Origin of the sequence: Serinibacter arcticus, from assembly GCF_004786095.1 — a bacterium.
Taxonomy (GTDB): domain Bacteria; phylum Actinomycetota; class Actinomycetes; order Actinomycetales; family Beutenbergiaceae; genus Litorihabitans; species Litorihabitans arcticus.
Map to the genome: position 1 here is coordinate 572003 of NZ_RHPJ01000003.1, position 115343 is coordinate 687345.

99 protein-coding genes and 4 tRNA genes (2 of these 103 running past the window's edge) are annotated in these 115343 nt (G+C 73.6%); 36 read left to right on the plus strand and 67 right to left on the minus strand.

The genetic code is table 11. The annotated features are described in order from the left end of the window. On the plus strand, positions 1–275 hold the end of the coding sequence (locus SERN_RS11675) for an FAD-dependent oxidoreductase (protein ID WP_135850275.1). It extends 934 nt beyond the left edge of the window; the window shows 275 of its 1209 coding nt (coding positions 935–1209); its start codon lies off the left edge, out of view; the stop codon is at positions 273–275. A gap of 27 nt (positions 276–302) precedes the next feature. On the opposite strand, the gene SERN_RS11680 is transcribed toward SERN_RS11675, so the two are convergent. Further along, positions 303–1151 (minus strand): UbiA family prenyltransferase, encoded by an 849-nt coding sequence (locus tag SERN_RS11680; RefSeq protein ID WP_135850276.1) that lies wholly within the window; start codon positions 1149–1151, stop codon positions 303–305. A gap of 172 nt (positions 1152–1323) precedes the next feature. Beyond that, positions 1324–2031 carry an EcsC family protein gene (locus SERN_RS11685; RefSeq protein ID WP_233251645.1) on the minus strand — a complete coding sequence of 236 codons (708 nt, stop codon included), beginning with the start codon at positions 2029–2031 and terminating at the stop codon, positions 1324–1326. Positions 2032–2207: 176 nt separating this feature from the next. On the opposite strand from SERN_RS11685, the gene SERN_RS11690 reads away from it, so the two are divergent. After that, positions 2208–3197, plus strand: coding sequence for an epimerase (locus SERN_RS11690; RefSeq protein WP_135850277.1), 990 nt, complete (start codon positions 2208–2210; stop codon positions 3195–3197). Between the two features lie 18 nt (positions 3198–3215). Here SERN_RS11690 and SERN_RS11695 read toward each other — a convergent pair whose 3' ends face one another. Then, positions 3216–3644, minus strand: a complete 429-nt coding sequence (locus SERN_RS11695) for a hypothetical protein (RefSeq protein WP_135850278.1) — start codon at positions 3642–3644, stop codon at positions 3216–3218. Further along, on the minus strand, positions 3641–4276 hold the full coding sequence (locus SERN_RS11700) for a MarR family transcriptional regulator (RefSeq protein ID WP_135850279.1): 636 nt from the start codon (positions 4274–4276) through the stop codon (positions 3641–3643). Before SERN_RS11700 ends, SERN_RS11695 begins: the two co-directional genes overlap by 4 nt. Before the next feature lie 118 nt (positions 4277–4394). On the opposite strand from SERN_RS11700, the gene SERN_RS11705 reads away from it, so the two are divergent. Beyond that, positions 4395–5969, plus strand: coding sequence for an ATP-dependent DNA ligase (locus tag SERN_RS11705; protein WP_135850280.1), 1575 nt, complete (start codon positions 4395–4397; stop codon positions 5967–5969). Between the two features lie 308 nt (positions 5970–6277). Here the strand turns inward: SERN_RS11705 and aroB are convergent, their stop codons facing one another. From aroB to SERN_RS11765, 12 genes are all read right to left on the minus strand, one after another. Then, positions 6278–7378, minus strand: a complete 1101-nt coding sequence (gene aroB / locus SERN_RS11710) for a 3-dehydroquinate synthase (protein WP_135850281.1) — start codon at positions 7376–7378, stop codon at positions 6278–6280. Then, entirely contained in the window at positions 7375–7893 is a 519-nt protein-coding gene (locus SERN_RS11715; protein ID WP_158292645.1) for a shikimate kinase, read from the minus strand. Before SERN_RS11715 ends, aroB begins: the two co-directional genes overlap by 4 nt. A gap of 7 nt (positions 7894–7900) precedes the next feature. Next, positions 7901–9109 carry a chorismate synthase gene (aroC, locus tag SERN_RS11720; RefSeq protein ID WP_135850283.1) on the minus strand — a complete coding sequence of 403 codons (1209 nt, stop codon included), beginning with the start codon at positions 9107–9109 and terminating at the stop codon, positions 7901–7903. Between the two features lie 78 nt (positions 9110–9187). After that, positions 9188–9847, minus strand: coding sequence for a prepilin peptidase (locus tag SERN_RS11725; protein WP_158292646.1), 660 nt, complete (start codon positions 9845–9847; stop codon positions 9188–9190). Positions 9848–9887: 40 nt separating this feature from the next. Further along, positions 9888–10763, minus strand: coding sequence for a shikimate dehydrogenase (locus tag SERN_RS11730; protein ID WP_332888468.1), 876 nt, complete (start codon positions 10761–10763; stop codon positions 9888–9890). Beyond that, the gene (locus SERN_RS11735; protein WP_135850285.1) at positions 10757–11953 is read right to left on the minus strand and encodes an endolytic transglycosylase MltG; all 1197 of its coding nucleotides are present in this window, start codon (positions 11951–11953) and stop codon (positions 10757–10759) included. Before SERN_RS11735 ends, SERN_RS11730 begins: the two co-directional genes overlap by 7 nt. After that, on the minus strand, positions 11946–12419 hold the full coding sequence (gene ruvX / locus SERN_RS11740) for a Holliday junction resolvase RuvX (RefSeq protein WP_233251646.1): 474 nt from the start codon (positions 12417–12419) through the stop codon (positions 11946–11948). The genes SERN_RS11735 and ruvX overlap by 8 nt, the downstream gene beginning before the upstream one ends. 20 nt (positions 12420–12439) lie before the next feature. Continuing rightward, entirely contained in the window at positions 12440–15124 is a 2685-nt protein-coding gene (alaS, locus tag SERN_RS11745) for an alanine--tRNA ligase (protein WP_135850287.1), read from the minus strand. Positions 15125–15230: 106 nt separating this feature from the next. Beyond that, entirely contained in the window at positions 15231–15554 is a 324-nt protein-coding gene (locus tag SERN_RS11750; protein WP_135850288.1) for a hypothetical protein, read from the minus strand. After that, entirely contained in the window at positions 15551–15916 is a 366-nt protein-coding gene (locus SERN_RS11755) for a DUF948 domain-containing protein (RefSeq protein WP_135850289.1), read from the minus strand. The genes SERN_RS11750 and SERN_RS11755 overlap by 4 nt, the downstream gene beginning before the upstream one ends. Before the next feature lie 177 nt (positions 15917–16093). Further along, entirely contained in the window at positions 16094–16717 is a 624-nt protein-coding gene (gene rpsD / locus SERN_RS11760; RefSeq protein ID WP_135850290.1) for a 30S ribosomal protein S4, read from the minus strand. Positions 16718–16915: 198 nt separating this feature from the next. After that, on the minus strand, positions 16916–18259 hold the full coding sequence (locus tag SERN_RS11765) for a replication-associated recombination protein A (protein ID WP_135850291.1): 1344 nt from the start codon (positions 18257–18259) through the stop codon (positions 16916–16918). 30 nt (positions 18260–18289) lie between these two features. Here SERN_RS11765 and SERN_RS11770 point away from each other — a divergent pair, with 30 nt between their 5' ends. Then, entirely contained in the window at positions 18290–20575 is a 2286-nt protein-coding gene (locus tag SERN_RS11770; RefSeq protein WP_135850292.1) for an MMPL family transporter, read from the plus strand. Positions 20576–20598: 23 nt separating this feature from the next. Here the strand turns inward: SERN_RS11770 and SERN_RS11775 are convergent, their stop codons facing one another. The 3 genes from SERN_RS11775 to SERN_RS11785 all read right to left on the minus strand — a co-directional run bounded on the left by SERN_RS11775 (position 20599) and on the right by SERN_RS11785 (position 24521). Then, positions 20599–21402 (minus strand): GNAT family N-acetyltransferase, encoded by an 804-nt coding sequence (locus SERN_RS11775; protein ID WP_135850293.1) that lies wholly within the window; start codon positions 21400–21402, stop codon positions 20599–20601. Further along, a complete protein-coding gene (gene aspS / locus SERN_RS11780) occupies positions 21399–23225 on the minus strand; it encodes an aspartate--tRNA ligase (protein WP_135850294.1) in 1827 nt (608 codons plus the stop codon). Before aspS ends, SERN_RS11775 begins: the two co-directional genes overlap by 4 nt. Positions 23226–23357: 132 nt before the next feature. Further along, a complete protein-coding gene (locus tag SERN_RS11785) occupies positions 23358–24521 on the minus strand; it encodes a pyridoxal phosphate-dependent aminotransferase (RefSeq protein ID WP_135850295.1) in 1164 nt (387 codons plus the stop codon). A 303-nt stretch (positions 24522–24824) separates the two neighbouring features. Between SERN_RS11785 and SERN_RS11790 the strand changes: the two genes are divergently transcribed. Beyond that, entirely contained in the window at positions 24825–26573 is a 1749-nt protein-coding gene (locus tag SERN_RS11790; RefSeq protein WP_233251647.1) for a DEAD/DEAH box helicase, read from the plus strand. Between the two features lie 148 nt (positions 26574–26721). On the opposite strand, the gene hisS is transcribed toward SERN_RS11790, so the two are convergent. Further along, positions 26722–28110 (minus strand): histidine--tRNA ligase, encoded by a 1389-nt coding sequence (gene hisS / locus SERN_RS11795; RefSeq protein ID WP_135850297.1) that lies wholly within the window; start codon positions 28108–28110, stop codon positions 26722–26724. Between the two features lie 112 nt (positions 28111–28222). On the opposite strand from hisS, the gene SERN_RS15850 reads away from it, so the two are divergent. The 3 genes from SERN_RS15850 to SERN_RS11805 all read left to right on the plus strand — a co-directional run bounded on the left by SERN_RS15850 (position 28223) and on the right by SERN_RS11805 (position 31390). Beyond that, on the plus strand, positions 28223–28570 hold the full coding sequence (locus SERN_RS15850; RefSeq protein WP_233251648.1) for a peptidylprolyl isomerase: 348 nt from the start codon (positions 28223–28225) through the stop codon (positions 28568–28570). After that, on the plus strand, positions 28567–30537 hold the full coding sequence (locus tag SERN_RS11800) for a DUF349 domain-containing protein (RefSeq protein WP_233251649.1): 1971 nt from the start codon (positions 28567–28569) through the stop codon (positions 30535–30537). The genes SERN_RS15850 and SERN_RS11800 overlap by 4 nt, the downstream gene beginning before the upstream one ends. 130 nt (positions 30538–30667) lie before the next feature. Then, on the plus strand, positions 30668–31390 hold the full coding sequence (locus tag SERN_RS11805) for a hypothetical protein (protein WP_135850299.1): 723 nt from the start codon (positions 30668–30670) through the stop codon (positions 31388–31390). On the opposite strand, the gene SERN_RS11810 is transcribed toward SERN_RS11805, so the two are convergent. From SERN_RS11810 to SERN_RS11895, 18 genes are all read right to left on the minus strand, one after another. Next, positions 31315–33669 (minus strand): RelA/SpoT family protein, encoded by a 2355-nt coding sequence (locus tag SERN_RS11810; protein ID WP_135850300.1) that lies wholly within the window; start codon positions 33667–33669, stop codon positions 31315–31317. The two genes, SERN_RS11805 and SERN_RS11810, sit on opposite strands and share 76 nt — an antisense overlap. Before the next feature lie 115 nt (positions 33670–33784). Further along, on the minus strand, positions 33785–34876 hold the full coding sequence (gene secF, locus SERN_RS11815; RefSeq protein ID WP_135850301.1) for a protein translocase subunit SecF: 1092 nt from the start codon (positions 34874–34876) through the stop codon (positions 33785–33787). Next, on the minus strand, positions 34876–37020 hold the full coding sequence (secD, locus tag SERN_RS11820) for a protein translocase subunit SecD (RefSeq protein WP_233251650.1): 2145 nt from the start codon (positions 37018–37020) through the stop codon (positions 34876–34878). The genes secF and secD overlap by 1 nt, the downstream gene beginning before the upstream one ends. Positions 37021–37085: 65 nt before the next feature. Next, on the minus strand, positions 37086–37565 hold the full coding sequence (locus SERN_RS11825; protein ID WP_135850302.1) for a preprotein translocase subunit YajC: 480 nt from the start codon (positions 37563–37565) through the stop codon (positions 37086–37088). A 112-nt stretch (positions 37566–37677) separates the two neighbouring features. Further along, entirely contained in the window at positions 37678–38697 is a 1020-nt protein-coding gene (gene ruvB, locus SERN_RS11830) for a Holliday junction branch migration DNA helicase RuvB (RefSeq protein ID WP_135850551.1), read from the minus strand. 7 nt (positions 38698–38704) lie between these two features. After that, positions 38705–39313 carry a Holliday junction branch migration protein RuvA gene (gene ruvA, locus SERN_RS11835; protein WP_135850303.1) on the minus strand — a complete coding sequence of 203 codons (609 nt, stop codon included), beginning with the start codon at positions 39311–39313 and terminating at the stop codon, positions 38705–38707. A gap of 88 nt (positions 39314–39401) precedes the next feature. Beyond that, positions 39402–40058, minus strand: a complete 657-nt coding sequence (gene ruvC, locus SERN_RS11840; RefSeq protein WP_135850552.1) for a crossover junction endodeoxyribonuclease RuvC — start codon at positions 40056–40058, stop codon at positions 39402–39404. Between the two features lie 127 nt (positions 40059–40185). After that, positions 40186–40950 (minus strand): YebC/PmpR family DNA-binding transcriptional regulator, encoded by a 765-nt coding sequence (locus SERN_RS11845; protein WP_135850304.1) that lies wholly within the window; start codon positions 40948–40950, stop codon positions 40186–40188. 73 nt (positions 40951–41023) lie between these two features. After that, a complete protein-coding gene (locus tag SERN_RS11850; protein ID WP_135850305.1) occupies positions 41024–41656 on the minus strand; it encodes an NUDIX hydrolase in 633 nt (210 codons plus the stop codon). Between the two features lie 2 nt (positions 41657–41658). After that, complete coding sequence (locus tag SERN_RS11855; protein WP_135850306.1) at positions 41659–43002, minus strand: PrsW family intramembrane metalloprotease; 1344 nt, start codon at positions 43000–43002, stop codon at positions 41659–41661. Between the two features lie 53 nt (positions 43003–43055). Beyond that, positions 43056–43628 (minus strand): hypothetical protein, encoded by a 573-nt coding sequence (locus tag SERN_RS11860; protein WP_135850307.1) that lies wholly within the window; start codon positions 43626–43628, stop codon positions 43056–43058. Beyond that, positions 43625–44752, minus strand: coding sequence for a glycosyltransferase family 4 protein (locus tag SERN_RS11865; RefSeq protein ID WP_135850308.1), 1128 nt, complete (start codon positions 44750–44752; stop codon positions 43625–43627). The genes SERN_RS11860 and SERN_RS11865 overlap by 4 nt, the downstream gene beginning before the upstream one ends. A 4-nt stretch (positions 44753–44756) precedes the next feature. Further along, positions 44757–45710, minus strand: coding sequence for a phosphatidylinositol mannoside acyltransferase (locus SERN_RS11870; RefSeq protein ID WP_135850309.1), 954 nt, complete (start codon positions 45708–45710; stop codon positions 44757–44759). Then, complete coding sequence (gene pgsA, locus SERN_RS11875) at positions 45707–46333, minus strand: phosphatidylinositol phosphate synthase (RefSeq protein WP_135850310.1); 627 nt, start codon at positions 46331–46333, stop codon at positions 45707–45709. Before pgsA ends, SERN_RS11870 begins: the two co-directional genes overlap by 4 nt. Further along, on the minus strand, positions 46333–46983 hold the full coding sequence (locus SERN_RS11880; protein ID WP_408640869.1) for an HIT family protein: 651 nt from the start codon (positions 46981–46983) through the stop codon (positions 46333–46335). Before SERN_RS11880 ends, pgsA begins: the two co-directional genes overlap by 1 nt. Before the next feature lie 2 nt (positions 46984–46985). Next, entirely contained in the window at positions 46986–49010 is a 2025-nt protein-coding gene (thrS, locus tag SERN_RS11885; protein ID WP_135850311.1) for a threonine--tRNA ligase, read from the minus strand. Positions 49011–49117: 107 nt separating this feature from the next. Further along, positions 49118–49192: transfer RNA gene (locus SERN_RS11890), tRNA-Val, on the minus strand. Between the two features lie 86 nt (positions 49193–49278). Beyond that, a complete protein-coding gene (locus SERN_RS11895; protein ID WP_135850312.1) occupies positions 49279–50124 on the minus strand; it encodes an aminotransferase class IV in 846 nt (281 codons plus the stop codon). A 155-nt stretch (positions 50125–50279) separates the two neighbouring features. Here SERN_RS11895 and SERN_RS11900 point away from each other — a divergent pair. The 3 genes from SERN_RS11900 (at position 50280) to SERN_RS11910 (ending at position 50550) form a co-directional block, all read left to right on the plus strand. Next, a tRNA-Gly gene (locus tag SERN_RS11900) sits at positions 50280–50351 on the plus strand. A gap of 44 nt (positions 50352–50395) precedes the next feature. Beyond that, positions 50396–50466 (plus strand) — tRNA-Cys (locus SERN_RS11905). 9 nt (positions 50467–50475) lie between these two features. Next, positions 50476–50550, plus strand: a tRNA-Val gene (locus tag SERN_RS11910). 166 nt (positions 50551–50716) lie between these two features. Here the strand turns inward: SERN_RS11910 and hrpB are convergent. Next, positions 50717–53218 (minus strand): ATP-dependent helicase HrpB, encoded by a 2502-nt coding sequence (gene hrpB / locus SERN_RS11915; RefSeq protein WP_135850313.1) that lies wholly within the window; start codon positions 53216–53218, stop codon positions 50717–50719. A gap of 93 nt (positions 53219–53311) precedes the next feature. On the opposite strand from hrpB, the gene SERN_RS11920 reads away from it, so the two are divergent. The 5 genes from SERN_RS11920 to treZ all read left to right on the plus strand — a co-directional run bounded on the left by SERN_RS11920 (position 53312) and on the right by treZ (position 62059). Then, positions 53312–54805 carry an SDR family oxidoreductase gene (locus tag SERN_RS11920; protein WP_135850314.1) on the plus strand — a complete coding sequence of 498 codons (1494 nt, stop codon included), beginning with the start codon at positions 53312–53314 and terminating at the stop codon, positions 54803–54805. A gap of 72 nt (positions 54806–54877) precedes the next feature. Beyond that, a complete protein-coding gene (locus tag SERN_RS16000) occupies positions 54878–55408 on the plus strand; it encodes a DUF3253 domain-containing protein (RefSeq protein ID WP_135850315.1) in 531 nt (176 codons plus the stop codon). 62 nt (positions 55409–55470) lie between these two features. Further along, positions 55471–57750, plus strand: coding sequence for a glycogen debranching protein GlgX (gene glgX / locus SERN_RS11930; protein WP_135850316.1), 2280 nt, complete (start codon positions 55471–55473; stop codon positions 57748–57750). Beyond that, positions 57747–60212 carry a malto-oligosyltrehalose synthase gene (gene treY / locus SERN_RS11935; protein ID WP_135850317.1) on the plus strand — a complete coding sequence of 822 codons (2466 nt, stop codon included), beginning with the start codon at positions 57747–57749 and terminating at the stop codon, positions 60210–60212. The genes glgX and treY overlap by 4 nt, the downstream gene beginning before the upstream one ends. Next, positions 60209–62059, plus strand: a complete 1851-nt coding sequence (gene treZ, locus SERN_RS11940; protein WP_135850318.1) for a malto-oligosyltrehalose trehalohydrolase — start codon at positions 60209–60211, stop codon at positions 62057–62059. Before treY ends, treZ begins: the two co-directional genes overlap by 4 nt. A gap of 46 nt (positions 62060–62105) precedes the next feature. Here treZ and SERN_RS11945 read toward each other — a convergent pair whose 3' ends face one another. The 5 genes from SERN_RS11945 to SERN_RS11965 all read right to left on the minus strand — a co-directional run bounded on the left by SERN_RS11945 (position 62106) and on the right by SERN_RS11965 (position 67301). Next, positions 62106–62864: an iron ABC transporter ATP-binding protein gene (locus SERN_RS11945; protein WP_135850319.1), complete on the minus strand. Its 759-nt coding sequence runs from the start codon at positions 62862–62864 to the stop codon at positions 62106–62108. Continuing rightward, complete coding sequence (locus SERN_RS11950) at positions 62861–63901, minus strand: iron chelate uptake ABC transporter family permease subunit (protein ID WP_135850320.1); 1041 nt, start codon at positions 63899–63901, stop codon at positions 62861–62863. The genes SERN_RS11945 and SERN_RS11950 overlap by 4 nt, the downstream gene beginning before the upstream one ends. Next, positions 63894–64877 carry an ABC transporter permease gene (locus tag SERN_RS11955; RefSeq protein WP_135850321.1) on the minus strand — a complete coding sequence of 328 codons (984 nt, stop codon included), beginning with the start codon at positions 64875–64877 and terminating at the stop codon, positions 63894–63896. The genes SERN_RS11950 and SERN_RS11955 overlap by 8 nt, the downstream gene beginning before the upstream one ends. Positions 64878–64908: 31 nt before the next feature. Further along, on the minus strand, positions 64909–65955 hold the full coding sequence (locus SERN_RS11960) for a siderophore ABC transporter substrate-binding protein (protein ID WP_135850322.1): 1047 nt from the start codon (positions 65953–65955) through the stop codon (positions 64909–64911). Between the two features lie 179 nt (positions 65956–66134). Then, positions 66135–67301, minus strand: coding sequence for a M23 family metallopeptidase (locus SERN_RS11965; protein WP_158292647.1), 1167 nt, complete (start codon positions 67299–67301; stop codon positions 66135–66137). 135 nt (positions 67302–67436) lie between these two features. Here SERN_RS11965 and SERN_RS11970 point away from each other — a divergent pair, with 135 nt between their 5' ends. After that, positions 67437–67856 (plus strand): HIT family protein, encoded by a 420-nt coding sequence (locus tag SERN_RS11970; protein ID WP_135850324.1) that lies wholly within the window; start codon positions 67437–67439, stop codon positions 67854–67856. 40 nt (positions 67857–67896) lie between these two features. Here the strand turns inward: SERN_RS11970 and zapE are convergent, their stop codons facing one another. Next, the gene (zapE, locus tag SERN_RS11975; RefSeq protein WP_233251651.1) at positions 67897–68931 is read right to left on the minus strand and encodes a cell division protein ZapE; all 1035 of its coding nucleotides are present in this window, start codon (positions 68929–68931) and stop codon (positions 67897–67899) included. Positions 68932–69064: 133 nt separating this feature from the next. Here zapE and SERN_RS11980 point away from each other — a divergent pair, with 133 nt between their 5' ends. Next, positions 69065–69559, plus strand: a complete 495-nt coding sequence (locus SERN_RS11980) for a hypothetical protein (protein WP_135850326.1) — start codon at positions 69065–69067, stop codon at positions 69557–69559. Positions 69560–69580: 21 nt separating this feature from the next. Here the strand turns inward: SERN_RS11980 and SERN_RS11985 are convergent, their stop codons facing one another. Then, entirely contained in the window at positions 69581–70843 is a 1263-nt protein-coding gene (locus tag SERN_RS11985) for a carboxylate--amine ligase (protein ID WP_135850327.1), read from the minus strand. Positions 70844–70940: 97 nt separating this feature from the next. Here SERN_RS11985 and SERN_RS11990 point away from each other — a divergent pair, with 97 nt between their 5' ends. The 5 genes from SERN_RS11990 to SERN_RS12010 all read left to right on the plus strand — a co-directional run bounded on the left by SERN_RS11990 (position 70941) and on the right by SERN_RS12010 (position 76917). Then, a complete protein-coding gene (locus SERN_RS11990) occupies positions 70941–71519 on the plus strand; it encodes a DUF3000 domain-containing protein (RefSeq protein ID WP_135850554.1) in 579 nt (192 codons plus the stop codon). A 3-nt stretch (positions 71520–71522) separates the two neighbouring features. Next, the gene (locus tag SERN_RS11995) at positions 71523–72809 is read left to right on the plus strand and encodes an HRDC domain-containing protein (RefSeq protein WP_135850328.1); all 1287 of its coding nucleotides are present in this window, start codon (positions 71523–71525) and stop codon (positions 72807–72809) included. A 125-nt stretch (positions 72810–72934) separates the two neighbouring features. Next, complete coding sequence (locus SERN_RS12000; RefSeq protein ID WP_135850555.1) at positions 72935–74170, plus strand: thiolase family protein; 1236 nt, start codon at positions 72935–72937, stop codon at positions 74168–74170. Further along, on the plus strand, positions 74167–76305 hold the full coding sequence (locus tag SERN_RS12005; RefSeq protein ID WP_135850329.1) for a 3-hydroxyacyl-CoA dehydrogenase NAD-binding domain-containing protein: 2139 nt from the start codon (positions 74167–74169) through the stop codon (positions 76303–76305). Before SERN_RS12000 ends, SERN_RS12005 begins: the two co-directional genes overlap by 4 nt. A gap of 171 nt (positions 76306–76476) precedes the next feature. Further along, the gene (locus SERN_RS12010) at positions 76477–76917 is read left to right on the plus strand and encodes a hypothetical protein (protein WP_135850330.1); all 441 of its coding nucleotides are present in this window, start codon (positions 76477–76479) and stop codon (positions 76915–76917) included. A 2-nt stretch (positions 76918–76919) separates the two neighbouring features. Here the strand turns inward: SERN_RS12010 and SERN_RS12015 are convergent, their stop codons facing one another. The 4 genes from SERN_RS12015 to SERN_RS12030 are packed head-to-tail and all read right to left on the minus strand — an operon-like array spanning position 76920 to position 80942. Continuing rightward, a complete protein-coding gene (locus tag SERN_RS12015; RefSeq protein ID WP_135850331.1) occupies positions 76920–77738 on the minus strand; it encodes an ABC transporter ATP-binding protein in 819 nt (272 codons plus the stop codon). After that, positions 77735–78823: a FecCD family ABC transporter permease gene (locus SERN_RS12020; RefSeq protein WP_135850332.1), complete on the minus strand. Its 1089-nt coding sequence runs from the start codon at positions 78821–78823 to the stop codon at positions 77735–77737. The genes SERN_RS12015 and SERN_RS12020 overlap by 4 nt, the downstream gene beginning before the upstream one ends. Next, a complete protein-coding gene (locus SERN_RS12025) occupies positions 78820–79875 on the minus strand; it encodes a FecCD family ABC transporter permease (RefSeq protein ID WP_233251652.1) in 1056 nt (351 codons plus the stop codon). The genes SERN_RS12020 and SERN_RS12025 overlap by 4 nt, the downstream gene beginning before the upstream one ends. Then, entirely contained in the window at positions 79872–80942 is a 1071-nt protein-coding gene (locus tag SERN_RS12030; protein ID WP_135850333.1) for an iron-siderophore ABC transporter substrate-binding protein, read from the minus strand. Before SERN_RS12030 ends, SERN_RS12025 begins: the two co-directional genes overlap by 4 nt. 114 nt (positions 80943–81056) lie before the next feature. Between SERN_RS12030 and SERN_RS12035 the strand changes: the two genes are divergently transcribed. The 8 genes from SERN_RS12035 to SERN_RS12070 are packed head-to-tail and all read left to right on the plus strand — an operon-like array spanning position 81057 to position 88861. Then, entirely contained in the window at positions 81057–82508 is a 1452-nt protein-coding gene (locus tag SERN_RS12035; RefSeq protein WP_135850334.1) for a GuaB1 family IMP dehydrogenase-related protein, read from the plus strand. After that, positions 82502–83215 (plus strand): trimeric intracellular cation channel family protein, encoded by a 714-nt coding sequence (locus SERN_RS12040; RefSeq protein WP_233251653.1) that lies wholly within the window; start codon positions 82502–82504, stop codon positions 83213–83215. Before SERN_RS12035 ends, SERN_RS12040 begins: the two co-directional genes overlap by 7 nt. Further along, entirely contained in the window at positions 83212–83919 is a 708-nt protein-coding gene (locus SERN_RS16005; RefSeq protein WP_269846146.1) for an NUDIX hydrolase, read from the plus strand. The genes SERN_RS12040 and SERN_RS16005 overlap by 4 nt, the downstream gene beginning before the upstream one ends. Continuing rightward, positions 83916–84821 (plus strand): aminoglycoside phosphotransferase family protein, encoded by a 906-nt coding sequence (locus SERN_RS12050; RefSeq protein ID WP_135850335.1) that lies wholly within the window; start codon positions 83916–83918, stop codon positions 84819–84821. Before SERN_RS16005 ends, SERN_RS12050 begins: the two co-directional genes overlap by 4 nt. 18 nt (positions 84822–84839) lie before the next feature. After that, positions 84840–85826, plus strand: coding sequence for an NAD-dependent epimerase/dehydratase family protein (locus SERN_RS12055; protein WP_135850336.1), 987 nt, complete (start codon positions 84840–84842; stop codon positions 85824–85826). After that, a complete protein-coding gene (locus SERN_RS12060) occupies positions 85819–86976 on the plus strand; it encodes a glycosyltransferase (protein WP_135850337.1) in 1158 nt (385 codons plus the stop codon). The genes SERN_RS12055 and SERN_RS12060 overlap by 8 nt, the downstream gene beginning before the upstream one ends. After that, the gene (locus tag SERN_RS12065; protein ID WP_135850338.1) at positions 86973–87596 is read left to right on the plus strand and encodes a hypothetical protein; all 624 of its coding nucleotides are present in this window, start codon (positions 86973–86975) and stop codon (positions 87594–87596) included. The genes SERN_RS12060 and SERN_RS12065 overlap by 4 nt, the downstream gene beginning before the upstream one ends. After that, positions 87593–88861, plus strand: a complete 1269-nt coding sequence (locus SERN_RS12070; RefSeq protein ID WP_135850339.1) for a glycosyltransferase — start codon at positions 87593–87595, stop codon at positions 88859–88861. Before SERN_RS12065 ends, SERN_RS12070 begins: the two co-directional genes overlap by 4 nt. A gap of 22 nt (positions 88862–88883) precedes the next feature. Here SERN_RS12070 and SERN_RS12075 read toward each other — a convergent pair whose 3' ends face one another. The 8 genes from SERN_RS12075 to SERN_RS12110 all read right to left on the minus strand — a co-directional run bounded on the left by SERN_RS12075 (position 88884) and on the right by SERN_RS12110 (position 102530). Then, entirely contained in the window at positions 88884–89750 is an 867-nt protein-coding gene (locus SERN_RS12075; RefSeq protein WP_135850340.1) for an MBL fold metallo-hydrolase, read from the minus strand. Further along, positions 89750–90745, minus strand: coding sequence for a 3-oxoacyl-ACP synthase III family protein (locus tag SERN_RS12080; RefSeq protein ID WP_158292648.1), 996 nt, complete (start codon positions 90743–90745; stop codon positions 89750–89752). The genes SERN_RS12075 and SERN_RS12080 overlap by 1 nt, the downstream gene beginning before the upstream one ends. 48 nt (positions 90746–90793) lie before the next feature. Next, on the minus strand, positions 90794–92011 hold the full coding sequence (locus SERN_RS12085; RefSeq protein WP_135850342.1) for a saccharopine dehydrogenase family protein: 1218 nt from the start codon (positions 92009–92011) through the stop codon (positions 90794–90796). Between the two features lie 23 nt (positions 92012–92034). Then, complete coding sequence (locus SERN_RS12090; RefSeq protein ID WP_135850343.1) at positions 92035–93570, minus strand: APC family permease; 1536 nt, start codon at positions 93568–93570, stop codon at positions 92035–92037. Between the two features lie 340 nt (positions 93571–93910). After that, a complete protein-coding gene (acnA, locus tag SERN_RS12095) occupies positions 93911–96697 on the minus strand; it encodes an aconitate hydratase AcnA (RefSeq protein ID WP_135850344.1) in 2787 nt (928 codons plus the stop codon). Positions 96698–96748: 51 nt separating this feature from the next. Next, positions 96749–99223 (minus strand): HAD-IC family P-type ATPase, encoded by a 2475-nt coding sequence (locus SERN_RS12100; protein WP_135850345.1) that lies wholly within the window; start codon positions 99221–99223, stop codon positions 96749–96751. Then, complete coding sequence (locus SERN_RS12105; RefSeq protein ID WP_135850346.1) at positions 99220–100515, minus strand: class I SAM-dependent RNA methyltransferase; 1296 nt, start codon at positions 100513–100515, stop codon at positions 99220–99222. The genes SERN_RS12100 and SERN_RS12105 overlap by 4 nt, the downstream gene beginning before the upstream one ends. Then, on the minus strand, positions 100512–102530 hold the full coding sequence (locus SERN_RS12110; protein WP_233251654.1) for an APC family permease: 2019 nt from the start codon (positions 102528–102530) through the stop codon (positions 100512–100514). Before SERN_RS12110 ends, SERN_RS12105 begins: the two co-directional genes overlap by 4 nt. A gap of 49 nt (positions 102531–102579) precedes the next feature. Between SERN_RS12110 and SERN_RS12115 the strand changes: the two genes are divergently transcribed. Further along, positions 102580–103236, plus strand: a complete 657-nt coding sequence (locus tag SERN_RS12115) for a potassium channel family protein (protein ID WP_135850559.1) — start codon at positions 102580–102582, stop codon at positions 103234–103236. Continuing rightward, a complete protein-coding gene (locus SERN_RS12120) occupies positions 103233–103934 on the plus strand; it encodes a potassium channel family protein (protein WP_135850348.1) in 702 nt (233 codons plus the stop codon). The genes SERN_RS12115 and SERN_RS12120 overlap by 4 nt, the downstream gene beginning before the upstream one ends. Here the strand turns inward: SERN_RS12120 and SERN_RS12125 are convergent. The 4 genes from SERN_RS12125 to dut are packed head-to-tail and all read right to left on the minus strand — an operon-like array spanning position 103867 to position 106221. Next, positions 103867–104616: a DUF3159 domain-containing protein gene (locus SERN_RS12125; protein WP_135850349.1), complete on the minus strand. Its 750-nt coding sequence runs from the start codon at positions 104614–104616 to the stop codon at positions 103867–103869. The genes SERN_RS12120 and SERN_RS12125 overlap by 68 nt on opposite strands. Then, on the minus strand, positions 104613–104978 hold the full coding sequence (locus tag SERN_RS12130) for an OB-fold nucleic acid binding domain-containing protein (protein ID WP_233251655.1): 366 nt from the start codon (positions 104976–104978) through the stop codon (positions 104613–104615). Before SERN_RS12130 ends, SERN_RS12125 begins: the two co-directional genes overlap by 4 nt. Before the next feature lie 5 nt (positions 104979–104983). Then, positions 104984–105754: a DUF3710 domain-containing protein gene (locus tag SERN_RS12135; protein ID WP_135850351.1), complete on the minus strand. Its 771-nt coding sequence runs from the start codon at positions 105752–105754 to the stop codon at positions 104984–104986. Continuing rightward, a complete protein-coding gene (dut, locus tag SERN_RS12140; protein WP_135850352.1) occupies positions 105754–106221 on the minus strand; it encodes a dUTP diphosphatase in 468 nt (155 codons plus the stop codon). Before dut ends, SERN_RS12135 begins: the two co-directional genes overlap by 1 nt. Positions 106222–106277: 56 nt before the next feature. Between dut and SERN_RS12145 the strand changes: the two genes are divergently transcribed. Next, positions 106278–106757, plus strand: a complete 480-nt coding sequence (locus SERN_RS12145) for a DUF3093 domain-containing protein (protein WP_135850353.1) — start codon at positions 106278–106280, stop codon at positions 106755–106757. Between the two features lie 100 nt (positions 106758–106857). Here the strand turns inward: SERN_RS12145 and SERN_RS12150 are convergent, their stop codons facing one another. Next, on the minus strand, positions 106858–107157 hold the full coding sequence (locus SERN_RS12150; RefSeq protein ID WP_109230702.1) for a DUF4193 domain-containing protein: 300 nt from the start codon (positions 107155–107157) through the stop codon (positions 106858–106860). Positions 107158–107444: 287 nt separating this feature from the next. After that, positions 107445–108326 (minus strand): inositol monophosphatase family protein, encoded by an 882-nt coding sequence (locus SERN_RS12155; protein ID WP_233251656.1) that lies wholly within the window; start codon positions 108324–108326, stop codon positions 107445–107447. A gap of 87 nt (positions 108327–108413) precedes the next feature. On the opposite strand from SERN_RS12155, the gene sepH reads away from it, so the two are divergent. Further along, on the plus strand, positions 108414–109688 hold the full coding sequence (gene sepH, locus SERN_RS12160) for a septation protein SepH (RefSeq protein WP_135850354.1): 1275 nt from the start codon (positions 108414–108416) through the stop codon (positions 109686–109688). Between the two features lie 43 nt (positions 109689–109731). Here the strand turns inward: sepH and SERN_RS12165 are convergent, their stop codons facing one another. Genes SERN_RS12165 through SERN_RS12175 form a run of 3 tightly spaced genes read right to left on the minus strand, consistent with a single transcriptional unit; the run spans position 109732 to position 114164 of the window. Beyond that, positions 109732–110919 (minus strand): alkaline phosphatase family protein, encoded by a 1188-nt coding sequence (locus SERN_RS12165; protein ID WP_135850355.1) that lies wholly within the window; start codon positions 110917–110919, stop codon positions 109732–109734. Then, positions 110916–111482 (minus strand): DUF5998 family protein, encoded by a 567-nt coding sequence (locus tag SERN_RS12170; protein ID WP_135850356.1) that lies wholly within the window; start codon positions 111480–111482, stop codon positions 110916–110918. The genes SERN_RS12165 and SERN_RS12170 overlap by 4 nt, the downstream gene beginning before the upstream one ends. 48 nt (positions 111483–111530) lie before the next feature. Then, positions 111531–114164 carry a GNAT family N-acetyltransferase gene (locus SERN_RS12175; RefSeq protein ID WP_158292649.1) on the minus strand — a complete coding sequence of 878 codons (2634 nt, stop codon included), beginning with the start codon at positions 114162–114164 and terminating at the stop codon, positions 111531–111533. Between the two features lie 70 nt (positions 114165–114234). On the opposite strand from SERN_RS12175, the gene SERN_RS12180 reads away from it, so the two are divergent. Next, a protein-coding gene (locus tag SERN_RS12180) for a DNA gyrase/topoisomerase IV subunit A (protein WP_135850358.1) crosses the window boundary here: on the plus strand, positions 114235–115343 show its 5' portion. 1366 nt of this gene lie beyond the right edge of the window; only the first 1109 of its 2475 coding nucleotides appear in the window; its start codon is at positions 114235–114237; the stop codon falls past the right edge of the window.

The window sequence follows — 115343 nt, forward strand, 5'->3', positions numbered from 1 at the left end:
GTTGGCTCGACGGCGCCCGGCTCGCCCCGGTGCTCCTCGCGTCCGTGCGCGGCACGGCCGACGACGCGGCCACGCGGGTCGCGCTGCGCCGCTACGACGACGCGCGCCGCCGTCGGGCCAGGTGGGCGGCGCGCCAGGCCGAGCTCAACATGGGGCTGGGCCGACCGGTGGCGGGAACGGCGGCGACGGTGCGCGACGGCGTGCTGCGGGCGCTGCTGGGCAGTCCCGCGCGTCGTGGGCTCGCGTCGGTGTACGCGATGCGTCACCTGCGCTGACGGCCCCGGCCCCTCGGGCCGGACCTCTCAGACCGACAGCGCCGTCCCCGACAGCGCGAGCTGGGCCACGACGACGAGCGCGGCCACGATGATGAGCTGGAACAGCAGGCGGCCCGGCGGACGGGTGGCCACCAGGACGATCCCGAGCGTCGCGATCGCCAGGCACACGACGAGGGCGACGACGCCGAGCACGCTCGGACCGGCCGCGGCGCCGATCAGCACGGGACCGAACGTGACCAGGGCCGCGGCGAGAGCCAGCGACAGGAACGCCACGACGCCGGAGACGACCCTGCCCAGGCGGTGCGGCAGCCCGTCGATGCCGGTCGTGGCGTCGTCGTCGAGATCGGGCAGGACGTTGGTGAAGTGTATGGCGACGCCGAAGACGCCCCCGACCGCCAGCGCCCACCAGGCCGTGGTGGCCGGAGGCTGGGCCGCGAGCGTGACGACGGCGGGCAGCAGCCCGAAGCTGAGCACGAACGGCAGCACCGAGGCCGCCGTGCGCTTGAAGACCGCGTTGTAGGCCCAGCCCGACGCCACCAGGACGAGGTGCGCCAGCGCCGAGCGCCAGCCCAGCACCAACGACAGCGGGACCGTCGCGGCGGCCGTGACCCAGGCGGCCGTGCGCACCGTGGCCACCGAGACGTCGCCCCGGGCGACCGGTTTGTCGGTCCGGTGGACCGCGCGGTCGCGACCGGCGTCGATCCAGTCGTTGGAGAAGCCGATCGAGAGCTGACCGACCAGGACCGCGAGCCCGAGCACGACCACGCGCCACGCCGGCAGCCCCGTGCCGATGCCGAGCACGACCGCCAGCGTCGTGACCGTGGCGGTCGGTCCGGGGTGGCTGGAGAGCAGGAGCGAGCGGGTGCGGGCGAGCATCCGACCACAGTAGGGGCGAGGGGCGCCGGCGGGCCGGTCGGCGGCCACCCGTTCGCGACCGGTGGGTGCGCGCAGGTGGTCGCTTCCGGCGACGCGAGGCGACCTCAGGCGCGCACGACCGGATCCGTGCCGGGTCCCGTTCGGAGGTACGGGCGCCCGACCGGGCGGACCGTCAGGCGCCGACGGGGAACTGCTTGCGCGCGTTCGCGGCGATCTTGCGCATCATGAAGCCGTCGAGGCCGCCACCGACGAGACCACCGACGATCGGGACACCGCGACCCAGGCGGGTGAGTAACTTCTCGCCGACGCCGCGCAGCAGACGGAAACCGATCGCCTTGTTCACGATCATCATCGAGGACGCCGGCAGACGCTTGAGGGCGAACGCGGCCACGCGGCCGGTCCCGGTGCTCATGCCGGCCTTCTTCAGGACCTCGTCGGCGTCGGAGCCCACCAGGGTGAGCATGACGGCCGTACGGATGTGCGGTTCGGTGACGTCGTAGCCCCGGAGCGTCGCGATCGAGGCCACCATGCGGGTGGCCTGGACGTAGAACTCCACGAGGTTCGCGGGCAGCGCGACGACCATCGTGGTGAAGCCACCGATGCCGGTGACGACACCGCCGACGGCGCCCCAGCGCGTCGCTGAGGAGATGACGTCCTTGACGGCGCGCTCGATGTCGCCGTCCTCCTCCTTCAGCGCCCGGGCGGCGATGTCGGGCGCCGAGCGGATGGGACCGACGCCGTCGATGCCGACCGACATGATCGTGCGGATGAGGCGGTCGATCGCGCCGCCGTCCTCCTTGCCCTCGCGGGCCTCCTCCAGCGCGGTGCGCGCCTCGTCGACGTCCTTGCGGCTCGGTCGGAACTTCTCGAACAGTCCCACGGGGGCTCCTCTCGTCGGTCGGGCTGCGCGTCCTCCGCCGTTGCGGTACGCGCAGCCTCGGAAACGAGGCTAACCACGATGGTGTCGAGAGTGTCGAAACGGTCTCGTGCGGCGTACCCGTGACGGCGGGACCTTCGTCCCGCCGCCGCTCTCGCCGGCGCACCTAGGGTGAGGCGGTGACCACCGAACGCACCCCGTCAGCCGCCCGCCCCCGCGCCGTCGTCGCCGGGGCGTCGGGCTTCATCGGCGTCGCCCTCGTGGCGGCGCTGCGCGAGGACGGCTACGACGTCGTCACGATCGGGCGCGGGTCCTCGGCGTCGGCCTCGTGGGACGACAACGCCGCGGTGACCGAGCTCGTCGACGGCGCCGAGCTGCTCGTCAACCTCGCCGGGCGCTCGGTGGGGTGCCGCTACCACGACGCGAACCGCGAGGAGATCTGGTCGTCCCGGATCGACACGACGGAGCTGCTGAACCGCGCGGTCGCGGCCGCCGTCGCTCCACCTGCCCTGTGGCTGAACGCCAGCACGGGGACGATCTACCGCTACGCGCTCGACCGGCCGCAGTCCGAGGCGGACGGCGAGCTGGGCACCGGGTTCTCGGTCGACGTGGCGCGCGGCTGGGAGGCGGCGTTCGACTCCGGGGACCTCCCGGGGACCCGACGGGTCGCGCTGCGCATGGCGATCGTGCTGGGCGACGGCGGAGCGGCCCGGCTGCTCAAGCGCGCGGCACGGTTCGGCCTCGGCGGGCCGCAGCTCGACGGGCGCTGGTTCCCGCACCGGCGCTACCGCGGCATCGGTCCGCACGCGACCCCGTCCAGCACGGCCGTGCACCGGTCGCGCGGCCACCAGAGGTTCAGCTGGATCCACCTCGACGACGTCGTCGGCGCGGTCCGCCACATCCGGGACACCCCGAGCATCGCCGGACCTGTCAACCTCGCCGCTCCGACGGCCGCCACCAGCCGGACCGTGATGGCGGCGCTGCGCAGGCGGGTCGGGGTGCCGTTCGGACTCACCGCACCGCGATGGCTGCTCGAGATCGGGATGCTCGTGCTGCGGCAGGAGTCCGAGCTCGTGCTCAAGAGCCGCTGGGTCGAGCCGCGCGTGCTCGTCGACACGGGCTACACGTTCGTGCGCCCCGACCTGGACGACGCGCTCGCGGCGTCGTGACGCTCGGCCCGAGGGTGGTCAGACGCCGGTGAGCAGCAGCCAACGACCGAGCGCCCCGACGGCCACCGCCCAGATCAGCGATGTCAGGGTCCCGATGATGAAGCGCTCGGACACGGCCGCGCCGAGCGCGGCGACGGACGGCTCTCCGCTCGCGGACGGGGCGTTCGCGGCGCCGGACGTGCTCGCGGAGCCGCGCAGCTCGGGGTAGCGGCCCAGCCCCTTGACCGCGACGACGACGGCGATGCCCTCCGGCTGCCCCAGCAGCACGCACCCGGCCGTGGCGAGTCGTTCGAGGAGACCGATGACGAGCCCTCCTCGCAGCACCGCCTGCACGCGGGTGGCCGAGACGGCGCCCGTGCCCTGGGCGGCGCGAAGCACGATCGGGACGAGCAGCACCCCGCCGCCCGCCGCGAGAGCGAGGGTGAGGACGACGACGAGGAGGCTCATGCCTCGATCCTGCCAGCCGGGTCCGACACCGCGGTGGAGGTGGACTCCGCCAGCGCCAGGAGCCGGGCGGCGGCCGCGCGCGCGTCCCGCTCCTCCTGCCACAGCGCGTCCCGCCGGAGCTTGCTCACGTTCTGCGGGCTGACGCCGAGGTCGCGAGCCACCTGCACCCCCGTGGCCCCCGGCCGCGCCAGCTGGTCGATCGCGCGCCACTGCGTCGCGGTCCGTCCGGCCACGACCGAGGCGAGCAGCTGCAGCACGCCCTCCGCGAGCGCGGCGTCCGGCGAGTCGCTCGCGACCGCGAGCGAGTTCGCCACCGTGCGCCCCTTGGCGCGCTCGACCGCCTCGCGGGCGTGCACGAAGGCCGCCCCGGTGCTGGCCGGGGCGCTCTCGGCGAGGGCCCCCTCCCCCGCACCGACACCGATGCTCCAGCCGCCGCGGCGGACGAGGTGCAGCACGAGGTCGACCACGACGTCCGGATCCGTCAGCACGCCCTGGACCTCGTCCCCCACCGTCCGCACGAACGGGAGCACCGGCGGACCCGGGGCAAGCAGATCCTCGAGGTCGTCCAGGAGTGCGGGAACGAGGTCGCTCCCCCGGCGGCTGCCGCGCTGGTCGATCGTGATGACGAACATGCATCAACCCTAGCGAGTTGATGCATGCAGAACAACCCTGGAGGGTTGATCGATACTCCGGCGCGTTCAGCCGAACCGGAACGGGTCGATGTCCCAGGTCGACGGCAGGATGGCAGGCATGCTCCTCGACACCCTGGTCCGGGCCTCCGCCGACGTCGCCGCCACGCGATCACGGTTGACGAAGCGAGCACTCCTCGCGGAGGTCCTGCGCGCCGCGACGGCGGAGGAGATCGCCCTGGTCGCGACCTACCTCTCCGGTTCGCTGCGCCAGCGGCGCACCGGCGTCGGCGCGGCCGGCCTCCAGCACACGCCCCCGCCCGCCGAGCGCGCCACCCTCGAGATCGTCGACGTCGATGCTCGGTTCGAGCGCCTGAGCGCCGAGCTGGGCGAGGGATCCGCGGCGCGGCGCACCACCGAGGTCGGGGCGCTGTTCGCTGCGGCGACCGCGCAGGAGCAGGCGTTCCTGCGTGCGCTGATCTTCGGCGAGCTGCGCCAGGGCGCGTCGGCGTCCCTGGTCCAGGACGCCCTCGCGACCGCCTACGACGTGCCGCTCGCCTCGGTCCAGCGCGCCGCGATGCTGCTCGGGTCGACGGCGACGGCTGCCGCGCTGACCGCTGCCGGCGGGCTCGAGGCGCTCGACGCCGTCGCGCTGCGCCTCGGTGTCCCCGTGCAGCCCATGCTCGCGGCCTCGGCGCCCGACCCGGCGACCGCCGCTGCCAAGGCGGGCCTCCCCGCCGTCGTCGACGTGAAGATCGACGGCATCCGCGTGCAGATCCACCGGTGGACCGACGAGTCGGGGAGCGACGTCGTCCGGCTGTGGACGCGGAGTCTGGACGACATCACCGACCGGTTGCCGGAGATCGTCGAACAGGTGCGTTCCCTGCCGGCGACCGCGTTCGTGCTCGACGGCGAGGTCGTCGGGCTGCGACCCGACGGGACCCCGCTGCCGTTCCAGGTCATCGCCTCCCGCACCGCGAGCAGCACGGACCCGGTCACCGCGCGGGAGCGGACGCCGCTCACGCTCGTGGCCTTCGACGTGCTCCACCTGGCGGGGCGCGACCTGCTCGACGAGCCGTTCGAGGTGAGGGCGCAGGCGCTGGCGGACCTGGTACCCCCCGAGCTCGCGGTCGCGCGGCACCGGGTCGAAACGGATCAGGAGGCGACGGCGGTGTTCACCGACGCCGTCGCGGCCGGCTGGGAGGGCGTCGTCGTGAAGAAGCCGTCGGCGCCGTACGCGGCGGGTCGGCGCGACTCGGGCTGGATCAAGGTCAAGCCGCGGCACACGTTCGACCTGGCCGTGATCGGTGCGGAGTGGGGCTACGGACGCCGGCAGGGCTGGCTCTCCAACCTCCATCTCGCCGCGCGCGATCCCGCCACGGGCGGGCTGGTCATGCTCGGCAAGACGTTCAAGGGGCTCACCGACGCCGTCCTGACCTGGCAGACGGCCGCGCTGCAGGAGCGCGAGGTGCGCCGCACGCGGACCACCGTCTTCGTCGATCCGCCCCTCGTCGCGGAGATCGCTTTCGACGGCGTCCAGATCTCCACGCGCTACCCGGGTGGCATCGCGCTGCGGTTCGCCCGCGTGCTGCGCTACCGCGACGACAAGACCCCGGAGGAGGTCGACTCGCTGGCCGACATCCTTGCCCTCTCCCCCGTCATCGACGACGCAGCCGACCCAACCACCGACGCCTGACCCCTCGTTCGCGAGGCCCTTGAAGGCGTTCGCGAGGCACTTGGGGGCGCCCGCGAGGCTTTTTCGGGCGTTCGCGAGGCACTTTCGGACATTCGCGAGGCACTTTCCGGTGAGCACCGCTCTCGGGCGCCCCGGCCGAGCGCCGATCCGACGCCGCGCCGTCTCACCGTGCAGGAGTGGTCGCCAAGCCCGCTCGCTGTGCACCGGTAGCCGCTGAGCGTCCCCGACAACGGCCACGACCGCACACCGAGCCAGGGGGGCGGACCCCGCACGCCACCGGCGGCGCAAGCGGACCGATGGTCCGGTGCTCAGCCCAGCGAGATGGCGCTCCCCCGGCGCTTCTCGCCGATCTCGGCGTACGCCGCGAGCAGCAGCGACGGATCGGGGCCCTCGAGCCGGACCGGGCGGCCGACGTCCTCGAGCACCACGAAGCGCAGCAGGTCGCCACGGGTCTTCTTGTCGCGCCGCATGGCGTCGAGCAGACCGGGCCAGACGTCGTCGCGGTAGGTGGTCGGCAGCCCGAGCAGCGTCAGGATGCTGCGGTGACGCTCGACCACCTCGTCCGAGAGCCGTCCCGCGAGCCGCGCGAGCTCGGCGGCGTACATCATGCCGACCGAGACGGCCGCGCCGTGCCGCCACGAGTAGCGCTCGACGTGCTCGATCGCGTGCCCCAGCGTGTGCCCGTAGTTGAGGATCTCGCGAAGGTCCGCCTCGCGCAGGTCGACCGAGACGACCTCGGCCTTGACCCGCACGGCACGTTCGACCAGCTCGCGCAGGACCGGCGAGGTGGGGTCCGACGCCGCCTCCGGGTTCCCCTCGATCAGGTCGAGGATCGCGGGGTCGGCGATGAAACCGCACTTCACGACCTCGGCGAGCCCGGCCACCAGGTCGTGCCGCGGCAGCGTCTCGAGCGTGGCGAGGTCGGCGAGCACGCCCACCGGGGAGTGGAACGCGCCGACGAGGTTCTTGCCCTCGGCCGTGTTGATGCCGGTCTTGCCGCCGACGGCAGCGTCCACCATCGCGAGCAGCGTCGTGGGCACCTGGACGACCTTGACACCGCGCAGCCAGGTCGCGGCGACGAAGCCGGCCAGGTCGGTGGTCGCGCCACCGCCGAGCCCGACGATCGCGTCGGTCCGCGTGAAGCCCGCCTGCCCGAGGATGCCCCAGCAGAACGCGGCCACCTGACCGGTCTTGGCCTCCTCGGCGTCCGGCACCTCGCCCACGAACGCCTCGTACCCCGAAGCCAGCAGGTCCTCGCGCACGGCGTCCGCCGTCGCGGCCAAGGCACGGGGCGCGAGCACCAGCACGCGCTGCACGTCCTTGCCCAGCAGCGGGGCGAGCTCGCCCAGCAGGCCGCTCCCGACGACGACGTCGTAGGTGCGCTCGGCGGTCACGGTGATGCGGGTCATGCGGACTCCTCCAGCAGGGCGTCGACGGCGTCGGCCACCTCGGCGATCGTGCGGTCGTCGGTGTCGACGCTCCAGCGGCTGACCGCGTCGTAGTGCGGGCGGCGTCCCTCGACCAGGCGGCTCCAGAGCGCGCGCGGATTGCCGAGGAACACGGGTCGGGCGGTCGCGAACCCGAGGCGGGGTGCGGCGTGCGCGAGCGTCACGGTGAGCTGCACGACCGGGCCCCCGGAGAGCAGGTCTCGGACGCCGGGGTCGGTCACGCTCGCGCCGATCACGATCACGTCGGCGCCGTCGGCCGCCTCGAGGGCCGCGACGGCGCACCCCCGCTCGCGCTCGGCGAACGCGGCCTCGCCGACGCCCACGAAGGCGGCAGCGACGTCGTCGTAACCGAGCTCGCGCGCCGCGCGACGCTCGGTGTCGATCGCGAGCGATCCGCGGCGCGCCGCGACCTCGGCCGCGACGCCCGAGGTCCCCGATCCGGGCGGACCGACGACGACCAGCGCGGGCCGGCTCACGACCGGGTCACCGCTGGGTGGCGGGGACGGCGTCGAGGTAGGCCGCCAGGTTGCGGGCAGACTCACCCACGCTGTCGCCGCCGACCTTCTCCAGGAGCGCCTGCGCGAGGACCAGCGCGACCATCGCCTCGGCGACGACGGCGGCCGGCGGGACAGCGCACACGTCGCTGCGCTGGTGGATGGCCTTGGCGGCCTCGCCGGTCGTGGTGTCGACCGTGTCGAGCGCGCGCGGGACGGTCGAGATCGGCTTCATCGCGGCGCGGACGCGCAGCACCTCGCCGTTCGTCATGCCACCCTCGACCCCGCCGGCACGATTCGTCCGGCGGTGGAGGCGGCCGGATCCGACGTCGGCGCCGTCCTGCGAGGTGCGCTCGATCTCGTCGTGCGCCTGCGAGCCGCGGCGGCGGGCGGTGCGGAAGCCGTCGCCGACCTCGACGCCCTTCATCGCCTGGATGCCCATGAGGACGCCGGCGAGCCGCGCGTCGAGCCGTCGGTCGGACTGGACGTAGGAGCCGAGGCCGGCCGGGAGCCCGTAGGCGAGCACCTCGACGACGCCGCCCAGCGTGTCGCCGTCCTTGTGGCACTGGTCGATCTCGGCGACCATCGCGGCCGAGCTGGCGGCGTCCCAGCAGCGCACGGGATCGGCGTCCAGGTGCGCGACGTCGTCGGGACCCGGCAGCTCGGTGCCCTCGGGCACCTCGGCCTCGCCGATCGCGACGACGTGCGACACCAGGCGCACGCCGGCGGCCTGCTCGAGGAAGCTCGCCGCGACGACACCGAGCGCGACGCGCGCCGCGGTCTCGCGGGCGCTGGCGCGCTCCAGGACGGGGCGCGCCTCGTCGAACGCGTACTTGGTCATGCCGACGAGGTCGGCGTGACCGGGGCGGGGTCGCGTGAGCGCGGCACCCCTGGCCCCGCTGAGCACAGACGGGTCGACGGGATCGGCCGACATCACCTGCTCCCACTTGGGCCACTCGGTGTTGCCGATCTCGACGGCGATCGGGCCGCCCTGGGTCAGGCCGTGCCGCACCCCGCCGAGGATGCTGACCTCGTCCTGCTCGAACTTCATCCGGGCGCCGCGGCCGTAGCCGAGCCGACGGCGGGCCAGGGCGCCGGCGATGTCGTCGGTCGTGACCTGCACGCCGGCCGGCATCCCCTCGAGCATCGCCACGAGTGCGGGGCCGTGGGACTCCCCGGCCGTCAACCATCTGAGCATGGTTCCCATCCTTTCACGCCGCGGCCGGGACCCCGGCGCGCGCTCACGGGCTGGGAAGCGTCGGCGCCGCCGCTCGCCTCAGGCGGTGAGGATCGCGACGGCGGCCCCCGCCAGGAGCCACGGCCCGAACGCCAGGTGGGTGCCGGCCGCGGCGCGTCGGGTCACGAGCAGCAGGAGCGCGGCGACTCCCCCGAGGACGACGGCGGCGACCACCGCCGTCACCACCGCCCCCGGCCGGAGCAGCGCGACGGCGAGCGCGAGCAGCCCCAGCAGCTTGACGTCGCCGTAGCCCAGCGCGCGTGGCGCGGCGAGCGTAACGGCGGTGAGCACGGCCCAGCAGAGCGCCGAGACGGCGACGCCGAGGAGGACGCGCGCCGCGCCGACCCACGGCAGGACGGCGCACGCCAGCACGGCGCCGACGGCCCAGCCCCGCAGCACCAGGACGTCGGGCAGGCGGTGCCCCGCGGCGTCGACGAGGCCGGCGCCTGCGGCCGCGGCGAGCAGCACCAGCGCGCTCGGCCACAGCAGGGGTTCGATGCTCGCCCGCACGTGCGCGCCCGCGAGCAGCCCGACCACCGCACCGACGACGACGACCGCCGGTCGGGTGAGGAACCAGCGCCGCCCGGACGCGGCACCCTCGGGCACCAACGAGATCAGCCACGGCGCGACGGCGGCCCCGACGACGGCGCCGAGCAGCGCGCCGGTCGCGGCGAGCACCTGCCAGATCGCGACGTCCATGGTGCCGACCATGATGGCGTACCGGCCCCGACGGGGGCGGTCAGCCCGCGAGGGCCCCGACGAGGGCGTCGCGCATGGCCTCGACCGGCGCCGGGCGACCGGTCATGAGGCGGACCTGCTCCGCCGCCTGGTGCAGGAGCATCAGCCAGCCGGGTGCGACGGCACCCCCGGCGGCGGACCACGCGGCCGCGAGGTCGGTCGGCCACGGGTCGTAGATCACGTCGAGCAGCGTCTGCTCGGGGCGGAGTCGTCGGCCGTCGAGCAGCGCGGCGAGGTCGGCGGCGACGGGGTCGGCGGCACCGGCGACGGCCGTCTGGACGACGAGGTCGGCGTCGACGATCAGCGACGCCGCAGCGTCGAACCGGCGCAGCGTGACGTCGACCCCCATCCGGTGGGCGGCCTGCAGCAGCCCGGCGGCGCGCGCCTGCGACCGTACGCACACGATCGGGGCGGTGACGCCGAGCTCCGCGAGCGCGGCGAGCACGGCCGCGGCGGTCCCGCCCGCACCGAGCACGACGGCGGTGCGCGGCACGGGTACCGAGCCCGGAGCGGCCGCGGCGCGCGTCTCGCGCAGCGCCTGGGCGGCGCCGTGCACGTCGGTGTTCGCCGCCACCAGGACGCGGCTCGATCCGGAACCGGTGACGAGCACCGTGTTCGCCGCTCCGACGACCGTGGCGAGCGGGTCCGCCGTGTCGGCCGCCGCGAGCACGGCGTGCTTGTGCGGCATCGTGACCGAGAGCCCGAGCCAGTCCGCGTCGAGCGACGCCAGGAGGCCGGGCGCGCCGCCGTCGGGCACGTCGATCGCGTCGTAGGTGTGCGGCAGCCCGAGCTCGCGGTAGGCGGCACGGTGCAGGACCGGCGACAGGCTGTGACCGACCGGGTGACCGATCACGGCGGCGCGTCGTGAGGTCAGCACTGGCTCCCGCCGTCGACGTACGGGCCGTACCACGCCCGGAACTCGTCGCGTATGACGGTGAACTCCGCCGGGCTGTCCGTGAACTTGGTTTCCCCGGTGCAGAGGTTGACCGTCACGAAGTAGAGCCACGGACCCTCGGTGGGCTCGACCGCGGCCTGCATCGCGATCGCGTCGACCGCGCCGATCGGGGACGGCGGCAGCCCGGGGTGGAATCGGGTGTTGTAGGGATCGGTGCTCGTGTTGTGCTCGTTGTCGGGAAGCGGCACACCCGGGTTCTGACGGTCCCACGCGTAGCGCAGCGTGGAGTCCATCCCCAGCGTCGGGAAGCTGCTGAGGTTCTCGGGAAGCAGCCGGTTGTCGATGACCCGGACCACCTGGCCGTACGTCTCGGCGCGAGACTCCCGCATCGCGATGGAGGCCTCGGTCAGGACCCGGACCCTGTCCTCCGGCGCCACCCCGAAGCTGTCGAGCTCGGCGATGGAGCGGTCGTAGGCCTGCTTGAGAACGTCGGTGGGTCCACCGTCCGGCGGGACCACGTAGGTGCCGGGGTAGAAGAACCCCTCCATGGGATCGAGCGCCTCGGGGTTCGTGTTGGGAGGTCCCTCGATCCCCAGGGCGGCGTAGTCGTGGGCGGCGGCGTCGACCTCCTCGACCGAGACGCCCAGCGCATCGGCGATCCGCTGGTAGAGCTCGTCACTGCGTCGGCCCTCGGGAAGGGTCACCCGTGTGTCGGCCCGGCGGTTGGGGTCGAGCAGCGCGGTCACGGCGTCGGACGCCCGCATGCCCTGCGGCAGGTCGTAGGCGCCCGGTTGGATCGCCGTCGCGTTGACGTTGGCGGTGTGGGCGGACGTGAAGGCGTCCACGGTCGCCACGACACCCGCCTGCTGGAGGATCTGACCGATCTGCGTTCCCGAGGAGCCCGCGGGGATCTCCACGACGACCGAACCCTGACCGGGGCCCGGGTAGTCGGTGACGGCCGATACCGTCGGGGATCCGTCGTCGAACAGCGGCGGGATCACGCGGACGGCGAGCACCGCGAGCCCTCCCAGGATCACCACCATCACGAGGAAGCTCGCCAGGGAGCGACGGCGGCGCTTGGCCCCGGTCGCCGGCGCCGGCCCGCGACGGGGCCGCCGGCCGTCGGGCTCGACGGTCCGGGTGTCGCTGTCGTCTCCGAAAAGATCAGTCACGTGTCGTGTCCTCCACGGCTTGGCCCCCCGCGTGTACGAGCTGGCCCGGTTCGCGGCCAGTACTGCGTTCGATGTCGAGCGCGTGCTGCAGCACGATCACTGCAGCCACCTGGTCTACCACGGCACGCTGTGAGCGGCCTGGAAGTCCCGACGCGGTCATGGCCTGGTGGGCCGTGGCCGAGGTGAAGCGTTCGTCGACCATGCGGACGGGCACCGGCGCGACGAGACGGGCGAGACGACCAGCATAGGTGCGGGCGAGCGAGGACGCCTTGCGGTTGCGGCCGTCGAGCGAGCGCGGCAGCCCGACGACGACCTCGACCGCCTCGTGCTCGGCCACCAGGGCGCTGATGCGCGCGGTCCCGTCGTCGGCCGGCGTCCGGCGGACGGTCTCGACAGGGGTGGCCAGGATGCCGTCGGGATCGCTGCGTGCGACCCCGACGCGGACACTGCCGACGTCGACCGCCACGCGTACCCCGCGCCGCACCGTCAGGCCCGCCCCACGATCTCGCGCACCGCCGGCTCGACACCCGCCAGGGCCGTGGGCAGGGACGCGGCGTCCGTGCCACCACCCTGGGCGACGTCGTCGCGCCCGCCACCCTTGCCACCGAGCGCCGCGGCGAGCCCGCGGACGAGCTCACCCGCCCGCACCCCGCGGTCGCGGGCGTCGGGGGCCGTGGCCACCACGACGGCGGCGCGGCCCTTCGTGACCCCACCGACCACGACGACGGCGGACGAGCCCAGCCGGTCGCGCAGGTCCAGCGCGAGGGTGCGCACGTCGTCGGCCGAGGAGACCTCGCCGAGCTCGTGGGTCAGCACGCGCACGCCGTCGACGTCCTGCGCCCCCGCGAGCAGCGCGGCGGAGCCGGCGAGCAGCTGCGCCTGGCGCAGCGTGGCGACCTCGCGCTCGGCCTCCTTGAGGCGCGCGAGCAGCCCGGAGATGCGCTCGGGCAGCTCCTCGCTCCGCGCGCCCACCATGGTGGACAGCTGCGAGACCAGCACCTGCTCCTTGGCGTGGAAACGGGTCGCGGCGTCGCCGACGAGCGCGTCGACGCGGCGCACACCGGAACCGATCGAGGCCTCCCCGAGCAGCGTGATCGGGCCGAGGTGGCCGGTGGAGAGCACGTGCGTCCCGGCGCACAGCTCGCGCGACCAGTCCCCGCCGATCGAGACGACGCGGACCTTGTCGCCGTACTTCTCGCCGAACAGGGCCATCGCGCCGAGGGCACGCGCGTCGTCGATGCCCATCGTGCGGTCGGTGACGTCGAGGTCCTCGGCCGCCCGCGTGTTGACGCGCTCCGAGATCTCCGCGAGCGAGCCCGCCGGCGGCTGACCGCCCGAGCGGAAGTCGAAGCGGAGGCGGTGCGGCGCGTTCTCGCTGCCGGCCTGGGTGGCGTTCTCCCCGAGCGTCTCGCGCAGCGCCTTGTGGACCAGGTGGGTGGCGGTGTGGGCGCGCGCGATGGCGCGCCGACGCTGCGTGTCGATCGTGGCGACGCCACCGGCGTCGAGCGTGATCTCGCCCTCCACCAGGCGGCCGCGGTGGACGCTGAGACCCTTGATGGGCGCCTGGACGTCGTCGACCTCGACGACGCCGCCACCGTCGAGCACGATCTGGCCCTGGTCGGCGAGCTGGCCGCCGGCCTCGGCGTAGAACGGGGTGCGGTCGAGGATGACCTCGACGTCGGCGGGCGCGACGGCGTGGGGCACGCTCGCGCCGTCGGCCAGCAGGCCGACCACCCGCACCTGCGCGGTGGCGTCGGTGTAGCCGAGGAACTGCACGGGCTGCGCGAGGTCGCTCGCGAGCGCGGTGTAGACCGAGGTGTCGACGTGGCCGGTCTTCTTCGTCAGGGCGTCGGCGCGGGCACGCTGCCGCTGCTCCTGCATGAGGCTCGTGAACGCCTCGGTGTCGATGCTGACGCCCTGCTCCGCCGCCATCTCGACCGTGAGGTCGATCGGGAAGCCGTAGGTGTCGTGCAGCTTGAACGCGTCCTCTCCGCCGAGCACGGTGCCGCCGCCGTCGCGCACGCGGCGCACGGCGGAGTCCAGGATCGTGGTGCCGGACTCGAGGGTGCGGCGGAACGCGTCCTCCTCGCCGTAGACGATGCCGGCGATCCGCTGGAAGTCCGCCTCGAGCTCGGGGTAGGACTCCTTCATCACGGCCACCGAGACGGGCAGGAGCTCCGGGAGCGACGGCGTCGTGACGCCGAGCAGGCGCATCGCGCGCACGGCACGACGCACCAGGCGGCGCAGCACGTAGCCGCGGCCCTCGTTGCCGGGCCGCACGCCGTCGGCCACGAGCATGAGTGCCGAGCGGACGTGGTCGGCCACGACGCGCATGCGGACGTCGTTCTCGACGTCACCGGACCCGTAGGCCTTGCCCGACAGCTCCTCGGCCCTGGTGATGACGGGGCGGACCTCGTCGATCTCGTACATGTTCGCGACGCCCTGCTTGAGGAAGGCGATGCGCTCGAGGCCGGCGCCGGTGTCGATCGCCTTGGCGTCGAGCTCCTTGATCAGCGGGTAGCTCTTGCCGGTGCCCTCACCGCGCAGGAACTGGTCGAAGACGAGGTTCCAGATCTCGAGGTAGCGGTCGCCACCCGGGTCGACGTCACCACCGACGGCGTCCGGTCCGAACTCGGGGCCGCGGTCGTAGTGGAACTCGGCGCACGGGCCGGCGGGGCCGGGCTGGCCGGTGTCCCAGAAGTTCTCCTCGCGCGGGAGGCGCACGATCTGGTCGGGGTCGACGCCGACGCGCACGAGAGCGGCGGCCGCGACCTCGTCCTCCTCCCAGATGGTGACCCACATGCGGGAGCCGTCGAACGCGAGCTTGCCCTCGTCCTCCGGTCCCGTGAGGAACTCCCAGGCGAGGTCGACGGCGCCGTCCTTGAAGTAGTCGCCGAAGGAGAAGTTGCCCATCATCTGGAAGAACGTGCCGTGACGCGTGGTCCGGCCGACGTTCTCGATGTCGTTGGTCCTGATGCACTTCTGCACGCTCGCGGCCCGCGGGTAGGGCGCGGGCTCCGTCCCGATGATGTAGGGGATGAACGGCACCATGCCGGCGATCGTGAAGAGGATCGACGGGTCGGGTGAGATCAGCGAGGCGCTCGGCACGATCGTGTGGTCGTGGGCCTCGAAGTAGTCGAGATAGCGGCGACGGATGTCGGCGGTGCGCATCGGGATCCTCGTGTCGAACACCTCGGGCCGCGATGGGCCGGGTGCAGCGGGTCTGGGTGGTGCGGCGGGTCTGATCAGCCGAGCGGGGGGAGGTCGGAGCGGAGGCTCAGAACTCGTCGTCGACGTCCCACGGGTCGGTGTCGGCCGCGGCGCGGCGCGAGCGGCGACCGGCGCGCAGGGTGCGGGCGTCGGCGACGTCGTCGGGCGCGGCGAGCAGATCGGCCGAGAGGCGCTCCTCCTGCTCGCGCATCGCGGCGGCGACCTCGGTGCCCATGGCGCGCAGCTCGTCGACGCCGCGGTTCAGCGCCTCGACGAGGCCGGCGGGGGTCGCGACGGCGGCGACGGACTCGGCGGTCGAGCGGGCCCGGCCGAGGACGACGAGCGCGGCGACGGCGGCAGCGGCCCCGCCGACGGCCCAGACGACCTTCACGAGCGCTTCCCGCGACGGCGGGCGACGACGGCGCGCACCGCGTAGCTGAACGACGCGGCCTTGATCAGGGGGCGGGCGACGGTCGCGGAGACGAGCGTGGTCAGGGCGGAGACGTTGGTGCCGATCTCGGCGGCGGACGTCGTGACGGTGTCGACCTTCGCGAGCTGGGCGTTGGCGCCGCGCACGGTCTCGGCGGCCTCGTCGATCACGGGCAGCGTGGCCTGCGTGAAGCGGGAGACCGACGTGCGGGTCTCCTCGAGCACCGAGCCGAGCTTGAGGAGCGGGACGGCGATCGCGACCACGAGCGCGACGAACGCGACGGCGGCCACGAGGCCAGCGATGTCTCCGAGGGATACCGACACGTTCCACCTCTGGGGATCGGGGATCGGCCAGCCGGTGCTGGCCGGGGCGGGGGGACGCAGGGACGAGCCGTGCGCACCACCCCGGTGAGACTACCCGGTGCAGACACGTGTGCCCCGGTTCTCACCGGGGCACACGTGACGCTGCGGGTCGGCCGGAGGCCGTGGTTCAGGCGGTGATCAGCGGGCGTAGAGCTCGACGATCAGCTGCACGTCGGCGGTCACGGGGACCTCGGCGCGCTTGGGGACGCGCACCAGCGTGGCGCGCAGCTTCTCGAGGGCGACCTCGAGGTAGCCCGGGACCTGGGGCAGCACGTCGCGGTGCGCACCGGCGGCGGCGACCTGGAACGGCGTGGTCGTCTGCGACTTCGGCTTGACCTGGATGGTCTGGCCCGGCTTCACGCGGAAGGACGGACGGTCCACCAGCTTGCCGTCGACGAGGATGTGACGGTGCACGACGGCCTGACGGGCCTGGGCGATGGTGCGGGCGAAGCCCGAACGCAGCACGAGGGCGTCGAGACGCATCTCGAGCAGCTCCACGAACGTGTCACCGGTCAGACCGGGGTGCTTGCGCGCCTCGTCGAAGGTGTTGCGGAACTGCGCCTCGCGGATGCCGTACTGGGCACGCAGACGCTGCTTCTCCTTCAGGCGGACGGCGTAGTCGCTCTCCTGGCGCTTGCGAGCACGGCCGTGCTCGCCGGGCGGGTACGGACGCTTCTCGAAGGCGCGGGCGGCCTTCGGGGTCAGCGGGATGCCGAGTGCGCGCGAGAGGCGCACCTGGTTGCGGGCGCGGTTCGAAGCCACGTGATCTACTTCCTGTTCGTTGTCACACCGCCCGGCACGTGCGCCGCGGCGGAGTGGGACCGACCGGTACCGCAGACCGGATCACTCCGGTGCGGCGAGGTGGCTAGGGCCCCAGGGAGCCGACCCTCACGGGTCAGGCAACCGCACCATCCTAGCGGACGCGCGGCCCGGCCCCACCCACGCCGGCCGGGGACGGCGCTACTCGCCGAGGATCTGGCGGATGCGCTCCAGCCGCGTGGCGACCTGGGCCTCGAAGCCCCGGCCCGTCGGCTCGTAGTAGCGCGCGTCCTCGAGCCCCTCGGGGGCGTAGGTCTGTGCCGCGACGCCGTGCGGGGCGTCGTGCGCGTAGACGTAGTCCTGCCCGTGGCCGAGCTTCTTCGCGCCGGAGTAGTGCGCGTCGCGCAGGTGGAACGGGACCGCGCCACCCCTGCCGGCGGCGACGTCGGCCATCGCCGCGTTGATCGCGGCGTACGAGGCGTTGGACTTGGGCGCCGTCGCGACGTGCACGACCGCCTGGGCGAGCACGATGCGCGCCTCGGGCATGCCGATGAAGCTGACGGCCTGGAACGCCGAGACCGCTGTCGCCAGCGCGCTCGGGTCGGCCATGCCGACCTCCTCGCTCGCCGCGATGACGATGCGCCGCGCCACGAACCGCGGGTCCTCCCCCGCCGTCAGCATGCGCGCGAGGTAGTGCAGCGCGGCGTCGACGTCGCTCCCGCGCATCGACTTGATGAACGCGCTGGCGACGTCGTAGTGCTGGTCGCCGTCGCGGTCGTAGCGCACGGCGGCGATGTCGACGGCGCGTTCCACCGAGGTCAGCGAGATCTCGCTCTCCCCCACCTCGTGCGCCGTCCCGGCCGCCGCCTCCAGCACCGTCAGCGCCTTGCGCGCATCCGGTCCGACCAGCCGGAGCAGGTGCGCGGCGGCGTCGTCGGCCAGGGTGAACCGACCGCCGAGTCCGCGCTCGTCGACGAGCGCGCGCTGCACGAGGGCGGCGACGTCGTCGGGCTCGAGCGGCCGCAGCGTGAGCAGCAGCGAGCGCGACAGCAGCGGGGAGATGACCGAGAACGAGGGGTTCTCGGTCGTCGCGGCGACGAGCGTGACGAGCCGGTTCTCCACGCTCGGGAGCAGCGCGTCCTGCTGGGTCTTGGAGAAGCGGTGCACCTCGTCGACGAACAGCACCGTCTCCTGGCCGCCGCCGGAGAGGCGACGTCGCGCGTCCTCGATCACGGCGCGCACGTCCTTGACACCGGCGGTGACGGCGGAGAGCTCGACGAACCGGCGGTTGGCCGCGGCAGCCATGAGGTAGGCGAGCGTGGTCTTGCCTGTGCCCGGTGGGCCCCAGAGAACCACCGAGGTGGGCGGGACGGCACCCGGCACGCCCTCGACGAGCCGCCGCAGCGGGGAGCCGGGCTTCAGCAGGTGCCCCTGACCGAGGACCTCGTCGACGGAGGCGGGCCGCATCCGCACCGCGAGCGGCGCGTCGGCCCGCACCGCGGGGGTGCCGGCGTCGTCGCGTCCGGCGGCCTCGAACAGATCCACCGCCCGAGCCTACGTGGGAGACTCGGGCACGTGTTCGCACGTCTCGGTCACCTCGTGACCCACCGGCCCCGTCTCCTCGTGATCGTCTGGATCCTGCTGGCCCTCGGCGCCGGTGGTGCGGCCATGACACCGGTGCTCGGCGAGCCGCTGTTCGCGAAGCTCGAGACCGGCGACCCCGGCGTCCCGGGCAGCCAGTCGATGCGCGTGCAGGAGATCCTGAGCGACGCCGGCTCCGGCGCCACGACCACGCTGCTGGTGGACGACGTCGACCTGGCCGACACCGACGCGCGCGCGGCCCTCGACGCCCTGCTGGTCCCCGCCCGCGAGGACCTGGCCGCGATCGACGGGGTCGACGCCGTCGTCGACCCGCTGCTGGTCCCCGACCCGAGCGTCGATCCGGGGCTGGCCTCCCTCGTGAGCACCGACGGCGACGCGTTCGTCGTGCGGGTGACGCTCGGTGCTGACGAGGGAGACTTGCCCGACGACGATCTCGCCGCCGCCGAGGGTGCCGTCGAGGACCGGCTCGGCACCCTGGCCGACGACCTCGTCACCGACGACCTGGCCGCCGTCGCCACGGTCTCCAACACCTCGATCATCGTTCGCGCCGTCAACCACCAGATGGAGCAGGACCTCATCCGGGGCGAGCTCGTCGCGCTGCCCATCTCGCTGCTGGTGATGGTCGTGGTGTTCGGCGGGGCGCTGGCGGCCGGCATGCCGATCGTGGGCGCCGTCGCCTCGATCCTCGCGGGCCTCGGCGCCATCCTCGGGCTCAGCTTCGTGATGGAGCTCGACTCCGTCGTCATCAACGTCGTCACCGTCCTCGGTCTGGGGCTGTCGATCGACTACGGGCTGCTGATGGTGTCGCGGTTCCGGGAGGAGCTGACACGGCTCGTCGAGGTCGCCGACCGGCTCGAGACGGCCGGCATCCCGGTGGGTCGCCGGCGGCGGGGCGGGCGCCGTCGCGACCCCCTCGTGCTCGAGGCGGTGCACACCACGGTGACCACCGCCGGCCGCACCGTCTTCTTCTCCGCGCTGACGATCGCGATCTCCGTGCTCGGACTCGCGGCCTTCCCCGCCGACCTGCTCAAGGGTCTCGGCGTGGGTGGCGCGCTCATCGTCGTGCTCGCGCTCGCGACCGCCCTGACCCTCGTGCCGGCCCTGCTCGTGCTGAGCGGACGGCGCTTCATGCGCCCCTCGGTGCTGAGCCGCGTGCCGGTCCTGCGCTCCGTCGTCGGGAAGCTGGGCGACGTGGCCCCCGACGAGGGCGTGTTCTCGCGCCTGACCGGCGCGGTCCAGAAGCGTCCCGTGCTCGTGATGGTCGGGGCGTTCGCCGCGCTGCTCGTGATGGCCTCGCCGCTGCTCGGGCTGCAGCTGCGCAACTCCGGCATCGACATGCTGCCGCGCGGGTCGCAGCAGCACACCTACCTCGAGACCGTCGGCGAGCAGTTCCCCGCGCTCGGCGGCAGCGACGTGTGGGTCGTGGCGACCGGCGACCCCGACGACGCCGCCCTGGCGGCGACGTCGGCCGACCTGGCGGCGGTCGACGGCGTCGCGTCGGTCGATCCGGCCGCCGCCCTCGGCGGTGGTGACGTGCTGCTGGGGCTGCGGCTCGACGTCGACGACGCGGGCGGCGCCGAGGCCGTCGCCGTCGTGCACGACGTGCGGGCGCTCGACCCCTCGCTCCTGGTCGGCGGGCAGGCGGCCGGCCAGATCGACTTCGGCCGGTCGCTGATCGACGGCCTGCCGCTCGCGGCCGGTCTCGTCGTGCTCGCGACGTTCGTGCTGCTCTTCCTCATGACGGGGTCCGTGCTCGTGCCGCTGAAGGCGCTCGTGACCAACGTGCTGTCGATCGCGGCGTCGCTCGGGATCACCACGTGGGTGTTCCAGGAGGGCCACCTGAGCGGGCTGCTGCGGTTCGAGTCCGTGGGCGGCGTGGAGAGCTACATCGTGGCGGTGGTCGTCGCGTTCGGGTTCGGGCTGGCGATGGACTACGAGGTGTTCCTGCTCTCGCGCGTCAAGGAGCTCTACGACGGCGGCGCCTCCAACGACGACGCCGTCCGGCTCGGGCTGCAGCGCTCCGGCCGGATCATCACGTCGGCCGCGCTGGTGATCATCGTCGTGTTCGCGGGTTTCGCGACCTCGAGCCTGCTGCCCATCAAGCAGGCGGGGTTCGCGCTCGCGCTCGCCGTCGCCCTGGACGCGACCCTCGTGCGCATGCTGCTCGTGCCCGCCACGATGACGGTGCTCGGCGACGCGAACTGGTGGGCGCCGCGCTGGCTGCGGCCGCTCGCGCGACGGCTCTCGCTGCAGCACTGACGGTCGCCCCCTCGCGGGAGGGTTCAGCGCAGGGGACGCGTCGCGCTCGCCGGACCGTAGGAGCTCATGGCCGCGTGCAGCTCGAAGCCCGCGCGCCGGTAGAGCCGGCGCGCACCGTCGTTCTCCGCGTACAGGCCGAGCGAGACCCAGTCCGCACCGGCGGCGAACCCGGCGAGCGTGAGGTGGTCGGTCAGCGCACCGCCCAGACCGGCGCCGCGGCGCGTCTCGAGCACGCCGAGCCCGTGCAGGTGCCAGGAGAAGCCGTGCTCACCCCGACCCTGCTCGCGTCGCGCACCGAACACGCCGACGAGCTCGTCGCCGTCGTAGGCCCCCGACCAGGCGTCCTCGCGGTCCGCGAGCGGATCGGCGGTGGAGCGCGGGTTGGTGCGGCGCAGCACGTCACGCACCGCGTCCGCCTCGGCGGCGGTGTCGATCGCGCGGACGACGTGGCCGTCGGGCAGCGTCCGGCCCACCGCCGGCCGAGAGGCGGCGGGATCGACCCGCTCGCGGGCCATCCAGTCCCACTGCGAGAACGGGACCAGCCCGAGCGTGTCCAGCACCCACGAGGGCACGGTCACGTCGCGCGGAGCGCTCAGCCACAGCGCGCGCTCGGCACCGGTACGACGGCGCAGCCGCCCCTCGGCGTCGAGCAGGTCCAGGACCTCGCCCGGCTCGCCGCGCGACATCAGGACGTCGCCCTGCGGCGACGAGCGCACGAGCAGCGCGGCGCCCGCGGAGGCGACGGTCCGGGCGTCGGCCCAGTCGTCGCGCTCCGCGAGCAGCAGCAGGTCGGAGCGGTACGGGGCCGGGAGCGACCCCTCGGTCACGGGCCCGCCGGGGCTTCCGGCGCGTCGGCCGCGGGCGCGTCGGCGACCGCGGCGGGCTCCGGGACGTGGTCCACGCCGGCCTCCTTGCGCTGCGCCGCGGTGATCGGCGCGGGCGCACCGGTCAGCGGGTCGAACCCGCCGCCCGACTTCGGGAACGCGATGACCTCGCGGATGGAGGCCGACCGCGTCATCAGCGCCACGATGCGGTCCCAGCCGAACGCGATGCCGCCGTGCGGGGGCGTGCCGTAGCCGAACGCGTCGAGGAAGAAGCCGAACTGCTCCTGCGCCTGGGCCTCGTCGATGCCCATCACCTTGAAGACGCGCTCCTGCACGTCGCGGCGGTGGATACGGATCGAGCCGCCGCCGATCTCGTTGCCGTTGCAGACGATGTCGTAGGCGTAGGCCAGAGCCTCACCGGGGCTGTCCTCGAAGCGGTCGATCCAGTCGGGGTTGGGCGAGGTGAAGGCGTGGTGGACGGCGGTCCATGCACCCTCGCCGACGGCGACGTCGTCGTCCTCGCCCGTGGGCTTGAACAGGGGCGCGTCGACGACCCAGACGAAGGACCAGGCCGACTCGTCGATCTGACCCGTCCGCTTCGCGATCTCCAGGCGCGCGGCGCCCAGCAGCGTCTGCGACGCGGTCACGCCGCCGGCTGCGAAGAAGATCGCGTCACCCGGCTGCGCGCCCGTGGCGGCGGCGAGGCCGTCGCGCTCGGCGTCGGTGAGGTTCTTGGCGACCGGCCCGCCGAGCGTGCCGTCCTCGGCCAGCGTGACGTAGGCGAGGCCCTTGGCGCCGCGCTGCTTGGCCCACTCCTGCCACGCGTCGAACTGGCGACGCGGCTGCGAGGCCCCGCCCGCCATCACGACGGCGCCGACGTAGGGCGCCTGGAACACGCGGAACGTGGTGTCGGCGAAGTACTCGGTCAGCTCGACGATCGGGTTGTCGAAGCGCAGGTCGGGCTTGTCCGAGCCGTACAGGCGCATGGCGTCCGCGAACGTGATCCGCTCGATCGGCGTCGGGATCTGCACCCCGATGAGGTCCCACAGCTCGACGAGGATGTTCTCGCCGAGCGCGATGACGTCCTCCTGGTCCACGAACGAGGCCTCGACGTCGAGCTGCGTGAACTCGGGCTGGCGGTCCGCGCGGAAGTCCTCGTCCCGGTAGCAGCGGGCGATCTGGTAGTACTTCTCCATCCCGGCGACCATGAGCAGCTGCTTGAACAGCTGCGGGCTCTGCGGGAGGGCGTACCAGGAGCCGGGCGACAGGCGCGCGGGCACGACGAAGTCGCGGGCACCCTCGGGGGTGGAGTGCGTCAGGGTCGGCGTCTCGATCTCGACGAAGCCCTCGCCGTCGAGCACGCGGCGCGCGGCGGAGTTGACCTTCGCGCGCAGCCGGAGCGCCTGCGACGGCGCGGGCCGGCGCAGGTCGAGGTAGCGGTACTTCAGCCGCGCCTCCTCGCCGATCACGGAGTCGCCGTCGTTGCCGCTGAGCGCGGTGGAGACCTGGAACGGCAGGGCCGAGGCGGAGTTGAGCACCACGACCTCGGACGCGACGATCTCGATCTCGCCCGTGGCGAGGTTGTCGTTGGCGTTGCCCTCGGGGCGGCGCGAGACCTCGCCCGTGACCTGCAGCACCCACTCCGCGCGCAGCGGGTGGGCCACCTCCTCGTCGCGCACGACGACCTGGGCGATGCCCGAGGCGTCCCGCAGGTCCAGGAACGCCACACCGCCGTGATCGCGACGGCGATCCACCCACCCGGTCAGGGTGACGGTGGTGCCGATGTCGGAGGCGCGCAGGTCGCCGGCGTGGTGGGTGCGGAGCACGGGGAGGTTCCTTCCGAGGGGCTGTGTCGAGCGGACCCTGCCGGCTGCGCGAGCGCGGACGTCGCGATCACGCGGGGCGGCGGGTCACCGTCGATGGTAGTGCCAGCGCCCCGGGGCGCCACGCGCCCGAGGTCACCGCCGCCCGGGCAGCGCCTGCGTCCACGCGGCGATCCGCTCGCACGCCTGCTCGAGGACGTCCCTCCCGGGCGAGAACGACAGCCGCACCCAGTCGCCGCCGTCCCGCACGTCGAAGTCCGTCCCCGGCGCCAGGGCCACGCCGGTCTCGGCGAGCAGGCGGGCGCAGTAGTCGGGCGAGTCGAGGCCGGAGCCGGAGATCTCCGCCCAGAGGTAGAAGGCGCCGTCGACCGGGGCGATGCGCGAGAAGCCGAGCGACGGCGCCGCGCCCAGCAGGGTCTCGCGGGTGTCGGCGAGGGCGGCCACCCGCGCGTCGCACTCCTCGTAGGACTCGGGCTCGAACGCCGCCAGCGCCGCGTGCTGCGCGAGGGTCGGCGCGCACAGCGCCATGTTGCCGGCGATGTCGAGGGCGGGGCCCGCCAGGTCCTGCGGCATCACGAGCCAGCCGAGCCGCCACCCCGTCATGCCCCAGTACTTGCTGAACGACCCGATGGTCAGGGCGTGCGGGTCGGCCGCGGCGGTCGTCACTCCCCCGCCGTCGAACGTGATGCCGTGGTAGATCTCGTCGCTGAGGCAGCGCACGCCCTCCTCGCGGCACCACGCGAGGATCTGCCGCAGGTCCGAGGTCAGCGTGCCTGTCGGGTTGGACGGGCTGGCGATGACGACGCCGTCGAGCCGCCGCTCGGCGTGCGCGGACCGCAGGCTCGGCAGCGTCAGCCCGAACCGCTCCCACGGCCCGGCCTCGACGTCGACGACCTCGCACCCCAGCGCTCGCAGGACGTTGCGGTAGGCGGGGTAGCCCGGGTTGGCGAGCGCGACGCGCGCCCCGGGGTCGAACGCGGCGACGACGGCGGCCAGCACGGCGCCGGACGCGCCCGTGGTCATGAGGATGCGGTCGGGGTCGATGCTCGCTCCGTACCAGCGCGCGTAGTGACCGGCGATCGCCTCGCGCAGCGCGGGCAGCCCGAGCGGCTGCGTGTAGCCGAGGTCGCCGGTCAGGGCGCGGGTCGCGGCCCGCCGCACCGGCGCCGGGGCGCCACCACCCGGCTCGCCCACGCACAGCGTCAGGACGGAGCGACCCTGTGCCCGGAGCGCGTCGGCGCGCGCCAGGACGTCCATCACGGAGAAGGCGGGGACGGCGCTGCGTCGGGAGGGGCCCATCTCCCCATCGTGCCCCGAGCCGGCCCGCGACGTCGGCGGCCGGCGACGGATCGGCGCAGCGGCGTGATCGACCTCACGTGCCGCTTCCCGGGCGCCGCGACCCGTGGCGCGGTAGTGTTGTCGAGTCCTTGGAGTGCAGTCCCGCCACAGGGCCCCAGAGAAGATCACCAGGCACGTGAACGAGCCGCAGGTGACCACGCAAGCCGCAGAGTGCGGCGGCGAGACGACGGGCGCAGACGCGGGTGGATCGGTGGACACCGGTCGGATCTCCGCATCGCCCCATCGTGAATGGTGTCTTCTCCTATGTCTGAACTCTCCTTCGCCGACCTCGGCATGCCCCACGATCTCCTCGAGGTCACGCAGAAGCTCGGCTTCACCACCCCCACCGCCATCCAGCAGCGCGCCATCCCGGTCCTGCTCGGCGGCAGCGACATCGTCGGTGTCGCGCAGACCGGTACCGGTAAGACGGCCGCGTTCGGCCTCCCGCTGCTGGCCGCGATCGACCCCGAGCTGCGCACCGTGCAGGCCGTCGTCCTGACGCCGACGCGCGAGCTCGCCATCCAGGTGAGCGACGCGATCGCGTCGTTCGTGCCCGGCAACAGCCGCGTGACCGTTCTCCCGATCTACGGCGGCGCGTCGTTCGTCCCGCAGCTGCGCGGCCTCGAGCGTGGCGCGCAGGTCGTCGTCGGCACGCCCGGCCGCGTCATCGACATGATCGAGCGCAAGGCGCTGAAGATGGGCGAGCTGCGGTTCGTCGTCCTGGACGAGGCCGACGAGATGCTCCGCATGGGCTTCGCCGAGGACGTCGAGACGATCCTCTCGAGCACGCCCCCCACCAAGCAGGTCGCGCTCTTCTCCGCCACCATGCCGCCCGCGATCCGCCGCGTCGCCGAGACCCACCTGACCAACCCGGTCGAGATCACGGTCACGCGCCAGTCCTCCCCGATCGCCTCGGTCGAGCAGACCTACGCGATCGTTCCCTACCGCAACAAGGCCGAGGCGCTCGCCCGCATCATCGCGACGAGCGACGTCGACGCCGCCATCGTGTTCGTCCGCACCCGCGAGACGGCCGAGGAGGTCGGCGCCGCGCTGGCCGCGACCGGCGTCAGCGCCGCCTCGATCAGCGGTGACGTCGCCCAGCGCGACCGCGAGAAGATCATCGATCGCCTCCGCGGCGGTCAGGTCGACGTCCTCGTCGCGACGGACGTGGCCGCTCGGGGTCTGGACGTCGACCGCATCGGTCTCGTCGTGAACTTCGACGTGCCGCGCGAGGTCGAGACCTACGTGCACCGCATCGGCCGTACCGGCCGCGCCGGCCGCACCGGCAAGGCGCTGACCTTCCTCACGCCGAAGGAGAAGCCGCGCCTGCGCACGATCGAGCGCGTCACGGGCTCCCGCATCACCGAGGCCGTCCTCCCGACGCGTCTCGACGTCGTCGCGCACCGTCTCGGCTCCGCCCTGGCGAACGCCGAGCAGCGCATGTCGATCGGCATGCTCTCGGTGCACCGCGACCGTCTCGCCGAGCACGCCGCCGCGACCGGCACCGACGTCCTTGACCTGGCCGCCGCGCTGCTCGCGCTGTCGGTCGGCGACACCGGCGCCCCCGCCAACGACGAGCTCTCGCTCCCCGACCACTCGGGCCGCGAGCCCCGCTTCGAGCGCGACGGCGACCGCGGCGGCCGTGACCGCGGCGGCGACCGTGGTGGCCGTGAGCGTGGCGGCCGTCCCGGCGGCAGCGCCGACGGCAACCGCTACCGCATCGCCGTCGGCCACCGCGACGGCGTGACCCCCCAGGGCATCGTCGGCGCCATCACCGGCGAGGGCGGCCTGCGGGGCGCCGAGATCGGCAAGATCGACATCTTCCCGTCGTTCTCGATCGTCGAGATCCCCCTCGGCCTCGACTCCGACAGCGAGCGCAAGATCGGTGCGGCGAAGATCGCCGGCCGCGCGCTGCGCATCAAGGCCGACTCCGGCCCGCCCGCCCGCGGTCCCCGTGACCGCAACGACGGCGAGCGTCCCACGGCGCGTCGCCCGCGCAGCTACTCGCACTGACGAACGAAGGCCAGCGGCCGCCGTCCCCTCGGGGACGGCGGCCGCTGCCGCATCAGGGAACATCCGCCCCCGCCGAACAAGCCTCAGGGGTCGTTGTCAGCGCGACAACGACCCCTCAGGCTTGCTCGGCGGGTGAGAGGGAGACGAACTAGCTCTCGGACGTGGGGACGGCTCGCGGCCAGAGGTCCTCCGACGGCGGGGTCCACGTGGCCGCGTCGGCCTCGACCTGGTCGCCCGTGCGGATGTCCTTGACCGTGTCCGCCGTGCTCTCGGCGCCGTCGGCACCGTCGGTGCCCGGGAACCACACGAACGGGATGCCGCGGCGGTCCGCGTAGCGGATCTGCTTGCCGAACTTCGCCGCGGCGGGAGCCACGTCGCACGGGATGCCCCGGGCTCGCAGCCGGGTCGCGACGGCGTCGGACCGGCCGCGCGAGTCCTCCTGCGCGACGGCGATCAGCACCGCCGTCGGGACGCTGCGGGTCGCGGTGGCCAGGCCGGCGGAGAACAGGCGCGACAGCACCCGCGAGAGACCGATCGAGATGCCGACGCCCGGGAACGTGCGGGAGCCGTCCGTCGCGAGCGAGTCGTAGCGACCGCCCGAGCAGATCGACCCGAGCTTCTCGTGACCCACCAGCACCGTCTCGTACACGGCGCCGGTGTAGTAGTCGAGACCCCGCGCGATCGAGAGGTCGGCGACCACGACGCCGGGAGCGCGCGTCTCGGCCCGCACCAGCAGGTTCTGCAGCTGGGTCAGGCCGGCCTCGAGGTCGACCGCCTCGGCGCCGGTGACGCCGGAGGACGCCGCCAGCTCGCGCACCTGCTCCACGACCTCCGAACCGCCGGACAGCCCGGCCAGCGCGAGCGTCGCGGCGACCTGGTCCTCGCTCGCACCGAGCTCGGAGCGCAGCAGCGCCGCGACGCCGTCGGCCCCGATCTTGGCCAGCTTGTCGACCGCCTGGAGCACCGCGTCGACGTCGGTCAGCCCGATGCCGCGGTAGAACGCGTCGGCCACGCGCCGGTTGTTCACCATCACCCGCACGGGCGGCAGCCCGATCTCCCGCAGCGCTGTCAGCGCCTCGGCCGCCACGAGCGGAACGTCCACCTCGAAGTGGTCCGCGAGCTCGCCGTCGCCCACGACGTCGATGTCGGCCTGCCAGAACTCGCGGAAGCGGCCGTCCTGGGGGCGCTCACCGCGCCACACGGGCTGCACCTGGTAGCGCTTGAAGGGGAACGTCAGGTGGCCGGCGTGCTCGAGCACGTACCGTGCGAACGGCACCGTGAGGTCGAAGTGGAGTCCGAGGTCGTCGTCGCTCGCACTCGCACCGGGCTCGGCGTGCAGCCGCCGAAGCACGTAGACCTCCTTGGAGGTCTCGCCCTTGCGGAGCAGCTCGCGCAGCGGTTCGACGGCCCGCGTGTTCACCGAGGCGTAGCCGTGCAGCTCGAAGGTTCGCGTGATGATCTCGACGGCTCGCTGCTCGATGATGCGCTGCGCGGGCAGCCACTCCGGGAAGCCGGACAGGGGGGTCGGTCGGGGCATGCGTCGATCTTCCCAGACACCGGGCTGACGACGGGCAACGCCCCGATCCTCCCCGGGCGGCGTCACCCGCGGCGTCCTATGCTGGGCGCCGCGGACGAGCAGCGGAGGACCGATGACCGGCAGGCAGGCACGCGAGGCGGAGCGGCGCCGCGCCGCGAGGTCGAGGGCGCGCCACGACCGCGCCGAGAAGGTCAGGCGGGAGCGGCGCATCGTCGCGATCGTCCTGGTGATCGGGCTCGTGCTGGCGCTGGCGGCGACCGGACTCGTCCTGACGAACCAGTCCGCGGCCGACGGCGCCGTCCCACCCGCCGATGCCGCGGCCTGGAACCACGGGGTGTTCGGTACGGTAGTCCAGGGACTGGAGACACTTCGGTCCGTCGGTGCCGTGGGCATCGACACAGGCGCCACGGACGGACGGCCGGCGACGGACGTCATCATCGAGAAAGCGGTCATCTCGTGACTAGCACACCCGAACCCACCAGCGACGAGCAGTCGACCCCCGCGAGCGAGGAGGTCGCGCAGGCGACCCTTAGCGACGTCGACACGACGGACGCCGCGACGGACGAGCAGACGCCCGAGCTGCAGCCCGAGCCCTCGGAGGACGGGCCGCAGGAGGTGACGGAGGCGGAGGAGATCCCGCCGGCACCCGAGCTCGACCTCACGCTGGAGGAGACGCTCGCCGAGGGGATCGACGACGTCGACCTCTCGGCCGAGGAGCTGACGGCCGACGAGGTCCCGGCGTCCGAGGAGTCCACGGTGGCGGTCGCCGAGGCGAGCGACGAGCCGCCGACGGTCGAGGAGACCCTGACGGCCGATCAGACGCCGGCGCCCGACGAGGTCGTCGCGGACGACGTCGCCGCGCAGGACCCGCCCGTCGAGGGTGAGATCGTCGTGGACGTCGTCGAGGCGCACGCCGCACCCGAGCCCGAGGACGAGGCCCCGGCCGCCGAGGAGGCACCGGTCGTCGCCGAGGAGGCACCGGTCGTCGCCGAGGAGGTGCCCGCCGAGGATTCACCGGCCGCTGACGAGGCGCCCTCCCCCGCGGCAGCAGCCCCCGCAGCCCGCCCGACGCCGCGCCCCGTGCCGCGCCCGGTCCCCCGTCCGGTGGCCCGCCCGGCCGCCGCCGAGGCGTCCGACGCCGCGCCCGCACCCGTCGTCGCGCCCACCCCGGCCGCCGAGAAGGCGGAGATCGAGGCGGCGTCCGCGTTCGGCAGCGTCGCGGAGGACGGCACGGTCACGGTCCGCGACGGTGACCACGAGCGCGTGGTCGGCCAGTTCGCCGGTGGCGACACCGACGAGGCCCTCGGTCTGTACGTGCGCCGCTACCTCGACCTCAAGGCCCAGGTCGCCCTGCTCGAGACCCGCCTGCCGACGATCGCCGTGAAGGAGGCCACGAGCACGCTGGCCACGCTCACGGAGCAGCTCGTCGAGCCGGCCGCCGTCGGCGACCTCCCCGCGCTCCGGGTGCGCCTGGCCGTCCTCGGCTCGCAGGCGGACGCACTGCAGGCCGAGGCCCGCAAGGCCAAGGAGGCCGCACGCGCCCAGGCGATCGTCGAGCGCACCGCGATCGTGGAGCAGGTCGAGGCCATCGCCGCGACCGACGCCGCGCGCATCCAGTGGCGCGACGCGACCGCCAAGGTCACCGCCCTCCTGGACGAGTGGAAGGAGGCGCAGCGCACGGGTGTCCGCATCGACCGCCCGACCGAGGACGCGCTGTGGAAGCGGTTCTCGCACGCGCGCACCAGCTTCGACAAGGCCCGCCGCGCCCACTTCTCCGACCTCGACCGCCGCAACAGCGACGCCAAGGGCGTCAAGGAGCAGCTCGTCGTGCAGGCCGAGGCTCTCGCCGGCTCGACCGACTGGGGACCTACCGGCTCGCGGTTCCGGGCGCTGATGGACGAGTGGCGCGTCGCCCCCCGCGGCCGCCGCAAGGACGACGACGCGCTGTGGGCCCGCTTCAAGGGTGCCCAGGACACGTTCTTCGGGGCCCGCGCCCAGGTCAACGCCGAGATCGACACCGAGTACGAGGCCAACCTCGCGGTCAAGCTCGAGCTCCTGGAGAAGGCGGAGGCGCTCCTGCCGATCACCGACCTCGCGGCCGCACGCAAGAACGTGCGCGTGATCCAGGACGCGTGGGACGAGGCCGGCAAGGTGCCCCGTGCCGAGATGCAGCGCACCGAGGCTCGGCTGCGGGCGGTCGAGCAGGCCATCCGCGACGCCGAGCAGGCCGAGATGCGTCGCACCGACCCCGAGATGAAGGCGCGGGTGGACGGCGCGACCGCGCAGCTGCTCGACTCCATCACCGCGCTCGAGGCCGACCTCGCCGCCGCGCAGGCCGCCGGGAACGCCCGCAAGGTCAAGGACGCCGAGAGCGCGCTCGCGACGCGTCGCCAGTGGCTCGAGGCCGTGCAGAGCTCGGGCGCCTGACGGATCGCACCAGCACCACCCGCGCCGCAGCACCACCCGCACCACCCCGGACGGCCGGTCGCCACGCGACCGGCCGTTCGGCCGTCCACAGGCGCCTCGCACCCGTGCCGGCCCCGGGCATGATCGGGCGATGACGACGTCCTGGCTGCCCCGCCCCACGGGTCTGGTCCGCGTGCCGCACGAGCGCCCCGGCACGCGTCTCGGCCCGGACGACGCCGACCTGCTCGGCGACCACCTGTGGTCCGGGCGCGTCGCGGCCGACGTCGTGCTCACCCCGGCCGACCGGGCGCGCGACGCGGTCGTCGCCTGTGGCGTCGCGACGCTGCTGGACCGCTCCCGCGCCGACGGTGACCTTCCTCGTCGCCCGTCGCCCGCCGACGGCGGCACCGTCTGCCTGCTGGCCGCCGCCTGGATCTGCACCGGCGGGCCACCACCGGCGCGCCTGGACGTCACGGTCCCCCGTCCCGTGCGCGCACGTTTCGGACCCGTGCGCTACCGCACCGTCGTCCTGCGCGACCGCGACGTCGTCGTCGTGGGAGGCGTGCGTGTGACGTCGCCGCTGACGACCGCGTGCGACCTGGCGCGGGACGCCGTCGAGCAGAAGGACAGCGCGTCCGGCCTCGATCCGGTCGACCACGCCGAGGCGGTCGGGAGGCTCGTCGCCGCCGGTGTCGAGCTCGATGCCGTCCGGGCCCGCCTGATGACGGCGAACCGATCACGCGCCCGCCAGGCGCGCGCGTGGCTCGACACCCTCCACCCGAGGGCGGAGCGGTCGGGTCAGCCCTTGGCGTTCAGCTCGGCGCGTCCCGAGGGCACGGGCGCCGCATCGGGCCGGACGCCGGTGACGCGGTAGACGTCGTAGACCCCGTCGATCTCCCGGACCGCACGCAGCACGTGGCCCAGGTGGGCGGTGTCCCCCATCTCGAACACGAACTTGCTGACCGCGAGCCGGTCGCGGGAGGTGGAGACGCTGGCGGACAGGATGTTGACGTGGTTGTCGGACAGCACGCGCGTGACGTCGGACAGCAGTCGCGCGCGGTCGAGCGCCTCGACCTGGATCTGGACGAGGAAGACGCTCTGGGCGTCCGGCGACCACGACACGTCCACGAACCGCTCGGACTCGCCCTGCAGCGCCTCGAGGTTGGGGCAGTCGGCGCGGTGCACCGAGACGCCCTGGCCCCGCGTGACGAACCCGACCACGGGGTCTCCGGGGACCGGCGTGCAGCACTTGGCGAGCTTGGTCCACACGTCGTCCATGCCCGCGACGATGACGCCGCCGCTCGTGCTGCGCGGCCGGGCGACACCGGTGGACCCGGGGTGCGTGACCTCGGCGAGGTCCTCGGTCGTGCCCTCCTCGCCGCCCAGGCCCGCGACGAGACGCGAGACGACGTTGGCGGCCGAGACGTGGTGCTCACCCACCGCGGCGTACAGCGCGGTGACGTCGGGATAGCGCATGTCGGACGCGAGCGCGGTCAGCGAGTCGTGCGTCAGGAGCCGCTGCATGGGCAGGTTCTGCTTGCGCATGACCTTGGCGATCGCGGTCTTGCCCTCCTCGATCGCCTCGTCCCGACGCTCGCGCGTGAACCACGCCTTGATCTTGTTCCGCGCGCGCGGCGAGGTGACGAAGGTGAGCCAGTCGCGGCTCGGACCGGCGTTCTCGGCCTTGGAGGTGAAGACCTCGACCGTGTCGCCGTTGTCCAGGACCGACTCGAGCGGAACCAGACGACCGTTCACCTTGGCCCCCACCGTCCGGTGACCGACCTCGGTGTGGACCGCGTAGGCGAAGTCGACCGACGTCGAACCGCCGGGCAGCGACATCACGTCACCCTTGGGGGTGAAGACGTAGACCTCGTTGCCCGACATCTCGTAGCGCAGCGAGTCGAGGAACTCCCCGGGGTCGGAGGTCTCGCGCTGCCAGTCGACGAGCTGGCGCAGCCACGGCATCTCGCCGCCGCCCGCGGCCGTGCCGCCGGCGGCACCCGGCTGCTCCTTGTACTTCCAGTGCGCCGCGACGCCGTACTCCGCGCGCCGGTGCATGTCGTGGCTGCGGATCTGGATCTCGACGGGCTTGCCGCTCGGACCGATCACCGTGGTGTGCAGGGACTGGTACATGTTGAACTTCGGCATCGCGATGTAGTCCTTGAACCGGCCGGGCACCGGGTTCCACCGCGCGTGCAGCGCACCGAGCGCCGCGTAGCAGTCACGCACCGAGTCGACCAGGACGCGCACGCCCACGAGGTCGTAGATGTCCGCGAAGTCTCGGCCGCGCACGATCATCTTCTGGTAGATCGAGTAGTAGTGCTTCGGGCGCCCGGTCACGGTCGAGCGGATCCGAGCGACCTTGAGGTCCTCGACCACGCTGTCGCGCACGATGCCGAGATACTCCTCGCGCGCCGGAGCCCGCTCCGAGACCAGCCGCACGATCTCGTCGTACACCTTGGGGTAGAGGGTCGCGAAGGACAGGTCCTCGAGCTCCCACTTGATGGTGTTCATGCCGAGCCGGTGCGCGAGCGGCGCGTAGATCTCGAGCGTCTCGCGGGCCTTCTTCTCGGCGGAGCCCGAGGAGACGAACTTCCACGTGCGGGCGTTGTGCAGGCGGTCGGCCAGCTTGATCACGAGCACCCGGATGTCGCGCGCCATCGCCACGACCATCTTGCGGACCGTCTCGGCCTGCGCGGCCTCGCCGAACGTCACCTTGTCGAGCTTCGTGACGCCGTCGACCATCCCGGCGATCTCGTCGCCGAACTCCTTGCGGAGCGTGGCCAGGGAGTAGTCGGTGTCCTCGACCGTGTCGTGCAGGAGCGCCGCCGCCAGCGTCGTCGGGGTCAGCCCGAGCTCGGCGAGGATCGTCGCGACGGCGACCGGGTGCGTGATGTAGGGGTCACCGCTCTTGCGGAGCTGTCCCTCGTGCGCGCGCTCGGCCACGAGGTAGGCGCGCTCGATGAGCGAGACGTCGACGCGCGGGTGGTTCGCACGGACCACGCGCAGCAGCGGTTCGATCGCCGGCGGCGTCTGGTGGCCGCGCGACCCGAACCTGACCAGCGTGCTGCGCATGCGTGAACGGGGCACCACGGGCGCGACGGCGTCGGCCGCGCCCCGGTTCCGGATCTCCTGCCGCGTCTCGTCCGCCATCACACCATCCTAGGTGGGCGCACGACGACGCCCGCACCGGCCAGTGCCGGTGCGGGCGTCGTCGTGCCGGGTGCCGTCCGGTGCGGACGGCGGGTGGTCGGGCGAGCGCGAGCGCTCAGCGCTTGCGGCGCGGCTGCGATGTCGTGCCGAGGTGGATGCCGGGGATCGTGGCCACGACGCGCTCGGACTCGGGGCGGACGTCCGAGCTCGACACGACGGCGGCCTCGCCCGACTCGGCACGCAGCTCCAGCACGCGCGCGGTGTGCTCGCGGTAGGCGGGGCGACGCATCCGCAGCGCCGCCTCGAGCGGCGTCGCGAGGAAGATGGACGACGCGGTCGAGACGATCATGCCGATGAACAGCGAGAGCGCGATGTCCCGCAGCGTGCCGGCCCCCAGCAGGAACGCGCCGACGAACAGGATCGACGCGACCGGCAGGATGCCGACCACCGAGGTGTTGATCGAGCGGACGATCGTCTGGTTGACGGCGAGGTTGGAGGCCTCCTCGTAGGTGACGCGCGTCTGCTCGAGCACGTTCGCGGTGTTCTCGCGGACCTTGTCGAACACGACGACCGTGTCGTAGAGCGAGTAGCCGAGGATCGTCAGCAGCCCGATGACGCTCGCGGGCGTCACCTCGAACCCGATGCCGGCGTAGAGACCGACGGTCACGACGAGGTCGTGCAGCAGCGCGATGAGGGCCGCGACGGCCATGCTCCACGTGCGGAAGTAGAGCGCCATCACGATGGCGACCAGCACGAGGAAGATCACCAGGCCCTGGACCGCCTTGGCCGTGATGTCGGCACCCCAGGACGGGCCGATGAAGGACGACGTCACGGCCGTGCGATCGACCTCGTACGCCTCGGCGAGAGATCCGGCGACCTGCTCGGTCTGCTCCTGCGAGAGCTGGTCGGTCTGGATGCGGACCGAGTCCCCGCCGACGACGGAGACACGAGCCACCTGGTCGGTGGCGATCCCCTGGAGGACCTCCTCGGCGGGGCCGGACGACGTCGTGGCCGCGCCGGAGACCGTGAACTCGGAGCCGCCGCGGAACTCGATGCCCACGTTGAGGCCGCGAGCCAGCAGCAGGACGCCGGACAGCGCCACGAGCAGCACGGCGGCGATGAACCAGACCCTGCGCTTCCCGACGATGTCGTAGCTGCGCTTGCCCGTGTAGAGGTCGTTGCCCAGGCGGGCGAACTGGCCGGCCATCAGCGGTTCTCCTCGGTCGTGTCGGACGTGCGGGTGGTGCCGGTGGCGGTGTCGCGGTCGCCGTCGGCGACGCGATCGGTCGCACCGACGGGGGCGGCCACGACGACGTCGGAGTCCACCCCGCTCTCGGCGTGGGCCTGCGCCTGGGCGGCCTCGGCCTCGGCGCGGGCCTCGTCGGCCTTGCGCTGCGCGATGGTGCGGGTGTCGGCGTTCGCGACGATGGCGGCACGCTCGGCGACCGTGCGGGCACGGCCGCGGCCGGCGTAGGCCGCCACGGATGCCCCGAGGTGGACCGGGTCGAGACCGGAGAACCGGTGGCCCTGACCGAAGAACTTCGTCCGGACGAGCAGCTTCATCAGCGGGTGCGTGAACAGGATCACGACGACGAGGTCGATCACGGTGGTCAGACCGAGCGTGAACGCGAAGCCGCGCACGCCGCCGACGGCGATGAAGTAGAGGATCACGGCCGCGAGGACGTTGACGGCGTCGGAGGCGAGGATCGTGCGCCGGGCGCGGATCCAGCCGTGGTCGACGGCGGCCTGCAGCGTCCGGCCCTCACGCACCTCGTCGCGGATGCGCTCGAAGTAGACGATGAAGGAGTCGGCGGTGACGCCGATCGCGATGATCAGACCCGTCACACCCGGCAGCGAGAGCCGGTAGCCCTGCCACCACGAGAGCAGCAGGATCAGGCCGTAGGTGAGGGCACCGGCGACCACGAGGCTCGCCACCGTGACGATGCCGAGGCCGCGGTACTGCAGGAACGAGTAGCCGAGGACCAGGACGAGCCCGATGGCGCCGGCGAGCATGCCGCGCTCGAGCTGCTCGGTGCCGAGCGTGGCGCTGATCTGCTCCTGCGACTGCACCTCGAACGTGAGCGGCAGCGAACCGAAGTTGAGCTGGTTGGCCAGCGTCGTCGCGGCGGCCCGCGTGAAGGGGTCCGTCGGCGGGCCGCTGATCTGGGCCTCGCCGTTCGGGATGGGCTGGTTGACGCTCGGGGCGGAGATGACGAGCCCGTCGAGCACGATCGCGAACTGGTTCAGCGGTGCCTGGCTGGTCGACAGGCGGGTGGTGACGTCGGCGAACTTCTGGCCACCCTCGTTCGTGAAGTTCATCTGCACGATCGGGATGTTCGTCGAGGCGCCCGTGGAGGAGGCCTGGTAGGCCATCTGCGCGCTCGTCAGATCGGAGCCGGTGAGCTCGACCGGGCCGAGGGCGTACTTCGCGGTGCCGTCGGGCGAGCACGCCACGAGGGGCGCCGCGAGGTCGTCGTCACTGCCGCCCGCACGGTTCTCGGGGAGCGTGCAGTCGAGCGTGTAGAGGTCGTAGTAGACCTGCTCGGTCAGCCACGCCTGGTCGCTCGGGTTCGTCGGCTCGGTGAGCGGCTCGGACGAGATGGTGCCGTCGCCGTCGAGGTCGGCCGCCGACGTGGCGGCGGCGTCGATCTCCTCGGCGGTGGGCGGCGTCGCGGCCTCGGTGGGCTCCGGCGTCGCGGTCTCGGTCGCCGGGTCCGACGGGGCGTCGGTGGCGGCGGCGGCCTCGGCGGGCATGGCGCCGTCGGCACCGGTGTCCGGCGCCGGGGTCTCCGTGGCGCCGTCGGCCGGCGCGCTCGGGTCGACCGTGGCGTTCGGGTCGATGACCGCGTTCGGGTCGACCGCGTTCGGGTCGACGGCGGTGGGGTCGGTCGCGGCCGACTCGGCGGCGGCCTGCGCCGCGGCGACGGCGGCGGGGTCGATCGTGCCGGGGTTGGCGACCTGGAGCACGGGACGCATCCGCATCTGCGCCGAGGCGGTGATCAGGGCGACGGTCTCCTCGTCGACCTCACCGGGGATCGCGACGACGATGTTGCTGCCGCCCTGGCTCGTGATCTCGGCCTCGGCGACACCCGAGCCGTCGACGCGCTGGCGGATGATCGCGATGGCCTGGTCGATGTCCTCTGAGGTGATCTCCTGCCCGTCGTCCGCGCGCGGCGTCAGGATGAGCTGCGTCCCGCCCTCGAGGTCGAGCGCGAGGTTCGGGGCGAACGACGCGCCGCCCTCGTCCTCCGGATCCGCGGTCGCGCTGCCGATGCCCACGGTCCCGTAGATCGCCACGAGGAGCAGGAGCAGGAAGTACAACGGACGTGCTATCGAGCTGCGTCGAGCCACCGAGATCTTCTTTCAGTCAAGCGCGGGCCGGCGCACCACGGCGCACCGGCGAGTGGAAGGGTGCGTCAGCGCCGCACGTCGGGGGTCGTCGGACCGCCGTCGATGTCGGGTCCGGCGGTGCCGTCGGTGCGGGGGTTCTCGACGCCGTCGACGTCGACCCCCGGGCTCACGGGCTCGGCGTCGAGCTCCGCGTCTCCCGCGAGCAGCTGCTGCTCGTCGTCCACGGGGTCGACGGCCGGCGCACGGCCGAACGCGGCGTCCGCGGCGGCGGTGAACTGCGGCGGCACCTGCTGGATCGCCGCGACCACCCAGGTGGACAGGGTGCCGGCCGAGGAGATGGTGACCGCGTCGCCGTCCTTGGCGACCACCACGCCGAGCTGGCCCGAGGCGGTCATGACCTCGTCACCAGCCGCCAGCCTGGTCCGGAAGTCCGACACGGACCCCTGGGCCTTCTTGTTGCGCCGGCTGATGAAGAACATCCCCACGACGGCCAGGATCAGGAGACCGATGAGCAGCACGTTGGAGCCGCCACCTTCAGCAAACATGAGGAGAGGAGTCTTTCGTCGGGGGAAGGGCCGCGCACGAGTCTAGGTGACGCAACCCACAGGTGCGTGCGGGCCCTCCGGGACCGCGTCCCGGGTGCTCGAACGGCCGTCGTCAGTCGAACAGCCGCGACGGACCGCCGTCGGGGACGGGGAGCCCGAGGTGGCGCCACGCGGCCGGCGTCGCCACCCGGCCGCGAGGCGTGCGGGAGAGGAAGCCCTCGCGCAGCAGGAACGGTTCGGCCACGGTCTCGACCGTCTCCGGCTCCTCGCCGATCGCCATGGCGATCGAGGTCAGCCCGACCGGTCCCCCGGAGAACCGCTCGCACAGGCTCCGCAGCACGGCGCGGTCGAGTCGATCGAGACCGCGCGGGTCGACCTCGAACACGTCCAGCGCGGCGTGCGCCGCGGCGACGTCGGCCACCCCGGTGCCGCGCACCTGCGCCCAGTCCTGGACGCGGCGCAGGAGGCGGTTGGCGATGCGGGGCGTCCCGCGCGAACGGCTGGCGATCTCGTGAGCCGCCTCGTCGTCGAGCTCGATCGCGAGCAGGCGCGCCGAGCGGTGCAGCACGCGCTCGAGGTCGGCGACCTCGTAGAAGTCCATGTGCCCGGTGAAGCCGAACCGGTCGCGCAGCGGCGCCGGCAGCAACCCGGCCCTCGTGGTCGCGCCGACGAGCGTGAAGGGCGGCAGCGACAGCGGGATCGCCGTCGCCCCCGCACCCTTGCCCACCACGACGTCGACCCGGAAGTCCTCCATCGCGAGGTAGAGCATCTCCTCGGCGGGACGCGCCAGACGGTGGATCTCGTCGATGAACAGGACGTCGTTCTCCTGCAGCGCCGACAGGATCGCCGCCATGTCACCCGCGTGCGTGATCGCCGGACCGGACGTCAGGCGCAGCGCGGCGCCGACCTCGCCGGCGATGATCATCGCCAGCGTGGTCTTGCCGAGTCCCGGCGGTCCGGCGAGCAGCACGTGGTCGGGCTGGCGGTGGCGGGCGACGGCGGCGTCGAGCACGAGCGAGAGCTGGTCGCGCACCACGCGCTGACCGACGAAGTCCGCCAGCCGTCGCGGGCGCAGGGCCGCCTCGGCCGCGCGCTCGATCTCGTCGGCCTCGGCCGCCATCACGGCGTCCATCCCGCCGTCAGCCACGCGGCACCCCGGCGAGCTCGCGCAGCGCCGCCCGCAGGATCCCGGCGGCGTCGTCGGCCGAGGCCTCGCCGCGCTCCGTCACGGCGGTCACGGCCGCCTCCGCGGCGCGCGCGTTCCACCCGAGCCCGACAAGGGCCTCGACGACGTCCGGGGCGATCCCGGCCGGCGCTGCGGTGGCCGGCGCCTCGAGCGCCCCGGTGGCCGCGCCCAGCTTGCCCGCGAGCTCGAGCACCATGCGCTGCGCACCCTTGCGGCCGATGCCGGGCACGCGCTGGAGGGCGTTCAGGTCGTCGCCCGCGACGGCCCGGCGCAGCGCGTCGGGCGTGTGGACGGCCAGGGTGGCGAGCGCGAGCCGGGGTCCGACGCCGCTCACCGTCATGAGCGTGTCGAAGACGTCGCGCTCGTCGGCCTCGTCGAAGCCGAACAACGTCTGGGAGTCCTCGCGCACCACGAACGCCGTGTGCAGCGTGGCCTCGACGCCGACGCGCAGACCGGCGAGTGCGGCCGGCGTCGCCAGGACCTTCAGCCCGAGCCCCGAGGCGAGGACGACGGCGTGGTCCAACCCGATCGAGACGACCTCGCCCCGTACCAGTGCGATCATGCCGACGAACTCCTCTCGCCGGCGCGTGGGCCGGCTGGGCCGCGCCGGAGAACTCGACCGGCGGAGCGAACACCTGTACGAAGGAAGGCTAGCGCCCGACGCTGCCCCGTGCGGGCGCGACGCGCCGCGCGGTCCGGCGCGAGCGGCGCTCCGCCTCGAGCCACAGGGCCTGGGCGGCGGTCGGTGCGGCCCCGTTCGCCGGCGACGCGGCGGCCGGACCGCTCGGCTCGTCGTCGACCTCGATCGTCGCGGTCGCCACCGCCGCCACGGGCCTGCCCGCGGGCGAGCGCCAGGCGTGGCAGATCGCGAGCGCGAGGGCGTCGGCGGCGTCGGCGGGTCGGGGCGCGCTCGCGAGACCGAGGATGCGCGTCACCATGGTGGTGATCTGCTCCTTCTCGGCGCGGCCGTTGCCCGTGATCGCGGCCTTGACCTCGCTGGGGGTGTGGAGCTCGACGGGGATGCCGCGGCGCGCGGCCGCGACCATCGCCAGCCCCGCCACCTGGGCGGTGCCCGTGACCGTGGAGACGTTGGACTGCGCGAACACGCGCTCGACGGCGACCGCGTCGGGCCGCAGCCGGTCGATCCACTCGTCGATCACGGTGCTGATCTGGAGCAGCCTGAGCTCGAGCGGGGTGTCGGGCGAGCTGGTCGCCACGCCGACGTCCACGATCCGCACGACGCGGCCGGCGGTGGCGGTGATGGCTCCGAGGCCGCAGCGCGTCAGACCGGGATCGACGCCGAGGATCGTGCGTCCGCGAGCCAGCGCGGGTCGGCGATCGGCGTCGCGACCCTCGCGCGGGGCGACCGACGGCTGGCTCACGTTCGTCACTCTCGCACGTCCCCGAGCCCCGTGACGGGCCCCGACACGCGCATCAGTCCTCGTCGTCGTCCAGCGCCGCCATGACCTCGTCGGAGGCGTCGAAGTTGGCGAACACGTTCTGCACGTCGTCGGAGTCCTCGAGCGCGTCGATGAGCCGGAGCACCTTGCGCACGCCCTCGACGTCGACCTCGACCTCGACCGACGGCACGAACGACGCCTCGGCGGAGTCGTAGTCGAGGCCGGCCTCCTGGACGGCCTTGCGGACCGCGACGAAGTCGCTGGCAGCGCTCAGCACCTCGAAGGACTCCCCCAGGTCGTTGACCTCCTCGGCCCCGGCGTCGAGCACCGCGACCAGGACGTCGTCCTCGGTCAGGTCCTCGGCCTTGGGGACCACGACGACGCCGCGACGCGAGAACAGGTAGGACACGCTGCCGGGATCGGCCATCGACCCACCGTTGCGGCTGAACGCGAGGCGCACCTCGGCGGCGGCACGATTGCGGTTGTCGGTGAGGCACTCCACGAGCACCGCGACACCGCCGGGGCCGTAGCCCTCGTACATGATCGTGTCGTACTGCGCGCCGCCGGCCTCCTGGCCGGAGCCCCGCTTGACAGCGCGATCGATGTTCTCGTTCGGGACGGACGTCTTCTTGGCCTTCTGGATGGCGTCGTAGAGCGTGGGGTTGCCCACGGGGTCCCCGCCGCCGGTGCGCGCCGCGACCTCGATGTTCTTGACCAGCTTCGCGAAGAGCTTGCCGCGCTTGGCGTCCTTCGCGGCCTTCTGGTGCTTCGTGGTGGCCCACTTGGAGTGACCCGACATGGTTCTCACCTTTCGTCCGTTGACTTGCCCGCACACCCGCGACTGCGTGGGTGGCGTGCGACCGGGCTCGATCCTACCGGCGGGCCGGCCCGGACTCCGTGAGGTCCCAGACCTCGGGGGCCCAGCCGGTGCGCGCCCCGGCGGCCGGACCGTCGGAGCGCGGCAGGTGCTCCAGCACGTGCGCGAGCAGCTCGGGCAGCCGGGCGGGGAACACCTCGCCGTCGATCGCTCGCAGCTCCTCGGGGCTCCACCAGCCGAGCTCGTCGACGAACGAGCGCTCCACCGCGGTCCAGCCCGCGGTGCTCAGGTCCTGCGCCGCCGTGCCCACCTCGGCCAGCCGGTGCACGAAGAACACCTCGTGCTGGCGGACGCTCCTGGCGAAGAAGTCGAACACGGCCCAGCGGCTCGCCACCGGGCCGACCAGCGCGTCGGCGTCGATCACGAGTCCGGTCTCCTCGGCGACCTCGCGGACGGCGGCCGCCCGGGGGGTCTCGCCCGCGTCGATGCCACCGCCCACGGTGAACCACCAGGTCCGCTCGACCTGGTCGGCGTCGTGCGCGCGCACGAGGAGGAGTCGGTCGTCGGCGTCCAGCAGGAGGACGCGCGCGGCGTACCGGTACGGCACGCCGTCCTGCCCGACCAGCCAGCCCTCGCCGGGCTGGAAGGACTCCTGTCGTTCCTGCGGCTCCTGTGCTTCCTGCGGCACGATCAGCGGAACGCCTGCGGTGCGGCGGCCTGGAACGCCTGCCGGTCGGCGGAGATGGCGGCGAGCAGCTCCTGCTCCGTCGAGCTGTGCGTGCGCAGGTCGGCCCGTCCGCTGACCGCGCGCTGACGCATGTAGGCCAGCGACGTCGCATCCTTCTGGAAACGCTTCATGGCGGCGCCGGCGTTCGGTCCGAGCCTGCTCGCCCAGGCCCTGGCCTGCGCCCGGGTGCGCAGCGAGGCGACCATCTCGATCTCGTGCGGCGCGAACCAGCCCGCGCCGGCGTACTCCGTCAGGCGCGCGCGGATCGCCGCGCTCTCCTGGCGCCTGAGCCAGAACACCAGCACGACCGCGGCCACGAAGAGCGGGATCTGCACCAGCCCGTAGACGAGGAAGAACGTGCCCTCGCTGCCGGTCACCCCGCCGAGGCTGGCCGAGGCGTTCCACAGGGCGTGCAGCGCGGCCGAGCCCAGCAGGCCGAGCGGGAACAGCCACCACACGGCCGAGGCGTTGCGGTGCCGCGAGGCGATGCCGAGCGCGATGCCGACGCACGCCGTGAACAGGATGTGCGCGAACGGCGACATGATCCCGCGCATGAAGAAGATCTGCGGCAGGAAGTCGACCGAGCGGCCGAAGTAGATGATGTTCTCGGTGAAGGCGAAGCCGGCGGCCACGACCGCGGCGTAGACGATGCCGTCCACCACGCCGTCGAAGTACTTGCGCCGCAGGAGGAAGATCAGGAGCACGCCGAGGCCCTTGGTGGTCTCCTCCACGATCGGGGCGGAGACGACGGCGCCCACCAGGTTCGCCCCGTCGATGTCGCCCGTGGCCTCGTAGAAGCTCGTCGTGACCGCGGTGTTGCCGTAGAACGACAGCACGACCGAGACCCCGGCACCCCACAGCAGCGCGATGAGGAGCATGACCTTGGGCTCGGGCTCCCAGCGGTCGAGCCACATGACGACCGCCAGGACCGCGGCGAGCGGGATCAGCGCGGCGATGAAGCCGATGGCGGCCGGCGCGGGACCGACCTGGCTCAGCGCGATCCACAGACCCCAGATGCCGGCGAAGCCGACCACGCAGAGCGCGACGATCGTGCCGGTCCCCAGCGCGCTGGAGCGCTGGCCGCCGTGCCAGATCTGGGGGTGCTGCTGCGCCGACTGGCCGTGCTGCTGGGGCTGTCCGTAGCCGTCCGGCCGGCCGAGGGCCGCCTGCTGGCCGTAGCCGGGCCGACCGTACCCACCGGGCTGACCGGGCTGGCCGTACGGACCGGGCTGACGGTCGGACGCGGGAGGCCGGGACGGCGCCGGATAAGGGTTGGACGACGACGGTCCGGGATAGCCACTCGACATGGCGCCCACCCTAGTGGCGGGCACGCGCGCGGGGACGAACGGACCGGCGGGCGTCAGCCCAGGCGCGGCGGGGTGTCGTCCATCTCGAACGTGCGCGGCAGCCGGGCGTTGCCCGCCAGCCGCAGGAGGCGCACCATCGCCTGCCCGCGGATGCGGACGGTCTGGGTCACGGCGTCGTTGTGGAACCGCCGCGCCATCTCGACGCGGCGCCCGGTCGCGACGACGTCGGCCACGATCGCGAGGTCGGACGGGCCGCCGTCGCCCGCACCCTCGAGCGCCTGCCGGAGCACGCGTGACAGGTCGCTCTCCACGACCTCCCGCTCCTGAGTCAGCGTGGCGCGCCCGGGGAGGGAGCGCTCGGCGTCGACGGGGAGCTCCAGGTCCTGCCCGGTGGTGAGGCACGCGTCGGCGGCCCCGGCGAGCACGAGCGAGGAGGCGGGGTCCAGCCGACCGGTCGCCGCGAGCTCGGCCGCCTGGCCGGCGCGGCGCAGCAGCTGCGCGTCGAGGGTCGCCGCGGTCCTGGTGATCTTCTGGTGCAGCAGGTCGAGGCGGTTCGCCTTGGCCAGCACGAGCCAGACCAGCAGCACCAGCACCACCACGACGGCGAGGACGATCTCCGCGGTCATCGCGCCACCACCTTCTCGGCCTCGCCCGCCGCGAGCTGGTAGACGTCGAGGATCTGCGCCACCACGACGTCCCACCCGTACTGGCGGCACCACGCCGATGCGCTCGTGCGGACGGTGTCCACCCGGTCGGGGTCGGCGAGCGCGGCGACGACGGCGCGGGCCAGCGACTCGCCGTCGCCGACCTCGAAGAGCGTCCCGGCACGACCCTCCTGCAGCACCCGCCGGAACGCCGACAGGTTGCTCGCCACGACGCCGGCGCCCGCCGCCATCGCCTCCACCAGCACGATGCCGAAGCTCTCGCCGCCGGTCTGCGGGGCGATGTACAGGTCGACCGACCGCAGCAGCGCGGCCTTGTCCACCTCGGTCACCTCGCCCAGCAGCTCGAGCACCCCGGGGTACCGGGTGGCGACCTCGCGCGCCTGGGTCAGGTCGCCCCGGCCCGCGACGAGGATCCGCACGCCCGGGACCGCCGCGACGATCGAGGGCAGCGCGGCGAGGAGGACGCCGAGGCCCTTGCGCGGCTCGTCGGTGCGCCCGAGGAAGGCCAGCGTCGGCCGGTCGGGCGTCCCGACCCACGCCGGACGGCGCTCGGCGTCGCGGAACAGGTCCAGCTCGACACCGTTGGGGATGACGATCGCGTCGCCCCCCATGTGCTCGACCACCGTGCGCCTGGCCTCCTCGGAGACGGCGATCCTGGCGGTGATGCGCTCGAGCGTCGGGCGAAGCATCGGGTAGGCGACCTGCATCGCGCGCGAGCGGTCGTTGGCCGTGTGGAACGTCGCGACGACGGGCACCTCCGCCTGCCAGAGCGCGATCAGCCCGACGCTCGGGACGAGCGGCTCGTGGATGTGCAGGACCTCGAAGTCACCGTCCTCGAGCCAGCCGTGCACGCGCCGGGCGGTCACGGGGCCGAACGCCAGGCGGGCCACCGAACCGTTGTAGCGCACCGCGAGGCTCCGCCCGGTGGCCTCGACGAAGTCGGGCACCGGGGTGTCGTCGTCGGCGGGCGCGAGCACGCTGACCTCGTGGCCCTGGCCGATCAGTCGCGCGGCGAGGTCGGTGACGTGGACCTGGACGCCGCCGGGGGCGTCGAGGGAGTAGGGACAGACGATGCCGATCCGCATCCGCTCAGGCCCCCTCGGCGCGCGGGACGTCGGTCAGCCGCGCGGGGTCGAGGTCGGCCAGGAAGACCTTCTGCAGCATGTGCCAGTCCTGCGGCGACCGGGCGACGGCGGTGAACAGGGCCGTCACCCAGTCCTGCGTCACCGCGACGACGTCGCGCCGGACGCCGTCGGGCGTCCTCGTGGCCACGGGCTCGCCGAACTCGATCAGCAGCCCCCAGGGGGTGCCCGCCCGCCGTCGACGCTCCCCGTGCAGCCGCTCGTAGGACAGCGCCGCGGGAAGCAGGGCGTGCCCGCCCACGAGCGCGAGGGTCGCGGGTCCGGCCGCGACCCGCGCCGGCGTGCCGAGCAGGTCGACCTCCACGCCGTGGGCCGTCAGGTCGCGGTCGGCCAGCAGCGGCACGAGCTGCGGCTTCGCGCGCGCGAGCCGGGTGAGCCGGCGGAACGTGGTGCCGCCCTCGAGCGGCACGATCTCGATGCCCAGGGAACCGCGGAACGCGACGAACTCCTCGTACAGGCCGTCGGGCAGCTTCTCCGCCACCGTCAGGACGGGCCCGAGGTGCCGCGAGGCCCAGGCCCCGGCGAGGTCCCAGTTGCCGGTGTGCCCCAGGGCCAGCACGAGGCTCTCCCCGGCGTCGATCACGTCGCGGACGTGCTGCGTGCCCGTGGCGCGGACGCGCGCGTCGATCCGCTCGGGCGACCAGCCGGGCAGCTGGAACGCCTCGACGAAGTAGCGCAGGTAGGAGCGCATCCCGGCGCGCGTGGTGCGGCTCAGGGCGCGGGGGTCGAGGTCCGGTCGCAGGCGAGCCAGGTTGCGGCTCAGCTGCCTCACGCCCGCTGTCCGCGTCAGCCACACGACGTCGGCCACGAGGTGCGCGGCGCCGCGCACCAGCGGATCGGGCAGCCGGCGGACGTGCCGCCAGGCCAGGACGTAGAGGTCGGTGGTGGTGGGGCGCCTCACGACGGGGTCCCACCGGCCCGACCGGCGGCCACGATCTGCCGCCGCACGTGGAGCATCCGGTGGATCGCCGTCGCCAGGCTCAGGAGCGCCAGCACGACCAGCACCACGACGAGCACCACCGCCGGCAGGCCGAGCCCGACCAGCCCGGTGGCCACGAGGGCGATGAGCAGCCGGTCGCCGCGTTCGGCGATGCCGACGGTGGCGGTGTGTCCGATCGACTCCGCCTTGGCACGGGTGTACGGCACGATGCTGCCCAGGACCAGGCACGCGAGGGCGGCCGCGGCGCCGACGGGCTGGTCGGTCAGCACCAGGTGGATGGCGAGCGCGGAGAACAGCGCGCCGTCGGCGAACCGGTCGAGCACGGAGTCCAGGAAGGCGCCCCACGGACCGGACGTGCCGGCGAGGCGGGCCATGGTGCCGTCGAGCACGTCGAACAGCACGAAGAACGTGATGACCATGGTGCCGGCGAACAGCTGGCCGCGGGCGATGAGGCCGAGCGAACCGACCATCGCGCCGAGCGTGCCGATCACCGTGACGACGTCGGGCGTCAGGCCGAGGCGGAGCAGGAGCGCGGCGACGGGCCGCAGGATCTTGCCGACGATCGTGCGCAGGTGCTTGAGCATCAGGTCTCCGTCCCGGCGGGGCGGGCGACGGCGTCGCTCCCGCTGTGCTCCGCCCACGCGGCGGCGAGCGCGTCGCGCGTCGCGCCGAGCAGCTGCGGCAGCGGTTTGGTCCCCGCCACGATCGGCATGAAGTTGGCGTCGCCGCCCCAGCGCGGCACCACGTGCTGGTGCAGGTGCGCGGCGATGCCCGCTCCCCCGGTCTGCCCCTGGTTGACGCCGAGGTTGAACCCGGTCGGGGCCGACGTCGCCCGCAGCACCCGCATCGCGCCCTGCGTGAGGGAGCCGATCTCGGCGACCTCCGGCGTCGTCAGCTCGGGGTACCCGGCGACGTGGCGGTAGGGCACGACCATGAGGTGCCCGGGGTTGTAGGGGTAGAGGTTGAGCACGACGTAGGCGAGCGCACCGCGCGCCACCACGAGGCCGTCCACGTCGGAGCGCCGCGGCACCGTGCAGAACGGGCACCGCTGCTCGCCGGCGTCGGTGGGCTTGTCCGCGCCGTCGATGTAGACCATCCGGTGCGGGGTCCACAGGCGCTGGAACGCGTCGGCGTCGCCCGCGAAGGACGCGGGGTCCTCCGCGGGTGGCGCGGCCGCCGCGTCTGCTGCGTCCCGAGCGGGCGTGGCGCCCGTCCCGGGCTCGAGGCCGGTCACGCTCAGACCTGGACGCGCGTGTCGATCGCGGTCCGGACGATCTCGATCGCCTCCGCGATCGGGACGCCGTTGCGCTGCGTGCCGTCGCGGTAGCGGAAGGAGACGGCCCCGGCCTCGGCGTCCTCACCGCCCGCGATCAGCACGAACGGCACCTTCTCCTTGGTGGCGTTGCGGATCTTCTTGTTGAAGCGGTCGTCGCTGAGGTCGACCTCGGCGCGCACGCCGGCGGCCTTGAGCTGCTTGGCGACGTCGATGAGGTAGTCGTTGAAGGGCTCGGCGACCGGCACGGCCAGCACCTGGACGGGAGCGAGCCACGCGGGGAACGCCCCGGCGTAGTGCTCCAGGAGCACCGCGAAGAACCGCTCGATCGAGCCGAACAGGGCACGGTGGATCATCACGGGGCGCTGACGCGACCCGTCGGCGGCCTGGTAGGTGAGGTCGAACCGCTCCGGCAGGTTGAAGTCGAGCTGGATCGTCGACATCTGCCAGGTGCGGCCGATCGCGTCCTTGGCCTGGACCGAGATCTTGGGGCCGTAGAACGCGGCGCCACCCGGGTCGGGCACGAGGTCGAGACCCGAGGCCTCGGCGACCTCCTTGAGCGTCTGCGTCGCCTCCTCCCAGGTCGCGTCGTCACCGACCGACTTCTCGGGGTTGCGCGTGGACAGCTCGAGGTAGAAGTCCTCCAGGCCGTAGTCCTTCAGCAGGTCGAGCACGAAGGTCAGCAGGCTGGTGAGCTCCTCGCGCATCTGCTCGCGCGTGGTGTAGATGTGCGCGTCGTCCTGCGTGAAGCCCCGGGCGCGCGTGAGGCCGTGCACGACGCCGGACTTCTCGTAGCGGTAGACCGTGCCGAACTCGAACAGCCGCAGCGGGAGCTCGCGGTAGGAGCGGCCGCGCGCATCGAAGATCAGGTTGTGCATCGGGCAGTTCATCGGCTTGAGGTAGTAGTCCTGCCCCTCGCGCTTGACCGTGCCGTCGGCGTGGTACTCGGCGTCGAGCTGCATCGGCGGGTACATGCCGTCGGCGTACCAGTCCAGGTGGCCCGAGACCTCGAACAGCTTGCCCTTGGTCGCGTGCGGGGAGTAGACGAACTCGTAGCCGGCCTCGATGTGCCGCTTGCGCGAGTACTCCTCCATCTCCATGCGGACGACGCCGCCGCGCGGGTGGAAGACGGCGAGGCCGGAGCCGATCTCGTCGGGGAAGGAGAACAGGTCCAGCTCGGTGCCGAGGCGGCGGTGGTCGCGACGCTCGGCCTCCGCCAGGCGCTCGGTGTAGGCGCGCAGCTCGTCCTTGGTCGGCCAGGCCGTCCCGTAGACGCGCTGGAGCTGCGGGTTCTTCTCGCTGCCGCGCCAGTAGGCGGCGGCGCTGCGCATGAGCTGCACGCCGTTGCCGATGAGACGGGTGCTGGGCAGGTGCGGGCCGCGGCACAGGTCCTTCCAGACCACGGCCTCGGTCTCGCGACCGGCGCCGCGCACGTTGTCGTAGATCGTCAGCTCACCGGCGCCGACCTCGACGCTCGCGCCCTCGCCGACCGACTGCTCGTCGTCCGAGACGGCGCTCTTGAGTCCGATGAGCTCGAGCTTGTACGGCTCGTGCGCGAGCTCGGCGCGGGCCTCGTCCTCCGTGACGACGCGACGGCGGAAGGTCTGGCCCTCCTTGATGATCCGGCCCATGACCTTGTCGAGCTCGGTGAGCTGCTCGGGCGTGAACGGCGTCTCGACGTCGAAGTCGTAGTAGAAGCCGTCGGTGATCGGCGGGCCGATGCCGAGCTTGGCGTCCGGGTTGATCTGCTGCACGGCCTGGGCCAGCACGTGGGCGGCGGAGTGGCGCAGGATCGCGAGCCCGTCGGGCGAGTCGATCGTGACGCGCTCGACGCTCGCGTCCGCGGGCAGCTCGCGGTCGAGGTCGCGCAGCTCGCCGTCGACCCGCACCGCCACGACCGTGCGCTCCTTGGCCAGGAGCGCGATCGCCGTCGTCCCCGCCTCGATCACGGTAGGAACGCCGTCGAGGGTGAGGTGGATCTCGGGCACAGCGGACTCCAGACGAGGTAGCGGAAGGACCCCTGGAGCCTACTGCCCAGGCCCCGTCGGGAGAACGACGACGCCCCCGGACCGCGGGTCCGGGGGCGTGACGTGCGTGGTGGGCGATACTGGTCTCGAACCAGTGACCTCCTCGGTGTGAACGAGGCGCTCTACCGCTGAGCTAATCGCCCGAGCACGGTTCTCACCGTGCGGCCTGTCGATAGTAGCCGAGAACGGCCGGGCTGCCGAATCGGCGCGCTGGCGGCGTTCGCGGCCCTCAGGGGTCCAGGTTCTCGCGCTGCTTGAGCGGGAACAGCTCCCCCATCGCCAGGGTGAGCCGACCGGGCTCCTTGCGCACGCCGTCGACCTCGACGACGGGCGAGATGCCCCGCGTCGAGGACGTCAGCGCCACGTGCGCCGCGGTGTGGATCGCGCTCAGCGGCACCGTCTCCTCGCGGACCGGGATGCCGGCCTCGGCGGCCCAGTCCAGGACGAGCGCGCGCGTCACCCCGGCCAGCGCGCCCGACGTGAGCGGCGGCGTCAGGAGACCGCGCTCGTCCTCGAGGAACACGTTCGTGCCGGTGCCCTCGCACAGCTCGCCGCGGTTGTTGCCGAAGATGGCCTCGCCGGCGCCGTGGGCCCGTGCCCGCGCCAGGGCGAGCGCGTTCTCGCCGTAGGACGTCGTCTTGAGACCGGCGAGCGCTCCGCGCTCGTTGCGCGTCCACGGGACCACGTGCACCTTGGCGTCGCCGTGCCGGGGTGCGGCCGACGCCGCGACGACGAGCGTCCCCGGTCCCCCGAGCCGGTCGGACCCGAGCGGGCCGAGCCCCGCGGTCCACGTGATGCGCAGGCGGGCGACGACGCCGGGCTCGGCCTCGTTCCAGGCGGCCGAGACCTGGGCGACGGCGTCGCGCACCACCGCGTCCTGCGGCGGGTCGATGCCGAGACCGACCGCCGAGGTGGTCAACCGCGCGAGGTGGCGGGTCAGGGCGAAGGGTTCGCCGTCGAGCAGCTCGCAGGTCTCGAACACCCCGTCGCCGACGACGAAGCCGTGGTCGAGCACGCTCAGGTGTGCACCCCGCGGGTCCACGAGACGGCCGTCGAACCACGCGATCGTTGTCATGCCAACGAATCATGCCACCTCGGGGGGTCCGGGGAGGCGTCTCGCGACCCGCGGAATCCTGCCGATTTGGTGCTCAGCGAAATGCTGGGCTAATGTCTACACCGCACCGGGGAACGGCACGGCGGGACACCGCAGGGCTGACCACCACGGAGCATGCGGATGTGGCGCAGTGGTAGCGCATCACCTTGCCAAGGTGAGGGTCGCGAGTTCGAATCTCGTCATCCGCTCGGAAGGACCCAGGGAGGGCTTCCCCGCCAGGGGATCCAGCCACGGTGGGTTGGCCGAGAGGCGAGGCAGCGGCCTGCAAAGCCGTATACACGGGTTCGAATCCCGTACCCACCTCGCACACCTGGGCGATTGGCGCAGCGGTAGCGCGCTTCCCTGACACGGAAGAGGTCACTGGTTCGATCCCAGTATCGCCCACCAGCTCACGACGGCCCCGGACCATGTGGTCCGGGGCCTTCGTCGTCCCCGGCGCCTCATCCGTGAGAGCGACCCGTGCGCCGCGAGAGCGACGTGTCGGTGGTCGCTCCCACGGCGCGAGGGTCGCTCTCACGGCTGAGGCGCCGCGCCGCGGGTGGCGGGCCCGTCGTCAGGGCTTCTCCGGCCAGGCGTGCTTGGGGTAGCGGCCGCGCAGGTCCGACCTGACCGCGGTGTACCCCGTCGCCCAGAACGAGGCCATGTCCGCCGTGATCGCGGCCGGACGACCCGCCGGTGAGAGCAGGTGCATCACGACGGCGACGCGCCCGTCCGCGAGCCGCGGCGTCTCCCGCAGCCCGAACGCGTCCTGGAGCTTGACCGCCGCGGCGGGCGCCGCCCCGGAGTAGTCCAGGCGCACGCTGCGACCGCTCGGCAGCGTCACGCGTTCCGGCGCCAGCTCGTCCAGCCGCGCCGCCTCCGGCCACGGCAGGAGCTGTCGCAGCGCCGCCACCATGTCCAGGCGGCGCAGGTCGCTCAGACGGCTCACCCGGCGCCCGAGCAGCCAGCCGTCGAGGTGGTCCAGCAGAGCGTCGTCGTCGACGGCCGGCCACGGCTCGCCCAGGTGCTCGTGCAGGAACGCCAGCCGGGTGCGCAGCGTCGTCGCCGACTCCGACCACGCCAGCGCGTCGAGGCCGTCCCTGCGCAGCACGCGCTGCAGCGCCGCGACCACGAGCGCGGGCGGCGGGTCCGGCAGCGGGCTGGAGCGCAGCTCGACCGCCCCGAGCACGCGCACCGTCCGGGCGCGCAGGCGACCGCCCTCGAACGTGACTTCCTCGCGCACCGCGAGCAGCGCGGGGGCGGCCGCCACGGCGGTCTCCTCGTCCAGCGGGACGGCCGACCGGATGACGGCGTCGCGCCTGCCGGGGGTGCGACCGGCGTCGGCGACCGCGAGCCAGGCCGCACCCCGCAGCGGGGACGCGTCCGCCAGCACCGCACCGGTGCCCGACGTCAGCAGGTACGCGCCGCCGTCGGGACGCAGCCTCGCGATGCGGTCGGGGTAGGCGAGGGCGACGACCTGGGCCGCGGCACCGTCCTCCGGCGCCCCGGCGGCGCCATCGTCCGCCGCCGCCCGCGGCAGGTCCAGCGTCCGTGCCGTCGCCATCAGCTGCTCGACGGCGCGAGCCCACTCACCGCCCGCTCCCGCGCGACCACCGCGCCGCAGCCCCCGCAGCGCCGCCGTCAGATCCGCGTCCGCCACGCGCACGTCCTCGCTCAGCATCGCGACCACCTCCGCCGCGCGCCGCCGTCCCACCAGCGCGGCCCCGTCGATCAGCGCACGTGCCAGCCGCGGGTGCACGGGCACGTCGGCCATCGCCCGGCCGCGGGCGGTCACACCCCCGTCGACCGCCATCGCCCCCAGCGCGCGCAGCGCCGAGGTCGCCGCCTCGAGCGCGGGTGCGGGCGGCGGGTCCAGCAGGGCGAGCCCGGTCACGCCCTCGCGCGACCAGCACGCCGCCGCGAGGACCAGCTCGGTGAGGTCGGCCGTGAGGATCTCGGGCAGCCGGTGCGGGGCGAGACGCGCGTGGTCGCCCTGCGTCCAGGGCCGGTAGACGGCACCGGGACCCTCGCGCCCCGCCCGGCCGGCCCGCTGGGTCGCCCCGTCGCGGCTGACCAGCACCGTCACCAGTCCCGCGAGCCCGCGCGCGTGGTCGGTCCGCGGTTCGCGCGCGAGCCCGGCGTCCACGACCACGCGCACCCCCGGCACCGTGACCGAGGACTCGGCGACCGCCGTCGAGACGATGACGCGCCGTCCGACCCCCGGTCGCAGCGCGCGGTCCTGCTCGCGCGCGTCGAGGCGGCCGTGCAGGCGCAGGACCTCGAGCGGGCCGCCGCCGTCGGCCACCCCGGCCAGGGACCGCGCCACCTCCTCCACCTCGCCCACGCCCGGCACGAACACCAGCACGTCGCCGGTCCGCTCGGCCACGGCGCGCCGGGCCGTCGCGGCGACGTGCGCGATCCACGCCCGCGTCGTCCCGCGGTCGTCGGTGCGCACGACCGGCCGCGCCGGCGGGCACCACACCTCCGCCACGGCGAACAGCCCGCCGGGCGAGGTGACCTCGGGAGCGGGACCCGCGTCGTCGCCCCACAGCGTCGCGAGCCGCTCGGACTCGAGCGTCGCGGACATCGCCACGACCGCGAGGTCCGGCCGCAGCGCGTGCCTCACCTCGTGCAGCATCGCCTGGAGCAGATCGGCGTCGACGGCGCGCTCGTGCACCTCGTCCAGCACGACGGCGGAGGTCCCCGCCAGCTCCGGATCGCGCTGCAGGCGCCGCAGCAGCACACCGGTGGTCACGAACTCGACCCGCGTGCCCGGGCCGACGCGACGGTCGCCGCGCACGCTCCACCCGACCGTGCCCCCGACCTCCTCCCCGAGCAGCTGCGCGAGCCGGCGGGCCGCCGCGCGCGCCGCCAGTCGACGCGGCTGCGTCACGACGACGCGGCCTGGCCGGTCGCGCGCCACCAGGGGCGGCACCAGCGTGGTCTTGCCCGTCCCCGGAGGTGCGTGCACGACGGCGACGCCCCGCTCCGCCAGCGCCGTCGCGATCGCGGGCAGCACCTCGGCGACGGGGAGGTCCGGCGGGGCGGCGAGCAGGGCGGCGATCGGGTCGGGCACGCCTCGAGTCTGCCCTCCCGGTAGGATGTTCGCGGCCACGGCCCCCGATCAGCGGCGGATGCGACCTGGTCCCGCTTCTCCCCCAGGATCCTCATGAGCCACTCCCCCTCCGCCACGCTGCCCGACGACGCCGCCGACCCGATCACCTTCGGCCCCGGCGTCGACCCCGACGACATGGCCGTCTTCCTCCGCGTGGCCGCCCAGGTCACCCGCCTCGAGACCGGGCACCCCGACATGGTCGCCGCGCGCCGCGCGACCTCGGGCCTGTACAAGCTGGCGAAGAAGTTCCGGCGCGACGAGAAGCGCCGCGACGAGCTCGCGCACGACGCCGCGGTCATCGCCGCCACCGCGACGGGCAGCCCCGGCCGCATCGACGACGAGACGCAGGGGCTGCTGCCCTCCTCGGCCGTGACCGACCGCGGACTCGCCGGCACGCTGCTGCAGCCGCAGCCCTGCTACGTCTGCAAGCGGGACTTCACGCAGGTCGACTGGTTCTACCACCAGCTCTGCCCCGAGTGCTCCGTCGTCAACCACGCCAAGCGCGACGCCCGCACGGACCTGACCGGCCGCCGCGCGCTGCTCACCGGCGGCCGCGCCAAGATCGGCATGTACATCGCGCTGCGACTCCTGCGCGACGGCGCCGACCTCACCATCACCACGCGCTTCCCGCGCGACGCCGGGCGCCGGTTCGCGGCGATGGACGACAGCGCCGACTGGCTGCACCGCCTCACGATCGTCGGCATCGACCTGCGCGACCCGGCCCAGGTCGTCGCGCTGGCGGACGAGGTCGCCGCGCGCGGTCCGCTGGACATCCTCGTCAACAACGCCGCGCAGACCGTGCGCCGCTCCCCCGGCTCCTACTCCGCGCTGGCCGAGGCCGAGCTGCGCGAGCTGCCCGGCGACCCCGACGTCCCGACCATCACGTTCGGCCGCACCAGCGCCGCCCACCCGGCCATGCTGGCCGGGTCCGTGACCGACCTTCCGAGCACCGCGCTGGCTCCCGGCGGGGTCGCGCGCGAGGCCCTGGTCGCGGCCAGCGCGTCGCTCGAGCGGCACCTCGCCGGCACGGCCATCGACGCGGGCGGCCTGCTCCCCGACGAGGTCGACCACAACAGCTGGGTCGCCACGGTCGAGAACGTCGATCCGATGGAGCTGCTGGAGGTGCAGCTGTGCAACTCGACCGCGCCGTTCATCCTGCTCTCGCGGCTGCGCGCGGCGATGACCGCGACCTCGACCGGGCGCGCCTACGTCGTCAACGTCTCCGCCATGGAGGGCGTGTTCAACCGCGGCTACAAGGGTCCGGGTCACCCGCACACGAACATGGCCAAGGCGGCCGTCAACATGCTCACGCGCACGAGCGCCGGCGAGCTCGCCGAGCACGGGATCTACATGACGAGCGTCGACACCGGCTGGATCACCGACGAGCGCCCGCACACCACCAAGATCCGGCTCGCGCAGGAGGGTTTCCACGCTCCCCTGGACCTCGTCGACGGCGCCGCACGCGTCTACGACCCGATCGTGCGCGGCGAGAGCGGCGAGCTGCTGTTCGGCTGCTTCCTGAAGGACTACGAGCGCGCCGCCTGGTGACGGGCACCCGCGCTCGGGGGCGGGGCGATCGCCGTCGTTGACCACCGCCGCCCCCCGGCGGAGGCTGGTGGGATGAGTGACGACGGCGACGCCCAGCCCCTCGAGCGCACGCCCGACGGTCGGTACGTCGTCATCGACGGCCGGCGCTGGCGCGCCACGGACCCCGGCATCCCCGAGCCGCTCGCGGCCGAGCTGCGCAAGGCGCTGATGGCGGCGCGCCGCGACGTCGGTGCGGCCACGCGACGGGGCGAGGACCCGACGCCGGTCCGCCGCCGGGTGCAGGCCGCGAAGGTCGCGCTCGGCGAGCGTGGCCGGCCGTGGTGGGAGCCCGCGCAGGAGGAGACGGACGACGACGAGCGGATCGCGGAGACCGTCCGCGCGATGGTCGACGTCCGCTCGCCCGGCACGACCTGCCCGAGCGACGTGGCCCGGATCGTCGGCGGTGAGGACTGGCGCGCGCTGATGCCCGCGGTGCGTCGCGTGGCCGAGCAGCTGGTGGCGGAGGGCGCCGTCGTCGTCACCCAGAAGGGAGAACCGGTGCCGACGCCGTGGCGGGGACCGGTGCGGATCGGACTGCCCGTCCGCGGGGACGCCGAGGTGTGACGCGCACCACCGGGGGTGGACGACTTCGAGGCGAAGTCCTACCCCTGTGCCAATCTTGACCCATGCAGATCTGGCCGGGCCACCCCTATCCCCTTGGCGCCACGTACGACGGTACGGGCACCAACTTCGCACTCTTCTCCTCCGTCGCCGAGCGGGTCGAGCTGTGCCTCGTGGACGACGACGGCGCGGAGCAGCGCATCGAGGTCGACGAGGTCGACGCCCACGTGTGGCACGTCTACCTCCCGGCCGTCGGCCCGGGCCAGCGGTACGGCTACCGCGTGCACGGCCCGTTCGACCCGGCCGAGGGTCAGTGGTGCAACCCGTCCAAGTTCCTCATCGATCCCTACGCCAAGGCGTTCGACGGCGACCTCGACGGTGACGAGTCCCTGTACTCCTACCGCTTCGGCTCCGAGCCCGGCCCGGACTCCGAGCTCAACGACGACGACTCCTTCGGGCACAACCTCACGTCGGTCGTGCACAACCCGTTCTTCGACTGGGGCCACGACCACCCGCCGGCGCACGAGTACCACCGCAGCGTGATCTACGAGGCGCACGTCAAGGGCATGACCCAGACCCACCCGGCGATCCCGGAGGAGATCCGCGGCACCTACGCCGGCATGGCGCACCCCGCGATGATCGACCACCTCACCAAGCTCGGCGTCACCGCCATCGAGCTGATGCCGGTGCACCAGTTCATCAACGACCCCTCGCTGCAGGACAAGGGCCTGAGCAACTACTGGGGCTACAACACCATCGGCTTCTTCGCCCCGCACTCGACCTACGCGGCCTACGGCACGCGTGGCCAGCAGGTGCAGGAGTTCAAGTCGCTCGTCAAGGCGATGCACGAGGCCGACATCGAGGTCATCCTGGACGTGGTGTACAACCACACGGCCGAGGGCAACCAGATGGGTCCGACGCTCTCGTTCCGCGGCATCGACAACCAGGCCTACTACCGGCTGGTCGACGAGGACCGGATGCACTACTTCGACACGACCGGCACCGGCAACTCGCTGCTCATGCGTTCGCCCAACGTGCTCCAGCTGATCATGGACTCGCTGCGCTACTGGGTCACCGAGATGCACGTCGACGGTTTCCGCTTCGACCTGGCCGCCACCCTCGCTCGCCAGTTCCACGAGGTCGACCGCCTGTCCGCGTTCTTCGACCTGGTCCACCAGGACCCGATCATCTCGCAGGTCAAGCTGATCGCCGAGCCGTGGGACCTCGGCGACGGCGGCTACCAGGTCGGCGGGTTCCCCCCGCTGTGGACCGAGTGGAACGGCGACTACCGCGACACCGTGCGCGACTTCTGGCGCAGCGAGCCCTCCACGCTCGGCGAGTTCGCCTCGCGCCTGACCGGGTCGAGCGACCTGTACGAGCACACCGGCCGCAAGCCGATCGCGTCGATCAACTTCATCACCGCGCACGACGGCTTCACGCTGGCCGACCTCGTGTCCTACAACGAGAAGCGCAACGACGCCAACGGCGAGGACAGCCGCGACGGCGAGTCCCACAACCGGTCCTGGAACTCGGGCGCCGAGGGACCCACCGACGACGAGGTGGTCAACGAGCTCCGCGGCCGACGTCAGCGCAGCTTTCTCGCGACGCTCCTGCTGTCCCAGGGCGTCCCGATGCTCGCGCACGGCGACGAGATCGGCCGGTCGCAGGACGGCAACAACAACGTCTACGCCCAGGACAACGAGCTCGCCTGGATGGACTGGAACCTCAGCCCCGACCAGGCCGCGCTGCTGGACTTCACGCGCCGGGTCATCCGGCTGCGGGCCGAGCACCCGGTGTTCCGCCGCCGCCGCTTCTTCGGCGGCGCGTCCACCGACTCCACGGGCGAGACCGTCGAGGACATCCAGTGGTTCTCCCCCGCCGGCACGCCGATGACGCAGGACGAGTGGAACACGGGGTACGCCCGGGCGCTCGGACTGTTCCTCAACGGCGACGCGATCACGGAGCCCGACGAGCGCGGCGAGCAGATCATCGACGACTCGTTCGTGCTCCTGTTCAACGCCGCCCACGAGACCGTGACGTTCACGCTGCCCGCGCCGCGCTACGGCCAGGCCTGGTCGTCGGTCCTGGACACCGACGGCTCGACCGAGTCGTGGCAGGTGCTGGCCAGCGAGTCCACGCTCGACGTCGCCCCGCACAGCCTGATCGTCCTCTCGCGGCCGAGCGACATCGCGAGCACCGCCACCGACCCGCTCCTGCCCGAGCGGGCACGCCCGGGATCGACGAGCCAGGTGGCCAGCGCCGCCGAGACGGCGACGACCGCCTCGACGTCGCCGCACGTCTCCGCCACGGACGAGTCGGCGTCGGACGAGTCGGAGAGCCGGTGAGCCGCACGCCGGTCAGCACCTACCGGCTCCAGCTCGGTCCCGACCTGACGTTCGACGGCGCCCGCGAGCAGCTGCCCTACCTGCACGACCTGGGCGTCACGGACCTCTACCTCTCCCCCGTGCTGCAGGCGGCACCGGGGTCGACGCACGGCTACGACGTCGTCGACCACGACCGCATCAGCGACGTCATGGGCGGGCGTGAGCGACTCGAGGCGTTGTGCGACGCCGCGCACGAGCTCGGCATGGGCGTCGTGCTGGACATCGTGCCCAACCACATGGCCGTGCCCACGCCCGCGTGGCACAACCGGGCCCTGTGGTCGGTGCTGTCCGACGGCGCCGAGTCGCCGTACGCCGACTGGTTCGACGTCGAGTGGGACGCCTCGAACAGCCTGCTCATGCCGATCCTCGGCGACCGCATCGGATCGGTCATCGCCCGCGGCGAGATCACGCTCGACACGCAGGACGTGCCGGGGGTGGGCGAGAGGACCGTGCTGCGCTACTTCGAGCACACCTTCCCGGTGCGCCCCGGCACCGAGCAGCTCCCGCTGACGCAGCTCCTGCAGCAGCAGCACTACCGCCTCGCCTACTGGCGCGTGGCGGACGAGGAGCTGAACTACCGACGGTTCTTCGACGTCGGGACCCTGGTCGCCGTGCGGGTGGAGCGCGAGGACGTGTTCGACGCCACCCACGCCGTGGTCGTCGACCTCGTGCGCTCCGGCCACGTCGACGGGCTGCGGATCGATCACCCGGACGGTCTCGCCGACCCGCGCGGCTACCTCAAGCGCCTGTACGAGCAGACCGACGGCGCGTGGATCGTGGCGGAGAAGATCCTCGAACCCGCCGAGGAGCTGCCCTCGGACTGGCCGGTGGCCGGCACGACCGGGTACGACGCCGCGTGGCGGATCGGTCAGGTGCTGCACGACCCGGCGGGCGCCAGCCCGCTCGCCGGCGTGATGCACCAGCTGACCGGCGACGACCCCATGGGGCTGCCCGCGCTCATCGAGTCGAGCAAGCGCCAGATCGTCGAGGAGTCGCTGCACGCCGAGGTCAACCGCCTGGCGGTGCTCGTGGCCGAGGTCTGCGCCGACGACATCCGGCTGCGCGACCACACGTGGCGCGCCATCAACGACTGCGTCACCGAGATGGTCATCGCCATGGAGGGCTACCGCGCCTACGTGGTGCCCGGCGAGAACCCCGCCGGTGCGAGCGTCCATCAGGTCCAGGAGGCGGCTCACCGTGCCGCCTCGCGCCTGGACGAGGAGCGTGCCGACACGCTCGCCGTCGTCGTCGACCTCGTCCTCGGTCGCGAGGTCGGCAGCGCGGGCCGCACGCTCGAGGCCCGTCGCGCCGAGATCATCATCCGGTTCCAGCAGGTCTGCGGCGCGGTCACGGCCAAGGGCGTGGAGGACACCGCGTTCTACCGCTGGACGCACCTGGTCAGCCTGTGCGAGGTCGGCGGTTCACCCGCGTCGTTCGCGCTCGGACCGGATGCGTTCCACGCCTGGGCGGGTCACCAGGCCGAGCGTCAGCCGGCGTCCATGACCGCCGGCACCACGCACGACACCAAGCGCGGTGCCGACGTCCGCGCGCGCCAGGGGGTGCTGACCGAGCACGCCGACGCGTGGGTCGCCCTCGTCGCCGATCTCCGCGCGGCCACGCAGGAGACCCGACCGGTCGGCCTCGACGGTCGCAGCGAGAACCTGCTGTGGCAGATGCTCGCCGGCACCTGGACCTCCGACGGACCGCTCGAGGCCGACCGTCTCACGCGCTACCTCGTGAAGGCGGCGCGCGAGGCCAAGGACTGGACGCGCTGGACCGGCGTCAACGAGAAGGCCGAGGACGAGCTCGTCACGTTCGCGGCCTCGCTCGGCGAGCACCCTCGCGTGGTGGAGCTGATGACGGCGTGGGTGGAGCGCACCGCGCCGACCGTCCGGGCCGCCACCCTGGGACAGACCCTGCTCCAGCTCATGACGACCGGTGTCGCCGACGTCTACCAGGGATCCGAGACGACCCGGATCGCGCTCGTCGACCCCGACAACCGCGGGCCGGTCGACCACCGCGCCCTCGCGGAGACGCTCGAGCGTCTCGAGTCGGCGTCCCCGAGCACGCTGGGCGAGGAGAAGCTGCACCTGACCGCCACGACGCTCCGCGCCCGGCGTCGCAACGCCGAGGCCGTCGTCGGGCCGCGGTCGGGGTACCAGGCGCTGCCGACCTCCTCGGGCCACGCGCTCGCGTTCGCGCGGACGCTCGACGGCGCCCCCGCGCTCGTGACCGTGGTGACGCGGCTGAGCGCGTCGCTGGCCGCCATCGGCGGCTGGGGCGAGCACCAGGTCGTGCTGCCCGAGTCCGAGCACGGCTGGGTCGACGTCCGCCGTCCCGACACCGTCCACCCCGGCGGCAGCGTGCCCCTGGCGACGCTGCTGGCCCACGGTCCGGTCGCCCTGCTGGAGGAGGCCCGATGAACGCGAGCACGAGCGCTCCCGCGCCGTCCGAGCCGGTGCTGTCAGGCGCCGTCCGCCTGTGGGCGCCGGCCGTCACCGAGGTCGCGATCGAGACGGGGGGGCACCGTCTGCCGCTGACCGCGGTCGGTGACGGCTGGTTCGAGGGTCCGGTCCTGGCGCACGGTGCCGACTACGCCTTCCACCTCGACGGCGGTCCCGCCCGTCCGGACCCGCGCAGCGCGTGGCAGCCGGACGGCGTCCACGGGGGCAGCCGCTGGTTCGACACATCCGAGCACGACTGGTCGGACGGCGACTGGGCCGGTGTCGACGCACGCGGCGCCGTGACCTACGAGCTGCACCTGGGCACGTTCACGGCGACGGGCGACCTCGACGGCGCGATCGCGAGGCTCGACCACCTGGTCGAGCTCGGCGTCGACATGGTCGAGCTCATGCCGGTGGCGGCGTTCAACGGCGAGCACGGCTGGGGGTACGACGGCGTCGCGCTCTGGGCCGTGCACCACGCCTACGGCGGCCCCGCCGCGCTGCAGCGCTTCGTCGACGCCGCGCACGCCCGCGGTCTCGGCGTCTGCCTCGACGTCGTCTACAACCACCTCGGCCCGAGCGGCAACTACCTGGGCGAGCTCGGCCCGTACTTCACGGACACGCACCACACGCCGTGGGGCGCCGCGGTGAACCTCGACGCACCGGGAGCCGCGGAGGTGCGCGCGTTCATCGTCGACAACGCGCTGCGCTGGCTGCGCGACTTCCACATCGACGCGCTGCGTCTCGACGCCGTGCACGCGCTGGTGGACACGTCGGACCGGCACGTGCTGGCCGAGCTGTCGGACGCCGTCGCGCAGGCCGCGGCGCAGGTCGGACGACCGCTGTCGCTCGTGGCCGAGTCCGACCTCAACGACGTCGTCATGGTCACGCCGACGGCGCAGGGCGGCCTCGGCATGACGGCCCAGTGGGACGACGACGTGCACCACGCGCTCCACGCCATGCTGGAGCGCGAGCGGCACGGCTACTACGTCGACTTCGGCGACGCCTCGACGTTCGCCTCGGCGGTCCAGGACGTCTTCGTGCACAACGGCTCGTACTCCACCTTCCGCGAGGAGGACTGGGGCGCCCCGGTGCCGGACGACGTCGACCCCGCGTCGTTCGTCGTGTTCTCCGCCAACCACGACCAGATCGGCAACCGCGCCATCGGTGACCGCCCCGGCGGTCGGAGCGGATCCGCGACGTCGGACCCGGCGCCGCTGGCGGCCTCGGCCGCGCTGGTGCTGCTGTCCCCGTTCACGCCCATGCTGTTCATGGGCGAGGAGTGGGCCGCGACGACGCCGTTCCAGTTCTTCACCGACCACCCCGAGCCCGAGCTCGGCGAGGCGGTGTCCCAGGGGCGCGCGAAGGAGTTCGGCGGCCACGGCTGGGCCGACGTGTACGGCGAGGACGTCGAGGTGCCCGATCCGCAGGCCCGCTCGACGTTCACCGACTCGCGGCTGGACTGGTCCGAGCTGGAGCGGCCCGAGCACGCCCGCGTGCTCGCGTGGCACCGCGACCTCGTGGCGCTGCGCCGCTCCGAGCCTGCGGCGACCGTGCGGGACCGCCGTCGCACGTCCGTCGAGGTGGGCGGCGACGCCGACGGGAGCGGTCGCGGCGACTGGGTCGTGCTGCACCGCGCACCGGCGGACGGGTCCGCCGCCGGGATCGCCGTCGTCGTCAACCTCACCGACGGCGAGATCGAGGTTCCGGTCGGCAACGACGGCCCCGCCCTGGTCTGGGACGAGGCCGCGACGACGATCACCGACGACGCGGTCCGCCTCCCGGCCCGCGGCGTCGCCGTCGTGCGCACCTCCGGGACGCGCTGACAGCCCCTCGGGAGTCGGCTGCAGCAGCTGCTCGACGGCCGGTCGCTCAGCGGTAGTACACCGCGAGCGGCCGGCCGTCGTGCTGCAGCACGTCGACCGGCGTCGCGAACACCTCGCTGAGGATCTCCGGCGTCATGATCTCGGCCGGGGTGCCCACGTGGCTGATGGTGCCGTCGGACATCGCCACGATCCGGTCGGCGTACGCCGCGGCGAAGTTGACGTCGTGCACCACGATGACGACGGTGCGACCGAGCTCGTCCGCGGCGCGGCGCAGGTGGCCCATCATTGCCACGGCGTGGGCCATGTCGAGATTGTTGAGCGGTTCGTCCAGGAGCACGTAGTCGGTGTCCTGCGCCAGCACCATGGCGACGTAGGCGCGCTGCCGCTGCCCGCCGGAGAGCTCGTCGAGGAACCGGTCGCCCAGGGTCATCAGGTCGAGGAACTCCAGGGCGGCGTCCACCTGTGCGACGTCGTGCGTGCTCAGCCGACCCTGCGAGTGCGGGAACCGCCCCGTCGAGACCAGCTGCCGCACCGTGAGGCGCGTGACGAAGTGGTTCTCCTGGCGCAGGATCGACAGCACCTTGGCGAGGTCGCGCGACCGCGATCGCGCGACGTCGAGTCCCCCGACCTCCACGCGCCCGGTGTCCGCACCCAGCAGCCGCCCGACGATCGTCAGCATCGTGGACTTGCCGGCGCCGTTCGGTCCGACGAGCGCGGTGATGCCTCCGCGCGGGATCTGCAGGTCGACCGGTCCGAGCGCGCGGGTGGCGCCGTAGCTCTTGGAGACGTCGGTGAGCGTGATCACCGCAACCCCTTCCTCAGGAGGTGGACCAGGAACACCAGGCCACCGACCAGCTCGATGATGACGGAGATCATTCCCCCCGCGTAGAACACGTGCCGGAGCACGAAGTAGGCCCCGAGCAGCACCGCCGTCGCCAGCAGGGCGACCATCGGCAGCATCCGCGAGTGCTCGTTGGACGCGAGCACCTGGTAGGTGAGCGTCGCGACGACGAACCCGAAGAACGTCATCGGTCCGACCAGCGAGGTCGAGACCGAGATCAGGACGGCGACGAGCACGAGCACGAGCAGCACCTCGCGCTGGTAGCGCACGCCCAGGTTGGTGGACGTCTCGCGGCCGAGGGCGAGCACGTCCAGGACGTGACGCCGCCGCCACAGCACGAGGCCGACCACGAGGCACACCCCGAACGCCCACGGCAGGTAGGCGACGTTCGAGACGCTGATGTTGCCGAACAGCCGGGCCGAGAGGATGTCGAACTCGCTCGGCGTGAGGAGGCGCTGCATGAACGTCGACAGCGACCCGAACCCCATCCCGAGCACGACGCCGACCAGCAGCAGCACGTGGAGGTTGGCCTTGCGTCCGGAGAACAGCCAGCCGTACAGCAGCGTCGCGACGAGCACCATCAGGAGGCTCTGCAGCGCGACCTTGCCCAGACCGTCGGTGGCCGCCAGCGCGCCGGCCCCCAGGAAGAACACCAGTGCGGTCTGGATCACGCGGTAGAGCGCGTCGAAACCGAGGATCGACGGCGTGAGGATGCGGTTCGCCGTCGCGGTGTGGAAGGCCAGCGTGCCCACGCCCTGGCAGAACGCCACGACGACGATGGTGCCGATCGACACCAGCCGCATCTGCACGATGGTCCGGTGGCCGGCCGAGCCGACGGGCAGGCGGTTGTCCCAGAGCAGGATGCCCGCGGCGAACAGCAGCGTCAGCGCACCAGCGACGGCCGCCGGCACCCAGGTCGGGACGCGACGCGGCGTGGGACGCGAGGTGTCGGTGGCGGTGTCGGTGTGCGCGGCGACGCCCTCGGACACCGTCTCAGCCACGACGCGTCCGCAGCACGAGCGTGATGAACACGGCGGCGCCGAGAATCCCGAGGACCATCGAGGCCGGGACCTCGAACGGCATCCGGACGGTGCGGCCCACGATGTCGCAGATCGTCACGAGCGCGACGCCGCCCAGGCAGACCCACGGCAGGTTCGACCGCAGGTCGTCGCCCCGCAGCATCGAGACGATGTTGGGCACCACGAGGCCGATGAACGGCAGGAAGCCGACGACGACGGTCGTCACCCCCGTCGCGACCGCCACCAGCGCCGTGCCCAGGAACACCACGCGCTCGTAGCCGAGGCCGACGTTGGTGGCGACCTCCTTGCCCAGGCCCGCGACGGTGAAGCGGTCGGCGACGACGAACACGACCACGGCGATGACCGCCACGACCCACAGCACCTCGTACCGGCCGCGCACGACGCTCGTGAAGCTGCCCATGAACCAGGTGCCCAGGAGCTGGAGGTAGTTCGTCTGGACGGCGATGACCGTGGAGGCCGCGCTCACCACCGCGCCGAGCATGATCCCGACGATGGGCACGACCAGGGCCGAGCGGATCGCGACCCGCCGCAGGATGAGCATGAAGACCATCGCGCCGACGAAGGCCGAGGCGCTGGCGATGACCATGCGGGTGGTGAGGCCCGCCGTCGGGAGCAGGATGATCGAGAGCAGCAGGCCGAGGGCGGCCCACTCGGTCGTGCCGCTCGTGGTGGGCTCGACGAACTTGTTCTGCGTGAGCAGCTGCATCACGAGCCCGCTCATCGCCATCGCGCTGCCGGCGAGCACGAGGGCCAGCGTCCGGGGGACGCGCGTGATGTGGAACATCGCGACGCCGTCGTCGGCCCCGAGCACGTCGTAGACGCCGATGAACAGCGAGGCGACGACGAGGCCGAGGGTCACGACGACGGCGGCGGGCAGCGCGAGACGGCGCGGCCGGGTGGCCGCGCCGTCCCGGGCGACGGTGAGCGTCTTCGTCACGGGTGGTAACTGTGACGCGGTCGGCGGGCGCTCAGCGCGCGGCGCCGAACGCCTCACCGATCTGGTCGTAGAGCGCCGTGTACGCCTGGATGTCCTCGGTCAGGTAGAAGTCGGGGTCGAGGTAGACGATCTGGTTCTGCGCGACGGCCGTGACGCCCGCCAGCGCCTCGGAACCCGAGATGAGCTGCTGGGCGGAGGTGTACTCCCCCTCGCCGACGCCGGAGCCGTCCCGGTCGAGCACGACCAGCCAGTCGGGGTTGGCGGCCGCGATGGCCTCGACGCTGATGTCGTCACCGTGCGAGACGTCCTCCGCGGCCTGCTCGATGGCGGGGGTGAGCCCGAGCGTCGGGAAGAGGACGCCGATGCTGCGGCCCGTGACCGGGGCGCTGTAGGCGATCTCACCACCGGAGGTGATCAGTCCGATGACGGTGTCCGTGCCGTTGTAGGCCTCGGCCGCGGTCGCGATGGAGTCCTCGTAGTCGGCGACGATCGCGGCGGCGTCGTCCTCGCGGTCGAAGATCTGACCGAGGATCTCGACCTGGCGCGTCATCTCGGCCTCCGGGTCCTCGCCCTCGCGCGGCGCGAGCTCGATCACGACGGCCTGCGGGTTCTGCGCCTTGATGTCGGCGTAGGACTCGCTGAAGCGATAGCCCCCGATGATGAGGTCGGGCTGCGCCTCGATGATCGCCTCGAGGTTGGGCTCGCGATGGCTCCCGACGTCGAGCACGGCGGCGTCGTCGGTGTAGGCGGGCCAGACGTCGCCCATGATCGTCTTCGGCGCCGCGACCAGCGGGACGTCCCACGCGTGCAGCGTCTCGAAGACGTGGTTGTCGAGCGCGACCACGCGCTCCGGGTTCACCTCGACCTCGACCTCGCCGTGGTTGTCGGTGATCGTGACGGTCCCCGCGTCCGACGAGCTGGCGGACCCCTCACCGCTCCCGGAGGTGGAGGTGGCGTCGGCCGCGTCCGTGCCGGTGTCGGTTCCGGCATCGGCACCGCCGCACGCGGCGAGCGCGAGAGCGGCCAGACCGGCGGTGGCGGTGGTGAGCAGGCGGGCGGTCAGGGACCGGCGTGACATCGATCGACTCCAGGGTTCAGGGTTGGTGAGGCAAGCCTCATCTCACCAAGGCAACCCTAAGTCTGGCAAGCGCCGGCCATCCCTCGGACGCGGGACCGGTCGACCGAGAACGCCCCAGGTCGCGCCATCCGTGGGGATGGCGCGACCTGGGGCGTTCTCGTGCGGGGGCGTCCGGTCCGTCAGGGGGTGGCCATGGGCTCCGGGGTCGGGGCGGCGGTGGACGACGGGTCCGGCGAGGGCGTCGGGGTCGCGCTCGGGTCCGGTGACGGCGTCGCCGTGGGGGCCGGGCTCGGTTCCGGGGTGGGCTCGGGAGCGGGGGTCGGCGTGGGGGTCGGTGTCGGTGTCGGGGTGGGGGTGGGCGTTGGCGTGGGCTCCGGGGTCGGTGGCGGCGTCGGCACAGGGGTCGGCGTCGGCGTGGGGACCGGCGTCGGGCTCGGCTCCGGCGTCGGGACGGGAGTCGGCGACGGTGCGGGCGCTGGGGCGGTCGGCACCGGGGCGGTCGGGACGGGCGCCGCGGGGACGGCGGGACCGGCGGCGCGCCGCTCGCGCAGCGCCTCCTGGGCCGTGAGCCAGTCCTGCGTCAGGGGTACGGCGGTCACGGCCGTCCCGGCCCGGAGGTCGATGCCCTGCGACAGCAGGTAGGGCACCGGGTCGACGGCCTCGCCGTCGATCCGCACCGCGAAGTGCAGGTGCGGGCCGCTGGAGCGCCCCTCGTTCCCCACGACGGCGATGATCTGACCCTCGCGCACGACGTCGCCCGCCGTGACGAGGATGCCGTCCTGCGCCATGTGGTTGTAGGTGGTCACGACGCCGTCGCCGTGGTCGACGGCGACCAGGTGGCCGGTGTTGCCGTAGGCGTAGCCGAGTCCCGTGAACACCACGGTGCCCGCGGCCGCCGAGCGGATCGGGTAGCCGAGCGGCGCCGAGATGTCGATGCCGTTGTGCAGACCGGCCGACGTCACGCCGGCGATGGCACCACGGAGGCCGAAGGGCGAGGTGAAGCGGCCCTGAGCGAGCGGGTGGACCCAGCCCTGCTCGGAGACCGGGATGCCGTCGGCCACGAGCTGGGCCCGGTAGACGTCGACGTCCGCGGGCGGCGGCGGGGGCGGCGCCTCGGCCTGGACCACCGTCGGCGACCACCACTGCGCGATGGCCGCGGCGCCCTCGTCGACGCCCATCACCTCGTGCATGGGAGCGCCGAGGCCGGTCGCCCCGCCGTCGTGCCACACCACGGTCGGTGCGGCCGAGGCGACGGCACCCGTGCCCGCCACCAGCGCCACGGCGCCGACGCCGGCCACCGCCGCCGTCCGCAGCGCACGCGCCATCCGGTTCCCGACCGATCTCATCCTGGACAACCCGCCACCGCTCCCGTACCCGCTCGTGTGTCGAACCGACATCATCACCGACCGCCGCATCGCCGTCGTGACCTGCCTCACACGCTAACCCGCCGACCTCAGGACGGGCACGTTAGGTTCGTGCTCATGGCCACTCTCTTCGAGCGCATCATCGACCGCGAGATCCCCGCCCGCCGGGTGTGGGAGGACCGCGAGTGCATCGCCTTCCTGACGATCTCCCCCGTCACCACCGGACACGTGCTGGTCGTGCCGCGCGTCGCCGTCGACCACTGGCTCGACGCCCCGGCGCCGCTGATGGCGCACCTGGTCGCGACGGCACGAACGATCGGCGCGGCCCAGCTGGCGGAGTTCGGCGGGGAGCGCTCCGGGCTCGTGGTGCAGGGGTACGGCGTGCCGCACCTGCACCTGCACGTGTTCCCGACGTCGGGACCCGAGGACTTCCGCGACCTCGAGGGCCGCGAGGCTGACGCGGCCGACCTCGACGACGCCGCCGCGCGGCTGCGCCACCGTCTGACCGCCGACGGCGCCGAGCACGTCAGCGACTGAACCGCGGCGCCGTGGTGCGCCGTCGAGCGCCGGAGCGCCGCTAGGACGCGGCGCGCTCCCCCGGCAGCGGCAGCGCCGCGAGCGCACCCAGGCGTGACAGCGCGCGGTAGTACTTCTTGCGGTAGCCCTTGGTCAGCATCCGCTCGCTGACGATGTCGGCGACGCCGGCGCCCCCGAGCCGCACGGGCACGCCCCGGTCGTAGAGACGGTCGATGAGGACGACGAGCCGCAGCCCCACCATGTCGTCGTCCAGCTGGTCGACACCGGTCAGCGCGACGGCGTCGACCCCGTCGACGAGCCGGCCGTAGCGCGAGGGGTGGATGCGCGCGAGGTGCGCCATGAGCGGTCGCCAGGCGTCGAGCGAGACGACGGCGCCACCCGCCGTCGAGGCGTCGACGGCCTCGCGGACGGCGTCGTCGGTGTGCCCCGTGCTCTGCGGGCGGCCGGTGCGCTGGCGGTAGTCCTCGCCGTCGATGCGCATCACCGTGAAGCGCGCGGCCAGCGCCTGGATCTCGCGCAGGAAGTCCTCGGCCGCGAACCGGCCCTCCCCCAGCGCCTCGGGAAGCGTGTTGGACGTCGCGACGAGGCTGACGCCGGCGTCGGCCAGCTCGCGCAGCAGCCGCGACATCAGGACGGTGTCACCGGGGTCGTCGAGCTCGAACTCGTCGATCGCCACGAGGGAGCGCGTGGAGAGCTCCTTGACGCACGGCGCGAACCCGAGCGCGCCGACCAGGTGGGTGTACTCCACGAACGTCCCGTACGCGGAGCGCTCCGACCCGACGGCGTGCGCGAGCGACGCGAGCAGGTGCGTCTTGCCGACGCCGTAGCCGCCGTCCAGGTAGATGCTCGGGGGCGGCGCGGCCTTGCGGAACAGGCTCTTGCGCGCCGGTCGGAGGAGCTGCTCGCCCAGGTCGCGCAGCGCCTGCTGCGCCTTGGCCTGCGAGGGGTGGGCCGGGTCGGGCACGTAGCTGTCGAAGCTGGCGCGGGCGAACTGCGGCGGCGGGACGAGTCCGGCCAGCAGCTCGGCCGCCGAGGTCTGCGGTTCACGGCCCGTGAGGGTGATCGGCTGCGGCACGCGCGCAAGCCTACGCAGCGCGGGCGCGAGCACGGCACACCGTCCGGGACGGAGCGCACCCCGGATCCCGCGAGGCACCCGCGCACTAGGCTGGGACGGCCGTCCGTACGCCCGCCAGGAAGCAGGAGCTCCGATGCCCCAGACCGTCATCATCCTCACCGAGGACGCGCTCGTGCCGAGCGACGTCGAGCAGATCCTGGGCCTCACGGCCGAGGCGGTGGACGTGTCCTACTCCGTGCTGGTGCCGACCGAGGCCGAGCAGAGCGTGGTCTCCGCCTTCCTGAACAACCTGTGGCTGCTCGACCTCAAGGAGGCGTGGGAGGACGTCACGGGCGCCAACGACGTCGACGAGACCACCGCGCGCCAGGCCGCGGCCGAGGCGCTGGGGGCCTCGGTGGGGGTGCTCGAGTCCGCGGGCGCCTCGGTGTCCTCCGCGACCGTGGCCGACGACCCGATCGAGGCCATGAAGGCCGAGCTCGCGGCCGGTGAGGTCGTGCAGGTCGTGGCCGTCACGCAGCCGCGCCCGGTCGAGGACACGTTCCACACCAACTGGGCCGACAAGGCGCAGGAGGCGCTCGGCGTGCCCGTGCTGCACTTCTACTCGGGGACCTCGTTCCTCGGGAACTGAGGCCTCGCGGGTGCGCGCCGCTCAGGCGCCCGGGTGGTACCGCCGGAACTTGCGCACCTGGTTGACCATGGCGACGGCGATGAACAGCCAGCGCCGCGGGTTCCGCTCGGCCCGGTAGTACAGCGGGTTCGTGACGGCGCCGCGACGGCGGAGCGAGCGAACCCGGGCGCGCTCGCCGGGCGCGTAGCGGCGCACGATCGCGAGCGGGACGACGACGAACAGGTGCTCGCGGGTGCCGAGCTCCGGCTCGGAGCCGGCGGCACTCCCACCGGCGCCGGGCGAGACCCACCCCGCCACGTACATCCGCGCGACGTTGTAGCCCGACGCCGTCGGCGCGTAACCGCTGCGGCCCACGCGGGGGTTGACCTCGAGCACGCGGTAGACGCCGTCGGCCCCGCGCATGAGGTCGACGTTGGCGAAGCCGCGCCACCCGAGATCGGCGAGCAGCAGCAGCACGTCCTCGATCGCGGTCCGGGCCACGGCGTCGACGCTCGCGTCCGCCGTCACCTGGGCGACGGAGTTGCCGAGCGCGCTCGGCGTGTGCTCCTCCAGCAGCACGCGTCCGAGCTGGGCGAACCGGACGGAGCCGTCGGCGTCGACCATCACGTTGACCGCAGCCATCGAGGCGTCGCCGCCGGGCAGCTCCTCCTGGACCAGCAGCTCACCGGCGAACCCGGTCGCGGCGATCCGACCCACCAGGTCGGCGAGCTCCACCGCGTCGGCCACGCGGTGGACCTTGGCCTTCCCGGCGTACGTCACGTCGTGCGCGAGCGTCGTCGAGGCGAACTTGGCGATCGCGGGGTACGGCGCATCCGCCGGCAGGGCGGGCTGCTCGCCGTCGCCCGCCAGCGCGACCACGCGCGTGCGGGGGTGGGGGATGCCGAGGCGCTCGCACGCGGCCATCACCACGGCCTTGTCCCCCACGGCGGCGACGACGTCGGCGTCGGCGTAGGGCACGACGACGTCCGGCAGCTCCGCGCGCACCGCGACGGCGACGCCCACGAGCCAGTCGGCGCTCGCGAGCAGCACGTGGGTCCGGTCCGGCTCCTCCGCGACGATCGCGCGCAGCAGCGGGACGAGCCGAGCGGCCGACATCGAGTCGTCGGCGCCGCCCACGACCCGCAGGTCCACGATCCGGGAGTCGCGCACGGGCCACGTGGCCGCACCGGCGACCACGACGCTCGTCACGCCGTACGCCTCGTGGAACGCGCGCGCCGTCGCGTAGGCACCGATGTCACCGCCCAGGACGATCGGGCGCGGGCGGGGGGCGGGGGGACGCGACACGGTCGACCTTTCGGACGGGGAGAATGCGGATGGCAGTCTACGGCGTGGCCTCGCGGCCCGACGGGGGCCGTCCGCCTAGCCTGGGGGCGTGCCGGAGATGGACTCGCCCCCGATGCCGCAGGAGTTCACCGCGGCCCTGCTCAGCCTGCGCGGGCACACGTGGCGACCCGAGGTGCGCCTCGAGGAGGTGCCGCCTCCCACGCGCATCGCGCCGTGGGCCCTCGCGCTGACCGCCGAGATCAACCCGACCGACGACCCCGACGACATGCTGGCCAACGGCCGGTTCGTCGTGCTCCACGACCCCGAGGGTCAGGACGCCTGGAACGGCACGTTCCGCGTCGTCGTCCTGATGCGCGCGCAGCTCGAGCACGAGATGGGCGCCGACCCGCTGCTGGGGGAGGTCGGCTGGACCTGGCTGACGGACTCGCTGCGCGACGCCGGCGCCGAGTACCACTCGCTCTCCGGCACCGTCACCCGTGTGCTGTCGGAGACCTTCGGCGGCCTGGAGGTGCGCGGGCAGGAGGTCGAGATCGAGATCAGGGCCTCCTGGAGCCCGACCACCCCGGCGATGGGCGAGCACCTGCGCGCCTGGGTCGCCGCGACCGCCTGGGCGGGCGGACTGCCGCCCCTGCCCGAGAACGTGACGGCGCTGACCCCGCGCCGCCCGAGGAGCTGATCCGTGCCTGTCGACAACCGCGACGCCGTCGAGCCCGAGCTCGACCCGACCGACGCCACCGCCGCAGCGTCCCCCGAACCCGTCCCCCTGGTGGAGCCGCGTGACGGCGTCCCCGAGATCCTCACCACCCCCGAGGGCCTGGCCGACTACGTCGGCAGGCTCGCCGCCGGCACCGGTCCGGTCGCCGTCGACGCCGAACGAGCCTCGGGCTTCCGGTTCGGCCAGCGCGCCTACCTCGTGCAGATCCGCCGCGAGGGCGCCGGGACCGCGCTGATCGACCCGATCGCGCTGCCCGACCTGAGCTCGGTGGACGAGGCGCTGCGCGGCGCGGAGTGGGTGCTGCACGCAGCCAACCAGGACCTCGCGTGCCTCGCCGAGGTCGGCATGACGCCGGACGCGCTGTTCGACACCGAACTCGCGGGCCGTCTCCTGGGGCGCGAGCGCGTCGGCCTCGGAGCGATCGTCGCGGCGGAGCTCGGGTACACCCTGGCCAAGGAGCACTCCGCGGCCGACTGGTCCACGCGCCCGCTGCCGCCCGAGTGGCTGCGGTACGCGGCGCTCGACGTCGAGGTGCTGGTCGACCTGCGGGACGCGCTCGCCGCCGACCTGGTCCGCCAGGGCAAGGACGACTGGGCGCACCAGGAGTTCGAGGCGGTCAGGCTCGCGCCGCCGCCGCCCCCGCGGGTCGACCCGTGGCGCCGGACCACCGGGATCCCGGCCGTGCGCGACACGCGTCGGCTCGCCGTCGTGCGCGAGATGTGGCTCGAGCGCGACGCCACGGCCCGCGACCGCGACATCGCCCCCGGCCGCGTGCTGCCCGATCGCGCGATCGTCGCCGCCGCGCAGGCGCTCCCTCGCACCCGCGCCGCGCTGGCCGAGCTGCCCGAGTTCAGCGGCCGCGGCACCCGCCGCCGGCTCGACCGCTGGTGGGGCGCGATCGCCCGCGTGCACGAGATGGCCGAGTCCGACCTTCCCCCGCGCCGTGCACCCGGGGGCGACACGATGCCGGCGCCGCGCGGCTGGTCCGAGCGCCACCCCGAGGCCGCCGAGCGGCTGCGCGCCGTCCGAGCGACGATGCGGCTGCTCGCGATCGACCAGGGCACGCCGCAGGAGAACCTGCTCTCGCCCGACCTGCAGCGCCGGCTGGCGTGGGACCCGCCCGCACCGCGGGTCGACGCCGTGACCGCTCGCCTGCTCGACGGCGGCGCGCGGCCCTGGCAGGCCGCGCTCGCGGCCCCCGTGCTCGCCGGGGCGCTCAGCAACCCGAGGGCCGTGCCCGACGTCGCCTGAAGTGTCGCGGACGGCGAGTCTCAGGTAGTCCGGTATCGTCGACGGCGACACAGCCGTCGAGCCGCCGACCCCCTGGCGGCGCAGGAGGTACCACCGTGACCCACCCGTCCCCCGCCGCCCCCGGCATGCTCGGCCGCCGCGTCGTCTTCGTCGACGGCGCCCGCACCCCGTTCGGACGGGCCAGGCCCGACGGCCTCTTCGCCCACTCCCGCGCGGACGACCTCGCCGTCGTCGTGATCCGGGAGCTGCTGCGCCGCAACCCCGACCTGCCGCCGCACCTCGTGGGCGAGGTCGCGCTGGCGGCCACGTCCCAGGTCGGCGACCAGGGGCTCACGCTGGGCCGCACCGTGGCGCTGCTCGCGGGACTGCCGCAGCAGGTGCCCGGCTACGCGATCGACCGGATGTGCGCCGGCGCTATGACCGCGACCACGCAGGTGGCCGCGCAGATCGCCGTCGGCTCGATCGACGTCGCGATCGCCGGTGGCGTCGAGCACATGGGCCACCACCCGCTCGGTGCCGGCGCCGACCCCAACCCCCGGTTCGTCGCCGAGAAGCTCGTCGACGCCGACGCCCTGGTGATGGGGGCCACGGCCGAGAACCTGCACGACCGCTATCCGGCGCTGACGCGCGAGCGGGCGGACGCGTACGGCGTCGCGAGCCAGCGGCGCTACGAGGCCGCGCGGCTCGCGGGCCGCATCGACGCCGACATCGTGCCCGTGGCGGTGCGCGACCCCGAACGCGGCTGGGGTCTCGCGACCGCCGACGAGCCGCCGCGGCCCGGCACGTCGTTGGCGGACATCGCCGACCTTCCCACCCCGTTCCGGCCTGGCGGTCGGGTGACGGCCGCGACGTCGTCGCCGCTCACCGACGGTGCGACGGCGTGCCTGCTCGCCGCCGAGGACGTCGCGCTGCAGCTCGGCCTCGCCCCGAGGATGCGCATGCTGAGCTTCGCCTACGCCGGGGTCGACCCCGCCGTCATGGGTGTGGGCCCGGTCCCGGCCACGCACCGGGCGCTGCACCAGGCGGGCCTGACGATCGAGGACATCGACGCGATCGAGGTCAACGAGGCCTTCGCCGTGCAGGTGCTCGCGCTCCTGGACGAGCTCGGCATCCCCGACGACGCTCCGTCGGTCAACCCGGACGGCGGCGCGATCGCCGTCGGCCACCCCCTCGCCGCGTCCGGCGTACGCCTGATGGTGCAGCTCGCGCGCCGGTTCGAGGCCGATCCGAGCCTGCGGTACGGGCTGACCACGATGTGCGTGGGGCTCGGGCAGGGCGGCACGGTGGTGTGGGAGAACCCCCACCACCCCGACTACGGCCAGAGCGGTCCCACCACCACCGAGACGGAGACCGACCGATGAGCACCACGCGCGTCCTCGTCCGCGACGTCGAGCTGCCCACCGCCACCGCGCACCGCGGCGGCGGCACTCTCGCGCTCCTCACGCTCGACAACGGAGCCGACCACCGCACCCCCAGCACGCTCGGACCGGAGACGATCGCCGAGCTCACCGGGGTGCTGCTCGCCCAGCGCGAGCGGGCAGCGGCGGGCGAGATCGTCGCCGTCGCCGTCACGGGCAAGCCCTACGTCCTCGCGGCCGGCGCCGACCTCAAGCGGGTCAGCCAGGTCGCCTCGCGCGAGCAGGCGCTCGACCTGGGGCGGGGCGGCCACGAGGCGTACGCCCTGCTGGCCGACCTCGGGGTGCCGTCGTTCGCGTTCGTCAACGGTGTCGCCCTCGGCGGCGGGCTCGAGCTGACGCTCAGCTGCACCTACCGCACCGTGTCCGGCAGCGTGCACGCTCTCGGACTGCCCGAGACCTCGCTCGGCCTCGTCCCCGGCTGGGGCGGCGCCTACCTGCTGCCGCGCCTGATCGGGATCGAGGCCGCGGTCGACGTCGTGCTGCGTCGTCCTGCGGCGAACAAGCCGCTGAGCGCGCACGACGCCGCGATCCTCGACCTCGTCGACCGCGTGCTCGACCCTGCCGACTTCCTCGAGCAGTCGATCGCGTGGGCCGCCGCGGTGCTCCGCGGCGAGGTCACCGTTCCGCGCCGCGAGCTGGACTCGCTCCAGGAGTGGGACGCCGTGGTGGCGGGGGCGCGCGAGCACCTCGACGCCGTCGTCGGCACGTCGCGCCCGGCGCCGCACCGGGCGCTGGAGCTGATGGCCGCGGCGCGCACGGCCACGCAGGAGGAGGCCTACGCGGCCGAGGACGAGGCGCTGGCCGACCTGATCATGACCGACGAGATGCGCGCGAGCGTCTACGCGTTCGGCCTCGTCACCGGCGCGAAGCGACCCGTCGGCGCACCCGACGCCGCCCTCGCCCGCAAGGTGCGCCGGGTCGGCATCGTGGGTGCCGGTCTGATGGCCGCGCAGATCGCGCTGCTCGTCTCGCGCCGGCTGAAGGTGCCCGTCGTGATGCGTGACCTCGACGACGAGCGGGTGGCCGCAGGGATCGGTCACGTCGCCTCCGAGGTCGAGAAGGCGGTGCGCCGCGGCCGGTTGACGCCCGACGCCGCGAGCCGCGTGCTCGGCAGCGTCACCGGGACGACCGACCTGTCCGAGCTCGCCGGGTGCGACCTGGTGATCGAGGCCGTCACCGAGCGCCTCGACCTCAAGAAGCGCGTGTTCGCCGAGCTCGAGGACGTGATCGACGCCGAGGCCGTGCTCGCGACCAACACCTCGGCGCTGTCCGTCACCGCGATGGCGGCGGACCTGCGCCACCCGGAGCGCGTCGTCGGGCTGCACTTCTTCAACCCGGTCGCGGCCATGCCGCTGGTGGAGGTCATCCGGGCGGGGAAGACCGACGAGGCGACGTACGCGACGGCGTTCGCGGTGACGAAGGCCCTCGGCAAGAGCGCCGTCGCGTCCGCCGACCGCCCGGGCTTCATCGTCAACCGGCTGCTGGTCCTGCTGATGGGCCGAATCGTCGGCGCAGTCGAGGGTGGCACCCCGGTCGCCGTCGCCGACCGGGCGTGCGACGTGCTCGGGCTGCCGATGCCGCCCTTCCAGCTGTTCGACCTCGTGGGTCCCGCCGTCGGGCTGCACGTCCTGACGTCGCTGCGCGAGGAGCTCGGGGACGCGTTCCCGCACTCCCCCGGGCTCGAGCGGATCGTCGCCGAGCGGACGCCGCTCGTCGGTCCGCCCGCGGCGCCGGGGCGGCCGCGGCGCGTGCTGCCCGAGGTCCAGGACGTCTTCGACACGGCGCGGGGTGACGGCGGTGCCGGCGGTGCTGGTGCGGTCGGATCGGGTGAGCCGCTGGACGAGGCGGGCGTGCTCGACGACGTCCTGACGGCGCTGACGCGCGAGATCCGGCTGATGCTCGACGAGGGCGTGGTCCAGACCCCGAGCCAGATCGACACCGCGATGATCCTGGGCGCCGGCTGGCCCTTCCACCTCGGTGGCATCACGCCGTACCTCGACCGGACGGGCTACTCCGAGCGCGTCGCCGGGCAGCGGTTCCTGCCGCGCGGCGTCGCGGACGTGCCGCCGGCCGGCTGATCGCGGTTGCGCGGCGCGGTGACCGTCACGTCTCGTCCGGTCGACCGCCGGGCTGCGCGGTGACCGTCACGTCCGACCCGGATGGCCGAGGCCGACCGGATCGGACGTGACAGCCACGCGCAGGGGTCTCGGTGGGTCGAGCGAACAGCACGGGTTCGGCATGCTGACCCGGTGACCTCCGCGACGCCCACGCCCGTACCCGCCGCCTCGGCGAGCGACCTCGATCGCTCGCGCCGCCCGATGTTCGCCGTGCTCGGACTGGCGGCGGTCGCCCTGCTCGTGGTGTCGGCGGTGCTCTCGATCCAGGCGGTCCCGGCGGCCCGCCTCTCGGAGGACGCCACGATCCCCGCGGCGTTCCTCGGTCTGGCGACGCAGCCGGTCGTCATCACCGTGGCCGTCGCCGGGTTCGCGGGGACGCGCCTGCCGCGCTGGTTCGTCCACGCAACGACCGTGGGCACGTCGATCGCCCTGGGCGTCGTCGCCGTCCTGCTCGTCCTCTCGTTCGCCGATGGCGGCACCTCCGTCGCGTGGGGCCTCCTCGCCACGGTCGCGGCGGCCGTCGCCGTCGTCGCCGCCGTGCGTCTCAGCCTGCTCGCGCACCGCGAGCGCTGACCTCAGGCCGCGTCGCCCCGGTGTGCGACGTGGTGGCGTCCGAGCGGCAGCACCATCGGCTTCCCGGTGGTCGGGTCGGGGATGACGACGTTCTCCAGGCCGAACACCCGCTCGACGAGGTCGCTCGTCAGCACCGTGCCGGGATCGCCGACGGCGAGCAGCTCGCCGCCGCGCAGCGCCACCAGGTGGTCGGCGTAGCGAGCCGCGAGGTTGAGGTCGTGCAGCACGATGACGATCGTCGTGCCGTGCTCGCGGTTGAGGTCGGTCAGCAGGTCGAGCACCTCGACCTGGTGCGTGACGTCGAGGAACGTCGTGGGCTCGTCCAGGAGCAGCAGATCGGTCTGCTGCGCCAGCGCCATCGCGATCCACACCCGCTGGCGCTGACCGCCCGAGAGCTCGTCGACCGAGCGGTCGGCCAGGTCGGCCGTGCCCGTGACGTCGAGCGCCGAGGCGACGGCGACGTCGTCGTCCGGGCTCCAGCGGCTCAGCACGCCGTGGTGCGGGTGCCGACCGCGACCGACGAGGTCGGCCACCGTGATGCCCTCGGGCGCGATCGGCTGCTGCGGCAGCAGCCCCAGCGTGCGCGCCACCTCCTTGGTGGGCAGCTTGTGGATCGCGTGTCCGTCCAGCAGCACGGCGCCGTGGCGGGGCGGCAGGAGGCGCGCCATCGCCTTCAGCACGGTCGACTTGCCGCACGCGTTCGGCCCCACGATGACCGTGATCTTCCCGGCGGGCACCTCGAGGTCGAGGGCCGCCACGACGTCCCGGTCGCCGTAGGCGAGACCGAGCGCGGCCGTGGTGAGGGTGTGGGCGGTCGTCACAGGGAGCCTCCGGCACGGTTGGTCCGCACGAGCAGATAGACGAGGTAGGGAGCGCCGAGCACGCCGGTCACGACGCCGACAGGGAACCGGGTGCCGAACGCGAACTGGGCGAGGAAGTCGGCCACGAGCACGAGCAGCGCGCCGACCAGCCCACCGGCGAGCACCGGCGAGCCGACGGGACCGAGGATGCGGGCCGCGATCGGTCCGGCGAGGAAGGCGACGAACGAGATCGGGCCGGCGGCCGCCGTCGCGAAGGCCAGGAGGGCGACGGCGGCGATCACCAGCAGCAGCCGGGTGCGCCCGACCCGCACCCCCAGCGCGGAGGCCGTCTCCTCCCCGAGACGCATCGCCTCGAGGTCGCGTGCGCACCACAGCAGCAGGGGCAGCGCGACGACCGCGACCAGCGCGAGCGGGAGCAGCGAGCTCCACGAGCTCGAGTTGAGGTTGCCCGTCAGCCACCGGGTGGCGATCTGCAGGTCCCACTGCGCGGCGCGCGACAGGGCGTAGGCGACGACGCTGTTGAGCATCGCCGCGACCCCGATCCCGATGAGGATCAGTCGCGATCCGGCGACGCCGCCGCGGTTCGCGAGCGCGTAGATCGCCAGCGCCGTGACGAGCGCGGCCACCATCGCCATGATCGAGACGGTCGTGGGGCCGAGGCCCAGGATCACGATGCCGACGACGGCCGCGGCGCTGGCGCCCGAGCTGATCCCGATGACGTCGGGGCTCGCGAGGGGGTTGCGCAGGAGCGTCTGGAACGCGGTGCCCGCGGCGCCGAACGCAAGTCCGGTCAGGACCGCCGTCGAGGCGCGCGGGAGCCGCAGCACGCCGATGGTGAACGACGCGTCGGAGTCCATGCCGAGGACCACGCGAACCACCTCGGCCGGGCTGTAGACGGCCTCACCGACGGTCAGCGCGACGACGTAGGCGGCGGCGACGGCGACCAGGAGACCGGCGGTGACGAGGCGGCGACGGCGGGTGCGGCGACCGCGGGCGGCGGCGACCGCGGCGACGGTGGCGCTGCCACGATCGCCGGGCCCGGGCCCGGATGCGGCCGCGGCCCGGGTGGTGGAGGTGGCGCTCACAGGTCCCTCACGCGCTGACGTCGGACGATCCAGATGAAGAAGGGGGCACCCAGGATGGCGGTCACGATGCCGACGTCGACCTGCTCCGGTCGCGCCACGATGCGCCCCAGGATGTCGGCGACGGTCAGCAGGAGCGCGCCGACGATCCCGCTGAACGGGACGAGCCAGCGGTGGTCGACGCCGACGAGCAGACGGCACGCGTGCGGGACGACGAGGCCGACGAACCCGATGGGTCCGCAGATCGCCGTCGCGGCGGCGCAGAGCACGACGCCGCCGGCCGCGGCGACCAGGCGCGAGCGCACGACGTTCTCGCCCAGGCCGGCGGCGAGCTCGTCGCCGAGCGCGAGCGAGTTCAGGCCGCGCGCCGAGAGCCACACGATCGCGAGCCCGGCGAGCAGGAACGGCACGATGAGGGTCAGCTTGGGGAACGTCGCCCCGCCGACCCCGCCGATCTGCCAGAACCGGAAGACGTCCAGCGCCGCGGCGCGCGGGAGCAGCACGGCGCTCACCAGCGAGGACAGCGCGACGCCGGTCGCGGCGCCGGCCAGCGCGAGCTTGAGGGGTGTCGCGCCACCCCGGCCCATCGACCCGACCGAGTACACGAACACCGCCGTGACGGCGGAACCGAGCATCGCCACCCAGATGTAGGCGAGCGTCGAGGTCATGCCGAAGAACACGATGCCGAGGACGACGGCGAGCGAGGCCCCGGAGTTGAGGCCGAGGATCTGCGGGTCGGCCAGAGGGTTGCGCGTGACGCCCTGCAGCGCGACGCCGGAGATGGCGAGCGCGGCGCCGGCGAGCATGGCCAGCAGCGTCCGCGGAACCCTGGCGGCCACGGCCGCCTGGGCGGTGGTGTCGGAGGCGCCCTGGAGTCCGGCGACGACGTCGTCCCACCCCACGCTGAGGGCACCGAACGTCACGGACGCCGCACCGGCCAGCACGAGCGCGACGACGCCCACCACCAGCCAGGTCAGCCGGACGCCCAGCGACCGGCGCACCCGCGAGGGGCGCGCCGGTCGGAGGGTCGGCAGGGCCGTGACGTCCTGGGTCACGCAGCCGCTCGGGCGGCCTCGGACAGCATGTCGATGAACTGCGCGGTGAAGTCGGACGGGATCGACAGCGGCGAGGGGTTGGCCGCGGCGGCCAGCGGGGCGTCCGCGGGCAGGACCGCCACCGCACCGTTGGCGACGGCCGGGATGCGCGACCACAGCGCGTCGGCCTGGAGGTCGGCGACCGTGGAGTCGCCGCCGTAGCCGACGATGACGTCGACGTCGGAGAAGCGGTCGACCTCCTCGGAGCTGTAGGTCAGCCAGAACTCGTCGGAGCCCTGCGAGGACTCGTCCACGACGGGTGCCGCCGTGAAGCCCAGCTCGTCGAGGAACAGCGCGCGGGGGTCGTTGAGCGTGTAGAACCCGATGGTGCTGAGGTCGGTGGGGTCGGGCGAGCTGAAGATCGTGGTGAGGCCGTCGATCTCGGGGTGCTCGGTGGTGACGGCGGCGAGCTGGCCCTCGAGGTCGGTGACGAGCGCCTCCGCCTCGGCCTGCAGGCCGAGGGCCGTGCCGTTGACCAGCGTCAGCTCCTGCCACGTCGTGCCCCACGCCATCTCGGGCGGCGCGACGACGGGCGCGATCTGGCTGAGCAGGTCGTAGTCCTCCTGCTCCATGCCCGAGTACGCGGCGAGGATGACGTCGGGGTTCAGCTGCTCGATCGCGGCGAAGTCGTAGCCCGACGTCTCGTCGAACAGGACGGGCGTCTCGGCGCCGAGCTCGGCGAGGGAGTCCTCGACCCAGGGGAGGATGCCGTTGTCGTCGTCGTCGCCCCAGGTGACCTTGGGCATGCCGGCCGGCACGACGCCGAGCGCCAGCGCCGCCTCCTGGTTGGCCCAGTCGACCGTGACGACGGTCTCGGGCTTGGACTCGATGACGGTCTCACCGAACATGTGCTCGATCGTGAGGGGGAACTGGTCACCGGAGCCGGACTCGCTCGAGTCGCTCGAGGCGCTGTCGCTCGGGTCGCTGGAGGCGGCGTCGGCGTTCTCGTCGCTCCCGGTGGAGCAGGCGGCGAGGGTCAGACCGAGGGCGACGGCGGCCGTCGCGGCGAAGGGGCGCGAGAGGCGCATGGGGTCTCCATTCGAGGAAGCGGAACGAGGAAAGGATAGCCTTGCCTTCAAGCAAACGACGACCATCGTTCCGAGACCCCGATCACGTCGGTCCGGCTGACCTACCCTGATCCCATGCGTTTCCTGCCGGGTCAGACCCCGTCCGCCGACCTCACCTACGGGGACGTGTTCCTCGTCCCCTCCCCCTCGGACGTCGCGAGCCGCTTCGACGTCGATCTCGCCACGAGCGACGGCACCGGCTCGACCCTCCCGGTCGTCGCCGCGAACATGACGGCCGTCAGCGGGCGCCGGATGGCCGAGACGCTCGCGCGGCGCGGCGGTCTCGCCGTCATCCCGCAGGACACGCCCACCGAGCTGGTGGCCGCGACGACGGCGTGGGTCAAGGGGCGCCACACGGTCGTCGAGACCCCCGTGCACGTCGCGCCCGACGCCACCGTGCACGACGCGCTCGCGCTCATGACCAAGCGGGCGCACGGCATGGCGGTCGTGCTGAGCGACGGGCGACCGGTGGGCGTCGTCACCCCCGCGGACTGCAGCGGTGTTGACCAGTTCACGGTCGTGGAGCAGGTGATGGCCGCCACGCCCACCGTCATCCGCCAGGAGACGCTCGAGGGCGAGGACGCCGTCGTCGCCGCGTTCGACGCGCTGCACGCCGCCCGCCGCCGGGTCGCTCCCGTGGTGCGCGCCGACGGCACGCTGCTGGGCGTGCTGACGCAGATCGGCGCGCTGCGCTCCTCGATCTACTCCCCCGCGCTCGACGCCGCCGGCCACCTCCGCGTGGCCGCCGCGATCGGCATCAACGGCGACGTCGCCGCGAACGCCTCGGCGCTGCTGGACGCCGGGGTCGACGTGCTCGTGGTCGACACCGCGCACGGTCACCAGTCCAAGATGATCGACGCCCTCCGGGCCGTGCGCTCGGTCTCGAGCGAGGCGACCGTCGTCGCGGGGAACGTCGTGACGGCCGAGGGCGTGAGCGACCTCGTCGCGGCGGGCGCCGACATCGTCAAGGTCGGCGTCGGTCCCGGCGCGATGTGCACGACGCGCATGATGACGGGCGTGGGACGGCCGCAGTTCTCCGCGGTGCTGGAGTGCGCCGCGCGGGCGCGCGAGCTCGGCGCGCACGTCTGGGCCGACGGCGGGGTCCGCCACCCGCGCGACATCGCGCTCGCGCTGGCGGCCGGTGCGTCGCAGGTGATGGTCGGCTCGTGGTTCGCCGGCACCTACGAGTCGCCGGGGGACCTGCACACCGACGGCGACGGCCGCCGCTACAAGGAGAGCTTCGGCATGGCCTCGGCCCGCGCCGTCGCCGCCCGCACGCGCGGCGGTTCCGCGTTCGACCGGGCGCGCAAGGCGCTGTACGAGGAGGGCATCTCCTCCTCGCGGATGTACCTCGACCCCGAGCGCCCCGGCGTCGAGGACCTGCTCGACCAGATCACCGCGGGGCTGCGCTCGGCGTGCACGTACGCGGGCGCTCGCACGCTGGCGGAGTTCCACGAGCGCGCCGTCGTCGGCGTGCAGTCCGCCGCCGGGTACGAGGAGGGCCGCCCCCTCCCCGCCGGGTGGTGACACCGCTCCTGCTCGCCGCGGACACCGGCGACCTCGCCGCCGCCAGCGTCGAGCTGGTGCGCGTGCTGGACCTGCTCGGGGTCGCGGCGAACGTCCTGCTCGCCGGGGTCCTCGCGCGCGAGCACAAGTTCGACCTCGTGGGCTTCCTGGTGCTGGGGGTCGCCGCCGGTCTCGGCGGCGGGATGATCCGCGACACGCTCCTGCAGCGCGGCACGCCGGTGGCGCTGACCGACCTGTCCTACCTGAGCGTCGCGCTCGTCACCGCCGTCGTGGCCTACCTCGTCCACGTCGAGGGTCGGTGGTGGAGCCGCGGCGTGCGCGTGCTCGACGCGATCGCGCTCGGCACGTGGGGCGCCGTCGGGGCGCAGCGTGCGATCGCGGCCGGGCTGCACTGGCTGCCCGCGCTCATGCTCGGCACGATCACGGCCGTCGGCGGCGGCATGGTGCGCGACCTCATGCTGCGCCGCACCCCCATCGTGTTCGGTGGCAACACGCTGTACGCGACGTGCGCGACGGCGGCCGCCGGCGTCGTCGTCCTGGCGGACCTCCTGACCTCCAGCGAGCACCAGGGGCTGACGACGCTCCTCGCCGCCGTGGTCGGAGGAACGTTCTGCCTGCTGTCCTACCGGCTCGGCTGGCGGCTGCCGGAGGCCCGCGACTGGCGGCCGCGGCGCCGGAGCGCACGGCGTCGCCGGGGGACGGCGTGAGTCCCGGCGGGCGGTCCGACGGCGTGCCCGCCCCGCAGCTCGCGCGCCGCGACCTGCTCGAGCTCGCCTCCGGCGCCCGCCCGTGGGCCTCGCCGCTCGGACGCGCCCCGGTGCGCACCGGTGGTCAGCGGCACTCGGCCGTGCTCCTGCTGTTCGGGCTGCTCGAGGAGTCCGACGTCGCCGATCCCGGTCACGCCGACCTCGACCTGCTCCTGACCCGCCGAAGCGACGCGCTGCGGCACCACCCCGGTCAGATCGCCTTCCCGGGCGGCGGGATCGACCCGGGCGAGACGCCCGAGCGGGCCGCGGTCCGCGAGGCGGTCGAGGAGACCGGGGTCGACCCCTCGGGCATCGAGGTGCTCGGCTCCCTGGCCGACGTCCCCGTGGTCGTGAGCGGGAACGTCGTGACCCCCGTCCTGGGGTGGTGGGCCACGCGCTCGCCGCTCGTGCCCGACGGCGTCGAGACGGCCGAGGTGTTCCGCGCGCCCGTGCGCGATCTCGTCGACCCGGCGCTGCGCGTCACCGTCGCGTTCCACCGCGACCGCGAGGCGGGTGCGAGCAGCCGGAGCACGGTGCATCGCGGCCCGGGCTTCCAGGTCGGCGACCGGCTGGTGTGGGGCTTCACCGCGTTCGTGCTCGACGCCGTGCTCACGTCCCTGCGCTGGTCGGTGCCGTGGGACCGCACGCGCGAGGTCGACCTGTGAGACCGGAGGCGGACGTCGCGATCGACGTCGACCTGGTGCGCGCGCTGCTGCGCGAGCAGCACCCCGACCTCGCTGACCTGCCGCTCACCGTCGCGGCCGACGGCTGGGACAACGTGACCCTGCGCCTCGGCGACGAGCTCGCGGTGCGGCTGCCGCGCCGCGCCGTCGCCGTCGCCCTGCTGCGGAACGAGCAGCGCTGGCTGCCGGAGCTCGCGCCCGTGCTCCCGGTCGCGGTGCCCGAGCCCGTGCGGATCGGCGTGCCGAGCGCGGCGTTCGACCGTCCGTGGACCGTCACGCGATGGATCGACGGCGAGCGGTCCGCCGCCCGACCGCGCGCCTCGCGCACGGCGTGGGCGCGCGAGCTCGCGCGCGTGCTGGCGGCGCTGCACGCACCGGCACCCGCCGACGCGCCGCACAACCCGGTGCGCGCCGTACCGCTGCGCGATCGGGACGCCTCGGTCAGGTCCCGGCTGACCGACGAGCACGACCTGGCGTGGGCCCGGCCGCTGTGGCGCGCGGGGTGCGACGCCCCGGGGTGGGCGGGGCCACCGTCGTGGGTGCACGGCGACCCGCACCCCGGCAACGTGCTCGTACTCGTGCTCTCCGGACCCGACGCCCTCGCCGCCCTGATCGACTTCGGCGACGTGAGCGGCGGCGACCCGGCGTGCGACCTCGCGGCGGCGTGGCTGCACTTCGACGACGTCGGGCGGTCGGCCTTCCGGGCCGCCTACGACACGCTCCGGCCGCAGCCCGACCCCGGTCGCTGGGAGCGCGCCGCCGCCTGGGCGCTGGCGATGGCCAGCGCCGTCACGGTCCTCGCCGCCGACGACGAGACGAACGCCGCCTGGGCCCACGGCGCCCTCGCCGAGCTCCGCGCGGGGGCCGCGGAGCCGCTCGGGTGAGCACCTAGGGTGAGGGTCATGCGCGTGCTGATCACCGGGTCCAACGGCTTCGTCGGGATCCGGACGGTGCGCGCGGCGCAGCAGCGCGGCTGGCAGGTCGTCGGCCTCGGGCGCGCGGCCGCGCCCTCGTGCGACGTCGACCACTACGTGCGCCACGACCTCACCCACCCGCTCCCGCCCGACGCCGTCCCCGGCGAGGTCGACGCCGTCGTCCACGCCGCGGCCCTGGCCTCGCCGTTCGCGCCGCCGCGCGACTTCGTCCGGGCGAACGTGCACGGCACGCGCCACGTGACGGCATGGGCGAGCGCGCGAGGTCGCGTCCCGCTCGTGCACGTGTCCAGCTCCTCGGTGCTCTACCGCGACGCCGACCAGCTGGACCTCACCGAGCACTCCCCCGTGACGCCCGACGCCGAGCAGCTGAACGCCTACGCGCGAAGCAAGGCCGTGGCCGAGCGCGTCGTCGCCGACTACGCCGGGCCGTGGTCCGTCCTGCGCCCCCGAGCCGTGATCGGCGAGGGCGACACCGTGCTGCTCCCGCGCATCCTGCGGCTGGCCGACCGCGGCCTCCTGCCGGTGCTCGAACCGCGCGGCGGGCCGCGGGTCCGCGTCGACCTGACCGACGTCGGCACGGTCGCGGAGTACCTGGTCCGCGCGGTCGACCGCGGCGTCACCGGCACGTACAACATCACCAACGCCGAACCCGTCGAGCTCTACCCGTTCGCGCTCGACCTGCTGGCGCGCATCGGCCTGCGCCCGCGGCTGCGCCGCATCCCGCCGACGCTCGTGCGCGCGCTGGCCGGGTGCGGCGAGCACGTCTCGGCGCACCTGCTCGGGCACCGCGAGCCCCCGCTGACCCGCTTCGGCGTCTCCGTGCTCTCGCGGTCGAAGACGTTCGACGTGACGAGGGCGCTGCGCGACCTGGGCGAACCCGCGGTACCGCTGGCCACGAGCGTCGACCGGCTCGTCGCGGACTGGACGAGGCAGCGGGCGCTCGCCCGTGGCTGAGGCGCGCACCGCCGTCGCGGCCGCCGGGATCCTCGCCCTCGCGGGACTCGCCGTGACGCGGACGGTCCTCGCGCGGCGCGTGATCCGCCGCCCCCGCCCGGCCGCACCCACCGCGACCCTCGCGGACGTCACCGTCCTGGTCGCCGTCCGCTCGGGCGACCCCCTCCTGCCCGAGCGCCTGGCCGAGCAGGCCGACGCCCTCGCCCCGGCGCAGGTGCGGCTCCTGGTCGACGACGACGACCGCGCCGGCCGGTCGGCCGCCCTCGCCGCGGCGCGAGGTCGCGACCACGTGACCGTCCTCGACCACCCGCCGCCCCCGCCCGGCACGAACCCCAAGCTGCACAAGCTCGCGCTCGCCGAACCCGACTGCCGCGACGTCGTCGTGGTCCTCGACGACGACACGGTGCTGCCCGACGGCGGCCTGGCGCGCCTGGTCGGCGGGCTCGGGAGCGCCGACCTCGTCACCGGCATCCCGGTCTACCTCGACCGCGGCACGCTGCCCTCCCGCATGGTCGCCGCGTTCGTCAACTCCTCGGCGCTGCCGTCCTACCTCGCGCTCGCCGCCGTCGCCGCGCCGGTCAGCATCAACGGGATGGTGCTCGCGACGCGACGTCGCGACCTGGCGGCGATCGGCGGCCTCGGGACCCTGCTGGACGCGACGTGCGACGACTACGCGCTCGCCCTGGCCTACCGTCGTCACGGCCTGCGGATCGCCCAGCTCGCGCAGCCCGTGCTGCTGGCCACGACGGTCGAGGGGACGCGCGGCTACGCACGACTGCTGCACCGCTGGATGCTGTTCGCGCAGCAGGTGGTGCAGCGCGACCTCACGCCCGGTCTGGTCGGCCTCGTCGTCGTGCCCGCGGTGCTGCCGCTCGTCGTCGTCGCCGCCGCGGTGGCCTCGGGCCCGGTCGCGACCGGCGCCGCGGTCGCCGTCCTGGTCGGGCAGTCCGTCGCCACGCGCGGTCTCCGCCGGGACCTCGGGGTCGGACCCGACGGCACGCGCGGCCTCGGGCTCGAGGTCCTCGCGCTCCTGCTCGCACCGCTGCACGCCACCGCGGCGTTCGTCGGACCGCGGCACGTGCGCTGGCGCGGGCGACGCGTGCGCGTCGGCGTCGGGAGCGCTGCCGACGGCGGGGGCCACCGCCCGTGAGATGGCTCGACGCCCACGCCGGCTCGCCGTCGCTCGCCACCCCCGCCCGCGCGCGCGTCGCGTGGCTGACCGGGCAGAGCTCGTGGCGCCACCAGCGCCTGTCCGCCGCGCAGGAGCGTGTGCTCGACGCGCTGGCCGAGCACGGCTGGGAGCCGCTGCGCGCCGGGTTCCCGTGGACGCGGCTCGCGGCGAGCGCGCCCCCGCGCACCGAACCGCTCGGCACCGCCTCGGTGCGCAACACGGTGCAGGGACTCGCCGCGTACCCCGGAAGCCGGTTCGCCGCCGGTGTCGCCCACCACCTCCAGCCGCTGCTGACGTCCACGCAGGACCGCCTGCTCCTGCTGTGCGCCAGTGCGGGTGCCCGCATGATCACGGGCGCGGCCGGCGCGGTCGACGTGCCCCGGGGGCTGGTGGTCGACGTCGTGGGGATCGGTCCGGTCGGCGCGCTGCCGCGCGCGGGCGGGCCGTGGCGCGTGCACGCGGTCCGGGGCCGCGGCGACTGGCTGAGCGTCGTCGGCCACGCCCGCCGGTTCGACGCGGTGGTGCCCGGCGGGCACCTGAGCGCCGCGACGTCGCGCGCGACGATCGACGCCGTGCTGCGGCTCGCGGGGCCCGCGTGAGCGGCCGCCTCCTGCTCGCCGCTCCCCCGTTCGCGGGGCACCTCAACCCGCTCCTGACGCTGGGCCTCGGGCTTCGCGAGCGCGGCTACGACGTCGAGGTCGCCACCGGTGCGACCAAGGTCGACCTGGTGCGCGACCTCGGCCTGATCGCCCACCCGCTGCTGGCCGACGAGCCGGGGATCTTCGACGCGATCGCCGACACCGCCGGTCCCGTCCGCAGCAACCCGCTGCTCCTGACGCGTCAGCTGCGCGCCAACCTCGCCCTGCTGCCACGGGCCCGCGCCGACCTCGACCGCGTGCTCGCCGACGGCGCGTTCGACGCCGTCGTCGCCGACTTCACCGCCCCCGTCGCCGGCCACGCGGCCCAGGCGGCGGGACTGCCGTGGATCACGACCATGCCGACGCCGTTCGCGCTCGAGACGCGGACGGGAACGCCGTCGTACTGCGGCGGCTGGGGTCCGGCGACCCGGCCGTGGCACCGGGTGCGCGACGCCGCGGGCCGCCGGGCGACGCGCGTCACCAAGCGCGCGATGCAGGCGGTGCTGGCCGGCGCGTTCCGGGCCGCGGGCACCGGCGTCTACCGGGCCGACGGTTCGGAGGCGGCCTACTCCCCCACCGCGATCCTCGGGCTCGGCATGCTCGAGCTGGAGCTCGCGCGTGACTGGCCGGCCCCGTTCGCCATGGTCGGTCCGGTGACGGCGACGCCGGAGCGCCTGCTGCCCGACGACGGTGCTCGCGAGGCCCCCGCCCTGCCGGCGGGGCCGCTCGTGCTCGTCACGGTCGGCACCCACCTGGGCTGGGCGCGCCGCGACCTCCTCGCGCAGGTGCACGCGCTCGCCGCCGCGGTGCCGAGCCACACGTTCGTCGTCACGCTCGGGCAGCGCGGGGCGACCACCACGGCTCCCCCGGCGGAGGCCGGGGGCCACGTCGTCGTCGTCGACCACCTGGCCTACGACGACGTGATGCCATCCTTCGACGCCGTCGTCCACCACGGCGGCGCCGGGGTGTCCTACTCCGCGATCCGCGCCGGCGTCCCCGCCCTCGTGCACCCGCGCGACTACGACCAGTTCGACTTCGCGGCACGGATCGTGGCCGCGGGCGCGGGGCTGCGGACGCGGCGACCGCTGGACCACCCCGCGACGGCGACGGCGCTGCGGGACGTGCTCACGATGGACCGGGCGCGACTGCGCGCGCTGGCGTCCGCGGCCGAGCGCTACGACCCCGTCGCGGCGACGGCCGCCGTCGTCGCACGCCTGATCGCCTAGGAGCCCGAGCGGCCGCCGACGGTCACGACGCCGCCAGCAGCCCCTGGACGTGGGCGATCGCGTCCTCGTCGTGCGAGGGCAGCAGCAGCAGGTCGGGCCGCCGCCGGGCGAGCCGGGCCAGGTCGACGACCGTGCGCCGGTAGCCCGCCCAGTCACGCGTGATCAGTCGCACGACGGGGTGCGGCAGGTCGCCGTGCGTGACGGCACGCAGGTGCCACACGGCGTCGCCGAGCAGCAGCAGCTCGCCCACGGGCGTGCGGACCAGCAGCCCGAGGTGCTCGTCGCTGTGCCCCGGCAGCGGGACGACGACGACGCTTCCGTCCGCGACCAGAGCGTGCGCGGGCGTGACCTCTCCCAGCGGAGCCAGGTCCGCCTCGACCGCCGGGAGCGACGTCGGGTCGAGCACCCGGTCGACGACGTCGTCGGGCAGCAGCGCGGGCAGCCAGCCGCGGCTCAGCCGGCCGAGGCCGCTCGAGCCCCGCATCGCGGTCACCGCGCGCGGGTCGACGACGATGCGCGCCGCCGGGAAGTCGCGCAGGCCCCCGAGGTGGTCGGCGTGCAGGTGCGAGAGCACGATCGTGGTGACGTCCTCGGCCGCGATGCCGCGACGCGCGAGCTGCTCGACGGCGGTCTCGCCCTGCGTCACGTGCACCGGCAGCAGCGCGCCGTACACGCGGTCGATCCCGCGGCCGACCGCGCGCTGCACGCGGGGCGCGTACCCGGTGTCGAAGAGGATGACGCCGTCCGGGTGGTGCACGACCGCGACGAGAGCGGGGAAGCGGACAGGACGTCGCCCGCCGCCACGGCGGGCGACGAGGCCGGGATGGCTCGTCCAGCCGGCGGTCAGCAGCTCGACGTGCGGCTCGACCCGTCGGTCGCCGCCCCCCATCAGTACCGCACCACGGTCGCGGCGAGCGTGAGTCCGGCGCCGGTGCCGAGCAGCAGCGCCGTCGACCCGCGCGTCAGGCGGCCGGTACGCACGGCGTGGTCGAGCGCCGTCGGGATGGAGGCGGAGACCTGGTTGCCGTGCTCGGCGAGGATGTCGACGACGGCATCGGGTCGGGCGAACGAGCGCAGGTAGCGCAGCCCGACCCCGCTGGCCTGGTGCGGGACGACCACGTCGACGTCGGCCACGTCGATCCCGGCCCGCGCGGAGACGTCGCGCAGGAAGCCCGGCAGGTGCCGCGCGACCTGGCGCAGCAGCGCGGCGCCGTCCATCTGGAACAGGTAGGCGCCCGGGTCCTCGGGCGGCGTCATGGGGTTCCAGCGCGTGCCGCCGGCCTCGATGCGGCACGCCTGTGCGGCGGCGGGCCAGACGGCCGAGCGGGACGCGAGCACCGCGGAGTCCTGACCGGGCGCGCTGCGGCCCAGCACCACGGCACCCGCGCCGTCGCCGAACAGCGCGCTCGCCTCGGTGTGGGTGTGGTCCAGCCCCTTGGAGGCGATCTCGCTGGCCACGACGGCGACGCGGTCCCACCGCCCGGCGTCGATCCCGTCCTGGGCGATCCGCAGTCCGGTGAGGAACCCGACGCACGAGGCGTTGACGTCGAACGCGTCGCACCGGCCGCCGTCGACGCCGAGGGCCACGAGCGTGAGCACCGCCGTCGTCGGCATCGGCTGCTCGGGGGCGACGGCGGAGACGATCACGGCGTCCAGGTCGTCGGCCTCGAGGCCGGCCGTCGCCAGGGCCGCCGCGACGGCCGAGGCCGCCAAAACCGAGGAGGTCTCCGCAGGGCCGACCCAGCGTCGCGAGGACACGCCGGAGCGTGCCTCGCTCTCCCCCGGCACGCGCCCGTGGACGCGGTCGAGGTCGGCGGAGGTGACGATCCGGGACGGCCGGTGGGCGCCCGTCCCGAGGATGCGGACGGGGCTCGCTGCAGGCACCGGGACAGACTCGCACACGCGCGGGCGCGCCGGGGAAACGCTCGCCGGTCAGGCGCTCGGGTCGAGCTCCTTCACACCCCACGGCGACCCGTAGGCGGTCAGCAGGTCGAGGAACGGCGTTGCCGGGAACGCCTCGGGGCCGAGCACCCCGGCCCCGGACCAGACGCGCGTGGCGAGCAGCTCCAGCGCGACGACGGGGTTGATCGCGGTCTGCCAGACCACCGCCTGGTGGCCGTACTCCGCCATCGACCAGGCGTTGTCGACCACGTGGTAGAGGTAGGTGGAGCGCGGTCGACCGTCCTTGCCGAGGCCGCGGACCCACAGCCCGGCGCACGTCTTGCCGGTCATCCGGTCACCGAGCGTGGCGGGGTCCGGCAGGCAGGCGGCCACGACGTCGCGCGGCGAGACCGACGCGCCCTTGACCGTCACGGGTTCGGTGGAGTCCAGCCCGAGCTTGTGCAGCACCGTGAGCACCTCGATGAACTCCTTGCCGAGCCCGTACTTGAACGTCACGCGCCTGGCCCCGGTCCAGCGCGGGATGAGGAGCACCTCCTCGTGCTCGACGTTGACGCACTCGACCGGGCCGATGCCCTCGGGGAAGTCGAACACCTCGGGCTCGCTGAACGGTGGCGTCGTGAACCAGCCGCGCCCCTCCTCGTAGATCACGGGCGGGTTCAGGCACTCCTCGATGGTGGTCCAGATCGAGAACGACGGCGCGAAGTCGTACCCCGCCACGGTGAGGTTGGCACCGTCGCGCACGCCGGCCTCGGAGATCTCGGAGAACAGGTCGTCCTCGGCGTGACGCGCGAACACGTCCGCGAGGCCCGGCTCGATCCCCATGCCGACCAGCGCGAGCCGCCCCGCCGCCTCCCACTCGTCCGCGACGGCGAACTGCTCGTCCCCGAGCTTGACGCCGGTGAGCTCGTGCGGCCGCTCGGGGTGCGGGCGCGACAGGCTCATCGCCATGTCGAGGTAGGTGACGTCGGCCCGCGCGCACGCGGTGAAGATCGGCATGACGAAGCGCGGGTCGACGGCGTTGAGCACGTGGGTCGCACCGGTGCGGGCGATGAGCGCCGCGACGTCGTCGGCGCTGCTCGCATCGACCTGCGCCGCCTGGAAGCGGTCGTCGTCGAGGGTGGCGACGGCGCGCTCCGCCCGCGCGACCTCGTGGTCGGCGATCGTGAGCCGGTCGAAGAAGGGGCGGCGGGCGGCGATGGCGGCGACGGCCGAGCCGACTCCCCCGGCTCCGACGACGAGGATGTGCATGCTGATTCCTTCCGGTGCGACTCTCAGAGCCCGCCGTCGACGCTGCGGGGGTAGCTCTCGGGGTTCTCGGGCACGAGGACGTCGGTCTCGGCGTTGAGCGACTCGCCGCGGAAGAACGGGCGCGATCGTGCCCGGGTCGACCAGACCGCCATCAGCACGGCACCGATCAGCAGCGAGCCGATCCCGATGACGAACGTGCCACCCACGCCCAGCAGCGTCGTGTAGCCGTACTCGGTGTCGAGCATGTCGATCGCGGACTGCACGAACGCGTAGCTGAGCATGAGCGCGCCGAGTAGCGGGAAGACGCCCTTGAGAAAGAGGTCCCGCGGCGAGCGGCGCAGGTCGCGGCGGAAGAACCACACGCACGCGAATCCCGTGATGCCGTAGTAGAACGCGATCGCCAGCCCGAGCGAGAGGATCGAGTCCTGCAGGATGTTGTCGCTGACGATCTTCATCCCCACGAAGTAGACGCTCGCGACGACGCCCATCATCAGCGTGGAGAACGACGGCGTCGCGAACCTGGGGTGGACGCCCGCGAACCGCTGCGGCAGCGCCCGGTACGTCGCCATCGCGAGGGTGCCGCGCGCCGTCGGGAGGATCGTGGTCTGGGTCGAGGAGATCGCCGAGACCATGACGGCGAACACCAGCACGAACGCGAGCGGGCCCATGACCGGATCCTTGAGCGCGAGGAAGACGTCGTCCGCGTTGGCCTCGTTGGCGAGACCGACGCCGTCCTCCCCCACCCCGGCGTAGGCCATGGCGGCCACGGTGACGCCGACGTAGGTGATCAGCAGGATCGCCGTCGAGATGATCGCGGCGCGGCCGGGGATGCGTGCGGGGTCCCTCGTCTCCTCGTTCAGCGCGAGGCAGGTGTCCCAGCCCCAGTAGATGAACAGCGCGAGCAGAACCGCCTCGATGAAGCCCGAGTAGTCCGTGAACGCGAACGGGTTGAACCAGCTCCAGTCCACGCTGTCGGAGCCCGGCGCCTGCCCGGTCGCCACCTTCCACACGGCGAGGCCGACGAACAGGGCCAGCGCGAGGTACTGCAGCCCGAGCAGGACGTTCTGCAACCGCTCGCCGAGCTCGAGGCCGCGGTAGCTGACCCAGCACATCGAGGCGATGAACACGACCCCCGTGGCGGTGACGACCGCGGGATTCCCGGCGACGGACTCCTGCCCCACCAGGAGCCAGAAGTAGCGACCGGCCACCTCGGCGAGGTTCGCGAGGACCACGATGCCGGCGACGGCCACGCCCCAGCCGCCCATCCAGCCCACGCGTGGGCCGAACGCCTTGGTCGCCCACGTGAACGTGGTGCCGCAGTCGGGGACGGCGCGGTTGAGCTCCTGGTAGGCGGCGGCGATGAACAGCATCGGGATGAACGCGACGATGAAGGCGATGGGTGCCTGCGCACCGACGGCCATGACCACGAACCCGAGCGTCGCGACGAGCGAGTACACGGGCGCCGTCGACGCCAGTCCGATCACGACCGACCCACCCAGACCGAGGGTGCCGGTCGCCAGTCCCTTGCCGCCCCGCACCGTGTCCGGCGTCGCTGTCATGACCAGAACCTAGGGTTGCCGCCCCGCGCGGTCAACGCCCACACCGTCAACACTCCACCCCGTCCGCCGAGAATGCGCGTGGCTGCCGTATCGCGCCGTTACGGCAGTCGTGTGCATTCCCGACCGGTCGAGCATTCACCGAACATGCGCGCGACTGCCGTATCGCGCCGATACGGCAGTCCTGTGCATTGTCGACAGCCCCGGGGTGGGCGGTGGGCGACGGGCGGTGGGGGTGGGCGGTGGGCGACCGGCGGTGGGCCACCGGCGGAGGGCGCGGGCCTCGACGACGACGGCGCCCCCGGTCCGCTGGGACCGGGGGCGCCGTCGGGGCGCGCTGGTGTCAGGCGACCAGCGAGCGCAGCACGTACTGCAGGATGCCGCCGTTGCGGTAGTAGTCCGCCTCGCCGGGGGTGTCGATGCGGACGACGGCGTCGAAGGACACCACGCTGCCGTCACCCTTCGTGGCGGTCACCGCGAGCGTCTTCGGCGTCCGCCCCTCGTTCAGCTCGGTGATGCCGGAGATGTCGAACGTCTCCGAGCCGTCCAGGCCGAGCGAGTCGGCCGACTCGCCGGCCGGGAACTGCAGCGGGACGACGCCCATGCCGATGAGGTTGGAGCGGTGGATCCGCTCGAAGCTCTCGGTGATGACCGCGCGGACGCCGAGCAGCGCCGTGCCCTTGGCCGCCCAGTCGCGCGAGGAGCCGGAGCCGTACTCCTTGCCCCCCAGCACGACGAGCGGGATGCCGGCCTCGGCGTAGGCGGCGGAGGCGTCGTAGATCGAGGTCTGCTCGCCCGTGAGATGGTTCAGCGTGAAACCGCCCTCGACGCCCTTGCCCTCGTTCCGGTCGGCCAGCAGCTGGTTGCGCAGGCGGATGTTGGCGAACGTGCCGCGGATCATGACCTCGTGGTTCCCGCGGCGCGAGCCGTAGGAGTTGAAGTCGCGACGCTCGACGCCGTTCTCGGCGAGGTAGCGACCGGCGGGGCTGTCCACCTTGATCGCGCCGGCGGGGCTGATGTGGTCCGTGGTCACGGAGTCACCCAGCTTGGCGAGCACCCGGGCGCCCGCGATGTCGGTGACGGGCGTCGGCGTGGCCGGCATGCCCTCGAAGTACGGGGGCTTGCGGACGTAGGTGGACTCGGGGTCCCAGGCGAACGTGTCGCCGTCGGGCGTGTCCAGCCCGCGCCAGCGCTCGTCGCCCGTGAAGACGTCGGCGTAGTCCGAGACGAACATCTCGCGGTTGATCGAGGAGTCGATCGTGGACTGGACCTCCTCGGCGGACGGCCAGATGTCCGCCAGGAAGATCGGACGCCCGTCCTCGTCACGGCCCAGGGGGTCGGTGTCGAAGTTGAAGTCCATCGTGCCCGCGAGCGCGTAGGCGATGACCAGCGGCGGGGAGGCCAGGTAGTTCATCTTCACGTCGGGGTTGATCCGGCCCTCGAAGTTGCGGTTGCCCGAGAGCACCGAGACGACGGCGAGGTCCTCGTGGTTGACGACCTCGGACACGGCCGGGTCCAGCGGACCCGAGTTGCCGATGCACGTGGCGCAGCCGTAGCCCACGAGGTGGAAGCCGAGCTTCTCCAGGTACGGCCACAGGCCGGCCTTCTCGTAGTAGTTCGTCACGACCTGCGACCCGGGGGCCATCGACGTCTTCACCCACGGCTGGGCGACGAGGCCGCGCTCGACGGCCTTCTTCGCGAGCAGGCCGGCGGCGAGCATCACCGAGGGGTTGGAGGTGTTGGTGCACGAGGTGATCGACGCGATCGCGACGGCGCCGTGGAACAGGTCGAACTCGCGGCCCTCGGAGTCGGTCACCGGGACCGTGTGACGCGCGGCGGCCGCACCGACGGCGGGCGGGTCGGAGGCCGGGAAGGACTCCTTCTCGGCCTGGTCGATCAGGTTGACGACCTCGGGCGCGTACGTCGGCAGGTCGCGGGCGAACTGCGTCTTGGCGTGGGACAGCTCGATGCGGTCCTGCGGGCGCTTGGGACCGGCGATCGACGGGACCACCGTGGACAGGTCGAGCTCGAGGTACTCGGAGAAGATCGGCTCGATGTAGTCCGACGCCTCGGGGTCGAGCCACATGCCCTGCTCCTTGGCGTAAGCCTCGACGAGCGCGAGCTGCTTCTCGCTGCGGCCGGTGAGGCGCAGGTAGTCGATCGTGACGCCGTCGATCGGGAACATGGCGGCGGTGGAGCCGAACTCCGGGCTCATGTTGCCGATGGTCGCGCGGTTGGCGAGCGGCACGGCCGCGACGCCGGCGCCGTAGAACTCTACGAACTTGCCGACGACGCCGTGGCCGCGCAGCATCTCGGTGATCGTGAGCACGACGTCGGTGGCGGTGACCCCCGGGGGGATCTGACCGCTCAGCTTGAAGCCCACCACGCGCGGGATGAGCATCGAGACGGGCTGGCCGAGCATGGCCGCCTCGGCCTCGATGCCACCCACGCCCCAGCCCAGCACGCCCAGGCCGTTGACCATCGTGGTGTGGGAGTCGGTGCCGACGCACGTGTCCGGGTAGGCGCGGAGAACGGAACCGTCCGCCGTGTCCACAGAGCGCGTCATGACGACGCGCGCCAGGTACTCGATGTTGACCTGGTGCACGATGCCGGTGCCCGGCGGGACGACCTTGAAGTCGTCGAACGCCGTCTGGCCCCACCGCAGGAACTGGTAGCGCTCGTGGTTGCGCTCGTACTCGAGCTCGACGTTGCGCTCGAACGCGTCGCGGCGACCCGCGACGTCGATCTGCACCGAGTGGTCGATGACCATCTCGGCGGGCGCGAGCGGGTTGATGCGCTTGGGGTCGCCACCGAGGTCCGCGACGGCCTCGCGCATCGTGGCGAGGTCGACGACGCACGGGACGCCCGTGAAGTCCTGCATGATCACGCGGGCCGGCGTGAACTGGATCTCGGTGTCGGGCTGCGCGTCCGGGTCCCACGCCGCGATGGCGCGGACGTGGTCGGCGGTGATGTTCGCGCCGTCCTCGGTCCGCAGCAGGTTCTCGGCGAGGACCTTCAGGCTGAACGGGAGCTTCGACGCTCCCTCGACCGCGCTGAGGCGGTAGATCTCGTACGACGAACCCTCGACCTCGAGGGTTCCCTTGGCTCGGAAGCTGTCCACGGTGCTCATGGGGTCTCCTCCACGTCGCTCGGCGGCGACTGATCAGAATTTATCTCGACGTCAAGATATCTTACCGCGCGGGTGCGGCGCACGGCGACGCGCCAGCGCCTGGACCCCCGTCAGCGCGGCCCCACCGACGGCGACGACGGCGGCCACGAGGAGCCACTGCCGGCCGTCCGGTCGCTCGAGCAGGAAGAACTCGGCGGCGAGCGGGACGTAGGGCGCGGCGAGCCCGGCCAGGGTCAGCCCCGCGACCATCGCGAGCTTCCACCACACCAACGGCCGCGCGTGCAGCACGACCACGACCATGCCGAGACCCAGCGTGCTGAGCGTGGCCAGCGTGCGCGCCGTGGTCGGCCCGGCGACGTCGGGGTCGCCCGCGACCCACGAGACGAGCAGCGCCGCCCCGGCCACGATCACCCCGGCCGGGATCGCGAACGTCAGCACGCGGCGCAGGAACCCGGGGACGTACCGCTCGGAGCTCGCCGGGAGCGACAGCAGGAACCCGGGGACGCCGATCGTCAGGGCCGACACGAGCGTCAGCTGCCGCGGCAGGAACGGGTAGGCGATCGGCACGACGAGCCCGGCCACCACCGTCACCGCCGCCAGCACCGTGGAGTAGACGGTCTTGACGAGGAAGAAGTTGGCCACCCGCTCCATGCTGGCGATGACCCGGCGTCCCTGCGCCAGCACGCCGGGCAGCGTCGAGAACTTCCCGTCCAGCAGCACGAGCCGTGAGACGGCCTTGGTCGCGCGCGCCCCGTTGCCCATCGCGATGCCGAGGTCGGCGGTCTTGATGGCGAGGGCGTCGTTCACGCCGTCGCCGGTCATCGCCACGGTGTGGCCCCGGGACTGCAGCGCCTCGACGATCCCGACCTTCTGCTCGGGCGTGACGCGCCCCAGCACGCGGGTGCCCTCGAGCGCCGTCGCCAGGGCGCCGGTCTCGGTCGGGAGCCGCCGGGCGTCCGCGCCCTCGACCCGCACGCCGGAGCCCTCCAGCTCGACCTTGGTGGCGATCGCGGCGACGGTGGCGGGGTCGTCGCCCGAGATGACGCGCAGACCCACCTCCTGCTCGCGGAAGTAGGACAGCGTGGCCGCGGCGTCGTCGCGCACGTGCTCGCCCAGCACGATCAGCGCGGCCGGCTCGAGGGTCGGCAGCGGTGCGTCGGGGTCGGGGACGGTGGCACCGGCGCGGCACAGCACGACGACGCGCGACCCGTCGCTCGCCCGGGCGTGCGCGGCCTCGAGCGTGCCGACGGCGACGGCGTCGCTCCGGCCCGCGAGCACCACCTCGGGGGCGCCCAGCACCCAGGCGACCCCGGCGACCTGGACGGCCGACCACTTCCGTGCGGAGGAGAACGGCACGGCGTCCGTGATCCGGGCGGACCCGGCACCCGCGGCACGCCCGGCGACGTCGGCCACCCCCGCCCCTATGGCGGCGGCGGTCGCGTTCGCCTCGGGGTCGGCGCCGATCGCCGCGAGCACCCCCAGCACCTCGGGATCGAGGTCGGTCGCAGCGACGGCGTCGGCCCGCCCGTCGGCGTCGACGTGCAGCAGCTCGTCCAGCGCGACGGCGCCGTCCGTGATGGTACCGGTCTTGTCGAGGCACAGGACGTCCACGCGAGCGAGCACCTCGACCGCCGGCAGCTCCTGGACGAGCACCTGGCGCCGCGCCAGCACCACGGCGGCGAGCGCGAAGTTGACCGAGATGAGCAGCACGAGACCGTCGGGGATCATCCCCACGACACCGGCCACGGCCTGCACGACGGCGTCGCGCCACGTGCCGTTCGAGCGGACCACGTCCCAGCCGCCCAGCGCCCTGACCTGGCTGAGCGCGAGCAGGATCGCCATGGGCACGATGAGGAATGTGACCACGCGCAGGATCTTCCCGACGGCGCCCTGCAGCTCCGAGGACGCGAGCGAGTAGCGCCGGGCGGCGGCCGTGATCTTCTGCGCGTAGGAGTCGTCGCCCACGCGCGTGGCGCGCACCCTGGCCGAACCCGCCACGACCGAGGAGCCGGACAGCACCTCGTCGCCGTCGGCCTTGCGCACGGGGCGCGACTCGCCCGTCAGCAGCGACTCGTCGGCCTCCAGGCCGCGGGTCTCCACGACCTCGCCGTCGACCGGGACCTGGTCCCCCGTCGACAGCGCCAGCACGTCGTCGAGCACGATCTCCGCGACCGGCAGCGCCACCTCGACGCCGTCGCGCCAGACCCGCGCGGTCGGCGCGTCCAGGATCGCCAGGTCGTCGAGCGTCCGCTTGGCGCGGTACTCCGTCACCACCCCGACGGCCGTGTTCAGGACCAGCACGAACCCGAAGAACCCGTCCTGCCAGCGCCCGGTCAGCATCACCAGCACGAAGGCCGTGGCGAGCATCGCGTTGAACAGCGTGAGCGTGTTGGCTCGCAGGATCTGCCCGAGGCTGCGGGAGCTGGCGTCGTCGGCGACGTTGACCTGCCCCCGCGCGACGCGCTCGGCGACCTGCGCCGAGGTCAGTCCGGCCGCCCCCGTCGGGCGGGCGGCCGGGGCGGTCACGCCGGTCCGTCCAGGACGGCGACCGCCTCGACGTGGTGGGTGTGCGGGAACAGGTCATAACCGCGCACGTCCCGCACGGTGGCGCCGCCCGCCACCAGGAGCGCCAGGTCACGCGCCAGCGACGCGGGGTCGCACGAGACGTAGACGATGCGCCGCGGCCGAGCCGCGACGATGGCGGCGACGACGTCGGCCCCCGCCCCCGCGCGCGGCGGGTCGAGCACGACGACGTCCGCGCCCTGCGCCGTGGCCTCACCGATCGAGGTCGCCACGTCGCCGTGCACGAGCTCGACCCACGGGTGGGCGTGCGCGTTGCGCCGCGCGTTGCGGACGGCGGCGTCGTCGCCCTCGATCGCGACGACCGTGCCGGTCTCGCCCACGGCATCGGCCAGCGGGAGGGTCAGCAGCCCCGCGCCGGAGTAGGCCTCCACGACCCGGTCGCCGGACCGGACCTCGGCCGCGGCGAGCACCTTCTCGATCAGCAGGCGGGCGGCACCGTGGTGGACCTGCCAGAAGCCGCCGCCCGCCACGCGGTACTCGTACCGGCGCGTCTCGCCGTTCGGGAGGGTCACGAGGACGCGCTCGCGCACGTGCTTGCGCGTGGATCCGAGCGCCTCGCCGTCGACCAGCACGAGCAGCCCGCTCGCCGAGCGCACCAGCTCGACCCGGGCGCCGGGGCGCAGCCGCGTGCCGACCTCGCGGCTGCGGCGCACGTGCTCGGCGATCTCGGGGACCGCGAGCGGCATGGTGCGCAGCGCGACGAGGTCGTGGCTGCGGTGCGGGTGCATCGCGAGGCGGCCCGCGTCGTCGACCACGAGCTCGATGCGCGTCCGCGTGCCGAGACCGTCGGTCTCGCCGGGGACGGGTTCGACCTCGACGTCGGCCAGCTCGAGCTTGCCGATGCGGCGCAGCGTGTCGTTCACGACCGCCGCCTTCCAGGCTCGCTGCGCCTCGAGCGACAGGTGGCCCAGCTCGCCGCCACCGACGCCGCCGGGGCCGGCCTCGGGCCAGACGTGGCGCACGCGGTCGGGCGAGGGCTCCAGCACGCGGGTCGCGTCACCGCGCCAGAACCGGGCGTCCGCGGCGTGCTCGGTGAGCGTCACGTCGACCACCTCGCCCGGGGCCGCGTGCCGCACGAAGATCACGCGGCCCTCGTGGCGGGCGACGGCGTGGCCGCCGTGCGCGGGGGCGCCGACGGTGACGCCGTGGACGATCGGGGCGGGCGCGTCCTGAGCGGGGGCGTCGCCCTCGACCGGGTCGCCGGGCTGGGTGCTGCTGGTGGTGCGGGAGGTCACGGGGTGTCGTCCTTCGTCTTCCACGGCACGGCGGGTTCGTCCCACCGCGTCACTCCGCTGCCACCCTTCGCGGAGTCCAGCTGCCACGGCACGGAGGCCACGACCACTCCGGGGGAGAACAGCAGTCTGCTCTTGAGGCGGAGCGCGCTCTGGTTGTGCAGGAACTGCTGCCACCAGTGCCCCACCACGTACTCGGGCACGTACACGACCACGAGGTCGCGCGGCGAGGTCCGTCGCAGCGACTGCACGTAGTCCACCACGGGCCTCGTGATCTCGCGGAACGGGGAGTCCAGCACGGTCAGCGGCACCGGGACCTCGGCATCGGCCCACGACTGGCGCAGGCGCGCCACGTCGTCGGCGTCGACGCCGACCGTGATCGCCTCGAGCGAGGAGGGCCGGGTGGCCCTGGCGTACGCGATCGCGCGCATCGTCGGCTTGTGCACGCGCGAGACCAGCACCACCGCCTGCACGCGGGAGGGCAGCGCGCGCGATCCGCCGACGTCGTCCAGCTCGAGCTCGACCCGCACGCGGTCGTAGTGCTTGGCGATACTGCGCATCGCGATGAAGAGGATCGCCATCAGCAGCAGCGTGATCCAGGCGCCGCGCGTGAACTTGGTCACCAGCACGATCGCGAGCACGAGCGACGTCAGCCCGAGGCCGAACGCGTTGACGGCGCGCGAGCGGATCATGGTCGCGCGCGCCCGCGGGTCGACCTCGGTGCGCAGCGCCGACGTCCAGTGCTTCACCATGCCGAGCTGGCTCATCACGAAGCTGATGAAGACACCCACGATGTAGAGCTGGATCAGCCGGGTGACGGAGGCGTCGAACAGCCACACCAGCGCGCTCGCGGCGACGGCGAGCGCGACGATGCCGTTGGAGAACGCGAGCCGGTCGCCGCGCGTGTGGAGCTGGCGCGGGAGGAGGCCATCGCGCGCCAGGATCGAGCCCAGCACCGGGAAGCCGTTGAACGCCGTGTTGGCGGCCAGGACGAGGATCAGGCCCGTCACGGCCGTGACCAGGTAGAACAGCGGCGGGAACCCCTGGAAGACCGCCTGGGCGACCTGCCCGATGACGGGGTCCTGCTCGTACCCGACCGGAAGCGCCTCACCTCCGGGGAAGCTCATCTGCTCGTGGGGGTTCTCGGCGTAGCGCACCCCGGTCGCGCGCGCCAGGTAGAGGATCGCGCCGATCATCGTCACCGAGACGAGGCCGAGCAGCAGCAGCGTGGTGGCGGCGTTGCGGGACTTGGGCTCCTTGAACGCCGGGACGCCGTTGCTGATCGCCTCGACGCCCGTCAGCGCGGCGCAGCCCGAGGAGAACGCGCGGGCGAGCAGCATCGCTCCCCCGAGGCCGACCAGGCCCTCCTCGAACCCGGGCTCGGCCACGAGCTCGAACGCGGCGCTCTCGGCGGGCTGGAGCGTGCCGGCCAGCGCCTGGAACGTGCCGACCACCGCGAGGAGGCCGATCGACCCCATGAACAGGTAGACCGGCAGCGCGAACGCGGTGCCGGACTCCCGCACTCCGCGCAGGTTCATCACGGTCAGGAGCGCGATGCCGCCGACGGCGATGGCCGCCTCGTACCCGCGCGCCGCCGGGACGATCGCCCCGAGGTACTGCGACGCCGTCGAGATCGACACCGCCACGGTGAGCACGTAGTCCACGAGCAGCGCGCTCGCGACGCTGATGCCGGCGTTGCGGCCGAGGTTGGTGGTGGCGACCTCGTAGTCGCCGCCGCCCGAGGGGTAGGCGTGCACGGTCTGCCGGTAGGAGGCCACCACCGTCAGCATGACCACGACGACGGCCAGGCCGATCCACGGCGACAGCGCGTAGGAGGCCATCCCCGCGATGGAGAGCGTCAGCAGGATCTCGTCGGGCGCGTAGGCCACGGACGAGAGTGCGTCGGAGGCGAAGATCGGCAGCGCGATCCGCTTGGGGAGGAGGGTATGGCCGAGCTTGTCGCTCGAGACGGGTTTGCCGACGAGCAGCCGCTTGGCCCCGTCCAGGATTCCGGGCACGGGCCACAGCCTAGGCGCGTGTAGCGTCTGCGTCGTGCACGTCGTGATCATGGGCGCCGGACGGGTGGGCGTGACCCTCGCGGAGACCCTCGAGAAGCAGGGCCACTCGGTGGCCATCATCGACTCCAACCCGGATGCGTTCCGCCGGTTGGGTCCCGACTTCTCTGGTCGGCGGGTGACCGGGCTCGGCTTCGACCGGGACGCGCTGACGCAGGCCGGGATCGACGAGGCGTACGCGTTCGCGGCCGTCTCCAGCGGCGACAACTCCAACATCCTCGCGGCGCGCGTGGTGCGGGAGACGTTCGGCGTCGACAACGTCGTCGCCCGCATCTACGACGCCGGACGTGCCGCCATCTACTCGCGTCTCGGCATCCCGACGGTCGCCACCGTGCGCTGGACCGCTGACCAGATGATGCGTCGGCTGCTGCCCGCCCGCGAGGTGACCGAGTACACCGACGCCTCCGGCCGCGTCAGCATCGTGGAGATGAGCATCCACCGCGCCTGGATCGGCCACGCCGTGACGTCGCTCGAGCAGGCGGCCCAGGCCAGGGTCGCGTTCCTGACTCGATGGGGCAGCGGTGAGATCACGCGCCCGGACCACGTGGTGCAGGAGAACGACGTCGCGCACGTGCTGTGCGAACCCGAGCGGGCCAACGCGATCCAGCGCGTCCTGGCCACGCCGCCCACCCGGAGGAGCGAGTCATGAGGGTCGTCATCGCCGGGGCCGGCAGCGTCGGACGGTCCATCGCCCGCGAGCTGCTGGGGCACGGTCACGAGGTCACGCTCATCGACCGCAACCCCGCCGCGATGCGGGTCGCGAGCGTCTCCGACGCCGAGTGGCTCCTGGGCGACGCGTGCGAGATGACGATCCTGGAGCAGGCCAGGCTCGAGGAGTGCGACGTCGTCGTCGCCGCGACGGGTGACGACAAGGTCAACCTGGTGCTCTCCCTCATCGCGCGCACCGAGTTCGCGGTCCCGCGGACCGTCGCCCGCGTCAACAACCCCAAGAACGAGTGGATGTTCGACGACACGTGGGGCGTGGACGTCCCGGTGTCGACGCCGCGCATCATGACGGCGCTCGTGGAGGAGGCCGTGAGCGTCGGCGACCTGGTCAAGCTGTTCGAGCTGCAGGCCTCCGGCGCCGGCATGTACGAGGTCACGCTCGCCGACGACTCCCACCTCGTGGGCGTGCGGGTGGGCGAGGTGGCGTGGCCGGCCGACGCCGTGCTCGCCACCATCCTGCGCAGCGGCCGGGCGATCCCGCCCAGTCCCGACGACACGCTCGAGGGTCACGACCAGCTGGTGTTCGTCATCTCGACGCCGCTGGGCGACGGGCTCACCGCCCCGGCGACGCCTCCGGCGCAGGAGCTGCAGCGGATCTTGGACGAACCAGCAGCCACGTGACCCACAGGACCAGCGCCCACAGCGGCAGTCCCATGATCAGGCGGGCGGTCCCGAGCCAGGCGACCTCGGAGCTGAGGTAGAGGGGCACCTGCACCGCGAGGCGGAGCAGGAAGGCGCCGCACCAGAGCACGGTCGCCAGCGAGTAGCGGCGCAGGCGGTCGGGGTCCTGGCGCCACGACGTGTCGAGCGCGCGCTCCCCCGTCCCGGGCTTGTCCAGCGCGGGGTCGAGCCCGAGCGCCGAGACGACCAGCCCGACCAGCGGGCGTCGAACGAGGAGCGAGATGCCCGTGACCAGCACGAACGCGGCGTTGGTGATCAGGCCCCAGACGTAGTAGTCGCCGGCCTCGCCCGAGCGCCAGGCCGCGAACGCACCGATCGCGACCCCGAGCACGCCGCCGAATGCGTACGTCACCGAGCTGCGGCGCACCAGGCGGGCCACGACGGCGACCGCCGCCACCGCGAGCGCGGCGACCACGGGCGGGACGACCTCGTTCGTGATGACGTACACGACCACGAAGACGATGCCGGGCGCAACGGACTCCACCAGGCCGCGCCAGCCACCGACGGCCTGCTCGATCGAGAAGTCCTCGCCGCCGAGCGCGCCGAGGCCGGTGGCGGGGACGCGCTCCCCCGGTGCGGTCCCGGGTGCGGGACGGGGGTGCTCGTGCTCCGGCAGGCTCATGCGGGCTCGCTGACGGGGAGCAGGTCGTAGGTGGGGTTGTGGATCACGAGGCGGGGCCGACCCGCCTCGCGGCGCGAGACCATCCCGGTGGCGAGCAGGCGGCGGCCGGGGGTGATGCCCGGGATGTCGCCGCGCCCGGTCCAGACCAGGTCGAGGCTGCCGGTGCCGTCGAACAGCTCGGCCCGCAGCGCCGTCGTCGAGCGCGTGGGCGCGTAGGTGACGCTGCGGAGCACGCCGGCCACGTGGGCGCGGCTGCGCGGCTCGACGGCGCCGATGGCCTCGACGTCGTAGGTGGCCACCCAGGCGCGCTGGTCGGACGCGTGGATCTCCTCGTGCGAGGCGAGCAGCCGCGTGCGCTCCACCGTCCTCACCGCACCTCGGAGATCTCTGGACCGCGCGGCGCGAGCAGGTTCGGCGCCTGCATCGGGGCCGGCAGCGGCGCCTCGGGCGCACCGGCCGGTCGGCCGGGCATCGTCAGCGCGAGGAGCTCGCTCGGCGGTCGGGCGTCGGTGCCGCGCACGACGACGATCTCCGAGAAGTACTGCTCGAGGTCGCGGGCGGCGGTCTTGTCGGCCACCGCAGCGCCCGTCAGGACACCGCGCAGGAACCAGCGCGGCCCGTCGACGCCGAGGAAGCGCGCCGGTCGGCGTCCGACGTTGCCCTGGGCGTCCTTGACGGGCAGCAGCGCGAGCAGCTCCTTGCCGAACGGCCCGGTCGTCTCGGTGACCTGGCCGCCCTGCTTGGTGATCGACTCGGAGATCTGGGCGCGGATGTCCTCCCAGATGCCCGCGGTGCGCGGGGCGGAGAACGCCTGCACCTGCAGGTTGGACTGACCGATGGAGACGTTCGCAGCGATCACCCGACGGCTCGCGCGATCGAGCTCCATCCGCAGCGCCATGCCGTGGCGACCGGGGATCTTCAGCGCCCCGAGGTCGACCCGCCCGGGCTTCTCCTGCGCGTCCGCCTCGTCCCAGGGGCCGCGCTCGGAGTCGACCGGGAGAGCGCCGTCGGGCGATGCGCCCTCGACCGCCGCGTCGGCGCCCGCGGTCCCGCCGTCGGTGGAGTCGACCTCCGCCACGTCGTCCGGAGCGGCCGGATCCTTGTCGGCGTCCTTGCGCCGACGACCGAACAGTGCCATCAGATGTCCTTCCCCGCGGACGCGTGCCCGCCTGTGGAACCGAAGCCGCCCTCACCGCGCGCCGCCTCCGGCAGCGCGGTGACGACGTCGAACAGGGCGGTGGCGACCGGCTGCACCAGCAGCTGGGCGATCCGATCACCCCGAGTCACGGTGACCGACGCGGTGCGGTCGGTGTTGACGAGCACGACGGCGATCTCGCCGCGGTAGCCGGCGTCGATCGTTCCCGGTGCGTTGAGGACCGTCAGGCCCTGCCGCAGCGCGAGGCCCGATCGCGGGTGCACGAGTCCGACGTAGCCCACCGGGAGGGCGAGCGCGACACCTGTCGGCACCAGGGCCCGCTCCCCCGGGGCCAGCACGACGTCGGTGCGAGCGAGCAGGTCGGCGCCGGCGTCTCCGGGGTGCGCGTAGCTCGGGACGGGAAGGTCGGGGTCGAGCCGAACGAGGGGGACGGTCACCGTGCTGCTCACCCGCCCACCATACCCGCGGCGTCCCTGGCCCGTCGGGGACGTGGCAGGCTAGGTGCATGCCTGCCTCCCTCGACTCGCGCGAGGTGTTCGTCGAACGGCAGTGGCCCTCGTTCGGGGCCTGGCTCCTCGCCCCCGGGGGCGGCCTCTTCGCCGGTCTCGCCGTGTTCCCGCTCTCCGACGTCGCCGCCGTGGCCGTGCTCCTCGCCGTCACGCTGACCATCGCGATCGTGCTGGCTCGGACGGCCGAGCGGGTGACCGTGACCGACGGGACCGATCCCGGTCTGCGGGCCGGCCGGGCGTTCCTCGAGGCGTGGCACGTCGGCGAGGTCACCGAGCTCGACCGCGAGGCCAGCCGCCGGGCCCTGGGCCCGGGATCGGACGCGCGGGCCTACCTGGCGCACCGCGGATGGATCAGGACCGCCGTGCGGGTGCGAGTGCTCGACCCCCAGGATCCGACGCCGTACTGGTTGATCTCCACCCGGCGCCCGGCCGAGCTCGCAGCCGCGCTGGTCTCGGTCCGGCCGCCCACCGCCTGAGCCATCTGCCCGAGAACGACTGAACGCCGCCAGCGCATCGCTGGCGGCGTTCGACGTCCGGTGAGCGGCCGGTGGGACCACCGCTCGTGGGGTCGCGCTGCTAGGCGGCGCACTCCGAGCAGACCGGGCCGACCTTGTCGGTCAGCGCGAGCTGGCTGCGGTGGTGCACCAGGAAGCAGCGGGTGCAGGTGAACTCGTCGGCCTGGCGCGGAAGCACCCTGACGGTGAACTCCTCGCCGGACAGGTCGGCACCGGGCAGCTCGAATCCTTCAGCCGCTTCGGTCTCGTCCTCGTCAACGGCTCCCGAGCTCTTCTCGTTGCGACGAGCCTTGAGCTCCTCGATCGAGTCTTCCTTGAGCTCTTCCTCGGTCTTGCGGGGGGCGTCGTAATCGGTCGCCATGTCGGGCGTCACACTCCGTCGGTCGGCTCGACGACGGGGACCGCCGAGCTCTTTCATCTCGTCATTGCTGCTGCGCGCCCTGCTCTCGGCGGGAACGGTCGGAACCGGACCCACCAGGACGGCGCGCTGATTGTGCACCATCGAACGGCGAGGCGCACACGCTCGGCCTGCCGGGACGTACCAGGAGCCGGGCGACCGGCCTGAACCGGGCTGCCAGGTCGGACAACGCCCCGGGTGGGCCGTTTGTTCCCGGGTGCGGCGTGGCCCCGACGGGGGCGCGGGACGGGTCAGTCCGCGATCGTCGCCGAGTCGGCGGCGGCCGCGGCATCGCGCAGGACGTCGACCAGCGGATCGGCCAGACCGGCCTGTGTGAGAACGGTCACAAGCCCGCCGTCGGGGCCGGACAGGTGACGAACGACACCGCCCGCCTCCGTCACGACGAGGACGGCCGCGGCCACGTCCCACGGGTTCAGGCCGAGCTCGTAGTGCGCGTCGAGCTCACCCGTCGCGACGGCGCACGCGTCGAGCGCACCCGCCCCGGCGCGCCGGATGTCCCGCACCTGCGGCAGGACGTCCGCCACGACGTCGCCCTGCCAGGCGCGCGTGGCGGCGGAGTAGGAGAACCCGGTGCCCACGAGCGCCTCGGCGAGCGGGGTCCCGGTCGGCGCCGTGAGCGGTCGGCCGTCCGCCGTCGCCCCCTGACCGAGGCCGGCGGTCCACGTGCGACCCATCGCGGGCGCGTGCACGCACCCGGCGACGGGCTGCCAGGTGGTCATGTCGCGCGGGTCACCGGCGACGACGGCGACGCTGACCGCCCAGTCCGCCCGGCCGTAGAGGTAGTTCACGGTGCCGTCGATCGGGTCGAGCACCCACGTCAGACCGCTCGTCCCTGTCCGCTGCGCCCCCTCCTCGCCGAGGATGCCGTCCTGCGGACGCAGCCGGGTGATCAGGTCGAGCAGCAGCGCCTCGCTCGCGAGGTCGGCCTTCGTGACCACGTCCGTGGCGGAGGACTTGGTGGCGGCGACGTCGACGGCCTCGGCGCGCATCGTCAGCGCCAGCTCGCCCGCCCTCCGCGCGAACCTCTCGCTCGCCTCGCGCAGCTGCGCCACGACCTCCGCGGAGGGAACGGGGTGTGCGGGCTGTCCGTCGTTCTCGCTTCGCGTGACCACGACCTCAACCCTAGGCCAGCACCACTCCGAGCCAAATGCGGCGGATCGCGCCGCACGGGTGGCACGCTGGGCCCGAAGGAGGCGCACATGGTGGAGCTCGAGCTCGACAGCCTGCACGCCGACGGCGAGAACCTGATCCTGCGTGGCCCTGACGGCCAGCGTTATCGGCTCGTCATCGACGAGGCACTACGCACTGCGGTGCGCCGCGACCGACCGCACCTCGAGGCCCTGCGGGCCCGGGAGCTCTCGGCGCTGCGCCCTCGCGACATCCAGTCCCGCATCCGTGCCGGGGCCAGCGTCGAGGAGGTGGCCGCCGAGGGGGGACTCACCCTGGAGTCGGTCCGCCGGTACGAGGGACCCGTCCAGGCCGAGCGGTCGTGGATCGCGCAGCAGACGCGGGCGCTCCCGATCGGTCGCGAGGTGGGGGCGCCGACGCTGGGCGACCTCGTCGTCGACCGCCTGGCCGCGCGCGGTGTGACCTCCGAGGCGGAGTGGGACGCGGTCCGCCGCGCCGGTGAGCCCTGGGAGGTCGCCGTCGCGTTCACCGCGGGTGGCTCCCTGCGCGTCGCGCACTGGCAGGTCGACCTGACCACGCGTTCGCTGGTGGCGCTGGACGACGAGAGCCGGTGGCTGTCGGAGACCGAGCTGACGGGATCGCGCCGGTCCGCGCACGGACGGCCGTTCGACGTCGAGCACGAGGACGACTCCCGGCGCGCCCCCGACGTCGTCATCCTCGACTCGCGCTCGCTGCCCGCGGAGCCGGGCGACGACGGACCCGGCGACCACGCGTCCGGTGCCGCCTCCTCGGCGACCGACTCCCCCGACGTCCCCGACCGGCACGCGGCGTCGCCCTCCGACGAGCAGGACACCGCCGGCGACGAGGACCGTCTCGGCTCCCCCGCGGCGACCGAGGCGCTGCTGGACCGGCTCGACGCCACCCGTGGCCGTCGTGGCTTCGGTCGGCGGCGGCCGGCGCGCGGCGACGAGCCGGACGAGGGCGCTGCCCCGCCGTCGTCGTCCTCAGACGACGCCGATGACGCCGATCCCGCCGGGAGCGCGAGAACCGGCGCCCGTACCGGTGGTGCGTCCGGCACGGCGTCACGCTCGAGCGCGGTCGACGACGCGCTCTTCCCCGTCGCACCCGTGCTCCGGCTGCGGCAGCAGGGGGCTCCGACCGACGAGCCCCACGACGGCGTCACGCACGACGCCGGCGACACCCCCGACGGCGACGCGACCGCCGGAGCCGACGACGACGAGGCGGCGCCCGCACCGTCGAACCGTCCGGCACGGTCCCGCGCCAAGGCCCGACGAACCTCGATCCCGTCGTGGGACGAGATCGTCTTCGGCGCGAAGCAGGACTGAGGCGCGAGGGCCGGGCGGCCACCGCCCGGTCCGACGTCGACGATCAGGCGGTCGCCAGGATCGCGGGGACCGCGAGCTCGTCGTGCGTGAGCGATCCGTGCATGCCGATCAGCGCGATCGACGCTGCGCTCTGCGTGCGCGAGTCGACGATCGCGTGCCGGCCCCGCGCCGCGACCACGAGGTCGCCGATGAGGGCCGCGTTGCGCTCGGGCACGGCGCCGAACAGCCCGCGCTCGACAGCCTCCGCCCGCGTCAGCACCCAGGCCAGCTCCCCCAGCTCCTCGCGCCAGCGCGCCGCCACCACCGCGGCCTCGGCGCCCGGGACCAGGTGCACGTGGCTCGCGCGCGGCTCACCCGCGACGAGCACCACGTCGCGGTGCAGGGCAGGGACGGCGGCGACGTCGGTGTGCCCCGTCACGTCGACCATGCCGTGGTCGGCCGTCACGAGGACGACCGTGCCTCGCGGCAGCCGCCGCAGCAGCCGGGTGAGCTCGTGGTCGAACGCGCCGAGCTCCTCGCCCCACTGGGCCGAGCCCCAGCCGTGGTGGTGGCCCGCCTTGTCGAGGTCGCCCCAGTAGAGGTAGGCCAGCCCCGGCTGGCGCAGCGCCGAGATCGTGGCGTCGACGCGCTGCTCGAGGCTCTCGGCGGCACGGTAGGTCGAGCCGCGCAGACCGGCCGTGGTCAGACCGGAGCCGGCGAAGCGGAGCGGTCCGACGCTCGTCACGGTGTGCCCGGCCGCCACGAGTCGCTCGAACACGGTCGGTTCCGGCTGCCACGTCCGCGGCTCGGGCACCTCGGGCACCGGATCCCGCGACGCACCCGGCTGCGTGGCCCACGAGACGAGGTTGACGAGTCCGGGGGCGGCGTCGGGCGTCCGCGGATCGCGCACCGTGTAGCCGAGCATGCCGGTGGTCCCGGAGGGCAGCCCCGTGCCGAACGAGGCGAGCGAGGCCGCCGTCGTCGAGGGGTAGCCGGCCATCACGGGCGTGCTGCCGGACACGAGCCCGCGCAGCGTGGGCGCGTGCCCCGTGCGCGCGCGCAGGGGCACGTCCCCCAGCCCGTCGACCAGGACGACGCAGACGCGTTCGGGGCGACCGAGGTCGAGGCCGGCGGTCGCACCCGGGACGTCGGTCACGCCGAAGGACCGGGCGACGTCGGTCAGGACCCCGGCGAGCTGTGGCAGCCCGCGCGGGTCGAGAAGATCCGACGGGAAGGGGAACGGGTCGCTCACGTGAGCGACGTCGCGGCGGACAGCGCCCGTGCGAACGCGACGGCCCCGGCCAGCGCGGGTTCGCCCTCGGCCTCGGCGCTGACGCGGATCAGCAGGTCGTCGGGCGTCGAGGCGCCCGTGAGGCCGTGGTCGGCCTCGCAGCTCGGATCGGCGCAGCCGGCCGGCTCCAGGTCGATGCGCTGGACGGCGCCCCAGCCCAGGGAGATCGTGATGTCCCGACGGCGCGACCCGCCCTGGGCGGCCGGATCGCTGAAGCCCTGCGTGATGACGACGGAGCGCAGCTCGCGCAGCGGCACCGCCTCGGTGCTCGCCACGGCCGTGAGCGTGCCGTCCACGACCTGGTCGTCGACGTGCGCCACGAGCAGCCGACGCGGGGTCAGGACGAGCGCGGTCAGGTGCCGGCGGACCTCGGCGTCGTCGAACGTCGTCTCGGGCTGCAGCAGGTGGGCGGCGACCGCCTCCCCCGCGAGCGCGAGGTCGATGACGTCCGTCACGAGCTCCGGGTAGTAGCCGGAGAGGGTGATGTCGTCGAGCAGGTCGGTGTGGGCTGAGGTCTGACGCACCCGACCATCCTTCCACCTCGGGCGGTGTGACCGCTCGGACCCTGTGGGTCAGGCGCGCAGCGCCCGGCGCGCGCCGTCGGGTCGGACGGTCGCGGCCAGCACGATCTCGCCGCGCAGCACGACCGCCCCGGAGGCGGAGACCAGCACGGGCAGGAGGTCGAGGCGGCGCAGCGACGGCGTCGCCTCCACGAGCACCGCGACGCGGGCGAGCAGGACCTCGAGCGCGGCGACGTCCGGCACCTCCCCGCCCTGCGGCGTCAGCAGCCGGGGCGCCGCGCGCAACGAGGTCACGAGCCGGTGCACGTCGCCGGTCCGGAGCGGGGGGACGGCGTAGGTCGCGTCCCCGAGCAGCTCCGAGGCGTCGCCCGAGAGGCCGAACGACAGGACGGGTCCCAGCAGACCGTCCTCCCACGCGCGCACGACGCACGCGACGCCGAGCGGTGCCATGGGCTGGATCTCGACGGCGGCGTCCTCGCTCTGGCGGTTTCGGATCTGGCGCACCGCCTCGACCAGGTCGACGGGGCCGCCGATGTCCAGCCGCACACCGCCGAGATCGGCCCGGTGCCGCAGCCGCGGCAGGCTCGACTTCACCGCGACGGGCCAGCCGAGCTCGCGCGCGGCGACCAGCGCGGCCGGCGCTGACCGGACCTCGCGCGAGGGCAGGACCTCGATGCCGAACGCCCCCAGCAGCCCCGCGGCGTCCTGCGTGCCGAGCGTGACGTCGTCACCGGGGGCGACGCCGTCGAGCGCGCGCTCGACGATCGCCCTGGCCGCGCGCACGTCCAGCCCCTCGGGGCTGACCAGCCCGCCGTGGTCGGTGCGCCGCCAGTCGGCGTAGGTGGCGGCGTGCGTCAGCGCGTCCACGGCCTCCTCCACGCTCTCGTACGCGACGACGACCTCGCCGTGCGGCGACGTGAGCTCCGCGCACGCCCCCTGCAGCCCGAGCACGACGGCCAGCACGGTCCGTCCGGAGTCGGCGAGCGCGGCGAGCGCTGCCATCACGTCGGGGTCGCGCTCGCGCAGCGGGGGCGAGTACAGGACGAGCGCGACGTCCCAGTCCTCGTCGGTCGCGAGCGATCGCGCCGCGTCGACGAGGTCCGGGGGGCGGGGTGCGACCCGCACGTCAGGGTGGGGGTCGAGCCGCTGCACCTGGGCCGCGGCGAGGTCGGCCAGCGAGAACGAGCTCGAGAGGACGGCGATCCGGGAACCGCGCGGCAGGGGCGCGTGCGCCAGGAGCTGCGTCGCGCCGACCATGGCACGCATCGAGTCGGCGACGATCACGCCGGAGGCGAGCATCGTCTCCTCCACGACGTCGCGCCCGAGCACGTCCCCGTCCGGTCCGGCGACGCCGTAGCTCGCCCCGACCACCGCGACCACCGGGATGCGCGAGCTGACGCGGCGCGCGACGCGGGCGAACTTGCGCGGGTTCCCCAGGGACTCCAGGTACATCCCCACGGCGCGCACGTGCGGGTCGTCCGTGACGTACTGGAGCAGGTCGTTGCCGGACACGTCGGCCCGGTGCCCGGCGGTGACGAACGTGTCGACGCCGAGGCCGAGGCGGTCCACCAGCGTCATCAGCTGCTGCGCGGCCGCGGGCGACTGGCAGAACAGCGCGGTCGGCCCCAGGGGTGTCCGTCCCGGCCAGAGCAGGGCGCCGAGCCGCTCCCCCGCCACCTCGGTCATGATCCCGAACGAGCGGGGTCCGACCAGGCGCAGGCCCCGCGACCGGACGGCCGCCAGCAGGGCGCGCTGGCTGGCGGGGCCGTCGTCGTCGAACCGGCCGGACAGGACGACGACGCCGCGCACCCCCAGCGCCGCCAGGTCGGGCAGCCAGGCCACGACCTCGGCGGGCGCTCCGGAGACGAGCGCCAGCTGCGCGCTCGCACCGGCGCCACCCGCGGCCGCGAGGTCGGGGAACCAGGTGGGCGTCGGCCCGGTCGGGTGCGTCGCCCCGGTGCCCGGGTGCTCGAGCGGCGCCCCGACCGTGGTGACCCGCACCGCGGGCGGCACCTGCAGGTGCGCCAGCACGGCCAGCGCCAGCTCGGCCTCCGCCGATCCGGCGACCACCACGACGCCCTCGGGCGCCAGGAGGCTCAGCATCGAGGCGGAGTCGGTGCGCTGCTCGCGCCCGTCGACCACCGCCCGGGACGCCTCGGTCGGGTCGATGCGGAACTCGAGGCTGATGACACCGTCCTCGTAGCGCTGCGCGACCTCGTAGCCGGCGTCGGTGAACACCCGGATCATCCGGGCGTTCCCGGGCAGGACGTCGGCGACGAACGTGCGGATGCCGCGCTCGCGCGCGGCGGCGGCGAGGTGCTCGAGCAGGACCGATCCCAGACCGCGGCCCTGGAGCGTGTCGGAGACGTTGAAGGCGACCTCGGCGCGGTCGGGCGCCACGCGGTCGTAGCGCCCCACGGCGACGATCGAGGTGCCCCCCGTCACCACCAGCGCGACGCGGTCGACGTGGTCGACCGTGACCAGGCGGTCCAGGTCGCGCTCGGGCAGGCGGCGCAGCGGGGCGAAGAACCGGAAGTAGGTGGAGCGCTCGCTCTGGGCGACGTGGAAGGCCTGGAGCGCGGCGGCGTCGTCGGGCCGGATCGGTCTCACCCGCATGGTGGAACCGTCCCGCAGGAGGACGTCCGCCTCCCAGTGCTCCGGGTAGGAGGCGTGGGGGGAGGCCATGTCCGCCACCCTAGCCGCCCGTCCGGCGAGGCACCCGGGACCTGGGGTGCTGGTGCGGGATGATGGAGCCATGGCACGTCCTTCCGCGAACCCCGAGAGCGGCGGAGGTGTCGGCGCCGTCGTCGAGATCGACGTCACGACGGAGATGCAGGACTCCTTCCTGGAGTACGCCTACTCGGTCATCTACGCCCGCGCGCTCCCCGACGCCCGTGACGGGCTCAAGCCGGTGCAGCGCCGCATCCTGTTCCAGATGGACCAGATGGGGCTGCGCCCCGACCGCGGTCACGTGAAGTCGGCCCGCGTGGTCGGCGAGGTGATGGGAAAGCTGCACCCGCACGGCGACTCGCCCATCTACGACGCGATGGTCCGCATGGCGCAGCCGTTCTCGCTGCGCGTGCCGCTCGTGGACGGGCACGGCAACTTCGGCTCGCTCGACGACGGCCCCGCCGCGTCGCGGTACACCGAGGCCCGCCTGGCACCGGCCGCGCTGGTGATGACGGCCGGGATCGACGAGGACGTCGTCGACATGGTGCCGAACTACGACAACCAGTTCCTCCAGCCGGAGGTGCTGCCGGCGGCGATGCCGAACCTGCTGGTCAACGGCGCCTCCGGGATCGCCGTGGGCATGGCCACGAACATGGCCCCGCACAACCTGGTGGAGGTCGTCGCGGCGGCGCGCCACCTCATCGAGCACCCCGAGGCCGACCTCGACACCCTGATGCGCTTCGTGCCGGGGCCCGACCTGCCGGGCGGCGGCAAGATCATCGGCCTCGACGGCGTCCGCGAGGCCTACGCCACCGGCCGCGGCCTGTTCCGCACGCGTGCCACGACGCGGATCGAGAACATCACCGCGCGCAAGAAGGGCATCGTCGTCACCGAGCTGCCCTACCTCGTGGGTCCGGAGAAGGCCAAGCTCAAGATCGCGGACGTGGTCAAGGCGAAGAAGGTGCTCGGGGTCGCCGACGTCGTCGACCTGACCGACCGCGCCCACGGCACCCGCCTGGTCATCGAGGTCAAGACGGGGTTCAACCCCGAGGCGGTGCTCGAGCAGCTGTTCCGCTACACGCCGCTGGAGGACTCCTTCGGCATCAACAACGTCGCGCTCGTGGACGGGCAGCCGCGCACGCTCGGCCTGCGCGAGCTGCTCCAGGTCTACGTCCAGCACCGGTTCACGGTCGT

What these genes read in the sequence shown, in the direction of transcription:
- SERN_RS11785 (WP_135850295.1), bottom strand. Translation starts at nt 24,521, where the DNA reads ATGGGCCCCTCCCGACGCAGCGCCGTCCCCGCCTTCTCCGTGATGGAC.
- SERN_RS11895 (WP_135850312.1), bottom strand. Translation starts at nt 50,124, where the DNA reads ATGACAACGATCGCGTGGTTCGACGGCCGTCTCGTGGACCCGCGGGGT.
- SERN_RS12000 (WP_135850555.1), top strand. Translation starts at nt 72,935, where the DNA reads ATGCTCGGCCGCCGCGTCGTCTTCGTCGACGGCGCCCGCACCCCGTTC.
- SERN_RS11725 (WP_158292646.1), bottom strand. Translation starts at nt 9,847, where the DNA reads ATGGACGTCGCGATCTGGCAGGTGCTCGCCGCGACCGGCGCGCTGCTC.
- SERN_RS11825 (WP_135850302.1), bottom strand. Translation starts at nt 37,565, where the DNA reads ATGTTTGCTGAAGGTGGCGGCTCCAACGTGCTGCTCATCGGTCTCCTG.
- secF (WP_135850301.1), bottom strand. Translation starts at nt 34,876, where the DNA reads ATGGCCGGCCAGTTCGCCCGCCTGGGCAACGACCTCTACACGGGCAAG.
- SERN_RS12115 (WP_135850559.1), top strand. Translation starts at nt 102,580, where the DNA reads ATGGGCGCCGGACGGGTGGGCGTGACCCTCGCGGAGACCCTCGAGAAG.
- SERN_RS12035 (WP_135850334.1), top strand. Translation starts at nt 81,057, where the DNA reads ATGCGTTTCCTGCCGGGTCAGACCCCGTCCGCCGACCTCACCTACGGG.
- ruvB (WP_135850551.1), bottom strand. Translation starts at nt 38,697, where the DNA reads ATGGACGCCGTGATGGCGGCCGAGGCCGACGAGATCGAGCGCGCGGCC.
- SERN_RS11855 (WP_135850306.1), bottom strand. Translation starts at nt 43,002, where the DNA reads ATGTCGAGTGGCTATCCCGGACCGTCGTCGTCCAACCCTTATCCGGCG.
- SERN_RS11970 (WP_135850324.1), top strand. Translation starts at nt 67,437, where the DNA reads ATGGCCACTCTCTTCGAGCGCATCATCGACCGCGAGATCCCCGCCCGC.
- SERN_RS12145 (WP_135850353.1), top strand. Translation starts at nt 106,278, where the DNA reads ATGCCTGCCTCCCTCGACTCGCGCGAGGTGTTCGTCGAACGGCAGTGG.
- glgX (WP_135850316.1), top strand. Translation starts at nt 55,471, where the DNA reads ATGCAGATCTGGCCGGGCCACCCCTATCCCCTTGGCGCCACGTACGAC.
- SERN_RS15850 (WP_233251648.1), top strand. Translation starts at nt 28,223, where the DNA reads ATGACCGGCAGGCAGGCACGCGAGGCGGAGCGGCGCCGCGCCGCGAGG.
- hisS (WP_135850297.1), bottom strand. Translation starts at nt 28,110, where the DNA reads ATGCCCCGACCGACCCCCCTGTCCGGCTTCCCGGAGTGGCTGCCCGCG.
- SERN_RS11965 (WP_158292647.1), bottom strand. Translation starts at nt 67,301, where the DNA reads ATGAGATCGGTCGGGAACCGGATGGCGCGTGCGCTGCGGACGGCGGCG.
- SERN_RS12075 (WP_135850340.1), bottom strand. Translation starts at nt 89,750, where the DNA reads ATGGGGGGCGGCGACCGACGGGTCGAGCCGCACGTCGAGCTGCTGACC.
- SERN_RS12005 (WP_135850329.1), top strand. Translation starts at nt 74,167, where the DNA reads ATGAGCACCACGCGCGTCCTCGTCCGCGACGTCGAGCTGCCCACCGCC.
- SERN_RS12135 (WP_135850351.1), bottom strand. Translation starts at nt 105,754, where the DNA reads ATGGCACTGTTCGGTCGTCGGCGCAAGGACGCCGACAAGGATCCGGCC.
- SERN_RS12030 (WP_135850333.1), bottom strand. Translation starts at nt 80,942, where the DNA reads ATGCGCCTCTCGCGCCCCTTCGCCGCGACGGCCGCCGTCGCCCTCGGT.
- SERN_RS11980 (WP_135850326.1), top strand. Translation starts at nt 69,065, where the DNA reads ATGCCCCAGACCGTCATCATCCTCACCGAGGACGCGCTCGTGCCGAGC.
- SERN_RS16000 (WP_135850315.1), top strand. Translation starts at nt 54,878, where the DNA reads ATGAGTGACGACGGCGACGCCCAGCCCCTCGAGCGCACGCCCGACGGT.
- SERN_RS11700 (WP_135850279.1), bottom strand. Translation starts at nt 4,276, where the DNA reads ATGTTCGTCATCACGATCGACCAGCGCGGCAGCCGCCGGGGGAGCGAC.
- SERN_RS12085 (WP_135850342.1), bottom strand. Translation starts at nt 92,011, where the DNA reads ATGCACATCCTCGTCGTCGGAGCCGGGGGAGTCGGCTCGGCCGTCGCC.
- SERN_RS11865 (WP_135850308.1), bottom strand. Translation starts at nt 44,752, where the DNA reads ATGCGGATCGGCATCGTCTGTCCCTACTCCCTCGACGCCCCCGGCGGC.
- SERN_RS11805 (WP_135850299.1), top strand. Translation starts at nt 30,668, where the DNA reads ATGACGACGTCCTGGCTGCCCCGCCCCACGGGTCTGGTCCGCGTGCCG.
- SERN_RS12125 (WP_135850349.1), bottom strand. Translation starts at nt 104,616, where the DNA reads ATGAGCCTGCCGGAGCACGAGCACCCCCGTCCCGCACCCGGGACCGCA.
- aroB (WP_135850281.1), bottom strand. Translation starts at nt 7,378, where the DNA reads ATGACCCGCATCACCGTGACCGCCGAGCGCACCTACGACGTCGTCGTC.
- SERN_RS11845 (WP_135850304.1), bottom strand. Translation starts at nt 40,950, where the DNA reads ATGTCGGGTCACTCCAAGTGGGCCACCACGAAGCACCAGAAGGCCGCG.
- SERN_RS11960 (WP_135850322.1), bottom strand. Translation starts at nt 65,955, where the DNA reads ATGTCACGCCGGTCCCTGACCGCCCGCCTGCTCACCACCGCCACCGCC.
- SERN_RS11790 (WP_233251647.1), top strand. Translation starts at nt 24,825, where the DNA reads ATGTCTGAACTCTCCTTCGCCGACCTCGGCATGCCCCACGATCTCCTC.
- acnA (WP_135850344.1), bottom strand. Translation starts at nt 96,697, where the DNA reads ATGAGCACCGTGGACAGCTTCCGAGCCAAGGGAACCCTCGAGGTCGAG.
- SERN_RS11695 (WP_135850278.1), bottom strand. Translation starts at nt 3,644, where the DNA reads ATGAGCCTCCTCGTCGTCGTCCTCACCCTCGCTCTCGCGGCGGGCGGC.
- SERN_RS12120 (WP_135850348.1), top strand. Translation starts at nt 103,233, where the DNA reads ATGAGGGTCGTCATCGCCGGGGCCGGCAGCGTCGGACGGTCCATCGCC.
- sepH (WP_135850354.1), top strand. Translation starts at nt 108,414, where the DNA reads ATGGTGGAGCTCGAGCTCGACAGCCTGCACGCCGACGGCGAGAACCTG.
- SERN_RS11860 (WP_135850307.1), bottom strand. Translation starts at nt 43,628, where the DNA reads ATGACCGCGGAGATCGTCCTCGCCGTCGTGGTGGTGCTGGTGCTGCTG.
- SERN_RS11810 (WP_135850300.1), bottom strand. Translation starts at nt 33,669, where the DNA reads ATGGCGGACGAGACGCGGCAGGAGATCCGGAACCGGGGCGCGGCCGAC.
- SERN_RS11680 (WP_135850276.1), bottom strand. Translation starts at nt 1,151, where the DNA reads ATGCTCGCCCGCACCCGCTCGCTCCTGCTCTCCAGCCACCCCGGACCG.
- SERN_RS12090 (WP_135850343.1), bottom strand. Translation starts at nt 93,570, where the DNA reads ATGACAGCGACGCCGGACACGGTGCGGGGCGGCAAGGGACTGGCGACC.
- SERN_RS12175 (WP_158292649.1), bottom strand. Translation starts at nt 114,164, where the DNA reads ATGGCCTCCCCCCACGCCTCCTACCCGGAGCACTGGGAGGCGGACGTC.
- aroC (WP_135850283.1), bottom strand. Translation starts at nt 9,109, where the DNA reads ATGCTCAGATGGTTGACGGCCGGGGAGTCCCACGGCCCCGCACTCGTG.
- treZ (WP_135850318.1), top strand. Translation starts at nt 60,209, where the DNA reads ATGAACGCGAGCACGAGCGCTCCCGCGCCGTCCGAGCCGGTGCTGTCA.
- alaS (WP_135850287.1), bottom strand. Translation starts at nt 15,124, where the DNA reads ATGCGCACCGCCGACATCCGTCGCCGCTATCTCGACTACTTCGAGGCC.
- ruvA (WP_135850303.1), bottom strand. Translation starts at nt 39,313, where the DNA reads ATGATCGCACTGGTACGGGGCGAGGTCGTCTCGATCGGGTTGGACCAC.
- SERN_RS11920 (WP_135850314.1), top strand. Translation starts at nt 53,312, where the DNA reads ATGAGCCACTCCCCCTCCGCCACGCTGCCCGACGACGCCGCCGACCCG.
- SERN_RS11705 (WP_135850280.1), top strand. Translation starts at nt 4,395, where the DNA reads ATGCTCCTCGACACCCTGGTCCGGGCCTCCGCCGACGTCGCCGCCACG.
- SERN_RS11990 (WP_135850554.1), top strand. Translation starts at nt 70,941, where the DNA reads ATGGACTCGCCCCCGATGCCGCAGGAGTTCACCGCGGCCCTGCTCAGC.
- SERN_RS12150 (WP_109230702.1), bottom strand. Translation starts at nt 107,157, where the DNA reads ATGGCGACCGATTACGACGCCCCCCGCAAGACCGAGGAAGAGCTCAAG.
- SERN_RS12055 (WP_135850336.1), top strand. Translation starts at nt 84,840, where the DNA reads ATGCGCGTGCTGATCACCGGGTCCAACGGCTTCGTCGGGATCCGGACG.
- pgsA (WP_135850310.1), bottom strand. Translation starts at nt 46,333, where the DNA reads ATGCTCAAGCACCTGCGCACGATCGTCGGCAAGATCCTGCGGCCCGTC.